106 protein-coding genes (1 of these 106 cut by a window edge) are annotated in these 115,343 nt (G+C 48.5%); 22 read left to right on the top strand and 84 right to left on the bottom strand.

Features of this window, described 5'->3' with window-relative positions:
- The 4 genes from LQE92_RS10960 to LQE92_RS10975 form a co-directional block, all read right to left on the bottom strand.
- A protein-coding gene (locus LQE92_RS10960; RefSeq protein ID WP_231063002.1) for a restriction endonuclease crosses the window boundary here: on the bottom strand, positions 1-222 show its start. 771 nt of this gene lie to the left of the window's left edge; 222 of the gene's 993 nt are visible here — the first part of the coding sequence; the start codon lies at positions 220-222; its stop codon lies off the left edge, out of view.
- 303 nt (positions 223-525) lie between these two features.
- Positions 526-1,947: a 23S rRNA (uracil(1939)-C(5))-methyltransferase RlmD gene (gene rlmD / locus LQE92_RS10965; protein WP_231063003.1), complete on the bottom strand. Its 1,422-nt coding sequence runs from the start codon at positions 1,945-1,947 to the stop codon at positions 526-528.
- A 74-nt stretch (positions 1,948-2,021) separates the two neighbouring features.
- On the bottom strand, positions 2,022-2,966 hold the full coding sequence (locus tag LQE92_RS10970) for a 3'-5' exoribonuclease YhaM family protein (RefSeq protein ID WP_231063004.1): 945 nt from the start codon (positions 2,964-2,966) through the stop codon (positions 2,022-2,024).
- A 108-nt stretch (positions 2,967-3,074) separates the two neighbouring features.
- A complete protein-coding gene (locus LQE92_RS10975; RefSeq protein WP_231063005.1) occupies positions 3,075-4,451 on the bottom strand; it encodes a S1C family serine protease in 1,377 nt (458 codons plus the stop codon).
- 146 nt (positions 4,452-4,597) lie between these two features.
- Here LQE92_RS10975 and LQE92_RS10980 point away from each other — a divergent pair, with 146 nt between their 5' ends.
- Genes LQE92_RS10980 through LQE92_RS11000 form a run of 5 tightly spaced genes read left to right on the top strand, consistent with a single transcriptional unit; the run spans position 4,598 to position 10,993 of the window.
- Positions 4,598-7,000 (top strand): endonuclease MutS2, encoded by a 2,403-nt coding sequence (locus tag LQE92_RS10980; RefSeq protein WP_231063006.1) that lies wholly within the window; start codon positions 4,598-4,600, stop codon positions 6,998-7,000.
- Between the two features lie 9 nt (positions 7,001-7,009).
- The gene (locus LQE92_RS10985; protein WP_231063007.1) at positions 7,010-7,720 is read left to right on the top strand and encodes a response regulator transcription factor; all 711 of its coding nucleotides are present in this window, start codon (positions 7,010-7,012) and stop codon (positions 7,718-7,720) included.
- A complete protein-coding gene (locus LQE92_RS10990) occupies positions 7,717-9,129 on the top strand; it encodes a HAMP domain-containing sensor histidine kinase (protein ID WP_231063008.1) in 1,413 nt (470 codons plus the stop codon). The genes LQE92_RS10985 and LQE92_RS10990 overlap by 4 nt, the downstream gene beginning before the upstream one ends.
- A gap of 23 nt (positions 9,130-9,152) precedes the next feature.
- Positions 9,153-10,292 (top strand): sensor histidine kinase, encoded by a 1,140-nt coding sequence (locus LQE92_RS10995; protein WP_231063009.1) that lies wholly within the window; start codon positions 9,153-9,155, stop codon positions 10,290-10,292.
- A complete protein-coding gene (locus tag LQE92_RS11000; protein ID WP_231063010.1) occupies positions 10,289-10,993 on the top strand; it encodes a response regulator in 705 nt (234 codons plus the stop codon). The genes LQE92_RS10995 and LQE92_RS11000 overlap by 4 nt, the downstream gene beginning before the upstream one ends.
- Before the next feature lie 5 nt (positions 10,994-10,998).
- On the opposite strand, the gene LQE92_RS11005 is transcribed toward LQE92_RS11000, so the two are convergent.
- From LQE92_RS11005 to LQE92_RS11045, 9 genes are all read right to left on the bottom strand, one after another.
- A complete protein-coding gene (locus LQE92_RS11005; protein WP_231063011.1) occupies positions 10,999-12,123 on the bottom strand; it encodes a LysM peptidoglycan-binding domain-containing protein in 1,125 nt (374 codons plus the stop codon).
- A gap of 268 nt (positions 12,124-12,391) precedes the next feature.
- Entirely contained in the window at positions 12,392-12,892 is a 501-nt protein-coding gene (locus LQE92_RS11010; RefSeq protein ID WP_231063012.1) for a tRNA (cytidine(34)-2'-O)-methyltransferase, read from the bottom strand.
- On the bottom strand, positions 12,889-14,061 hold the full coding sequence (locus tag LQE92_RS11015; protein ID WP_231063013.1) for an aminotransferase class I/II-fold pyridoxal phosphate-dependent enzyme: 1,173 nt from the start codon (positions 14,059-14,061) through the stop codon (positions 12,889-12,891). The genes LQE92_RS11010 and LQE92_RS11015 overlap by 4 nt, the downstream gene beginning before the upstream one ends.
- Positions 14,058-14,540, bottom strand: coding sequence for an Lrp/AsnC family transcriptional regulator (locus LQE92_RS11020; protein WP_147595360.1), 483 nt, complete (start codon positions 14,538-14,540; stop codon positions 14,058-14,060). Before LQE92_RS11020 ends, LQE92_RS11015 begins: the two co-directional genes overlap by 4 nt.
- Before the next feature lie 44 nt (positions 14,541-14,584).
- Entirely contained in the window at positions 14,585-15,160 is a 576-nt protein-coding gene (locus LQE92_RS11025) for an AIR synthase-related protein (RefSeq protein WP_231063014.1), read from the bottom strand.
- 123 nt (positions 15,161-15,283) lie between these two features.
- Positions 15,284-16,945, bottom strand: a complete 1,662-nt coding sequence (locus tag LQE92_RS11030) for a VanW family protein (protein ID WP_231063015.1) — start codon at positions 16,943-16,945, stop codon at positions 15,284-15,286.
- 231 nt (positions 16,946-17,176) lie between these two features.
- The gene (gene nth, locus LQE92_RS11035; RefSeq protein ID WP_231063016.1) at positions 17,177-17,854 is read right to left on the bottom strand and encodes an endonuclease III; all 678 of its coding nucleotides are present in this window, start codon (positions 17,852-17,854) and stop codon (positions 17,177-17,179) included.
- Positions 17,851-19,551: a B12-binding domain-containing radical SAM protein gene (locus LQE92_RS11040; protein WP_231063017.1), complete on the bottom strand. Its 1,701-nt coding sequence runs from the start codon at positions 19,549-19,551 to the stop codon at positions 17,851-17,853. The genes nth and LQE92_RS11040 overlap by 4 nt, the downstream gene beginning before the upstream one ends.
- Positions 19,548-20,714 (bottom strand): aminotransferase class I/II-fold pyridoxal phosphate-dependent enzyme, encoded by a 1,167-nt coding sequence (locus LQE92_RS11045; protein WP_231063018.1) that lies wholly within the window; start codon positions 20,712-20,714, stop codon positions 19,548-19,550. The genes LQE92_RS11040 and LQE92_RS11045 overlap by 4 nt, the downstream gene beginning before the upstream one ends.
- 242 nt (positions 20,715-20,956) lie before the next feature.
- On the opposite strand from LQE92_RS11045, the gene LQE92_RS11050 reads away from it, so the two are divergent.
- Genes LQE92_RS11050 through LQE92_RS11065 form a run of 4 tightly spaced genes read left to right on the top strand, consistent with a single transcriptional unit; the run spans position 20,957 to position 25,337 of the window.
- Positions 20,957-22,465, top strand: coding sequence for an amino acid adenylation domain-containing protein (locus tag LQE92_RS11050; protein WP_231063019.1), 1,509 nt, complete (start codon positions 20,957-20,959; stop codon positions 22,463-22,465).
- A gap of 7 nt (positions 22,466-22,472) precedes the next feature.
- Positions 22,473-22,766, top strand: a complete 294-nt coding sequence (locus LQE92_RS11055) for an acyl carrier protein (protein ID WP_231063020.1) — start codon at positions 22,473-22,475, stop codon at positions 22,764-22,766.
- Between the two features lie 37 nt (positions 22,767-22,803).
- A complete protein-coding gene (locus LQE92_RS11060; protein WP_231063021.1) occupies positions 22,804-24,336 on the top strand; it encodes an MBOAT family O-acyltransferase in 1,533 nt (510 codons plus the stop codon).
- Between the two features lie 44 nt (positions 24,337-24,380).
- The gene (locus LQE92_RS11065; RefSeq protein ID WP_231063022.1) at positions 24,381-25,337 is read left to right on the top strand and encodes a hypothetical protein; all 957 of its coding nucleotides are present in this window, start codon (positions 24,381-24,383) and stop codon (positions 25,335-25,337) included.
- Between the two features lie 106 nt (positions 25,338-25,443).
- Here LQE92_RS11065 and LQE92_RS11070 read toward each other — a convergent pair whose 3' ends face one another.
- From LQE92_RS11070 to LQE92_RS11165, 20 genes are all read right to left on the bottom strand, one after another.
- A complete protein-coding gene (locus tag LQE92_RS11070) occupies positions 25,444-25,893 on the bottom strand; it encodes an Hsp20/alpha crystallin family protein (protein WP_231063023.1) in 450 nt (149 codons plus the stop codon).
- 236 nt (positions 25,894-26,129) lie between these two features.
- Positions 26,130-27,224 (bottom strand): ComEC/Rec2 family competence protein, encoded by a 1,095-nt coding sequence (locus LQE92_RS11075; RefSeq protein ID WP_231063024.1) that lies wholly within the window; start codon positions 27,222-27,224, stop codon positions 26,130-26,132.
- A gap of 22 nt (positions 27,225-27,246) precedes the next feature.
- Positions 27,247-28,272 (bottom strand): aldo/keto reductase, encoded by a 1,026-nt coding sequence (locus LQE92_RS11080; protein ID WP_231063025.1) that lies wholly within the window; start codon positions 28,270-28,272, stop codon positions 27,247-27,249.
- 115 nt (positions 28,273-28,387) lie between these two features.
- Positions 28,388-28,795: an ATP synthase F1 subunit epsilon gene (atpC, locus tag LQE92_RS11085; RefSeq protein WP_231063026.1), complete on the bottom strand. Its 408-nt coding sequence runs from the start codon at positions 28,793-28,795 to the stop codon at positions 28,388-28,390.
- A 12-nt stretch (positions 28,796-28,807) separates the two neighbouring features.
- Positions 28,808-30,199, bottom strand: coding sequence for a F0F1 ATP synthase subunit beta (gene atpD, locus LQE92_RS11090; protein ID WP_231063027.1), 1,392 nt, complete (start codon positions 30,197-30,199; stop codon positions 28,808-28,810).
- Positions 30,200-30,263: 64 nt separating this feature from the next.
- Positions 30,264-31,139, bottom strand: coding sequence for an ATP synthase F1 subunit gamma (gene atpG, locus LQE92_RS11095; protein WP_231063028.1), 876 nt, complete (start codon positions 31,137-31,139; stop codon positions 30,264-30,266).
- A gap of 4 nt (positions 31,140-31,143) precedes the next feature.
- Positions 31,144-32,655: a F0F1 ATP synthase subunit alpha gene (gene atpA / locus LQE92_RS11100; protein WP_231063029.1), complete on the bottom strand. Its 1,512-nt coding sequence runs from the start codon at positions 32,653-32,655 to the stop codon at positions 31,144-31,146.
- A 43-nt stretch (positions 32,656-32,698) separates the two neighbouring features.
- Entirely contained in the window at positions 32,699-33,247 is a 549-nt protein-coding gene (gene atpH / locus LQE92_RS11105) for an ATP synthase F1 subunit delta (protein ID WP_231063030.1), read from the bottom strand.
- Positions 33,235-33,801, bottom strand: coding sequence for a F0F1 ATP synthase subunit B (gene atpF / locus LQE92_RS11110; RefSeq protein WP_231063031.1), 567 nt, complete (start codon positions 33,799-33,801; stop codon positions 33,235-33,237). Before atpF ends, atpH begins: the two co-directional genes overlap by 13 nt.
- A 52-nt stretch (positions 33,802-33,853) precedes the next feature.
- Positions 33,854-34,105, bottom strand: coding sequence for an ATP synthase F0 subunit C (gene atpE / locus LQE92_RS11115; protein WP_231063116.1), 252 nt, complete (start codon positions 34,103-34,105; stop codon positions 33,854-33,856).
- Between the two features lie 57 nt (positions 34,106-34,162).
- Positions 34,163-34,858: a F0F1 ATP synthase subunit A gene (gene atpB, locus LQE92_RS11120; RefSeq protein WP_331001286.1), complete on the bottom strand. Its 696-nt coding sequence runs from the start codon at positions 34,856-34,858 to the stop codon at positions 34,163-34,165.
- 44 nt (positions 34,859-34,902) lie between these two features.
- Complete coding sequence (locus LQE92_RS11125) at positions 34,903-35,313, bottom strand: ATP synthase subunit I (protein WP_231063032.1); 411 nt, start codon at positions 35,311-35,313, stop codon at positions 34,903-34,905.
- Complete coding sequence (locus LQE92_RS11130; protein WP_231063033.1) at positions 35,306-35,551, bottom strand: AtpZ/AtpI family protein; 246 nt, start codon at positions 35,549-35,551, stop codon at positions 35,306-35,308. The genes LQE92_RS11125 and LQE92_RS11130 overlap by 8 nt, the downstream gene beginning before the upstream one ends.
- A gap of 131 nt (positions 35,552-35,682) precedes the next feature.
- A complete protein-coding gene (locus tag LQE92_RS11135; protein ID WP_231063034.1) occupies positions 35,683-36,171 on the bottom strand; it encodes a deoxycytidylate deaminase in 489 nt (162 codons plus the stop codon).
- A gap of 41 nt (positions 36,172-36,212) precedes the next feature.
- Positions 36,213-36,641: a ribose 5-phosphate isomerase B gene (gene rpiB / locus LQE92_RS11140; RefSeq protein ID WP_231063035.1), complete on the bottom strand. Its 429-nt coding sequence runs from the start codon at positions 36,639-36,641 to the stop codon at positions 36,213-36,215.
- On the bottom strand, positions 36,622-37,098 hold the full coding sequence (locus LQE92_RS11145) for an arsenate reductase/protein-tyrosine-phosphatase family protein (protein ID WP_231063036.1): 477 nt from the start codon (positions 37,096-37,098) through the stop codon (positions 36,622-36,624). Before LQE92_RS11145 ends, rpiB begins: the two co-directional genes overlap by 20 nt.
- A 4-nt stretch (positions 37,099-37,102) precedes the next feature.
- Positions 37,103-38,161, bottom strand: a complete 1,059-nt coding sequence (locus tag LQE92_RS11150) for an L-threonylcarbamoyladenylate synthase (RefSeq protein WP_231063118.1) — start codon at positions 38,159-38,161, stop codon at positions 37,103-37,105.
- Between the two features lie 41 nt (positions 38,162-38,202).
- Positions 38,203-38,886 (bottom strand): N-acetylmuramoyl-L-alanine amidase, encoded by a 684-nt coding sequence (locus tag LQE92_RS11155; protein WP_408611457.1) that lies wholly within the window; start codon positions 38,884-38,886, stop codon positions 38,203-38,205.
- 123 nt (positions 38,887-39,009) lie between these two features.
- Positions 39,010-40,878 carry a glycosyl hydrolase family 18 protein gene (locus LQE92_RS11160; RefSeq protein WP_231063038.1) on the bottom strand — a complete coding sequence of 623 codons (1,869 nt, stop codon included), beginning with the start codon at positions 40,876-40,878 and terminating at the stop codon, positions 39,010-39,012.
- Between the two features lie 193 nt (positions 40,879-41,071).
- Positions 41,072-41,323, bottom strand: a complete 252-nt coding sequence (locus LQE92_RS11165; protein ID WP_231063039.1) for a hypothetical protein — start codon at positions 41,321-41,323, stop codon at positions 41,072-41,074.
- A 249-nt stretch (positions 41,324-41,572) separates the two neighbouring features.
- Between LQE92_RS11165 and LQE92_RS11170 the strand changes: the two genes are divergently transcribed.
- Positions 41,573-42,268, top strand: coding sequence for an adaptor protein MecA (locus tag LQE92_RS11170; RefSeq protein ID WP_231063040.1), 696 nt, complete (start codon positions 41,573-41,575; stop codon positions 42,266-42,268).
- 76 nt (positions 42,269-42,344) lie between these two features.
- Here LQE92_RS11170 and LQE92_RS11175 read toward each other — a convergent pair whose 3' ends face one another.
- On the bottom strand, positions 42,345-42,554 hold the full coding sequence (locus LQE92_RS11175) for a DUF1858 domain-containing protein (RefSeq protein ID WP_147595388.1): 210 nt from the start codon (positions 42,552-42,554) through the stop codon (positions 42,345-42,347).
- Positions 42,555-42,780: 226 nt separating this feature from the next.
- On the opposite strand from LQE92_RS11175, the gene LQE92_RS11180 reads away from it, so the two are divergent.
- Positions 42,781-42,951, top strand: a complete 171-nt coding sequence (locus LQE92_RS11180; RefSeq protein ID WP_147595389.1) for a DUF362 domain-containing protein — start codon at positions 42,781-42,783, stop codon at positions 42,949-42,951.
- A 150-nt stretch (positions 42,952-43,101) separates the two neighbouring features.
- Complete coding sequence (locus LQE92_RS11185) at positions 43,102-44,091, top strand: 2-hydroxyacid dehydrogenase (protein ID WP_231063041.1); 990 nt, start codon at positions 43,102-43,104, stop codon at positions 44,089-44,091.
- Positions 44,092-44,166: 75 nt separating this feature from the next.
- Here LQE92_RS11185 and LQE92_RS11190 read toward each other — a convergent pair whose 3' ends face one another.
- The 15 genes from LQE92_RS11190 to LQE92_RS11260 all read right to left on the bottom strand — a co-directional run bounded on the left by LQE92_RS11190 (position 44,167) and on the right by LQE92_RS11260 (position 62,697).
- Positions 44,167-45,015, bottom strand: a complete 849-nt coding sequence (locus tag LQE92_RS11190) for a helix-turn-helix domain-containing protein (protein ID WP_331001289.1) — start codon at positions 45,013-45,015, stop codon at positions 44,167-44,169.
- A 67-nt stretch (positions 45,016-45,082) separates the two neighbouring features.
- Complete coding sequence (locus tag LQE92_RS11195; protein WP_231063043.1) at positions 45,083-45,694, bottom strand: flavin reductase family protein; 612 nt, start codon at positions 45,692-45,694, stop codon at positions 45,083-45,085.
- 20 nt (positions 45,695-45,714) lie between these two features.
- Positions 45,715-47,046 carry a replicative DNA helicase gene (dnaB, locus tag LQE92_RS11200; RefSeq protein WP_231063044.1) on the bottom strand — a complete coding sequence of 444 codons (1,332 nt, stop codon included), beginning with the start codon at positions 47,044-47,046 and terminating at the stop codon, positions 45,715-45,717.
- 31 nt (positions 47,047-47,077) lie between these two features.
- Complete coding sequence (gene rplI, locus LQE92_RS11205) at positions 47,078-47,524, bottom strand: 50S ribosomal protein L9 (protein ID WP_231063045.1); 447 nt, start codon at positions 47,522-47,524, stop codon at positions 47,078-47,080.
- A complete protein-coding gene (locus LQE92_RS11210) occupies positions 47,525-49,561 on the bottom strand; it encodes a DHH family phosphoesterase (protein WP_331001290.1) in 2,037 nt (678 codons plus the stop codon).
- A gap of 110 nt (positions 49,562-49,671) precedes the next feature.
- Positions 49,672-51,144 carry an ATP-binding cassette domain-containing protein gene (locus LQE92_RS11215; RefSeq protein ID WP_231063046.1) on the bottom strand — a complete coding sequence of 491 codons (1,473 nt, stop codon included), beginning with the start codon at positions 51,142-51,144 and terminating at the stop codon, positions 49,672-49,674.
- Positions 51,095-52,210, bottom strand: coding sequence for a sensor histidine kinase (locus tag LQE92_RS11220; protein ID WP_231063047.1), 1,116 nt, complete (start codon positions 52,208-52,210; stop codon positions 51,095-51,097). The genes LQE92_RS11215 and LQE92_RS11220 overlap by 50 nt, the downstream gene beginning before the upstream one ends.
- 13 nt (positions 52,211-52,223) lie before the next feature.
- A complete protein-coding gene (locus tag LQE92_RS11225) occupies positions 52,224-53,822 on the bottom strand; it encodes a response regulator transcription factor (RefSeq protein ID WP_231063048.1) in 1,599 nt (532 codons plus the stop codon).
- Positions 53,823-53,952: 130 nt separating this feature from the next.
- Complete coding sequence (locus tag LQE92_RS11230; protein WP_231063049.1) at positions 53,953-55,014, bottom strand: substrate-binding domain-containing protein; 1,062 nt, start codon at positions 55,012-55,014, stop codon at positions 53,953-53,955.
- A 19-nt stretch (positions 55,015-55,033) separates the two neighbouring features.
- Positions 55,034-56,017 carry an ABC transporter permease gene (locus tag LQE92_RS11235; protein ID WP_231063050.1) on the bottom strand — a complete coding sequence of 328 codons (984 nt, stop codon included), beginning with the start codon at positions 56,015-56,017 and terminating at the stop codon, positions 55,034-55,036.
- Between the two features lie 35 nt (positions 56,018-56,052).
- Complete coding sequence (locus LQE92_RS11240) at positions 56,053-57,552, bottom strand: sugar ABC transporter ATP-binding protein (protein ID WP_231063051.1); 1,500 nt, start codon at positions 57,550-57,552, stop codon at positions 56,053-56,055.
- 17 nt (positions 57,553-57,569) lie between these two features.
- Positions 57,570-58,820 carry a DegT/DnrJ/EryC1/StrS family aminotransferase gene (locus LQE92_RS11245; RefSeq protein ID WP_231063052.1) on the bottom strand — a complete coding sequence of 417 codons (1,251 nt, stop codon included), beginning with the start codon at positions 58,818-58,820 and terminating at the stop codon, positions 57,570-57,572.
- A 31-nt stretch (positions 58,821-58,851) separates the two neighbouring features.
- Positions 58,852-60,084 (bottom strand): DegT/DnrJ/EryC1/StrS family aminotransferase, encoded by a 1,233-nt coding sequence (locus LQE92_RS11250; RefSeq protein ID WP_231063053.1) that lies wholly within the window; start codon positions 60,082-60,084, stop codon positions 58,852-58,854.
- A 230-nt stretch (positions 60,085-60,314) separates the two neighbouring features.
- Positions 60,315-61,991, bottom strand: a complete 1,677-nt coding sequence (locus tag LQE92_RS11255; protein WP_231063054.1) for an ABC transporter ATP-binding protein — start codon at positions 61,989-61,991, stop codon at positions 60,315-60,317.
- 82 nt (positions 61,992-62,073) lie between these two features.
- Positions 62,074-62,697, bottom strand: a complete 624-nt coding sequence (locus LQE92_RS11260; RefSeq protein ID WP_231063055.1) for a TetR/AcrR family transcriptional regulator — start codon at positions 62,695-62,697, stop codon at positions 62,074-62,076.
- A 205-nt stretch (positions 62,698-62,902) separates the two neighbouring features.
- On the opposite strand from LQE92_RS11260, the gene LQE92_RS11265 reads away from it, so the two are divergent.
- Entirely contained in the window at positions 62,903-63,445 is a 543-nt protein-coding gene (locus LQE92_RS11265) for a nucleotidyl transferase AbiEii/AbiGii toxin family protein (protein ID WP_231063056.1), read from the top strand.
- Between the two features lie 296 nt (positions 63,446-63,741).
- Here the strand turns inward: LQE92_RS11265 and LQE92_RS11270 are convergent, their stop codons facing one another.
- From LQE92_RS11270 to LQE92_RS11305, 8 genes are all read right to left on the bottom strand, one after another.
- Positions 63,742-64,917 (bottom strand): NAD(P)-dependent malic enzyme, encoded by a 1,176-nt coding sequence (locus LQE92_RS11270; RefSeq protein WP_231063057.1) that lies wholly within the window; start codon positions 64,915-64,917, stop codon positions 63,742-63,744.
- A gap of 158 nt (positions 64,918-65,075) precedes the next feature.
- The gene (locus LQE92_RS11275; RefSeq protein WP_231063058.1) at positions 65,076-66,176 is read right to left on the bottom strand and encodes an endonuclease/exonuclease/phosphatase family protein; all 1,101 of its coding nucleotides are present in this window, start codon (positions 66,174-66,176) and stop codon (positions 65,076-65,078) included.
- A 194-nt stretch (positions 66,177-66,370) separates the two neighbouring features.
- Complete coding sequence (locus tag LQE92_RS11280; RefSeq protein ID WP_231063059.1) at positions 66,371-67,627, bottom strand: Glu/Leu/Phe/Val family dehydrogenase; 1,257 nt, start codon at positions 67,625-67,627, stop codon at positions 66,371-66,373.
- 241 nt (positions 67,628-67,868) lie between these two features.
- Positions 67,869-69,137, bottom strand: a complete 1,269-nt coding sequence (locus LQE92_RS11285; RefSeq protein ID WP_231063060.1) for a dicarboxylate/amino acid:cation symporter — start codon at positions 69,135-69,137, stop codon at positions 67,869-67,871.
- Positions 69,138-69,995, bottom strand: a complete 858-nt coding sequence (gene rfbD / locus LQE92_RS11290) for a dTDP-4-dehydrorhamnose reductase (protein WP_231063061.1) — start codon at positions 69,993-69,995, stop codon at positions 69,138-69,140.
- Positions 69,996-70,021: 26 nt separating this feature from the next.
- On the bottom strand, positions 70,022-70,687 hold the full coding sequence (locus LQE92_RS11295) for a GTP pyrophosphokinase (RefSeq protein ID WP_231063062.1): 666 nt from the start codon (positions 70,685-70,687) through the stop codon (positions 70,022-70,024).
- Positions 70,688-70,711: 24 nt separating this feature from the next.
- The gene (locus tag LQE92_RS11300; RefSeq protein ID WP_231063063.1) at positions 70,712-71,623 is read right to left on the bottom strand and encodes a S1 RNA-binding domain-containing protein; all 912 of its coding nucleotides are present in this window, start codon (positions 71,621-71,623) and stop codon (positions 70,712-70,714) included.
- A 142-nt stretch (positions 71,624-71,765) separates the two neighbouring features.
- Positions 71,766-72,623 carry a nitroreductase family protein gene (locus tag LQE92_RS11305; RefSeq protein WP_231063064.1) on the bottom strand — a complete coding sequence of 286 codons (858 nt, stop codon included), beginning with the start codon at positions 72,621-72,623 and terminating at the stop codon, positions 71,766-71,768.
- 382 nt (positions 72,624-73,005) lie between these two features.
- Here LQE92_RS11305 and LQE92_RS11310 point away from each other — a divergent pair, with 382 nt between their 5' ends.
- From LQE92_RS11310 to LQE92_RS11325, 4 genes are read left to right on the top strand one after another with little or no spacing between them, the layout of a single operon-like run.
- Positions 73,006-74,349 (top strand): efflux RND transporter periplasmic adaptor subunit, encoded by a 1,344-nt coding sequence (locus LQE92_RS11310; protein ID WP_231063065.1) that lies wholly within the window; start codon positions 73,006-73,008, stop codon positions 74,347-74,349.
- Positions 74,346-75,035 carry an ABC transporter ATP-binding protein gene (locus tag LQE92_RS11315; RefSeq protein ID WP_269141926.1) on the top strand — a complete coding sequence of 230 codons (690 nt, stop codon included), beginning with the start codon at positions 74,346-74,348 and terminating at the stop codon, positions 75,033-75,035. The genes LQE92_RS11310 and LQE92_RS11315 overlap by 4 nt, the downstream gene beginning before the upstream one ends.
- Positions 75,032-76,906 (top strand): HlyD family efflux transporter periplasmic adaptor subunit, encoded by a 1,875-nt coding sequence (locus LQE92_RS11320; protein WP_231063066.1) that lies wholly within the window; start codon positions 75,032-75,034, stop codon positions 76,904-76,906. The genes LQE92_RS11315 and LQE92_RS11320 overlap by 4 nt, the downstream gene beginning before the upstream one ends.
- Positions 76,907-76,917: 11 nt before the next feature.
- Complete coding sequence (locus LQE92_RS11325; protein ID WP_231063067.1) at positions 76,918-78,174, top strand: ABC transporter permease; 1,257 nt, start codon at positions 76,918-76,920, stop codon at positions 78,172-78,174.
- 75 nt (positions 78,175-78,249) lie between these two features.
- On the opposite strand, the gene LQE92_RS11330 is transcribed toward LQE92_RS11325, so the two are convergent.
- Genes LQE92_RS11330 through LQE92_RS11345 form a run of 4 tightly spaced genes read right to left on the bottom strand, consistent with a single transcriptional unit; the run spans position 78,250 to position 82,899 of the window.
- Complete coding sequence (locus LQE92_RS11330) at positions 78,250-79,311, bottom strand: sugar ABC transporter substrate-binding protein (protein ID WP_231063068.1); 1,062 nt, start codon at positions 79,309-79,311, stop codon at positions 78,250-78,252.
- Between the two features lie 33 nt (positions 79,312-79,344).
- Positions 79,345-80,319: an ABC transporter permease gene (locus tag LQE92_RS11335; protein WP_231063069.1), complete on the bottom strand. Its 975-nt coding sequence runs from the start codon at positions 80,317-80,319 to the stop codon at positions 79,345-79,347.
- A gap of 22 nt (positions 80,320-80,341) precedes the next feature.
- Entirely contained in the window at positions 80,342-81,838 is a 1,497-nt protein-coding gene (locus LQE92_RS11340; protein WP_231063070.1) for a sugar ABC transporter ATP-binding protein, read from the bottom strand.
- Positions 81,839-81,864: 26 nt separating this feature from the next.
- Positions 81,865-82,899, bottom strand: a complete 1,035-nt coding sequence (locus LQE92_RS11345; protein ID WP_231063071.1) for an NAD(P)-dependent alcohol dehydrogenase — start codon at positions 82,897-82,899, stop codon at positions 81,865-81,867.
- Between the two features lie 258 nt (positions 82,900-83,157).
- Here LQE92_RS11345 and LQE92_RS11350 point away from each other — a divergent pair, with 258 nt between their 5' ends.
- Positions 83,158-84,279 carry an ROK family transcriptional regulator gene (locus tag LQE92_RS11350; protein ID WP_231063072.1) on the top strand — a complete coding sequence of 374 codons (1,122 nt, stop codon included), beginning with the start codon at positions 83,158-83,160 and terminating at the stop codon, positions 84,277-84,279.
- 30 nt (positions 84,280-84,309) lie between these two features.
- Complete coding sequence (locus LQE92_RS11355; protein WP_231063073.1) at positions 84,310-85,290, top strand: carbohydrate kinase family protein; 981 nt, start codon at positions 84,310-84,312, stop codon at positions 85,288-85,290.
- Between the two features lie 14 nt (positions 85,291-85,304).
- Here LQE92_RS11355 and LQE92_RS11360 read toward each other — a convergent pair whose 3' ends face one another.
- From LQE92_RS11360 to LQE92_RS11415, 12 genes are all read right to left on the bottom strand, one after another.
- Positions 85,305-87,812, bottom strand: a complete 2,508-nt coding sequence (locus tag LQE92_RS11360; RefSeq protein ID WP_231063074.1) for a diguanylate cyclase domain-containing protein — start codon at positions 87,810-87,812, stop codon at positions 85,305-85,307.
- Positions 87,813-88,018: 206 nt separating this feature from the next.
- A complete protein-coding gene (locus LQE92_RS11365; RefSeq protein ID WP_231063075.1) occupies positions 88,019-88,684 on the bottom strand; it encodes an HD domain-containing protein in 666 nt (221 codons plus the stop codon).
- Positions 88,685-88,709: 25 nt separating this feature from the next.
- Positions 88,710-90,365, bottom strand: a complete 1,656-nt coding sequence (locus LQE92_RS11370; protein ID WP_231063076.1) for a Na/Pi cotransporter family protein — start codon at positions 90,363-90,365, stop codon at positions 88,710-88,712.
- A 301-nt stretch (positions 90,366-90,666) separates the two neighbouring features.
- Positions 90,667-91,311 carry a dihydroxyacetone kinase subunit DhaL gene (dhaL, locus tag LQE92_RS11375; RefSeq protein WP_231063077.1) on the bottom strand — a complete coding sequence of 215 codons (645 nt, stop codon included), beginning with the start codon at positions 91,309-91,311 and terminating at the stop codon, positions 90,667-90,669.
- Positions 91,312-91,336: 25 nt separating this feature from the next.
- Positions 91,337-92,332: a dihydroxyacetone kinase subunit DhaK gene (gene dhaK, locus LQE92_RS11380; protein WP_231063078.1), complete on the bottom strand. Its 996-nt coding sequence runs from the start codon at positions 92,330-92,332 to the stop codon at positions 91,337-91,339.
- Positions 92,333-92,362: 30 nt separating this feature from the next.
- Positions 92,363-93,517, bottom strand: a complete 1,155-nt coding sequence (locus tag LQE92_RS11385) for an amidohydrolase family protein (RefSeq protein WP_231063079.1) — start codon at positions 93,515-93,517, stop codon at positions 92,363-92,365.
- Between the two features lie 12 nt (positions 93,518-93,529).
- Positions 93,530-94,234, bottom strand: coding sequence for an ABC transporter ATP-binding protein (locus tag LQE92_RS11390; RefSeq protein WP_231063080.1), 705 nt, complete (start codon positions 94,232-94,234; stop codon positions 93,530-93,532).
- On the bottom strand, positions 94,231-95,001 hold the full coding sequence (locus LQE92_RS11395) for an ABC transporter ATP-binding protein (RefSeq protein ID WP_231063081.1): 771 nt from the start codon (positions 94,999-95,001) through the stop codon (positions 94,231-94,233). Before LQE92_RS11395 ends, LQE92_RS11390 begins: the two co-directional genes overlap by 4 nt.
- The gene (locus LQE92_RS11400) at positions 94,998-96,032 is read right to left on the bottom strand and encodes a branched-chain amino acid ABC transporter permease (RefSeq protein ID WP_231063082.1); all 1,035 of its coding nucleotides are present in this window, start codon (positions 96,030-96,032) and stop codon (positions 94,998-95,000) included. Before LQE92_RS11400 ends, LQE92_RS11395 begins: the two co-directional genes overlap by 4 nt.
- 13 nt (positions 96,033-96,045) lie before the next feature.
- On the bottom strand, positions 96,046-96,924 hold the full coding sequence (locus LQE92_RS11405; RefSeq protein ID WP_231063083.1) for a branched-chain amino acid ABC transporter permease: 879 nt from the start codon (positions 96,922-96,924) through the stop codon (positions 96,046-96,048).
- Between the two features lie 64 nt (positions 96,925-96,988).
- A complete protein-coding gene (locus LQE92_RS11410) occupies positions 96,989-98,152 on the bottom strand; it encodes an amidohydrolase family protein (RefSeq protein ID WP_231063084.1) in 1,164 nt (387 codons plus the stop codon).
- Between the two features lie 43 nt (positions 98,153-98,195).
- Complete coding sequence (locus LQE92_RS11415) at positions 98,196-99,386, bottom strand: ABC transporter substrate-binding protein (protein ID WP_231063085.1); 1,191 nt, start codon at positions 99,384-99,386, stop codon at positions 98,196-98,198.
- Positions 99,387-99,590: 204 nt separating this feature from the next.
- Here LQE92_RS11415 and LQE92_RS11420 point away from each other — a divergent pair, with 204 nt between their 5' ends.
- Positions 99,591-100,631 (top strand): LacI family DNA-binding transcriptional regulator, encoded by a 1,041-nt coding sequence (locus tag LQE92_RS11420; protein WP_231063086.1) that lies wholly within the window; start codon positions 99,591-99,593, stop codon positions 100,629-100,631.
- 56 nt (positions 100,632-100,687) lie between these two features.
- Here LQE92_RS11420 and LQE92_RS11425 read toward each other — a convergent pair whose 3' ends face one another.
- The 8 genes from LQE92_RS11425 to LQE92_RS11460 all read right to left on the bottom strand — a co-directional run bounded on the left by LQE92_RS11425 (position 100,688) and on the right by LQE92_RS11460 (position 110,408).
- Positions 100,688-104,200 carry an ABC transporter permease gene (locus tag LQE92_RS11425; RefSeq protein WP_231063087.1) on the bottom strand — a complete coding sequence of 1,171 codons (3,513 nt, stop codon included), beginning with the start codon at positions 104,198-104,200 and terminating at the stop codon, positions 100,688-100,690.
- 31 nt (positions 104,201-104,231) lie between these two features.
- A complete protein-coding gene (locus LQE92_RS11430; RefSeq protein ID WP_231063088.1) occupies positions 104,232-104,936 on the bottom strand; it encodes an ABC transporter ATP-binding protein in 705 nt (234 codons plus the stop codon).
- A gap of 135 nt (positions 104,937-105,071) precedes the next feature.
- Complete coding sequence (locus LQE92_RS11435) at positions 105,072-105,689, bottom strand: cytidylate kinase-like family protein (RefSeq protein ID WP_231063089.1); 618 nt, start codon at positions 105,687-105,689, stop codon at positions 105,072-105,074.
- 13 nt (positions 105,690-105,702) lie between these two features.
- Positions 105,703-106,413 carry an ABC transporter ATP-binding protein gene (locus tag LQE92_RS11440; protein ID WP_231063090.1) on the bottom strand — a complete coding sequence of 237 codons (711 nt, stop codon included), beginning with the start codon at positions 106,411-106,413 and terminating at the stop codon, positions 105,703-105,705.
- Between the two features lie 12 nt (positions 106,414-106,425).
- Positions 106,426-107,184, bottom strand: a complete 759-nt coding sequence (locus tag LQE92_RS11445; protein WP_231063091.1) for an ABC transporter ATP-binding protein — start codon at positions 107,182-107,184, stop codon at positions 106,426-106,428.
- A 1-nt stretch (position 107,185) separates the two neighbouring features.
- Entirely contained in the window at positions 107,186-108,253 is a 1,068-nt protein-coding gene (locus LQE92_RS11450; protein ID WP_231063092.1) for a branched-chain amino acid ABC transporter permease, read from the bottom strand.
- Positions 108,254-108,264: 11 nt separating this feature from the next.
- On the bottom strand, positions 108,265-109,146 hold the full coding sequence (locus LQE92_RS11455; protein WP_231063093.1) for a branched-chain amino acid ABC transporter permease: 882 nt from the start codon (positions 109,144-109,146) through the stop codon (positions 108,265-108,267).
- Between the two features lie 83 nt (positions 109,147-109,229).
- The gene (locus tag LQE92_RS11460; RefSeq protein WP_231063094.1) at positions 109,230-110,408 is read right to left on the bottom strand and encodes an ABC transporter substrate-binding protein; all 1,179 of its coding nucleotides are present in this window, start codon (positions 110,406-110,408) and stop codon (positions 109,230-109,232) included.
- Positions 110,409-110,617: 209 nt separating this feature from the next.
- On the opposite strand from LQE92_RS11460, the gene LQE92_RS11465 reads away from it, so the two are divergent.
- Together LQE92_RS11465 and LQE92_RS11470 are read left to right on the top strand one after the other, a co-directional pair.
- A complete protein-coding gene (locus LQE92_RS11465) occupies positions 110,618-111,433 on the top strand; it encodes a Cof-type HAD-IIB family hydrolase (RefSeq protein ID WP_231063095.1) in 816 nt (271 codons plus the stop codon).
- A gap of 18 nt (positions 111,434-111,451) precedes the next feature.
- Positions 111,452-112,387: an AEC family transporter gene (locus LQE92_RS11470; protein ID WP_231063096.1), complete on the top strand. Its 936-nt coding sequence runs from the start codon at positions 111,452-111,454 to the stop codon at positions 112,385-112,387.
- A gap of 39 nt (positions 112,388-112,426) precedes the next feature.
- Here LQE92_RS11470 and LQE92_RS11475 read toward each other — a convergent pair whose 3' ends face one another.
- The 3 genes from LQE92_RS11475 to LQE92_RS11485 all read right to left on the bottom strand — a co-directional run bounded on the left by LQE92_RS11475 (position 112,427) and on the right by LQE92_RS11485 (position 115,265).
- Entirely contained in the window at positions 112,427-114,031 is a 1,605-nt protein-coding gene (locus tag LQE92_RS11475; protein WP_231063097.1) for a potassium/proton antiporter, read from the bottom strand.
- Positions 114,032-114,224: 193 nt separating this feature from the next.
- Positions 114,225-114,767, bottom strand: a complete 543-nt coding sequence (locus LQE92_RS11480; RefSeq protein WP_147595432.1) for an NADH peroxidase — start codon at positions 114,765-114,767, stop codon at positions 114,225-114,227.
- 78 nt (positions 114,768-114,845) lie between these two features.
- The gene (locus LQE92_RS11485) at positions 114,846-115,265 is read right to left on the bottom strand and encodes a Fur family transcriptional regulator (protein WP_231063098.1); all 420 of its coding nucleotides are present in this window, start codon (positions 115,263-115,265) and stop codon (positions 114,846-114,848) included.
- Positions 115,266-115,343 lie beyond the last annotated feature (78 nt).

Raw genomic sequence — 115,343 nt, forward strand, 5'->3', positions numbered from 1 at the left:
TGTCTGTTCATTCAAAGTAGCCAAAACTTCTCTTGTTACATCAAACTTCTTAAATTGTGATCTATTTGTATTTAATAGTAAGTAATATGGCTGCAAATATGTACTAGGCACTCCTACATTTTGAAAAAATAACAATAAATCTTTCTTTGTTTTATTCAATCTTGGAATTGTATCCACTAGGATATTAAATAAATCCGGGGGGAAATGAAAATACGTATCCATCTTGTTCCTCCATATTAACTCGGTGGTATGCCTTTAATTTCTGATGACACTATCCTTAAATTATCGTTTTTGCCATAACCCATTATTACTTTAAAGTAATAGAGAAAAACCTGACGTAATGCTTATGCACTATTACATCAGGTATTATCTTTCCCACTAAGTAAAGCTATTTTTTCAATCCCCAGAACTCTATTGTCCTGACACCCATATTATATCACATTCAATTTATTATTCAATAGATTTACATAGTATTATTTCATAAAGATTTAATAAATATTAGCATACGGCTATACCTTTTCTATCTTATCGTTTTCGCCTCAGTTCCACACAAACCTCGCAATGCACCCCCTGCGGGAACATATCCACAGGCTGCACCTTCTCCAGCCTGTACGCCTCCCCGCATAGATATTTCAGATCTCTCGCCAAAGTGGCGGAGTCGCAGGACACATAGACAATCTTCTGCGGCCTCATCCGGACCATAGTCTTCAGAAGTGTCTCGTCACAGCCTTTCCTGGGCGGATCTACAACGATGACGTCCACAGAGGCTTCCTCATGCTCCCCATACCACCGGGGCACTACATCCTCGGCCTTTCCCACAAAGAATTCTGTATTTGAAATACCATTAAGCTCCGCATTTTCCCAGGCATTTTTTATGGCCGCCGGTACAATCTCCACTCCGAATACCTGCTTTGCCCTCTGTGCCAGAAACAGGGAAATGGTGCCAATACCGCAGTACAGATCCCATACGGTCTCCGAACCTGTCAGTCCTGCGTATTCCAGGACTTTCCCATAAAGCTTCTCCGTTTGGACAGGGTTCACCTGATAAAAAGACTGGGGAGAGATTTTATAGGTGAGGGCGCCGATCCGATCGGTAATATAAGGCAGGCCTGACAGGCATACCACCTTCTCCCCCAATATCACATTAGTTCTTTCCCGGTTGATATTGAAGGATACCGAGGCCATCCCTTCTATTTTCATCAGCCGGTCCGCCAAGATCTGCGCGTGGGGAAAACGGCCTCCGTTAATGACCAGGCAGACCATAATCTCCCCTGTGCGATAGCCTGTCCGAATCAAAGCGTGGCGCACCAGACCTGTATGCGTTTCCTCATTATAGGGCTCGATATGATACTCTTCCATGAACTTCTTTATGGTCTGCAGGATCTTCTCGCTGACCGGCGCTCCCAGACAGCACTCCTCTGTTTCTACAATGGAGTGAGTCCGGCCTGCGTAAAAGCCATAGACAATCCTCCCGTCTTTTGCCCTTCCAAAAGGAAATTGTCCCTTGTTCCGGTAATGAAAGGGGCCGCTTCCTCCGGTTTCTCTATAACTCTCTTTATCTGAAAAGGGTTCTTCTCCTTTTTCCATTCCCAATATAGGCTCCATAGGAAGGCTGTCCTCTGAAAAGCCTCCGATGCGTGCCAAATGATTCCGCACCTTGTCCTCTTTAAACTGAAGCTGTCTTTCGTAGGACATCGCCTGAAGCTGGCACCCCCCGCAGGGCGCAGCGACGGGACATCTGGGTGACACCCGAAAGGGAGACGGCTCCAAAATGGACAGCACGCGTCCATAGCCATAGTGCTTTTTGGCTTTCACCACTTTCCCCTCGATACGGTCTCCGATGACTGCATCTTTAATAAAAAGGGTATAGCCATTGACTCTGCCTATACCCTCTCCCTGTTCGTTCATATCTTCAATAACCGTCTGAAAAACCTGGTTTTTTTCCAATATAAAAACTCCTTATTCCGGCCGCCTTCCGTCTGTAAGGCCGACGGCCTGCAATTTTAAATCTGATTCCGGGTTCAAAGCTCCGTGGACATCCGCACATTGGAATCCAACAGCCGGTTGAATCCCAGCCAGTCACGATTGCCCGCATTGCCTGCCAGAAGCTCCGTCATCGTCTGCATTTTGGCATCTGTATTGTCCGCGAAATTCAGCGCTACGGCCTCCGCCAGTGCCGGCTTCTTCGGAGATCCGTACTCATACTCCCCATGGTGGGCCAGAATGCAATGCTTTAATTCCGACGCCGTCTTATGGGGAAAACCCGGTACCGTCTTAAGCTTCTCATCAACCATCAGCGTACCCATCACAATATGCCCGAGCAGCTGTCCGTCATCAGTATAATCATTTTCCGGAAAATCCGAAAGCTCTTTCGTCTTTCCAATGTCATGAAACAGTGCGGCAGCGATCAGCAGATCCCGTTTCAGGACCGGATAATGGCCGCAGTAAAAATCACATAGCTGTGCCACGCTCAGAGTGTGCTCCAGTAAGCCTCCCACAAAGCCGTGGTGTACGGTCTTTGCCGCCGAATGTCCTTTGAATGACCGGATAAACGCCTCATCCTCCACAAAAAAACGCTCTGCCAGAGTTCTCAGCTTCTCATTTTCAATACTTTTCACAAAGCGGAGGAGCTCCGCATACATCTGGTCAATATTCTTGGAGGAAACGGGAAGATAATCCGCAGGATTGTATTCCCCTGCCGCAGCCATCCGCACGCGCCGGACATTGACCTGCATCGCCCCCTGAAAACTGGTGACGTCACCGTCGATCTTAATATAATCCAATGCTTCAAAATGGTCGATGCCTCCGGAGAGCTCCCATATCTTTCCATCCACAACACCGGTTTTATCCTGCAGCACAAGGGAATAATACGTCTTTCCCATTTTGGTCTTCGCAATCTGCTTCGTCTTGCAAAGATAAATTTCCGAAAGCCGTTCGCCCTCACGCAAAGTCTCAATATATTTCATTTCATTCTCCCGTCTTTTACTTATCTGTTATATTTTCCGGCTTTTGATATGCCGTTTTTTTCCATTGTATCAAAGCCGCTCCGCTGGGCTTACCGTCGGAAATCCCCCTCACCGTACGCCCAATCCTACAGGAAATTCAATTTCCGTATAACCTTCCCGGCCGATTCTCTGAGCTTTCACCAGAACCGTATCTCCGGGATTTTTCCCCTCCAGATAGCTCTGGAGTTCTTTGACTGTCAGAACCTCAGTACCGTCCAGCCCGACAATCACATCTCCGCTCTGAATCCCCACATTGTATGCCGGTCCCTCCAGGACTGCGTCCGACACATAGATTCCCTTCGGGACCTGATGCTTTTCACTGATCTCCTCAGTCACATCCTGTCCGATCACTCCCATATATGCAAGCGGCACGCCGTTTGATAACCGTTCGATCACTGTCTTAAGGTCCGAGATTCCTATGGCACTCGTATTGGTCCCCACTGTTTTGGATGTAATCATGCCGATGATCTGCCCGTCCAGATTCAGCACAAAACCGGTGGCCTGGGCGCTGGTGGACACATCCGTATACAGCATGCGTACCTCCGCGTCTTCCTTTTGAACACTGGGCCTGACATAGGTGATCATTCCATATGCTACGGAACCCACATAATCTTTCGGGCTGCCAGCCAGAATCACCGGCTGACCAATCTTCGCGCCAAAAGAATTGCCCAGAGGCACCTGGCTGACCGCGCTTTTTGTGACCTCATCCACACTTCCCAAAGGAACACAGACAATGGCGATCCCAGTCTTTCCATCCGCGGCCTTTACAAACGCGGAGACCTTTGTCCCGTTGCAGAATGTCACCTCAACAGTCGTCTCATTTTCCGAGACCTGATAGCTGGTCAGAATCAGCATCTCCGAAGCCGTGACGTTCCATATCACGCCCGAAGCCTTGCCTTCCGTTTCAATGGTATTGTTAAACCAGTCTGTCTCCTGGGTCCTGGTCGTAACCGTCACAATCCCAGTGTTCACACCGGCAGCCGTCTGGCTCATAGCTTCATATAGGTTCTCATAGTCCTCTACGCTCCAGCGGTAGGACTCCACCGCGGATTCCACCACATCTTTGATGTCTTCCTCTGTCTCCGTCTCTTCCGTGGTCGTCTCCGGCGTTTCCGTTTCAGCCGAGGCCGTGGTCTCTTCGTCTTTTGGTATATGAATGGCCGTCTCCGGCGGCTCCTTGCTGAACCATTTTTCCGCATAGGGCCTGAGCCCTGCAAAGACCAGACAGGAGACCACACCAAAAATAACCGCACTCACCACCAGCACGGCAATCCTGTTGATCCACTTTCTGCGGCTCTCCGCCTTATTCAGAATCCTCTCCCGCACAAACATCGGCTCCGGTTCCTGCCCAGTCACCTGCCTGTCCTCTTTTTCCCCCTCCGGGTACTTTGGAGTCTCATCTGAAGCCTCCCGGCCCCCTTGATTCCTATCGTTTAAATCTGCCATACAAACTCTCCTTGACAACAGATACAAAGCCCAAATAGAAACACTGTTTCTATTATAGATGATATCCCCTGATTTTTGAAGTGTTTTAACAAATATTTTCCCAAATCACAAAAAGTTTGGTATACTAATACCCGAGGAGAGTGCCTATGAATCGAAAAGTTCTGCATACTTTGGAATTTGAAAAAATAATTGAAAACTTAACGGATCATGCCTATACACCTGCCGGCAGAGAACTGTGCCGGACGCTGGAGCCCATGTCTCATATCGACGACATCCGTCTGGCCCAGAGGGAGACTTCCGACGCAGTGTCGCGTGTCATCCACAATGGCCCCTTGTCTTTCTCCGGTGTCCATGATATCCGCGGCTCCCTGAAACGTCTTCAGATCGGAGGCGTCCTTGGCATGTCTGAGCTTCTTCATATCAGCAGTCTTTTATCGGCTGCAGCCAGGGTAAAGTCCTATGGAAGAAGCAATATGGAGGACGGCATTGCCGATTCCTTAACAGAAGCATTCAGCCTGTTGGAGCCTCTGACTCCACTGAATCAGGAAATACAAAGGTGTATCCTGTCCGAGGAAGAAATGAGCGATGACGCCAGCTCCGGGCTGCGCCATGTGCGCCGCTCCATCCGGATCACCGGAGAACGTATCCACAGCCAGTTAAACACCCTTTTAAACGGAAACCGCGCCTATCTGCAGGATGCCGTCATCACGACCCGCGACGGACGCTACTGTCTGCCGGTCAAAGCAGAATATAAAGCCCAGGTGCCGGGAATGATACATGATCAATCCTCTACCGGATCTACCTATTTTATTGAACCCATGGCGGTCATCCGATTAAACAACGAGCTTCGGGAGCTGGAAGCCCAGGAGCAGAAGGAAATTGAAGCGGTCCTGGCTGTTCTCAGCAGCTCCGCCGCGGAACAGGCCGTCTTTCTGGAGTCTGATTACGAGCTTCTCGGGCGTCTGGATTTCATCTTTGCCAGAGCAGCCCTTTCCGCCCATTATAAATGCACGGAGCCGTCCTTCAACACAGAAGGGTATCTCTATATCAAGGATGCCAGACATCCGCTTTTGGATTCCCGGACCGTAGTTCCGATCACCGCAGAGCTGGGAAAGGAATTTGACCTGCTGATAATCACCGGTCCCAATACCGGCGGCAAGACAGTTTCCCTGAAGACCGTGGGGCTCTTTACCCTGATGGGTCAGAGTGGTCTCCATATCCCTGCTTTTGAAGGATCCCAGCTGGCAGTCTTTGACGAGGTATTTGCTGATATCGGTGATGAACAGAGCATTGAGCAGAGCCTCAGCACCTTTTCATCACACATGACCAACATCGTCTCCATCTTGGAAAAAGCAGACAGCCGCTCTTTGGTCCTGTTTGATGAACTGGGGGCAGGAACGGACCCCGCGGAGGGAGCTGCCCTGGCAATCTCCATCCTCACATTCCTGCACAATATGAAGGTCCGGACCATGGCCACGACCCATTACAGTGAACTCAAGGTATATGCACTGTCCACAGACGGCGTGGAAAATGCCTGCTGTGAATTTGACGTGGACACCCTTCGGCCCACTTACCGCCTGTTGATCGGAATACCGGGAAAGAGCAACGCATTCGCCATATCGAAAAAACTCGGCCTGCCCGATTACATTATAGAGGACGCCAGAAAGCGCATCGGCAGTGAAGACGCCGCCTTTGAAGATCTGCTTTCTGACCTGGAAAAGAACCGGGTGGAGCTGGAGCGGGAACGACTGGAGGTCAACAGCTATAAGGCGGAAATCGCCATGCTGAAAGAACAGCTGTCGAAAAAGCAGGACCGTCTGGACGAGAATCGGGAAAAGATTCTGGCCCGGGCCAATGAAGAGGCCCGGAAAATCCTGGCCGACGCCAAGGCCTCCGCCGACGAAACCATCCGGAATATCAACCGGCTTTCCGCCAAATCCGGCGTGGGCAAAGAACTGGAAAAGGAACGAAAGAAACTTCGCGACCACCTGGATAAAGTCAGCAGCAGCATGGCAGTAAAAGCACAAAAACCCAAAAGGGCCTACCGGCCTGAAGATTTTCGAGTAGGCGACGCCGTCCGCGTACTGTCCATGAACCTGAACGGCACAGTCAGTACCCTGCCCAATGCAAAAGGCGAAGTGACGGTCCAAATGGGCATCCTGCGGTCTCAGGTGAACATCAAGGACCTGGAGCTTCTGCAGGAAGATACCATATCCACCCCCATAGGGAATATGGGAAAAAAAGAGACTCAAAGAAACAGCCACTCCGGTTCTATCCGGATGTCCAAATCTTCCTCCGTTTCTCCTGAAATCAATCTGATCGGAAAGACAACCGACGAAGCTGTCCCGGAATTGGATAAATATATCGACGACGCATATCTGGCCCATCTGCCCCAGGTAAGAGTAATTCACGGCCGGGGAACCGGCGCCCTGAAAAAAGCTGTGCATCAGTTTTTGAGACGTTGCCGCCATGTATCCTCCTATCGCCTGGGGGATTTTGGAGAAGGAGGGACCGGTGTCACCATCGTGCAGTTTTCTTATGATAAATAGGAGGAAAACATGACATCCAAACAGAAAATCCTGATAGTCGACGACGACGAAAACATTGCCGAGCTGATTTCTCTTTATCTGCTAAAGGAATGTTACGAGACCCAGATAGTGCATGACGGAGAATCTGCCCTTCAGGCCTTTCCCGCTTTTCAGCCGGATCTGATCCTCCTGGATCTGATGCTTCCCGGCATCGACGGGTATCAAGTCTGCAGGGAGCTGAGAAAAGACACATCCGTTCCCATTATCATGCTGTCAGCCAAAGGAGAGGTCTTTGACAAAGTCCTGGGCCTGGAACTGGGCGCCGATGATTATATCATCAAGCCCTTTGACTCTAAAGAGCTGGTGGCCAGAGTAAAAGCGGTCCTGCGCCGAGCCGTTCCTCCTGTCCCAGCTTCCCTTCCGGTACCGGAACAGCAGGGACAATACGTGGAATTCCCTGATCTGATCGTGAATCTGACAAATTACTCTGTGATCTACATGGGACATTCTGTGGAAATGCCTCCGAAGGAACTGGAGCTCCTTTACTTTCTTGCATCCTCCCCCAACCAAGTATTCACCAGGGAACAGCTTCTCGACCACATCTGGGGATATGAATACGTAGGCGATACCCGGACCGTGGACGTACATATCAAGCGTCTCCGGGAGAAGATCAACGACCACCCAGCATGGCAGCTGTCCACTGTCTGGGGCATTGGATATAAATTTGAGGTAAAGAGATGAGAGTCTCCCTGTATGTAAAGGTTTTATTCGGCTATCTGATCTTCGGTATCCTTGGCTTCATTACGATCGCTTTTTTCTCCTCCAATATGACACTCCAGTATCTGGAACGTGACCGGGCGGATCAGCTTTATAATGAAGCCAGCCTGATAGCCGGAAACTGCCGGCAGAAATATTCCGGCTCCAATATAAATTTTGAATCTCTTGGGCCCCAGCTTTCTTCCATAGGCTCTTATTTTGATGCCGACATCTGGATCGTGGAAAAGCAGGGGAAAATCGTTTACCGAAGTGACGGGCTTCCTGTCGGGACTTCCATTGAAGGGTTCGATCCCTCAGAACAGGGACGGGGCCGCTATGTCATCGGCCACTATTATGAATTATTTGAAGATTCAGTTCTCAGTGTCACAGCTCCCATTTCGGCTAATTTCAGCACCTATGGATACGTCGTTCTCCATCAGTCTGTATCCGGCATCTGCGACGTGAGAGACAGGATCCTCAATATCATCTACATTACTTTCCTGGTGGTTTTTGCAATCTCCCTGGTGATTCTGTGGATATTCCGGATCTATATCTTCCAGCCCATCAAACAGATCACCGCAGCAGCCAACGAATTCGCCTCTGGAAACCTGAAGTATAATCTGAAGCTCCATTCGGAAGATGAGATCGGATATCTGGCCGATACGTTGAATTATATGGCCCATGAGCTCAATAATAAAGAAGAGGACCAGCGGAAATTCATATCCAATGTCTCCCACGACTTTCGTTCTCCTCTCACATCCATAAAGGGATATCTGGAGGCCATGATCGACGGCACGATACCGCCTGAGCTCTACGAAAAATATATGAAGCTTGTCATATCCGAGGCGGACAGACTGACTAAGCTGACCTCCAGCACATTGGCGCTGCAGTCTTTGGATTCCATGGGAAATCTTCTGGATATCACGACCTTTGACATCAATCAGGTCATTCGGGATACGGTAGCTGCCTTTGAAGGAATCTGCAAGCCCAAGAATCTGAACTTCGACCTGATCTTTGCCGAGCGCTGCTTTTTTGTCCAGGCAGATATGGGAAAAATCCAGCAGGTCCTGTATAATCTGGCGGACAACGCCATAAAGTTTTCCCGCCCCAATACAACCATATGGATTGAAACGTATGAACGCCATGAGAAGATATTTATTTCCGTAAAAGACAGCGGCGTCGGAATATCCAAGGACAGTCTGAAAAAGATCTGGAGCCGCTTCTATAAATCAGACGCATCCCGCGGCAAAGATAAAAGCGGAACAGGACTCGGCCTTTCCATCACGAAGGAGATCATCACAGCCCACAATGAAAACATCGATGTGATCAGTACAGAAGGCATCGGGACCGAATTCATCTTCACTCTGCCAAAGGGCAGTCCTGTAAAATCATAGAGAGAAAACCTGGAGGAAACTGCATGGGCAAGTTTGAATTATCACTTACCGATTTTGTAAAAACCGCGGGCCTTCTGCTGGCCGCTTATGCGGCCTGCCGGCTTCTTCAGCCTCTGACCGGTGCGGAGAACAATACCGCGCTGATCTTTGTTCTGGCAGTGGTCATTATCTCCCGCATAACAAAGGGGTATCTATACGGAATTTTTGCTTCTCTTGTAAGTATGTTCTGCATCAACTATTTTTTCACTTACCCCTACTCTCAGTTTAATTTCAGCCTCAGCGGCTATCCGGTTTCTTTTCTGACCCTTTTTGCCGTATCCACTACGGTATGCGCCCTGACCGCACAAGCCAAGCGGCAGACAGAATTAGCCGTCGACCGGGAAAAACAGGCCAAGGAACTTTTTGAATTGAATCAGAAGCTGTCAGAAGAACAGCAGGAGATCCGGATGGTGGCAGAGCAGGAAAAGATCCGGAACAATCTCCTGCGCGCCATTTCCCATGACCTCCGTACTCCTCTGACCTCCATATTCGGCTCCAGCTCTACACTTCTGACCGATTCAACCGAAGCTCTAAGCAACAATTCAAAAAAACTTCTGGCCGATATCCGAGACGATTCGGAATGGCTGATCCGGATGATTGAAAACCTGCTGATTGTGACAAAAATAAGCTCTTCTCCCACCGCTCTGAAAAAAACAGAAGAAGCGGCCGAGGAGATCGTAGCAGAGGCGGTCTCACAGACCAAAAAACGTTATCCCAAGCTGGAGGTGACTGCCCATGTACCAGATCAGCTCCTATTTGTTCCCATGGACCCGATACTCATCGAGCAAGTCCTGATCAATCTTCTGGAAAATGCGATCCGTCATTCAGGCGATACCAGCCATATCCTGCTGGATGTGGAAAAAGACGGAGACTACGCTGTTTTCGCCGTTTCAGACAGAGGGCGCGGTCTAACAGAGGAAATCCTCAAAATGCTGGAAAAAGGGAAGCTCCAGTCACTGAATACAGGAGGCGATTCTACCCGCGGCATGGGCATAGGACTGTCCGTATGCCAAAGCATCGTTCAGGCCCACAACGGCTATTTTAAAGCAGAAAACTCCCGCTCCGGAGGGGCGGTGTTCCGGTTCGGCCTGCCACTTACGACACAAAAGGAGGAAACACCATGAGCAGCAAACGAACGATTCTTGTCGTCGAAGACGAAGCGAGCATATGTAACTTCATAACCACGATTCTCCATTCAAACGGCTACACCGCCGTAGTTGCCGGCAGCGCCAGCCAGGCAAAGAGCATGATTTCTTCTTACTGCCCAGATCTAATCCTGCTGGATCTTGGACTTCCGGATATGGACGGCCTGGATTTTCTGTCTTCCGTACGCCAGTGGTGCCATACTCCCATCATCGTCGTCTCCGCCAGAACTCATGAATCTGAGAAAGTGCAGGCGCTGGATCTGGGCGCGGATGATTATATCACAAAGCCCTTTGGCATATCCGAACTGACAGCCAGAATCCGGACCGCCCTGCGTCACGCGGACCAGGTAGTATCCTCCGCGGGAGTACCTGCTTCCCGGTTCAGTGCAGGCGATCTCATGGTGGACCTGGACAAACGTCTCGTGACCGTGGCGGGAAAAGAGATTCACTTCACTCAGATAGAATTCAAGATCATAGCCCTTCTCTGCCAGCATGCCGGAAAGGTCCTGACTTATGACTATATACTGAAACAGATCTGGGGCCCCTACGCCGTAAACGACAACCAGATACTCCGAGTAAACATGGCCAACATCCGCCGGAAGCTGGAGGAAAATCCGGCCAGCCCCAAATATATACTGACCGAGCTGGGAGTCGGCTACCGGATGCTTGAAAACCAGTGATGAAATTATTTTCCCAGCAGGCTCTGCAGCAGCAGCCAGTTGGCGCGGAAGGGCCGCATCAGATTCCAATATCCTACCCCCATCAGCCCATATGCATCCGCAAATTCCAATTTCGCCTCGACGCTGCGCACGTCTTCAAACCACACTTCATGCTGTATCCCATTTTCCCAATAGGTAAAATGGGGGCTTTGGGCCGCATCCTCAAACTGTATAGCAGCGCCCTGGGCTGCTGCTATCTGTACGGCCTCCACATTTCCAATTATGTTTGCCTCGCTGGTCCCCCGGGTAAACGGAAGAGTCCAGTCATAGGCATAGTTGGGAATCCCCATAATGATTTTATTGGCGGGAATCTCCTGCACGGCGTAGTCTAACACTTCCCTCACCTTATTTAACGGCGCCACGGCCATGGGAGGACCATAAGTATATCCCCATTCGTATGTCATCAGAAACACATGGTCCGCGTTCTGTCCCAGCAGCCGGTAGTCCATCCCCTCATAGATCAGTCCCGGCTGGTCAGCCGAGGTCTTTGGAGCCAAAGCCACGGATACGATGTATCCATTGGCATTCATCACACTTCTCAGCTCCCCCACAAATCCTGCATATGCCTCTCTGTCCTGGGGCAGGATGTATTCAAAATCCACATCCACCCCTGCATATCCCCTTTCACGGACTGCCGTCAGAAGATTCTGGACCAGAGTATTCCGGATTGCCGCGTCCTGAACAAGGGTCTGTATCAAATAATTATTAAATTTGCCGTCCGGCCCGAAGGGCGTCAGGACGAGCATCGGCGAAATGCCGTAGTTCCACGCCAGCTCCACAAGCCATAAATCGTCTGCCTGCGGATAGACCAAATCGCCTTGCAGCGTATACCCGAAGGAAAACACCAAAAGCTCATTGAGGAGCGGCAGAGACTCCTGCAGAACCGTTCTCTCCACGTAAGGATACGCATAACCGGTTATATACATCGGGCGGATTTTAGCCGTATTTCCCGCCGCGATATATAACGCCTGGCCTTCTGCAAGATGAATCTGTCCATACAGCTGATTATCGTATTCGATCCGTTCTTCCGATACTCCAAACTTCTGTGAGATCTCATATAGAGTATCTCCCCTGGAAACCACATATATCATATATCCGACCTTTGATTCTGGTTTATTTTATCATATGAAGAAAATAACATAAGAAGAATATCATTCGGATTTGCTTTCTTAACGGTATTTTAACGGATACCCCATTTTTCATAGCGGCTTTTTAACGGATATTTATTATATAATGATTACGAAGTTAAGACCACATAAGTTGTGGTTACTGTCTAATTGCCCCTTTCGACCGTTTAACGGTCCAATTAGATTCCATAACTCAAAAGACCTGCATCCCCCCGGTGCAGGTCTTTTTCTGTCAAAACCATTCAAGCCTGTGCAGCTTCCCCTGCGTCCTCATATGGGAAAACCCATTCTGGCGCAAAGCTTCATATAAGACAACTGCCACGGAGTTCGCTAAATTCAGAGAACGGATATCGCCTATCATTGGAATCCGTATGGCCGTATCCCGGTGCTCCACCAAAATCTCCTCCGGGATACCGGCACTTTCTTTGCCAAACATGATATAGGCATCCGGCTCATAGGGCACCTCCGTGTATACATTCAGGCCTTTCGTGGTGGCCATATAAATCCGTTTCCTGGCCTCCGGATTCCGTTCCAGAAAATCCGAATAATTGTCATATACCGTCACATCCAGACTGTCCCAATAGTCCAGTCCCGCCCGTTTCAGAGACTTTTCGTTGATCTTGAAGCCCAGAGGCTCGATCAAGTGCAGATGGCTTCCCGTGGCCACACAAGTCCTGCCGATATTTCCGGTATTGGCCGGCACCTCCGGTTCCAGGAGCACAATGTTCATCATTTCCGCTTTTCCTCCAGACGTTTCACAAAACGCTCCACACGGCCCAGGGCTTCCTTCAGCGCTTTCAGCGAATAAGCATAAGAAATACGGATAAATCCCTCTCCGCAGGAACCAAAGGCGCTGCCCGGCACCACCGCCACTTTTTCTTCTTTAAGAAGGGTCTCCGCGAACTCCTCTGAGCTCATGCCAAACCGTTTGATATTAGGAAATACATAGAACGCTCCCTTGGGTTCAAAGCAGGACAGTCCCATCTCCTTTAACGTTTGCAGCACGAACCTGCGTCTCTGGTCATAGGACTCCCGCATCATCGCCACGTCGTCATCTCCATTCCGCATCGCTTCCACTGCTGCGTACTGGCTCGTAGTGGGGGCGCACATGATGGCATACTGGTGAATTTTGAGCATCTGTTCCAGGATCATCCTGGGGGCCGCCGTATACCCCAGCCGCCATCCGGTCATGGCATAGGCCTTGGAAAAACCGTTGATCAGGACAGTCCGCTCCCACATCCCAGGCAGGGAAGCAATCGTCACATGACTGCCGCTGTAGGTCAGTTCCGAATAAATCTCATCCGTAATGACCATAATATCCTTTTCCTGCACCACCTTGGCTATGGACTCCAGATCCTTTCTTTCCATAATGGCTCCCGTGGGATTATTTGGAAAGGGAAGTATCAGTACCTTTGTCTTCGGTGTGATATGAGCAAGCAGCTCTTCCGCCGTCAGACGGAATTCATTCTCTTCCTTCAGCTCTATAACGACCGGAACAGCATCTGCCAGAACCGCACACGGATAATACGACACATAACAAGGTGTAGGGATCAGAACCTCATCACCGGGATTTATCATAGCACGAAGGGCCAGGTCTATCGCTTCGCTGCCGCCCACAGTGACCATGATTTCATGATCCGGATCGTACTCCACCTGACAGCGGCGCTTCAAGTAGCTGCTGATCTCCTGCTTCAGCTCCTTGAGTCCCGCGTTGGAGGTATAAAAGGTCCGGCCTTTTTCCAGGGAATATATTCCTTCTTCGCGGACATGCCACGGAGTGTCAAAGTCCGGCTCTCCTACTCCAAGAGAGATAGCGTCAGGCATTTCACTGACAATATCAAAAAATTTACGGATGCCCGAGGGCTCCAAAGCTACGGCTTTTTCTGATAATGGATTTCTCATGGCGTCACCAGCATCCTTTCATCTGTAGTTTTTTCCTCCAGGACCGTACCGTGATCCTTATACTTTTTCAGTACAAAATGTGTGGCTGTACTCAGTACGGACTCCAGCGGAGACAGCTTGCTGGAGACAAACAAGGCCACGTCCTTCATGGTCTTTCCTTCCAGAATGACCATAAAATCAAAGGCTCCTGATACCAGATACGCCGCATGTACTTCGTCGTAATGGTAAATACGCTCTGCGATGCTGTCAAATCCCATCCCTCTCTGGGGAGCGACCTTCACCTCAATCAATGCCGTGACCTTTTCCTCCGTCACCTTATCCCAGTTTATCAACGTGTGATAACCGCAGATGATTCCTTCTGATTCCATGGCCGCAATTTCATTCATCACGTCAGTCTCTTCTTTGCCGAGCATTGCCGCCAAATCCTTCACATCAATCCTGCTGTTCTTTTCTATGATGGATAAAATTTTTTCTCTCATTTACTTTTCCTTTCCCGATTTGACATCCAGGCATACTGCTGCCTCTATTTATAAAGTTTCTCTATCTCATCCGGTTCAGGCCGGTTCAAATACCGGCAGTTTCCTCCGTTCAGGATAATGCGGTCATTGCTGTCTGTGACCTTTCCGATGATCGCCGGCACTCTTCCTGCCGCTTCCAGCTCACAGACCAGATCATTTCCATGGTCTGCAGCCATCAGCATACATCCTCCGGACAAAAGCCCATAGGGATTCAAATCCAGCACTTCGCAGATCTCAATGGTCTCCTGACGCAAGGGAATCTTCCTCAGATGCACCGTCATCCCCACCTTGCAGCGCTCTGCCATTTGCCACAATGCCGTCAATATACCGCCTTCCCTCACTTCTTGCATGGCTGTTTCACCATGCCGTCCCGCGACTGCGGCCTCCGGAGAATCCTTCAGGTATTCAAAAAAGGACTTGGCCGTTTCCAGCAAATCCCACGGAAGTGTCCGGGAAAGAAGCGGCTGCTCCATTTCCGCGGCTCTCACAGTCCCTTCCAGCGCTATGTAATTGGTAATGACAATATCCTGTCCCGGCTTCATGCGCGGTCCAGCATTCATTCCGATACGTTTCTTCTCCACAGCTTCTCCTGTCCGCCGATAAGGCTTGCCTTTGCGTAAAAGAGGCCTCCGTTCATTCAAGGAACGGGGCCTCTTTAGTATAGCACAATTAAAATCAGATTGCATCAGGATTCTCGCACGGTTTCATGACTCCGCAGTCGGATTCTCCGAAGGCGCAGGCGCCTCGGTGGTCGGTGCCGGAGTGGTCGGAGGTTCTGTAGGCGCTGTAGGCGGAGCTTCTGTAGGCGCTTCCGTAGGAGTGGTCGGTGCCTCGGTAGGTGCTGCAGTCGGCGCCTCGGTAGGTGCTGCATCCGGTCCTCTTCTCACTTTTCTCGGTGAAGCCCTGTACTTATCCGTATGAAGCAGAATCTTCTCCTGAAGGACGCCGTCCACATAAATCTCCTTGAACGCCTGAGCGGTCGCCTTCGGATAAGCAGTCGCCTGATCCACGACCTCCTGGCCAGGCGCCAGAGAAGGGTCTATGGTCACTTGCTCACCTGAATCCTCTTTTTCCACATAGATACCATAAAATTTAAGCGTCCTGTTGGCCGGACGGGTCTCCTTGCCCCAGATTCGGTATCCTACCTCACCGCCGCCAAGATAAGCCTCGATATAAATTGGAAAATCAAAATCATTGGTCAGCTCCAAGTCCTTGGAACCACTGTCATTAATCGTAGCGTCCAGGCCGACATCTGTGTATCCGACGATCATGGAGTGATTATACCGTTTAGAGACATAAATCTCCGCTTTCAAAGCAGCGTTATAAAGCGTAGTCGCCAGCTGGCAGATACCTCCTCCATAACTCTGTTCATATTCGCCGTTATTGTAAGCGATTGCGGGATCGTATCCATTTTCCGCCGAAAACGGTACCAGCGCGTCATGCATGGACCAGCTCTCACCGGGCATCAGAAGCACCGCGTCCGTCAGACGGATTCCTGTCTTTAAGTTCTTTCCTCTGCCCGATCCGGTGCCGCCACTGTAAGAGGTGGCGAATTCACCGATGACATCCTGGACCTGTGAAAGCATTTCTGTGGTCCTGGCAGGCTGCTTCACCTGAGCGGCAGCGGCCACTGTGACATCTTCCTTATTCCAATTCTTTAAAGCACTCATGATAGAAGCCGCCGTCGTATCCGCATTTACCTCGATCCCGGACTGGCTCTGGGTCACGTTGAACCCGCTTCCGCTGCGTTCAAGCTCTGCGTTGACAGGCTCCACAGCCAAGCCGGCCGTCTGTTCCGTCACAAAGCTCTTCACCATATTTTCATCGATTGAAAACGCCAGGTCATATTTCTGATTACTCTGTTCCAGATCCTTTTTGGATTTATACCGGACGATCAGATTTCCGCTCTTTCCCAGAGTCACCGCTTCCATCACCATTTCAGATATTCCGTCCGCTTTAAGTCCCAGCTGGGCGATCGGCACCTGAATAGGAGCCACGTCGTCTGCCCCTTCCAGAGTGAGGGTCAGAATCTTCTGCCCCAACTCCTCCATGTGCGTCAATACGGCTTCCATGGCCTGGTCGGCGGTCATACCGCTGACATCTACATCATCAATATATACGCCGTCAGCGATCACAGCATCCGCACCCAGCGGACTTTTTTCCATCGCTTCCTTCAACGCTTCTTTGGGGTCTGCCGTGGTCTCTTCAGGCGTTGTCTCTGCGGCCGTCTCTTCGGGGGCGCTCGTCTCCTCCTGAGAATCGGATTCTTCTGTCTCCCCATTCTCTCCGGTGGCATAAGCCATCCCAGATACCAGCAGACTGGCAAGAAGGACCAGGACCAGCAACAATGCACATTTCTTTTTCATAAACTGCTTCCCTTTCTTTTCAACACAGAACTATAGCTGTCCTATAATGACTTATCCATTGTAACATAAGTTTTGGGATTTTCAAGCATAGTCATAGAATCTTAAAAGTATTGCAATAATTTTCATAAAATGGCGGCGAGTACCATTGGGATTACCATTCCCAGAACCAGCAGGACCGCCACCACCCCTACTATGATACGTTTTGCCTTCTGTTTCTTCACATTCATCATATTATTTTCCCTCCTGAACAGTCTTGTTTTTTTTCTTTTCTGATATGCTCACTTCCGCAGCCGGACATAGATGGTTTAAAAAGCAGCTGCCGCACTGAGGGTTCCTCGCCGGACATATACCGCGTCCGTGTGTGATGATCTGGATATTATAAAGGATCCAGTGGTCTTTCGGCAGGACCTCCATCAGCTCATACTCTATCTTTTCCGGCTCTTCCGACTTCACAAATCCAAGCTTCTTCGATATCCGCTTTACGTGAGTATCCACCACAATACTTGGTTCATTATATATGTTCCCGCGAATCACATTAGCCGTCTTTCTTCCCACCCCGGCCAAAGAAGTCAGATCTTCTATGCTGCCTGGCACTTCTCCGCCGTATTTTTCAATCAGCCTTTTCGCACAGGCGATGATATTCTTCGCCTTGTTATGATAAAATCCGGTGGAATGGATATCCTGTTCCAGCTCCTTAAGATCCGCCCCAGCGAACTTTTCCAGGCTGTCATATTTCCGAAACAGCTTTTCCGTGACAATATTCACACGGGCATCGGTGCACTGGGCGCTGAGAATAACGGCAATCAAAAGCTGCCACGCATTCTCATGATTGAGATAGCATTTATATTCTCTGGTATAATGTTCATCAAGCAAAGCCAGAATCTGGCTCACCCGTTCTTTTTCTGTCATAATTCTTCCCTTCCTTTCTCCGGCCCATGCAGTATAAAAACCTCTGCATTTCCCGTCAGGGGGTCCCTTTTCTTATAGTCAAACAGCCAATACTCCTCTTTTTCCGTGAAAGGCGGAATAAACCGTTCCACGTGCTTTTCCCGGAGCAGCTGCTTCACCGGAACGTCAGGAAAACATGCCTCGCATCGTCTCCGAATGAGTTCCCGGTATTTCTCCTCCGGAACAGCAAAATCGGGACGGCGCTTTGCATATTCTCTGAGATAATAATCCAAAGTCAGAATCTGACGGAACCGTTCTGTCTCCGCTTCAAAGCGTTCCGATATAAATTCCAGGAGAAACTGATACAAAACAGCCCTTACATGCTTTTTCTTGTCCATCCCCCGAAGCCTGTATTCCCTTCCAAGCATCTCATACATCCGGAACGGGCTCTCAAAGAGCGCCGACAGCGCCTCCATGGCATTCCGGAACTGACAGCTGTTATAATAGATTTCCACCATCTGCTCCACTTCCTTCAGGCGAATGATATCCTCATGAGAAAGCCAGGCTGTGGACAGTACCTCAAAGGGCGCTTCGGCCTGATACAGAATATGGTATTTTTCCGCATCGTAATACATGGGGGATCCTTTCAGCACTTTCAGGAACCCCAGCTGGAGCTGGCTGGGCCCCATGGAATAGACCTCGTCAAACGAATGTCCGAAGCTCTCATAATCCTCCCAGGGAAGCCCTGCGATCAGATCCAGATGCTGATGGACATTCCTTCCGTCTTTTATACCATTTACAATGCTTCTGACTCTTTCCAGATCCGTCTTCCGGCGGATAGCGCATATGGTGCTGGGGTTCACCGACTGCACGCCGATTTCCAGCTGGATCAGCCCGGGCCTCATGGTCCTGATCAAGAACAATTCCTCTTCATCCAAAAGATCAGCAGCTATTTCAAAATGAAAATTTGTGACTCCGTTGTCATGGTCCCGGATATATCTCCAGACGGCCATGGCATGAGGTTTCCTGCAGTTAAACGTCCTGTCCACAAATTTCACCTGGGGCACTTTATTAGCCAGAAAAAAAGCCAGTTCCCGCTCCACCAGGAACAGAGAGCGGAACCGCAGCCTCTTATCCACAGAAGAGAGGCAGTAGCTGCAGGAAAACGGACAGCCTCTGCTCGTTTCGTAGTAAACGATACGGTTTTCAAATTCCTTTATATCCTCATAGACAAAAGGGAGATCGTCCATATCCACAGGTTCCGCCGGTTCTGTGAAGCCAATCTTTTTTCCCGGCCCGCGGAACACACATCCGGAGGGCAGGGGACCTCCCCTGAAGCAGTGCTCCAAGAGTCCCGGAAAGCTTCTTTCCCCTTCTCCGTACAAAATCCCATCGGCCTCAGGAATCTCTCTGAGCCGTTCTTCACATTCAAAGGATACCTCCGGTCCTCCCAGCCATATGGGAATCTCCGGACTGAGCTTTTTCAGGTCCTTTACCAGGGACTTTACATATTCTATGTTCCAGATATAGCAAGAGAAGCAGAGCATATCCGCTTTTCTCATATAAATATCATCCAGAATCTCAGAAGCCCTGTGGTTGATGGTATACTCCGCAAGCTCTGCCACCAGGCCTTCCTTTTCCGCACAGGCTTTCAGACTATAGACCGCCAGATTGGAATGTATGTATTTTGCATTGATCGCGATCAGCAGACATTTCATTCAAGGATTCCACTTTCTTTGATGGCGGCCACAGCCTCGTTTATCTTATCCTCATCCTGCACGAGTGCAAATCGGACATGCCCTTCTCCTGATGGACCAAACGCGCTGCCGGGCGTGGCGATGACTCCCGCCTTTTCCGCCAAATCTCTTACAAAGGCCTCTGAGCTGTCATATTTTTCCGGGATATCCGCCCAGACAAACATCGTGGCCGGACACCGCTCCACCTTCCAGCCAATGGAGCTCAGACCGTCGCAGAGAAGGTCCCGGCGTCTCTCATAAGCCGCTCTGGCCGCCTCCACGCAAGACTGATCACCGGTCAGGGCAGCCACTGCCGCCTTTTGTATAGGAAGGAACATTCCATAATCCATATTGGATTTCAAAGTCGCGAGGTTTCTTACTACCTCTTTGTTCCCCACGCAGAAGCCGATCCTGGCGCCTGCCAGCCCATATGTTTTAGACAGAGAATTGAATTCCACACCTATTTCCTTCGCCCCGGGATATTGAAGAAAGCTTCCGCAGGAAGCGCCGTCAAATACAAGTTCACTGTAAGCATTGTCATGAAGCACTATGATATCATACTTTTTCGCGAAAGCAACAGCCTCTTCATAAAAAGAATCCGGCGCCAACACTGTCGTGGGATTGTTTGGGTAAGAGATCAGCATAAATCTTGCCCGTCTGGCTGTCTCCTCCGGAATCTCAGACAAGTCTATGACATACCCCTTTTCCTTCCTCTGGGGCATGAGATACAGTTCCGCTCCTGCTATCCTGGGGCCGTCGGCAAATACTGGATAACAGGGATCCGGCACCAGCATAAGATCGCCCTCGTCCAGGATGGAAAGCGCGATGTGGGCGAGACCATCCTGGGAGCCTAATAAAGACACAATCTCCGTATCCGGGTCCAGCTCAACCTGATAACGCCTCCGATACCATAGAGCCACAGCTTCTTTAAGCTCCTCCAGATCCTTGATCGCATAGATATAATTCCGTTTATCCTTTGACGCCTCCACTAGTGCGTCGATTATATGGTCAGCAGGCGGAATGTTCGGAGCCCCTACGCTCATATCGATTACGTTCTTCCCTTCCGAAAGACGCCTGTCCTTAAGTTCCATCAGCGTGGAAAAAACGCCTTCACCAAATTGCTCCATCCTCTTTGCAAATTTCACGTAACTCACCTTTTCATTTATAATAACGCATTTCTCGGAACACAGAGTTTCTGTTACCCATTATAGTTATTTGGATTTTATCCGTCAACTCTTCTCTTCACAGCCTTCTGCATTTTTCGCAAAAATCGACATTTATGAATTTTCTATAAAAATTCTAATAAATTCTTATGGTTCCAGACACAATTCCCTCACATTTAAGAAGTAAAACAGAACATGAAAATAAAAACAAGGAGACCAAAACCGTGAAAAATGTCCTGGAATTATTGGAACAAGCAGCCAAGCAGGCTCCCCGCCATACTGCTTTTTTTGATGAAGAGCGCACTGTTTCTTATCGGTCGCTTTTACAGGAATCCCAGGCCATAGGCAGTGCGCTCTTGTCTCTTTCTGCCGAGCGGAAGCCTGTTGTCATTCTCATGGATAAAAGCACCCGCTGTATATCAGCCATGTTCGGCATCCTGTACAGCGGCGCTTTCTATGTGGTAATGGATCCGGATATGCCGGCTGACAGAATTGAAAAAATCTTTCGTATTTTATCGCCCGCGGCCATCCTGACAGAGCAATCCTGTAAAGAACATCTGGAGCCTCTGGCTTTTACCGGTCCAGTATATTTTTATGAGGATATTGTGGACACGCCTGCAGACCATCAGGGACTGTCCACTGTTCGGTCCCGTTCCATTGATACAGACGCCGCGTATGCCCTGTTCACTTCCGGTTCCACAGGCCTTCCCAAGGGCACTGTGGTCTGCCACAGGAGCATCCTCGCCTACAGCCAGTGGGTGGCCGGCACTTTCCATATCGATTCCGAAACAATATTTGGGAACCAGGCTCCTCTTTATTTCAGCATGTCGGTATTGGATATCTACGGCGCTCTGCGGGCAGGTTCTTCCGTCTGCCTGATCCCGCGGAAGCTTTTTGCTTTTCCCGTCCGTCTGCTGGAATACATCCGCAGCTGCCATATCAACACTATATACTGGGTTCCTTCCGCACTCTGTCTTGTAACTGGATGGAAAGCCCTGGATTGCGTCCAGGTCCCTGAGCTCAGAAAGATACTGTTTGCGGGAGAAGTCATGCCCGTCAAGCATCTGAACCTGTGGCGTTCTTATCTGCCGGATGCGTATTTTGCCAACCTCTACGGCCCTACTGAGGTCACTGATATCTGTTCCTTTTACGAAGTGAACCGTTATTTTAATGACGGAGAAAGCATTCCCATTGGAAGGGCCTGCGATAACTGCGGCCTTCTGGTCCTGACTGATAAAGGCAGAGAAGCCGCACCCGGTGAAGAAGGAGAGCTGTGCGTCCGTGGTTCTTTCCTCGCCATGGGATATTACAATGATCCGGAAAAAACGGCAAAAGCCTTTGTTCAGAACCCTTTAAATCCCTATTACCCGGAATTGATCTATAAAACCGGGGACCTGGTCCGTTATAATGAACGGGGCGAGCTTTTATATATCGGCCGGAAGGACTCCCAGATCAAGCGGATGGGATACCGAATCGAGCTTGGAGAAATAGAAGCCGCTGCAGATACCTTGAGGGATATCAAATGCTGCGCCTGTATCTACGATGAGAAAAACGGAGACCTGTGCCTTTTCTATGAAGGCAGGGTGGAGGAAGAGGCGCTGCGGCACGCATTGTCCAAGAGGCTCCCCCGCTACATGCTTCCTTCCAGACTATTTCACTTAAAATGTCTTCCCCACAACGCCAACGGAAAAATAGACCGTCTGGCTCTGCGCAGAGCTTATCAGAAAGGATGAGATTATTATGTTATTTCATAAAAAAGAGGCTTCTTCCAAAAACGCTGAAGCAGAAACTGAACTCCCCGGCATTTCCCGTCTGATCTCGATTTTAGAGAGCATGAAGCCGGGAGTAGACTTTACAAATGAGATAAGTCTCATTGACAGCCATATCCTGGATTCTGTGGACATCATGTCCCTGGCCATGGATATTGAAGAACATTTTCATGTGGAGGTCACCCCCCTGGAAATCGTGCCGGAGAACTTTCAGTCCGCCAATGCGATCTATGAGATGATACTTCGGCTGAACGCCGCCAGATAATGACCCGCGGAAATCATCAAAAAGGAGGACAGGCATCATGTCGTATTCCACCGGGCTGTATCTGCTGTGCTTTCTGCCCTGCACCACTCTCCTCTATTATCTGATTCCCCTGCGTTTCCGCTTCCTGGTCCTTCTGGCCTCCAGCTTTTTATTTTACCTGCTTGGAAACGGTTCCCTCCCTTTTTTCCTTTTGCTGTCCACGTTGATCGTCTACTCCGCCGCCCTCTTAATGAATCGCCTGGGTGGCAGAGAGAAAAAAAAGAAAAAGAGGCTTCTTTGGGGGAGCCTTCTTCTTTTATTCGGCCTTTTATTTTTCTTTAAATATTTTAATTTTTTCAGCCGGAATGTGAATCTGCTGCTGGGGCGGCTGTCGTCCGGAGGAAAACTGCCCATTTTGTCTCTGCTCCTCCCCATGGGTATTTCCTTTTATACCCTTCAGGCCGCTTCCTATCTCATTGACGTCTCCAGGGGAAAATATCCCGCCGACCGTAATTTCGGGCGCTTCCTTCTGTATATGTGCTTCTTTCCCCACATAATGGAAGGACCGATCGCTCGTTATGATCAGCTGGGGACTCAGGTTTATGAAGGCCACCCTTTTTCTTACGAAAATATAACAGGCGGCCTCCAGCTCATTTTATGGGGACTTTTTAAAAAGCTTGTCATCGCGGACCGTGCCAATATGTTCGTAAATACTGTGTTTGAAAGCTGGCAGAATTATCATGGCTTTTATGTGCTTGCGGCGGCGCTCCTGTATACGCTTCAGCTCTATGCTGAGTTTTCCGGATGCATGGATATTGCCGCCGGCAGCGCGCAGATTTTTGGAATCCAGCTGGCTGAAAATTTCCGCCATCCGTTTTCATCCCGTTCCATCAATGAATTTTGGCAGAGATGGCATATCTCTCTCGGCTCCTGGCTGCGTGACTATGTTTTTTACGGCGTATCTCTGTCCCGTCCTTTCAAACGCCTGTCCCAATGGGCAAGGAAACGCCTCCCGGCCCATCTGGCAAAATGGTTCCCCGTCACCTGCGCTCTGTTCCTGGTTTGGTTTGGAAACGGCATGTGGCATGGTGCCAGCTGGAAATATATTTTTTACGGCCTATACTACTTCTTCCTCCTGAGCCTTGGAACTCTGTTAGATCCTCTGTTCCGGAATATTCCCGGCCGCCTTGGTATCGGCAAAAACGGTCGGGCATACCGCGGTTTTCAGAGGATACGCACTTTCAGCATCGTCGTGATCGGGATGCTTCTCTTCCGGGCCGCCAGCCTGAAAACAGGTATTAAAATGGTCTTCTCCATATTCCGCGGCTTTTCTCTGTCCGTCCTCACCGACGGATCGATATTGCGAATGGGATGTGACGGAGCCGACCTGATTGTTCTTTCCGCGGGTCTGATCATCATGGCTGCCGCAGGACACCTGAAGGAACGCGGAAAAAACCTGCGTGGGGAAATAGCCGCTCTCCCGCTTCCTGTGCGCTGGGCCATATATTATTCCGGAATCTTTTCTGTACTGATTTTGGGAGCTTACGGCACCGGTTATGCAGCGGTGGACTTCATATATGCCCATTTTTGATAAAACCAAGTGAGATAAAATAAAGAAAGAGGAGGAACCCTATAATGAAACGACATCCGGCGGTACGGTATATTATCCGCTCCATTTCCTTTCTCTGTATCCTTTTTCTTCTTTTGACCGCCGCGGGTGATATCCTGGCCCCCAAGGACAATACTCATCTGGGCACTTATGACTACGGAGGCTTCTACGGGCTTCCCAAAAACACACTGGATACAGCGGTCATCGGGGACAGCAACGCTTCTGAAGGTATCGCAGTGCCGGAGCTGTGGGGAAATTACGGCTATACCTGTTATACCTCCGGCGGTGCCTGGCATGACGCCAGCCAATCCTACCGGGCGCTGAAAGAGATCCTCTCCTGTCAAAAACCAAAGCTTGTCATTCTGGAAACGGATACGCTTTATCAGGGGAGCGGTATTGCGGCCGCTGAAAATTCCTTAAAGACCATGATGGAATCGTGGTTTCCCTCCATCCGGTTTCATAACCGCTTTAAAGATTTAAAAGCCCATGATTTTATTTCCCCAAAAGACTATTCCTGGGTCCCTGAAATGCACGGCTACTCCTACCGGACAGAAATCACTCCATATTCCGGCGATTACATGGCCGATACGGGAGCGTCCGCCCCGCTGGACCCCACTCAGCTGTTCTATTTGAACCGTATCGTATCACTCTGCCGAAAACACCACGTAAAGCTTTTGCTTCTCAGCATCCCTTCTCCCAACGGCTGGAGCATGGCAAAGCACAAGGCCGTCTCTGCGTTTGCCGGCAGCCACGGAATTCTCTTTCTGGATTATAACGCCGCTCTGGAGAAAACAGGTATTGACTGGCAGACAGACACCAGGGATACGACTCATCTGAATTACAGCGGAGCCCGAAAAGTGACCGTTTCGCTCGGAGAGTATCTCTCTCAGAATTACCGCCTCCCTGACCACCGTGGTCAGTCCGGATATGAAAAATGGCAGGAGGATTATGAAGCCTACCGGAGGACCGTCCCGGAGAACTGAAAAAGCTCGGCGGCGCTGATATATGATGTGTAAAAATAAGAAGCCCTCTCCGATTCTTCCGGAGGGGGCTTCCTGTTTTCACATCTATGTTAAGAGGAATGAAGCATCATCCCTCGATGGCAATATAACCTTTTTTCTCTTCAATGGCCTCATTCTTTTTCGGTACGGAAAGCTTCAGGATTCCGTCTTCAAATCTGGCCTGAATATCTTCTTCTTTTACCTTGTCTCCCACATAAAAGCTTCTGGAACAGCTGCCCGCATAACGTTCGCGGCGGATGTATTTTCCCTCTTTATCTTTTTCCTCTTTATCCAGGCCTTTCACCGCCTGAATCGTCAGATAACCATTTTCCAAAGCAGCCGACACATCTTCTTTCTTAAATCCTGGAAGATCGATCGCTACCTCATAACTGCCGTCTGTTTCCTTCACGTCCGTCTTCATCAGATTTTTTTCGTTCTTCCCATACAGAGGATTGCGCCTTCCAAAGAAATCGTTTCCCCAAGGGAACTCCATCATTTCATCAAATAAATTTTCTCCAAAAACACTCGGCATCAACATAATTCATTCCTCCATTCTTTTCTATATCATGGTATTCTTACACCAACGATGTCTGAACATTTGGAAATCTTTCTTGTTCCTTATGTTCTATGTGTAATATAACACTTATTATAAGTGCTGTCAACCCTTGCGTGCTGATTTCACAAAAAGTTCACAAAAGAAAAAACTATAAAAAAAAGAAAACCTCTGCGACCAAAACACATTAATCACTGAGGTTTTCATAATTAAAGAAGATTTTACGGCCTGCAGTTCCCACATGGGCTGTACCCCTCGTCCAGGACCTCCTGCCGGCTTCCCACAAAGGACCTCTTGTTTTTCTCCTTCATGTCTTCCACACTGCCGCAGTCCGGCAAATGAAATTTCTTCGTGTTAGTATTCAGGACATATTCCTCTGTCTCTCTCGTCTCCGTCTCTGCTTTTTCAGGCTTCTGATCAAAAATAATCTCTCTTCCGTCGCTGCGGACAATAAGTGTCCCCTGGATATCTGTCCGATAAATCTCTGCTCCTTGCTCGGACAGCCTGTTCAGTACCGCTTCCCTGGGATGTCCATAAGAATTCCCCAAACCGCAGCTGATGACTGCCGCCGAGGGGTCCACCGCTTCTAAAAAGGCTTCTGTAGTTGCGGTATCCGATCCGTGATGGTTGACCAGATATACATCCGCCTCCACATCGACCCCTGCTTCCAGCAGGTCTGTTTCCGAAGCTTCCCCCATATCTCCCCCGAAGAAAAATTTATTGCTCCCGGCTGACACCACGGCGCTGACGGAATTATCATTCTCATCTTCGTAGTCATATTTAACCGGACCGGTTATTCGAATAAGGGCGGAGCCAAACGTGTAGGTCTCCCCGATCTGGGGATGCTGCTCCGGAACGGATCTTTCCTCCATGATCTCCGTATAAGAGCGATAGAGCTTTGTATCGGCCTCGTAATCCGCGGACAATACTTGATTTACAGAAAACTGATGAAGCACACCGATGACGCCGGCCAGATGATCCGCGTCATAATGCGTGATCACGACATAGTCCAATGTCTCTACTCCCTGCTTTTTCAGGTAGCTGACTACAAATGACGAATATTCATTGACGCCCCCGTCTATCAGTACATAACGTCCGTCCGATTCCAAAAGAGCGGCGCTTCCCTGTCCCACGTCCAGGTAGTGGACAGTCAGATCTGCTTCTGTCCGGCTGTCTTGTACCTGAGCATCCGCCAAGGGGCTTCCTGCGTATGTGGTTTCTTGTTTCCCGCAGGCGTTCAACGTGCCGATCAGCAGAATCATGGAAAGGGCCAGCAATAAGCCTCTCCAAATTGTTATCCTTCGTCTAGTCTTCATAAAATTCTCTCAATTCTTCTGTTTACTTTTCGTCTTTCCCCACAGCTTCCAGCGCCGTATGGGCCTGTTTGAGCATCTCCCGGATCGGAAGATGGTAAGGACAGCGTTCTTCGCAGACTCCGCAGTCCACACAGGCGTCAGCCTTTACGGCCTGGCTGTCGTATCTGGATTTTGACCACGCCGCCAGATCATACCGCCTCAGATATCCTGCAAATAAAAACACATTAGGAATGGCGATTCCTGCCGTACAAGGCGCGCAGTAATTGCAGCGCCGGCAGAACTGGGTCCCCAATTCCTTTTCAAGGGCCGCCATCTCCTCTTTCTCCCGTTCGCTGAGAGGCGTATGGTCATCGGCCGCCGCCGCGTTTTCCTCGACCTCGCTGACCGCAGCCATACCCGGTATCGCCACCGTCACCGCCGGATTTCGTAAGATGAATCTCACAGCCAGGGAACCGTCTTCAATATTCCCGCCTGCCATGGGCTTCATGGCAATAAAGCCAATGTTTTTCTCCTGACATGCTCGGATATATTCCTCTCCCTGGCGTTCGACCACATTGTAGGGAAACATGATAGTCTCCGCCCAGGGAAGATCAAGAGCTTTTTCAAACACCTTGGGTGAGTGGGCCGTCACCCCGATATGACCGATCTTTCCCGCCCTTCTGGCCTCCTCCAGAGCTTCCAAAGCACCGCCTTCTGCCATGACGGCCTCCAGCTGTTCCATATTGGGATTATGTATCTGGTAAAGGTCGATATATCCGGTCCGGAGATTCTTTAAACTGATATCGATATCTCTCTCCATCTCTTCTTTTGTCCGGGCCATGCTCTTCGTCGCAAGGACAAATTTTTCCCGCACTCCCTCCAGGGCCTCTCCCAGAAATCCTTCACTGACCGAATAGGCCCTTGCCGTATCAATGAAGTTCACCCCCGTGTCCAAAAGGCTTTTCACGATCTTTTTCGTCTCCGCAGCATCCACCCTCTGCAGCGGAAGCCCTCCAAACCCTACTCTTGAAACCTTCAGACCTGTCTTTCCAAGTTCACGGTATTCCATGATCTCCCTTCCTTTCTTTTCATATAACAAAGTGTGTATCCTGCGTGGAACATTTCCCATTATATTAAAAAGCTCCGGCCAGCCGGCTCACTGCCGGCGGCCAAAGCCTTGTTACTTATTTTGCCGCATTTATTCTGGCCAGAGCGCGGCGAAGGGCCATCTCCGCTCTGATCACATCCATTTCGCCTCCCTTAGACTGGATGCGCTCCTCTGCCCGTTCTTTCGCTTTCTTGGCCCGCTCCAGATCGATTTCCTCCGGCCATTCCGCCGCCTCAGCGAGGACCGTCACCTTATCCTTGAGGATTTCCGCAAAGCCTCCGTGGAGCGCCGCCTTTTTCTTTTCTCCTCCTGGCCGGTGGATAATAAGAATGCCCGGGGACAGGATACAGGTGGTAGGCACATGCTTCTTATAGACGCCAATGGCCCCCTCTTTGGTATTCATCTCTACCATTTCTACCTTATCCTCATAGAACACCCTGTCGGGCGTGATCACCCGAAGGTCAAATAATTTCTCGTCTGCCACCGGAACACCCCCTTAATTAACACGAGCCAGTACGTCGTCAATGTTGCCCGCGTTGAGGAAATGGCTCTCGGGGATATCGTCATATTTGCCTTCGATGATCTCCCTGAAGCCCTGAATGGTTTCGGAAAGCGGCACATAGCGTCCTTCCAGACCGGTAAACTGGCCGGCCACAAAGAACGGCTGCGATAGGAATCTCTGCACCTTCCTTGCTCTGGACACAGTCAGCTTCTCTTCCTCGGACAATTCATCCATACCCAGGATTGCGATGATATCCTGCAGCTCATTGTATTTCTGCAGAATCTCCTGTACCCCTCGGGCTACTGCATAATGCTCTTCTCCCACAATACGGGGATCTAAAATTCTGGACGTGGATTCCAGAGGATCCACGGCCGGATATATGCCAAGCTCCACGATGGAACGGGAGAGTACGGTAGTAGCGTCCAAATGAGCGAAGGTAGTAGCCGGCGCCGGATCGGTCAGGTCATCGGCCGGCACATAAACGGCCTGTACGGAAGTAATAGAACCGCTCTTCGTGGAAGTGATACGCTCCTGAAGAGCACCCATCTCCGTCTGCAGCGTAGGCTGATAGCCCACGGCCGACGGCATACGGCCAAGAAGCGCCGATACCTCGGAGCCTGCCTGTGTGAAACGGAAAATATTGTCAATGAACAGCAGGACATCCTTGCCGCCCTTATCTCTGAAATATTCCGCCATGGTTAGGCCGGTCAGCCCCACTCTCATCCTGGCTCCCGGTGGCTCGTTCATCTGGCCGAAGACCATGGTGGTCTTATTGATTACCCCTGATTCCTGCATCTCGTAATACAGATCGTTGCCCTCACGGGTACGCTCGCCCACGCCGGTGAAAACAGAATATCCTCCGTGTTCCGTCGCGATATTCCGAATCAGCTCCTGGATCAGTACCGTCTTTCCCACCCCGGCGCCTCCGAAAAGGCCAATCTTCCCGCCTTTTTGGTAAGGGCAGAGAAGGTCTACTACTTTGATGCCCGTCTCCAGAATCTCCGTATCTGTCGCCTGCTCCTCGAAGGAAGGCGCTTTCCTGTGAATGGGAAGGCGTTCCTCCGTTTTAGGAGCTTCTTTATTATCAATGGGTTCTCCCAGAACATTAAAAATCCTTCCAAGAGTATTTTCTCCCACGGGCACCGTGATAGGGCCGCCTGTGGCCGCCGCCTCCATGCCGCGGACAAGTCCGTCCGTTGAGCCCATGGCAATGCACCTGACCGTATCATCGCCCAGATGCTGGGATACTTCCACAGTCAGATCCGTCCCGTCACTCCTCCGTACCTTGATCGCCTCATTGATGTCGGGGAGTTTTCCTTCACTGAACTTGATATCCAGGACGGCACTGATGATCTGGGTGATTCTGCCGATATTCGTCTCTGGCATTCCTTGTTCACTCCTTTTCCTAAATTTTTGCATCCCGCAGCGCATTTTTCTGACCGCCGCTTTCTCAGTTCAGAGCCTCTGCGCCGGCGATGATCTCGGTCAGCTCCTGCGTGATAGAGGACTGTCTCGCCCGGTTATACTGCAGGGACAGCTTATCTATCATTTCCTCCGCGTTGCTCGTCGCAGAATCCATGGCCTGCATTCTCGCACCGTTCTCGCTGGCTATGGATTCCAGCATTCCGCCGTAGATCAGATTATATACATAGCCGGGAATCAGGGCATTTAAGACCTCTTCCTCATCCCCGTCATAATTCATCGGACACTCCCTGTCCTCTGAAACCGCCTGCCCCGCAGCCAACTCTTCCTCTGAAAGCTCTATAGGAAGCAGCTTAATGAGCTTGGGTTCATGGCTGACCGTGTTCTTGAATGCCGTATAAGCCAGGTAGATTTCACCGACCTCACCGCTTTGATAAGCTTCCAGGACCGCCCGGCCTATGGCCGCGGCATCCGCATAAGAAGGCTCCTCGATCACATCTGAATAATCCCTGGTAAGCTCATATCCTCTTCTCACAAGGGCATCCCTGCCTTTGCGGCCGATGGCATACAGCTTCACCCGTCCCATTTCCAAATCCGTGTTTCCGTCAACTTCCTTCACAATGTTGGAATTATAGCCCCCGGCCAGCCCCCGGTTGGAGGTGATGGCGATGACCGCCTGTTTATCTGAGATTCCCTTCTGCAGATAGGGATGACGCACATTCTGAGTATGGGCCAGGATCGAACAGACCGTGCTGTAGGTCAGATCAAAATAAGGACGCGTGTTCTCCGCCTTAACCCTGGATTTCTGCAGCTTAACCGTAGATACCAGTTTCATTGCATTGGTAATCTGCTGAGTGCTCTGGATACTGGATTTCCTTCTCTTGATCTCGCGCATTGTAGCCATAAAATCACCTCAGTTCAAACTGTTCTTTGAATTCAGAAACAGCCGTGGCCAGTTTTTCCTCCAGTTCCGGGGAAAGTGCCTTCTCCCTTCGGATCGCTTCAGGAAGCTCCGGATATTTTGTATCTACAAATTCAAACAATCCTTTTTCAAAACGCAGAATCTCGTCCACCGGGATATCCAGCAGATATTTCTTAGTTGCGGCATAAATAATGATCACCTGATATTCTACGCCCATGGGCTGATACTGAGGCTGCTTAAGAACTTCTCGGATACGCTCGCCCTGGGCCAGTTTTTCCTTGGTGTCCGCATCCAGCTCAGAACCGAACTGGGAGAACGCCGCCAGCTCACGGAACTGGGCCAGCTCCACACGGATGGGCGCTGCGATCTTCTTGATTGCCTTGATCTGCGCCGCACCGCCTACCCGGGACACAGAAAGTCCCGCATTGATAGCGGGACGGAATCCCGCGTTGAACATTTCCGTTTCCAGATAAATCTGGCCGTCGGTAATGGAGATTACATTCGTAGGAATATACGCCGATACGTCACCGGCCTGAGTTTCAATAATGGGAAGCGCCGTGAGGGAGCCTCCTCCCAGTTCGTCGGACAGCCTGGCCGCCCGCTCCAGAAGCCTGGAGTGCAGATAAAACACATCGCCGGGATAGGCTTCTCGTCCCGGCGGCCTGCGCAGAAGCAGGGAAAGCGTACGGTATGCCGTCGCATGCTTCGACAAGTCGTCATATACCACCAGCACATCTTTGCCGGCTTCCATCCATTCCTCGCCGATGGCGCAGCCGGAGTATGGCGCAATATACTGTAACGGAGCCATTTCGCTGGCCGTCGCCGCCACTACTGTGGTATAATCCATGGCCTGATATTCTTCCAGGGTCTTCACGATTCCCGCAACTGTAGAAGCCTTCTGCCCGATCGCCACGTAGATGCAGTTTACGCCTTTTCCCCTTTGGTTGATGATGGTATCAATGGCAAGAGCGGTCTTGCCCGTCTGCCTGTCCCCAATGATCAACTCACGCTGTCCTCTTCCGATGGGCACCATGGCGTCAATGGCCTTGATCCCTGTCTGAAGAGGGGTATCCACCGATTTCCTGGTGATAACGCCCGGCGCCACACGCTCTATCTGTCGGTATCTGTCCGCATGGATAGGGCCCTTCCCATCGATAGGCTGGCCAAGGGCATTCACGACACGCCCCAGCATTCCGTCTCCCACAGGCACTTCAACTACCCTGCCAGTGGTCTTTACTGTATCCCCTTCCGCAATGTTTCTCTGGTCCCCCAGAAGCACGGCGCCCACATTGTCCTCTTCCAGATTGAGGACCATGCCATAAACTTCCCCCGGAAATTCCAGAAGCTCGCCCTGCATTGCTTTTTCAAGGCCATGGATACGTGCGATTCCGTCTGCGACCTGGATGACCGTGCCCACATCGGACACCTCCAGGCGTGAGGAATATCTCTCAATCTGCTCTTTGATGACGGAGCTGATTTCTTCCGGTCTTAAATTCATGGAGCTTTCGCACCTTCTTTCTATAGTTATGATCACAGGCCTCTCAGCCCAGCTGAATCTTCATGAGCTCTTTTTTCAGCTCATACAGCCTGCTCTTGACACTGCTGTCCACCACGCGGTCGCCAATCCGAATGACAAGTCCGCCAATAAGGCTCTCATCAATGTAAAAATTCATCTCAAACTCTTCATACTTAGTGGTTTCCAGCAATTTCTGTTCAATCTGTTTTTTCTGTGCATCGGAAAGCGGCGCCGCCGAGGTCACAAAAGCGATTCCTATATTCTTATATTCCTTCACTTTGCCGATAAAATAGGAAAGAACCGCATCCAGCTCATTCTGACGCCCTTTTTCAATAACTACTCTTAGAAATCCCGTCATCTCTGCCGATACACGGCCCTTAAATACGGACTCCATCACCTCAAGCTTCTCTTCCTTGATGATATTCGGATGATTGAACAGCTTCAGAAGCTTCGGATTATCCGAAAGAATCTCCCGGACAGCTTCCGCTTCCGCATACAGTCCATCCACATTTTTCACATCCAGGGCTGTTTCAAAAAGCGCTTCGCCATATATCTTTGAAATCAGCTTTGCCATGTGTCATCACCTATTTCCTTTAACGTCCTGTCTATCAGCTCATCCTGGATCTTCACATCCATGGACGCCTTCACGGCCTTGACGGCCATCATGGACGCAATGGTTATCATTTCCTGCTTCATATCATCCAGAGCCTTCTTCTTCTCCAGCTCCGCCTCGCGGCCGGCCCTTTCAATAATGCGGGCTGATTCTGCTTTGGCGTTTTCCAGAATTTCTTCTTCCCGTTTCAATGCCTTCTTTCTGGCCTCCGCCAGAATCGCCTCTGCTTCCTTGTCGATATCCTTTATCTTTGCTTCATACTCGGTCTTCAGCTCCGCCGCTGTCTTTTTGTCCGCCGCGGCAGTATCCAGGTCCGTCCGGATCTTCTCCGAACGCTTCTCCAGCATATTGCGTACCGGGTTAAAAAGCAGATATGACAAGGCGAAAAACAGGATGAAAATATTGACGCCCAAAAGCAGAGCGTCATGGATCAGCTGAAGGTCAAGCCCCAGAATCCTGGTATACTCTTCCCCGCTGGCCGCCAGAAAGTTTCCCGCTGCCAATATCGCTCCCAATGTTCCGCCTCCTTTCTTCCACTCCCTGAATGGAGTCTCTTATCCTCTTTATTTAGAAAGGTTTCACGAACATCAGGATAAATGCGACTACGAGGCCGTAAAGACCCGTAGTCTCCGCTACTGCCTGTCCGAGAAGCATGGTGGTCGTGATATCGCCCTTCGCTCCCGGATTACGGCCAACTGCCGCCGCCGCATGTCCGGCCGCGATTCCCTGTCCAACACCAGGTCCTATACCGGCGATCATCGCCAGACCAGCGCCAATTGCTGAACACGCATAGATTAAATCCTGTCCTGTAATCATAATAAATCCTCCTTCAATGTTTTGATTCTCATAACTTTTGATTTTTCGTTCTTTCTGCTCTCACATTTTATCGTCCACATACACCATAGTCAGCATGCAGAACACATAGGTCTGGATACATCCGGAAAACAGATCCAGATATGCGTGCAGAAACGCTGGTATTCCCAGCTTTGCAATTACTATCGGTATGATACCATACCACAGCGCCATTATGATGGTTCCGGCCAGCATATTGGCAAACAGACGCAATGACAATGATATCGGTGTTGCGATCTCGCCTATCAGATTGATCGGAAAAAACAAAGGTATTGGCTCAAACAGCGCTTTGAAATGTCCTGCTCTCTGACATTTGATCCCGTTGTACTGAATCAGTACAAATGTTATCAGACCCAGACAAAGTGTCACGCCGTAATCAGCCGTCGGCCCCCGGAGCCCCAGCAGCCCGGAAAGGTTGCAGATCAATATGAACAAAAACAAAGTACCGATATAGTTCAGGAACTTTTTCGGTTTTTTCATATTGGTGCTGACCATTTTCCCCAGCATTTCCACTATCGTTTCCACCGCGTTCTGGAAACCGGTCGGGACTTCCTTCGCTTTCTTCATACAGCGGTTGGCTGCAAAAGCAAATATCAATATGACGACTGTCACGATTATCATCGACACATGGGTAGTCGTAAGCCAGAACGTATGTCCAAACAGCTCATAGCTCACCAGCCCATGGATGGCAAAATCCGCTTCACAAAGAATCATTCTCATGCTCTCACCCCTTTCTTATTAAAGTAGGTTTTTCTTTCTATCCTTCAGCCTTCGGAATCCAAGCCTTTTCCGAAACGGCAGAAAGCCTTGTGGATAAGCGGCCTCAAATATACGCCCAGTTTAAGTGTGAACAGACCTGCCAGGATTGCCAGCATATCAAACCAGCCTGAGCTCCAGGCGGCCAGAAGAACGAAGGCCCCGACAGCAACCCGTATTATATAAGACCGGAATGCATGATTCTTCGCAGTCTTTTCCTCCATCATATCAATGGAAGTCTCCAAGGTGACGCTCATATGAAGGAAATAACCGGCCGCCATCAGGACTCCCAATAGAAAGCCTAAAAGTATCCTGGCCTGCGCTCCCCAAAATATCAAGATCACGGCAAACCCCAGTATGCCCCAGAGAAATATACCTAGGATCACCTCTTTGACCACCTGGCCGGCATATTTAATCATCGTCTTCCTCCTCGCCGTCCTCTTCATCCGGCCTGACCGCTTTCTTGGCCAGGATGTATGCGCTTCTTGCCCCGGCCAGTATTCCAAGGAGCAGAAGCGGCAGAGTAAAATACGTGGAAAACTTTTTATCCAGCCATACGCCTAAAAGCACACACAGGATGACCGGCGTAAGCATGGTAATGCCAAGCTGGCTCACCAGAGCCAGGCAGCGCACCAGTTCCCGATGCCTTTTTTTCATGCGATCACCCCTCCATTGCCGCAGGAAGCCTGCGGCTCCCGTGTACACCATAACATTATATCATCTAAAAATCCTGGATTCAATGAACAAAAAGCCCCATTTGTCGTACAAAAAGTCCTCTGGACCGTCTCCTAAACCATAACTTCCAGTTTTCTTCCCGTGCGTTTATAGGGCACCAGTTCCACGCCCGCCGACTTAAGCATCCGCTTGGACGCGCGCACCGCCGGAGTGTCTCCATATTTATCATCCGCATAAATAATCATTTTAATACCACATTGTATAATTGCTTTCGCACATTCATTGCACGGAAACAATGTCACATAAAGCTTGCTGCCCTCCAAGCTGCCGCCGCGGTAGTTCAGAATGGCGTTAAGCTCACTGTGCGTACTGTAGAAATATTTCGTGTCATAGGGATCTTCACATCCTTTTCCCCAGGGAAATTCATCGTCGGAACAGCCCTTCGGAAACCCGTTATACCCCATGGACAGAATCTTATTGTCCTGGCTCACGATACAAGCGCCCACCTGGGTGCTGGGATCCTTGGAACGCATGGCAGAAAGCTCTGCCACCCCCATGAAATACTCGTCCCACGAAATGTAGTCCTTCCGCTTCTCGGTCATGCCCGACACCTCGCTTTCTTTAGTACCATCCGTCTGCCAGCTCAGTCTTCTATCTTGCTGATCCGTCTGGCGTGGCGTTCATCGCCGGAAAACGGTGTGTTCAGGAAAATGTCCACGATCTTAAGCGCCAGCCCCGCACCTACTACGCGGCCTCCCATCGCCAATATATTCGCATCGTTATGAAGTCTCGTCGCTTCTGCACTGAAGCAGTCCGAACAAAGGGCCGCGCGGACTCCTTTGATCTTATTTGCAGTGATCGAGATGCCGATGCCTGTCCCGCAGATCAGAATCCCTTTTTCGCATTCTCCGTCGGCCACCGCATGGCCCACCAGCTTCGCGTATTCTGGATAATCCACCGCTTCTCTGCCAAAACATCCGAAATCCTTATATTCCAGATGATTCTTCTCCAAATACGCGATGATCTCCTGCTTCAGTTCATATCCTCCATGGTCACATCCCAACGCTATCATTGTCGGTCTCCTCCTTGAATATTATTTCTGCTGCAACTTTTGTCAATAGGTCTATATGTTCATAGCATGCCCCATAATCGGCCAAAGTACCGCCCAAAGGTTCCGCGATATCTCCTTCCTGGCCGGTAAACTCCCTCAGCGTGAAAATATTGGGCATCTCCGGAAATCTCTCCTTGACCTGATGCTTTTCAGCCGCAGTCATGGTCAGCACCAGGGTCCCCGGAATAAAATCCTTCCGTTCCAGGGGTTTTGCTTCCTCATCCAGAAGCTCCAGATGGTGGCTTTTTAAGATTGCGACGGTTTTCTGGTTGATGGGCTCCGGAAATAGGACCACCAGGCCCCTGGCAGCCACGCTGATCTCTCTTTCTCCCCGGATGCCCTCAAATACAGCCGCGGCCATATTGCTCAGGCAGGTATTGTCCGTACAGACAAAAATAATTTTCTTCACCCTTGCCATTCCATCACTCCTGACATTCCACTATCCTGTGGCCGGACGCCTTGATCAGACGGTTCATGATCGCTCCGCTCAAAGAATTGTCCTCAAAGCTTTCAGAAAATATACAATCCACCCGTTCCTCGTCAAAGGCCCGGAGCACATCATAAAGATTATGCGCGATCGTCTCCGGGTCCCGTCTGGACCCCACACATTTTTTCACAGGCGCTTCATAAAACCCTATGGATTCTTCCGTGCAGATGACCCCAGCCTTTTTTCCCTCTGAAGCCGCCTTTTTCAGCGCCGCAGAGATAGCGGCCGCGGAAGTCTCCGGTCTGCCCCGAAAAATAGTCAGTTCCGCTTTCGGCGCATAATGCCGGTATTTCATGCCCGGCGCCTTCGGGTGGACTCCCGGCGCCATCTGTCCCATGCTGGCCTTATCCAGTTCTGCCCTTCCGGTAATCCGGCGTATCATATCCATGGTGATATACCCGGGGCGCAGCACCGTAGGAATTCCTTCTGATACATCTATAATAGTAGATTCCAGTCCGATTCCCACCTCTCCGCCGTCCACGATCATATCAATCTTTCCGTCCATATCTTCTATGACATGGGATGCTTTCGTGGGACTCGGCCGGCCGGATTTATTGGCGCTGGGCGCCGCGATGGGCACGCCGGCTGCCGAGATAATGCCGTTTGCTACAGGATGGCTGGGCATACGAACAGCCACCGTCTCCAGCCCGCCGGTGGTTTCATACGGCACAGCCGCCGTCTTTTTTAATATCATCGTCATGGGACCGGGCCAAAAAGCCGAAGCCAGGGCTCTGGCTTCCTCCGGTATCTCAGCCGCCAAAGGTTCCAGCTCCTCCATACGGGCGATATGGAGAATCAGCGGATTGTCCGAAGGGCGTCCTTTTGCCTCATATATCTTCGCCGCGGCTCTGGCATCCATCCCATTCGCCCCCAGGCCGTACACCGTCTCCGTAGGAAAGGCCACAAGTCCTCCGCCCGCCAGGATGCGGCCCGCTTCCTGGACAGCTTCCCGGCTTATATTGGATTCGTCTATTTTTACCACTTTTGTAATCATCATAATCTCTAGTATAGCATCGTTACCTCAAAATGGAAAGACTACTCTTTCAAATAGTTCAGAATTCCCTGACATACTGCTTCCGCTACTTGTTCCTGATATTCCTCCGAGGTCAGCTTCTCCGCCTCGTCCCAGTTGCTTAAAAATCCACATTCTGCGATAACGATAGGGCAGGGCACATGAAGCAGCATATAATAATCCCCGTTAGCCTTGGCCGAACGTTTTTTATTGCTGCTGATCGTCTGGTTAAAGCTGTTCTGGATAGCTTCCGCCAGCTGTTTCCCTTTCTCGGAGCTTTTATAATAGAAGACCTGCGCTCCCTGAATAGCTCCGTCACTGTAGCTGTTCTGATGGATGCTGACCACAAAATCCGCCTTACTCTTTTCAATGATCTCGCAGCGCTTGTTCAGATCCGCCACCTTCTTATTGCTGTCTCCGGAATCGTAAAGACCATTGTCGTCCTCCCTGGTGAGAATGATCTTCTCTGCCACTCCTTCGTTCTCCAAAAGCTCTTTTACCTTAAGGGTGACCGCCAGATTGATTTCTTTTTCCAGGGCGTTGTTGATGCCCACCTTGCCTGGATCATCGCCCCCATGTCCGGCGTCCAGCACAATGACCGGCAGCTTCCCGCCCTCACCGGAGACCTCCGTACCTCCCGCACCTTTCCAGATTCCCGCCAAAGGGCCTGTCAGCATGAAGACCGCCAGCAGCAGACAGATACCCATCACAAACTCCACACACTTTTTCAAGGTCAAATCCCCCGAGCTAATAGTTCCTTATACTATATGCCCGGGGGATTCCATTATATTAATCAGTCTGATCATTCTTTCCTTTTAAGAATCGAGGTGTCACTGAAGGTACTGCCCGATTACCGGCCACACATCGAAAGACTCCAGTCCCAGTTTCCAGAAAGCCGCTCCGGCGATTCCATATTGTTTCACTTTTTCCATTTTAAGTCCTATGGATCTGGCATCTTCCAGCCAGATGCGCCATGTAGATCCATCCTCCTCATACTGACCATAATACTGGCCCAGCTCTTCCTTCCATTCCGGCGTCACACCATGGGCGGATAACAGCCGCTGTGCCTCATCCATTCCCACAGCTCTTGAATCCCTGGCATACCGTCCCTTATAGACGGACAGCCCGTCATCATAAAGCTTGGCATCTGCCGGCGCATTCTCCTCCGGCGTTTCCTGCCACACCCGCATAAAGAACGGAAGCCCGTTTATTACCTTCTCCGCTGGTACCGACCTCAGGGTATTGACAATCCCCTGCTCAGAAAAGCCGATGGAAGCATTTGTACCGGAACAGCAGCCTTTATAGTGTTCATCATAGCCCATGATGACTACATAATCCGCCACTTGTCCCTGCTCCTCCAGGTCATACCAGCTGCGTCCTCCAGAAGGCACATAGTTATCTATGGAGAGCACCTTTCCTGCCTGTCTGCAGGCAATGGAAAGCTCTCGTATAAACTGCAGAAAATGAGGAGCGCTGTCCTGTTTGATGCCCTCAAAGTCCACATTGATCCCGTCCAGTCCGTATTGGGAAACTGCATTCATCAGCTGATCTGTCATTGTTCTCCTGGCTGCTGAAGAAGACAAGAGGGTCAGCACATCCACATTACTGTCAAAATCGTCGACAAGGCCCCAGACCTGCATGCCCCGTTCATGGGCCTGGCTCACATAGGAAGCATCAGCCAGAGAATTAAGCGCCCCGCTGTTATCTGCCACAGAAAACCAGGTAGGGGACAACACTGTGATCCCTTCCGTACCCTCCAGATATTCCGAAAGCTCAGCGTTATCTCCGGCGCTGAACACCTGATGCCAGGCCATACTGATCTTTTTATCATTCTTGACCGCTGTATATTCCGGCAGCGTCACGCTGGAGGTCAGCTGGTATTCCTCCTGGTTCTTCAGGTATTTTGTCTTCAGATATCCCACGAATCCGTCTTCTGTCCGAACCCTGGTCCAGTCATCCACAGTATCAATGATATACAGGGTACTTCCCTTCTCCGTCTCCGTGAGGATTGGACTTTTGATTCCGGCCAATACACGGACAGCTGTTTTTCCCGCCGCTTCCGCTTTCAAATGAGTTCCCCAGTCATTCTCCAGATAAAGCCTTGCAGGCAGCCCGTTTTTTTCATCAGATGGATAGCTGGATAACTGGATTCCGGTAAAAGCCGCCATAAAATCAACGGAAACATATGCTTTTCCATTTTCCGTAAAACAGATCTCATAACCCATGTCGATGGTCTGTCCTCCCACAGCATAAGTGTGGGCCCCCGGCTGGATGCTCACCGTCTCAGTCGCCAGTGAATAAAGAAGCAGTCCCTCATCACTGAAATACCATTTGCTGTCTGTCTCAGCAGCGGCCTCTGCCGGAAGGTAAAGCTTCCCATCCCGGGACAAAGCCGCGCTTTCTGTCTGTATCCCGCCGTGAAAGACAGCGGTACTGTCTGCACCCATACCATAAACAGTCTTATAGTCCGCCCAGGTGGTACCCGGTCCGAATTTCCGAAACAGCACAAATGCACCGGCAGCCAAGACTGCTAGGGCCAGCAAGAGGCATACATAAAATACCGGAGAGCCTTTCGGCCTCCTCCTCTTTCCTGAGGAATCCCCGCCCCTTTCCTGGTACACCGGCCTGTCATTTCTATACTCCCGGCCTCCGGAAGTCCTGTCCGTCTTCCTATTATATGTCCTTCGCAATTCTGTCATATCTATAACCTCTGTCACTCAAATTTTCATCTGCGATCTGCTTATATTGAGTATGCGCTGCCGCATCTGCTTTTACAGTATAACATATTTTAAAGGACGAACTGTGAATGTGGGAAAAAAATTAGAGAATCTTAAGATTTGTGTGAGAAGTGACGCAGCGTCCCCGCCGCTGTTATATATGCCTAATGGCGGTTTATTTCCTGCTTTCGGCATCTCCGCCGACCTTATCATAACGTATTTCCGACAGGACGCCTTTATCGTCCCATATGTAGTCTCCCATATAGCAGCCATGTTCTTTCACCGCACAGGCCGCGGCAATATCTTCCAGGGGAAGCTCCTCGCCGGACAAAGTGATTTCCACGCCGCGTTTTTCATAACGTTTCATCTGTTTTAAAAGGGAATCGTATCGTTTTCGTTCCTCTTTTGTCAGCTTTTTCTTTTTCATAGAAAATCTCCCTTTATTTAATTGTTATAATAATGGAAATATATTGCCCGACTGGGCATAATGAATAGAATGAAAGACCGCTTCTTCCATTAATCATAATATATATCAGGGGGAAATACAAGTATAAGATTTTGCATTTGCCCTAAAATGTACTTGAAAGAAGCACTTTACATCCGGGCCCGTATTGTTTATACTATAGCCAAACAATATTGACCCCTAATAATCTGATACAGACAGGAAGTGATTCTTTTGAAAATAGAAAAAATCAGTGACAACCAGATACGCTGCACGCTTGACAGCAGCGACCTTACAGACCGGCAGCTGAATCTGGGCGAGCTGGCCTATGGCAGCGACAAAGCCAGACGCCTGTTCCGGGAAATGATGCAGCAGGCGTTCAACGATTTTGGCTTTGAGGCGGAAGACAACCCGCTCATGGTGGAAGCAATTCCTCTTTCCGGAGACAGCATCATGCTGATCATCACCAAAGTAGACGATCCGGAAGAACTGGATACCAGGTTTGCCAAGTTTGCCCCGTCCTCCGCAGAGGATGAGACGGATTATGATGACAATTTATCGGAGCCCGGACTGGAAGGCGCACTTAAGCTGGACAGCGCCGAGGAAGATACCAGTTCTCCCGCACCCGAACCGGCAGACAAGACGCGCGTGTTCCGATTCTCCACTCTGGAGTCCGTCTCCCTGGCCTCTCATGTCCTCGGGGACAGTTTTGACGGTTATAATTCTCTGTACCGGAATCCTTCTTCCAGAGATTACCTCCTGGTCATCAGCCAGCAGGGTTATGCGGAAGAGACATTCGTCCGTGTTCTCAATACACTGTCGGAATTCGGGACCAGAAAGAAAAATACCTACGCGACCGAAGCCTACTTCCAGGAACACTATGATATCATCATCAAAGGAACGGCACTTCAGATTCTGCAGACGCTCTAAAAGCCAGCGGAAAGTTTCCTTCCATGACGTAAACGCAAAAAAAGCCCGGACTTTTGTCCGGGCTTTTTCAGCGTGATCACTGGGCTTTCGCCGCTAAATATTCATTTACTGCATTTACCAGCTGGTCCGCGTCAATACCGTGCACCATTGCAGCCTCCGCCAGAGACTCTCCCTGTGCAGAAGGGCAGCCGATGCAGTGCATGCCTGCACCCATTAAAACCGGAGCAATCCCCTGGTCCATGCGAAGAGCTTCGCCAATTAACGTATCCTTTGTCACCTGAGCCATTCCGTGTTCCCTCCTAATCTTGTATACTTCCGCCACAAGCGGCGGATTCAAGGGCATTATACTCTATTTTCCTGTACTTTTCAAGCCCCGGACTTTCCATGTCCTATGAGGTTCCGTCAACTTTCGGATTGCACTAAATTTAACACTTGAAATTCCATGTCCCATGTATTACAATACTGTCAGCAGTATTACTAAATAATACATACTATAGAAGGAGGATTTCATTATGGCACACGTAATTTCAGATGAATGTGTAGCATGCGGCACCTGCGTCGACGAATGTCCCGTATCCGCGATTTCAGAAGGCGACGGCAAATACGAAATCAACGCAGACGAATGTGTAGATTGCGGTTCTTGCGCTGCTGTATGTCCTACAGGCGCTATTTCTGCTGAATAATCAATTCACATAAATGCGTATACGTACATGAAAAGAATCCAGCCGGCTATTGCCGGCTGTTTCTTTTCCCTCTTGTATACAGGCGTTCTTTTTGTATAATACTAGTAGTAGCGTAGAATTACAGACACGGCAACCATAGGAGGACAAACCATGAAAATTCTATTTTACGACACGAAAATTTATGACAAAGAGACCTTTGAGCATCAGCTCGTCCATTATCCCGATATTCAAATCGATTACCTGGAAACGGATCTGTCACCACGAACAGCCGCTCTCGCCAAAGATTACGACGCGGTCTGCGCCTTTGTGAATTCTGACCTGAGCAAGCCTACGCTGGATGTACTGAACGCCTGCCACGTTAGACTGCTTCTCATGCGCTGCGCCGGTTTTAACAACGTGGACCTAGAAGCCGCCAAGGAGTATGACATGACGATTCTGAGAGTCCCCGGCTATTCTCCGGAAGCAGTCGCCGAGCACGCAATGGCTTTGGCCCTGGCTGTAAATCGGCATCTTCATAAGGCTTATATTAAAGTACGTGAAAACAATTTCAGCCTGGCCGGCCTCATGGGATCTAACTTCCACCAGAAAACCGCCGGCATCATCGGCACTGGAAAGATTGGCGCGGCCATGGCCAAGATCTGCCGCGGCTTCGGAATGAAGGTGATCGCCTATGACGTTTATCAGAACCCGGACCTGGACTTTGTAACTTATGTGGACCTGGATGAGCTGCTGGCTTCCAGTGACCTGGTTTCCCTCCACTGCCCTTTGATGGATAATACTTATCATCTGATCAACAAGGACACCATCGCCAAGATGAAAGACGGGGTGATTCTGATCAATACCTCCAGAGGCGGCCTCATCAAAACAGACGATCTGATCATCGGCATCCGTGCACGCAAATTTTTCGGCGTCGGACTGGATGTCTATGAAGAAGAAACGCGGAACGTTTTCGAAGACCGTTCGGACGAGATACTGGAGCACTCCACCACCGCCCGGCTCCTCTCTTTCCCCAACGTGATCATCACCTCCCATCAGGGATTTTTCACAGAGGAGGCGCTGGAGGCCATCGCTGCGACTACCCTGTCCAATGCGGATTCTTATGAAAAAGGAAATATCAACAAAGGAAATGAAGTAAAATAAGCTGCATTCCGCAGCATAAAAAGAGGCCCTTCCGCACCGGCAGTCTTTCGACACCTTTGCGTTAAGGGCCTTCTTTTATTTCTCTTTTCTTCTGCCAAACCTTCTTTTTTTCAGCTTCCGGACGGGCACTTTAGTGGCCGCCGCCTCATTCTTCTGCTTCTGGACTCTCTGGCAGGCCCGGATGGTCTCATCCAGCTTCCGATATCTTTCTTCCTCCCGCTCTTCCCGATCCCGCATCAGAAAATTCATTTCTTTGACCACTTTTTCTGAAACCTGGCCGCTCACAGCATCTGAGAAGCTGGAATTGTTCCGGCGGAGCGCTTCCGTCAGCACATCTGTCATGATTGCCTGAAACTGCTCCATCTTTTCCGGGGACGCGGTCAGGCCGCTCTGTACACTGCTTTCAGATACGGACAGCTCTGTGCCGCTTTGCTCATCCTGCTTGTCCATCTTGATCCCGGCATCTGTCCCGCCGTTCTCAGAAGCTTTCCCATGGCCTTCCCCGTCCAGCACCTTAAAGCGTGCCTCCGCGGGCTTGTCCTTCTGGCGGCTATGTATCTCCTCCGTGCCGGCGCCCTCTTGATCCATGTCATCCAAGCTGGCATGTTCCGTCTTTTCTTCCGGGGCTCCTGCAGAGACTTTTACCGGATGCTCTCTGTCTTCTTCCAATAAAAATCCAGCCTCATCCGCATTCAGTTCAAGTCCTTCCTCTTGGTTCAGACTAGTTCTGATAGCCTTTAGCTGGTATCCAAGTTCTTTTAATTCCTTTATCCTCTGAAACAGCGCGAGCTGCTTCTCCGTATAATAACGATGACCTAACTCGTTCCTCGGTATCTCAAGCTTTAACTCTTCCTCCCAATATCGTAACACATGAGCCTCCACATTTAATCTGCGTGAGGCTTCAGAAATCAAGTAATGGGCCAATTCTCATGAAACTCCTTTCGGTTCGAATAAGCCCATTATATCAAAACTATGCTGATTTGCAACGGCTTTAAACCGTTTTTCCCTTGAATTTTTTCTTATTTTCAGCCCGCTTTGTCGTATTTTTTCGAATACTGTAGCCAAACGTGCCCAACGCCTCCGACAGACCATAATATGTGCCGTGAGAATAGGCCAGAGGCTTCGCTTTCTGAAGCCAGAACTTCCCCTTCTCATCCAGATATCCTTCGTCAACCTGAATGGCTTTCACCTCAGCCAGAAACATATGATGAGACCCCAGCTCCTTAACCTCTGTCACCTTACACTCCACGTTTACGGGACATTCCAGAATCATGGGCGCTTTGACCACAGAAGCGGCGGCGGGCGTGAGCCCGGTCTCTTTCCACTTGTCCACATCCCGTCCGCTCTTTACTCCGCAGTAATCCACTGCTCCCGCCATGGGTTCTGTCGTCAGATTTATCACAAACGCTCCCGTTTCCCGCAGCATGTGATAGGAATAGCGCTCCGGCCTCACAGAAACGTAAGCCATGGGAGGATTGGTGCAGACGGTCCCGGTCCACGCCGCCGTGAACAGGTTCTGCTTTCCTTCCTCATCCTGACAGCTGACCAGAACTGCCGGCACCGGATATATAAAATTCCCGGGCTTCCATACCGCCTTTGCCATATCTTTCTCCGTATTCCATGCTATTTTTCCATATTAACAAATTTCGTATAATCCGGCAGCCATACCAGATTCACTGTCCCCGTGGGGCCGTTTCTCTGCTTAGCTATGATGATTTCCGCGATATTTGGATTTTCCGTATCCTTGTTATAGTAGTCATCCCGGTAAATGAACATTACCACGTCGGCATCCTGCTCGATCGCTCCCGATTCACGGAGATCCGAAAGCATCGGGCGCTTGTCTGTCCTGCTCTCCACCGCGCGGGACAGCTGAGACAAGGCGATGACAGGGGCTCCCACCTCTCTGGCCAGGGCTTTCAGCGAACGGGAAATCTCAGAGATTTCCTGCTGCCGGTTGTCCGAAGCCCGTTTTCCGCCTGACATCAGCTGCAGGTAGTCAATGATGATCAAATCCAGGCCAAACTCCAGCTTGAATTTTCTGCATTTGGAACGCATTTCCGATACGGTAATACCCGGCGTATCGTCAATGATCAGCTTGGAATTCCCGATCACGCCGACGCTTTCCACCAGCTTGTCCCAATCAGTATCCGAAAGATTTCCTGTCCGGAGAGCCTGGGAATCCACTCTGGATTCCATGGAAAACAGACGGTTCATCAGCTGTTCCTTTGACATTTCCAGGCTGAAGATCGCAGTCGTATAATTCTTTCTCAGTGCCACATGCTGAGCAATGTTCAGCACAAAGGCGGTCTTTCCCATGGACGGCCGGGCCGCCACCAGGACCAGATCCGACGGCTGAAGACCGGATAATTTATAATCCAGGTCCGTGAATCCAGTAGGGATACCGGTGATGGCGCTTTTATTCTGAGACGCCTTTTCAATCTTCTCCAATGTGTTCAGAGCAATCTGCTTGATGGGAGTGAAGTCTCCGCCTCCCCGGTCCTTCAGCAGGTCAAAAACCTTTTTCTCCGTTTCCTCCAGAATGACGTCCAGCTGTTCTTTTCCGCCGTAGCATTCATTGGCAATCTCTTCATTCACCCGTATCAGCCGCCTGAGAACCGCTTTTTCATAAACAATACGGGCGTACTGACGGACGTTGGCCGAAGTGGGTACAGCCGTGATCAGATCGCGCACGAACTCCAGGCTGCTGATTTCCGGCGGCACGTCTTTTTCCCGCAGGCGGTCCTGGAGAGTGACCAGATCTACCGGTTTCCCCTCTGTATATAATTCCACCATGGCTTCAAACATGACGCCATACCGTCTGTCATAGAAATCATCGCTCCGGATGGTCTCCGTCGCCGTGATGATGGCGTCTCTGTCCATGAGCATAGACCCTATTACCGACTGCTCCGCCTCAATGCTGTGAGGCAGTATCCGCTTTATCAGCGCCTCGTCCATAGAATCCTCCTTGCCGTAAATCCATCCGACTTTATTTTTCCGTCACATGTACTTTAAGCTTCGCCGTCACATCCTTGTGAAGTCTGATCAATATCTCATGAGTCCCTAATGTCTTGATGGGCTCTTGAATCTGGATCTTTTTCTTATCCAGCTCCATATCAAGCTGCTCCTTAGCCGCGGCCACGATCTCTTTTGAAGAAACGGAACCGAACACCTTCCCTCCCTCGCCGGACTTCACCGCCAGCTCCACGGTACAGCTTTCCAGCCTGGCCGCAAACGCTCTGGCCGCCTCCAGCTGCTCCTGGGCCATTTTCTCATCGTGGGCCTGCTTCAGCTTCAGATCATTCAGATTCTTTGCAGTCGCTTCCACGCCAAGTTTTTTCGGCAGGATATAGTTTCTCGCATATCCGTCGTTCACCTTTACGATCTGGCCCTTTTTTCCAAGAGCCTTTACATCTTCCATTAATACTACTTCCATTTATAACTCTCCTTCATCCAGCATTTGTTTGATGGTCGCTTTTACTTTTTCCACCGCCTGCTCCATAGTGCAGTCTGTAAGCTGCGCTCCCGCCACACTCATATGACCGCCTCCCCCCAGCTTTTCCATGATAATCTGGACATTCACCTCGTCAATGGAACGGGCACTGAGATAGATTTTGTCCTGAAATTCTGTGAGCACCACCGACGCCTTGATGCCGACAATGTCCAGGAGTTCGTTAGCCGCCTGAGCACCGATGATCGTAGGGCTCTCAATATTGTCTCCTGGACAGATGCTTATGGCAAACGCCTCTTCAAACACCTCAGCATGACGGACTGCCTCTGCCTTTGCCTTGTAATCCTGCATACTGTCGCGGAACATTTTCCGAACCCTTGTCACATCAGCACCGTTCCTACGCAGGAAAGCGGCGGCCTCAAAGGTCCTGACTCCGGTCTTGTTCATGAAATTATTGGTATCGATCACGATTCCCGCATACATGGCGTCTGCTTCTGCCTGCCGGATCCTCACATTATCTCCGATATACTGAAGGACCTCCGCGACCATCTCACAAGTGGAGGAAGCATAGGGCTCCACATAGGAAAGGACCGCATTGGTGATGCTCTCCCTCGTCTGTCTGTGATGATCCAATACCACAATGGTAGGGATAATATCCAAAAGAGGAGAACACTCTGTAAAATTAGTCCTGTTCACATCCACGACGACCAGAAGAGAATTGTCATCGGCCTGTTCAATGGCTTTGTCACCCTTGATAAACAGATCCTCCGGATAATCGGGATTATTGATAAACCTCTCCAGGATGGGGCGGACCGACGAAGTGATGTCATCCAGCACGATATGAGCCTTTTTGTTAAGCTCATTGCACGCCCGGTAAATGCCGATGCCTGCGCCCAGGGAATCCACATCGCCTATCTTGTGTCCCATGATGAACACCTGCTCCCTGGTCTCGATCAGTTCTCTGAGAGCGTGGGCTTTCACGCGTGCCTTCACACGGGTATTCTTTTCCTGAGGCTGAGATTTCCCGCCATAATAATTTATGGTCTCACCGTCCTTGACAACCGCCTGGTCGCCTCCCCGGCCAAGGGCCATGTCGATGGCGGTCCTGGCATACTCATAATTCTGGATATAGCTTCCTCCGCCCATCCCGAGGCCGATACTCAGCGTCACTGCCATATCATTGCCGATATTGACGGTCTTCACATCCTCCAGCAGGGAGAATCTGGCAGATTTCAGGTTTTCCATATACTGGTTCTTTATGATGACAAAATATTTGTCCTTTTCAATCTTCTTCACGATGCCGCCCATACTGTTGATGTATTTGTTGATTTTCCGGTCTATGAGGGCGATGAGCAGCGAACGGCGGACCTCCTCGATGCTCTCAAGCGCCTCGTCGTAATTGTCGAGATAGATAAGGCCGGCCACCAGCTTTTGATTTTCAATCTCCTGCTTGAACTGAATCTTTTCCGTCTCATCAAACAGGTATGCCGCGATCAGTCCTACCTTAAACCCATCCTCTTCTTCCGGTGAAGTATCCTCCGTCATATAAATATTCTTCAGATGAAGTCTATAATACCGGTTCTCATAGGAGACGTCATAGATCATCTCCTCCTCAAGGGGAGAAATAGGCTGTATTCCCGCGTCCGGGAACAGATCCGCAATCTTTTTATGCCAGCTCTTATCCTTTCGGATGATCTCGCCAAAGGCATTGTTGATCCACAGGATCTTCCCCTGCTCATCCAGCAGAGCATAAGGTACGTCCAGATCCGCCAGCAGCTGCTTTTGAATCTGCGCGTGGTCCACGGCGAAAAGCAAAAGCTCCCGCATGATCATGGGGCGCTTCACAAAATAGAACCACAGGGAGATACCGCAGTAGACCACAGCCGGAACCGTGCAGATAAGTCCCGCCTTTATGCTGAAAGCATAGGCCGTAACAGTCATGATCATGACCAGAACTCCCATATATAATGGCCAGTTCAAGAATCCCTGAAGCCGCCCTTTCAGTTTCATATCGTTTTTCATAGAACTCTCCTTCAACTACTCCGGTCATGTCCAGTGTCCGAAATATGCTGGTGTATATTATAACATCATTACCCACGCTTTACAAGAACGTTATATTCCAGAAAACCGATTCAATGAAAGGATTCTAATACGCTGTCAATCAGGCCGAACTCATCTCTGGAAAATTCAAGCCAGGAGGATTCCCCGAAAAACACGACGATCCGGCTGCATACGGTCATCATATAATTCAGATTGGAGGATGCGGTCAGTATCCCGCTCCCGTTCTTCCTCATCCGGTTCATATATTCAAAAATAATATGATTGCTCACCACATCGCTGGTAATACAGGGATTGATACAGAGAAGAACAGCCGGCCGGTCCAAAGCCCACTTTTCCATCAGGATTCTGTATTGGTCATAAATATCCATCTCTTCCGTCTTAGTCCTGATGATGTCGGCCTCCAGCAGGCCGGAATGTTCTGATTTGATGAATTTGTATATGCCTCTATTTAATATTCCGCCTGCAATCTTTCTGACCGCGGGAAAAAGGAGGTTGTCAGCCGCCGTCATGGAAGGGACCAGCCCCATCTTAAGCGGGTCGTTCCGGATGACTCCGATCCCTTTTTTGACTGCGCCGGGAATATCTCCAGGGACGAACGGTTCTCCTTTCAAATAGATCTTTCCTCCGTATTCCCTTTGTTCTCCCAGCAAAAGCGTGCATAACGCCATGTTCCTCACATTTTGAAGTTCCCACAGTCCGACGGCCTCTCCTTCCTTAATGGTAAGGGAAAATCCCTCCAGCCCATAAAGTGCTGTGTTCTCAAACCTCAGTACCTCCTTTTGTCCTGATCTCGCTTTCATATTGCCTGTATCAATATGGCGAAACCCAAGCATGACACGCAGAAGACGCTCCTGGGAAAACTCCTCCCGATAAAAGGTCCTCACATTATGCCCGCCCCGAAGTACGGCTATCCGGTCCGATACCGGAACCAGATATTCTCCGAAACGGCTTGTGATCAGAAATCCGATGCCGATATCCCGCAGCATAAAAATGGACTGCTCCAGCTTTATCTGTTCTTCACGGGACATGGCTTCAAAAATAGTATCCATGACGATCAGCTCCGCTTTTGCGACCAAAGCCCTTGCCACCTGTATCATACACTGCTCATATCGGGAAAGGTTCTTAGCCGGAATCCGTGGATTTAAGTGCCCCAGGCGCAGAAATTCCAGTATCTTCTGAGATTCCCTGCAGATCTTTTTTGTCCGGACGCGTTCATACGGCCTCCCGTCCGGCTGCATCACAAAAATATTCTCCGCTATGGAGAGCTCCGGCACCAGTCCGTCCACGGATAAGATACAGAAAATCCCTTTCCTCCATGCAAACGATGTGAAATCCTCTACCGGTTCTTCCTGAAGGTAAACGTCGCCGGAAAACGAAATATCTTTGCCGGCCAAAATCCGGGAAACCAGCGTCTTTCCCGAACCCGACAGTCCTAATACCCCTAATATCTCCCCGCCGTAAACATTCAATGTCAGATCATCCAGCATTTTGATATCAGATTGCGTTTTCGTGATATGCTCCATCCGCAAAAGCTCCCGCCTCATAGCCGTCCCTCCCGAGCGTCTCTTCCCTCTGCCGTCTGTCTCCCGCGCTGCCGGCCGTTTTTTTTACCGCCGGCAGCGTGATCGTGATCTCTGTTCCCAATCCTTCTTCGCTGTTGATGGATATACCATACCGGAATCCAAAATGGAGATGGATTCTTTCGTTTATATTGGATAAAGCAATTCCGCTGTGCATTCCTTCCTCTCCTCGGTCTTTCTTAAGACCATTCAAAGATTCCCGAATCTCTTTAAGCGCCGGTCCGGGAATTCCGACCCCATTGTCCTGGACTGCCAGTATCAGCCTTTTTTCCGTCGCCGTCACGCGTATCGTTACGGCTCCTTCTGAAACACTTTTCTCCAGTCCATGAAAGATCGCGTTTTCCACTATGGGCTGCAGGGTCATCTTCGGCATCAGATATTCTCCCCCTTCCGATTCCTCCTCCCAAAATATCTGTAGACGAAATCGGTTCCCAAACCGGTACTCTTGAATCAAGAAGTAATTCTTCGTATTTTGAAGCTCCTGCTCCAGGGTCACAAGATTCTCCTGGATGCTGATGCTGTAGCGGAAAAATGCGGAAAGTGCTTCTGTCATATTAGCGATCTGTTCCACCCCCTGCACCATAGCTTTTCCTCGTATACACTCCAAGGTATTATACAAAAAGTGAGGATTGATCTGATTCTGGAGGGCATTCAGCTCCGCCTGCTTCACCAGCATTTTTTGTGTATTCTTCTTATTTGTATATCCGTTCAGTCTTACCACGGTCCTGCATATCCTGTCCACATCGCTCTCTCCTTCTATACCCTCCGAAACTTCAGAGACCTTCCGAAGGGCAGCATTGATCTGACAGTGCATCTTGTAAATGTTCCGGTATCCAAAAAGCAAATATGCTGTAAAAACAAATACCTCCAGCAAGATACCACTGAAAAGAATCGCCCGGTATCCATAACCTGTCTCTTCCATTACATGCAGTCCCAGAAGGATTCCTGGCGCCGCAAATACAATTCCATATAAAATATACCTGAACAGCAGCCGCATGGCCGTTGTCCGCGGCCTGGAATTCTGTTTCATAATAAAATTCCTCCTAAGAATGAAGATTCCTGTACTGTGACGGTTTGATTCCAACAACCTTCGTAAAAAGCCTGCTGAAATATGACGTCTCCGTATACCCCACCTTTTCCGCTATCACGCTGATCGGCAGATCACTACCGCGCAGAAGCCGTTTCGCTGCTTCCATCCGCCGGTTTGTGACATAGTCGCTGAATGATTCTCCCGTCTCTTTTTTGAATACCGTGCTGAAGTACGCGGCATTCATATGGACCAGCTCCGCCACCTCCGACAGCCGGACTGGTTTCATATAATGCTCACTTATGTATTGCTTTGCCGTCCGCACCGGCCGATTATCATTGGACTCGCTTTCCCGTATCAGATGCCCGAACAATTCTCCAATCTGCTCTTTAACGCGGCGGTTCATTTCCGTAAGGTCTGAAACTCCGCGGGTACATAAGATACCGGGTGGTATTTCCACACGGATCTTGCTGTTCTCCAAAGATTTTCTTATGGTATCCTCCAGATATCCGCAGAACTCAAACAGTAACCTGGGGTTTCCGTTGTCTCTTCTCCGAAATTCACGGAAGACAAGATCCACCCCCCGGCACATTTTGTCCAGATTCAGAGCCGCCGCCGCGTTTTCGATATCCCGTTTGACCGGAAGAGGACAGATTTCTTCCATATCCACAGCATTGCCGGAAATCTGCTCCATATCGACCGCTTGTCCAGGTTCCCATACCAATTGATAATCCACCCCTTCCCCGGCCTCCTCCAGCATGAGCATAAATTCTTCCGGCTCTTTTCTCCCACGGCTTAGGGCACAGGACAAGACAATATCTTTCCGGTTTTTTATATAAGCCAGAGCTGTACGGTATGCGGTGCCAACCGCCATTCGGGCCGCCATCCCCTCCCCCACCTTGTAATTGACGATCCCAAACAGACGGAACCCGTCGACCGCCAGCACATTTTCCAGCTTTTGCTCTGCCAGCATTCGGATCGTGGTATTTTCCGCATATTTAAGAACCGACGCCAGTTCCTCCTCCGTCACTCCCTCCGCTCCACCGGCCTGCATGCATACAGCCAAAAACTCCCCTTCCTGAAACGCTGTATGAAAGGTCTCGTTCAGACTCCGGATATCCATAGAACTGCAGGCGCCCGGCCGGTGGAGAAGCACCGTCACCAAGTGTCCCTGCAGCCGCTGCCTGCTTTCCTTGAACAGCAGCTCTTTTTCCTCGGCGGCAGAGGCTTTTTCCTGGTTTACCCGTATCTTCCGGACAATGTTCTCCAGGCAGTAGGTGAGCTCTGCCTTTCCTATCGGCTTCAGAAGATAATCCTCTACCTCATAGCGGATGGCCTGCTGCGCGTACTGAAAATGCTGATATCCGCTGATGATGATGAAATACGGCCGGATCCCGGCTTCATGAACCTTTCGGATCAGATCCAGGCCGTCCAGGCCTGGCATGCGGATGTCTGTAATGACTATGTCCGGACGGAAGTGTTTGATCTTATCCAGGCAGTCCAAACCATTTGCGGCGATTCCCGCCAGCTCCAGATCCATCGCCTGCCAATCTATTAAATGAGCGATCAGCTGGCACACGTCCGGCTCATCGTCAGAAATCAAAACTGTCAGCATAAGCGGCTCCTTTCAAATAGTTAATATTAATATAACGACATCAAGAGCGAGTGCTCCAAAACATTTGGAGCATTCGCCCTTTATTTCTTTCTGCCGATCAGCCATTAGCACATGTCTGATTTATAATAGTCTATTTTCTGGGTCCGTAGTAGTCCTCCAGCAGTTCCTGCGCGTACTCCTTTTCCGTGGGAATCATATCGATCAGCACCTGCTGTTCCTCTATTTTTTCTCCGCGCGCCAGCTTCGCCGCCATTTCCACGGATAATTCTCCTTCCCGGAATACGTCCTGGAAAAAGGTAACAGACATTTCTCCTGCTTTCACCGATTCACACGCCTCCTCTATCCCGTCGGCGCACGCGATCACCTTCATGTCTTTCAATTTGCCGGCTGACTGCAGCGCACGCACGACTCCAAGCCCCATATCGTCATCATGGGAAATGATCGCATCCAATTCATCCCCATAAGTAGTCAGCCAGTTCTCCGTCAGGGAAACGGCGGTATTCCGATTCCAGTCTCCCGGTTTAATGGCCAGGACTTCGACCCCCGGATGTTCATCCAATACATTAAAGATGCCCTCATCCCGGAAAATCTGTGCCGAACAGCCGATAGGCCCCTGGATAATACAAACCTTAGCGTCCTCTCCCACGTTGTCGATCAGCCACTGGGCCGCCAGCTCGCCGGCCTGGATCTCGTTCGGTCCCACATAGTAATAGTCCCGGTCTGTGGTGATCGTCATATTTACTGCCGATATGGGAATTCCCGCTGCTTCACATAAATCCAGGGCCGGTTCTGCCGCGTCCGAATTCACCGGCGATATGATGATGCTGTCCACCTGCTGAGAGATCAGGTTCTCAATCTGGTTCAGCTGCAGAGAGGCGTCATTCTTGGCATCCAGTACCACCAGTTCCGCGTTCTGCCGTTCCGCTTCCTCCTGCATTCCTTCTACCATGAGCACGCAGAATTCTGTCATGAAATAAATAGACGTACCAATCACGATGTGATCTTTATCTCCCGCCTTTTCCACGGCTTTCTGCACTGCGGAAGCTCCCTGTGATTCTGCCGTCGTCGTTTCATCCTGCCCTGCCTTGGTGGTCTCCTTCGCGGCGGTCGGTTTTCCCGAACAGCCTGCCAGCGCTCCCATACATAAAACGAAACACATGATGAGCGCCATTGCCTTTTTCATCTTTTTCATTCAATACCCTCCTTATCTGCTAATTCGTCCGATTTGTAAACCTGTCAAACAATATGGCTCCGATGATGATGGCTCCCTTCACCACCTGCTGGATATAGGAAGAAACAGAGAGCAGGTCCAGCCCGTTGGTGATCACCCCGATCAGCAGAGCTCCAACTATGGTGCCCCAGAGCCTCCCTTTCCCTCCAGAAAGACTGGTACCGCCTATGACCACCGCGGCGATCGCGTCAGACTCGTAAGCCAGCCCCGCCTGCGGCAGGGCCGCCGATACTCTGGATGTCAGGACTACGGCCGCCAGGCCGCTCATCAGGCCGCAATAACAATACGCAAACCGCAGGATGCTCTTAGTCCTCACGCCGGAATACAGCGCCGCATTTAAATTGCCTCCTACCGCGAACACATACCGTCCCATTTTAGTCTTATACAATATAAAGCAGGAGATTAAAAAAGTAATCAGTAAAATCCAGACCGGTATGGGAATGCCAAGAAAGCTGCCCTGTCCGATTTCCACAAAATTACCCGTGAACTGTGAGATCGGCTTTCCGTCTGAATAAATATATGTAAAACCTCTCACCATAGTTTGTACGCCCAGGGTCACGATAAAAGGCGCCAGAGAATGGTCCGCCACAAAATAGCCGTTTATCAGCCCTATGAGACCTCCGCACAGGACAGTCAGAGCAAACACTGCAGGCAGCCCCCAGCCTGCCTTGTAAACGCTGGCACAGATAAAGCCGGACAGGGCCACCGTGGCGCCGACGGACAAGTCGATTCCTCCTGTTAGGATGACAAAGGTCATGCCTATTGCCAGTATGCCATTGATGGACACCTGCCTGAGAACGTTCAGGATATTTCCGATGTTTAAAAAACGTCCCCTGGTGGAAATACTCAATATCAGACAGAATATGACAAATGCGATCACAATTCCATATTTCGCCATGAATATCCGGCTTTGTTTATACTTGCTCCTTGTGGGTTCTCCTGAATTATGATTTATAGGATCCATACTGTTCCTCCCATCCCTTTACTCTTATGCTCCTATCAGCTCGTCGCCATTACCAGAAGCTGCTCCTGCGTGGTGTCCGCCCTCATCGCCTCTCCGCTTTTATGTCCTTCATGAAACACCACCATGCGGTCACATAATCCAAGAATTTCTTCCATTTCCGAGGAAATCATAATGACCGTGATCCCCGCGTCTGCCAGATCCGCGATCAGCTGATAAATTTCAGATTTCGCTCCGACATCGATTCCCCTAGTAGGCTCATCCAGTATCAGTATCTCCGGCACGTTCATCAGCCATTTACCCAGTACCACCTTTTGCTGGTTCCCGCCGCTCAGGTTCTGGACCAGCTGATCCAGCCCTGTAACCTTCGTCCGGAGCTTTTTCACATATTTTTCCGCCAGCTCCTTCTCTTCCTTTTTCCGTATGAAATATCTGCCGGCACAGAGCTTTTCCAGGTGTGCCAGAGTGACGTTGTCCTTTACACTCATGGGGAGCACAAGTCCGGTCAGCTTCCTGTCTTCTGTCACGAATCCCATGCGGTGTCTCACCGCGTCCTTCGGTGTCCGGATATGCACTTCCCTTCCGTCTATCCGTATGTGGCCGCTGTCCGGCCTCGTACATCCAAAGACGGCCTGGGCGATCTCTGTCCTGCCCGCTCCCATGAGGCCCACCATACCCAGGATTTCTCCCTCGTATACTTCAAAACTTATATTGTCAAATTCATTTTTCCGGGATAATCCTTCCACGGACAGCTTGATTTTGTCCGACGGTTTTTTCCTGCGAACCGGAAATATCTCCGTCAGCTCCCTGTCCACCATTTTCTTTATCAGCTGGTTTTTATCCAGCTCCCGCGTAAAGAACGTCCCCACATAATGTCCGTCCCTCAAAACCGTGACTTCATCTGACACCTGAAAGACTTCATCCAGTTTATGACTGATATAAATGATAGTGCACCCCTGGTTCTTTAGCTCCCGCATGATCTGGAACAGGCCCTCGATTTCCCTCTCAGACAAGGCCGAAGTAGGTTCATCCATAATGATCAGCTCCGCGTTCCGGTCGATTGCTTTCGCAATCTCCACCAGCTGATGCTGAGCCACGGACAAAAGTCTCATATTCATTCTGGGATCCACGTCCAGAGATACCTTCTTCAATAATTCCTTTGCATCCCGGTACATTTTTTTATCGTTTATGACGGCATATCTTTTTTTCATGGGTTCTCTTCCAAGATAGAGATTTTCCGCCACGGTCATATCAAGTATGGGATTCAGCTCCTGGTAGATCATCGCAATGCCATGGTCGATGGACTGGCCGGGGTTTGAAAAGGATACCTCCTGCCCTTTCAGAAAAACTTTTCCTTCATCAGGCCGGTGTACTCCGGCGATCACCTTCACTAAAGTGGATTTCCCGGCCCCATTTTCACCCATCAGCGCATGTATTGTCCCTTTTTTTACTGCAAAGTCCACATCGTCCAGGGCATACACTCCATAATAGCTTTTCTTGATCCCTTCCAGCTTCAAAACATATTCCTGTTCCTCCACTTATGAAATCACCTCTCTCACTTTTTTGACTTGAAGTGTTCCGCTGCCTCCACTACGCTGCTGATGACATAGGCAACTTCAGCTTCCGTCATCTTGGGATTGATCGGGATGTTGACCTGCTGCTCAAACCATACCTTTTCGCACACGGGAGATTCTCCCAGTTTGTGTCCTTTGTAGACCATATAGTCAGAAACTGTAGCCGGGAAGAATCGAAGAATGATCTGAATGCGTTTTTCAAACTGCAGATAATCGATGAAGCCCTGCAGGTCCACTCCCAAGACCTCCGGATCGATGAAGACCGGATATAAATGATATACGCAGCGGTCTTGAGGATCTATCTTTAAGGTCCTAAGTCCCTCCACCTGATTGAACGCTTCATTATATTTTTGTGCGATGGCAATTCTCATTTCATTGAACTTATCCAGCTTCGCAAGCTGTACCAGGCCTATAGCCGCCTGCATTTCGGTAATCCTCATATTAGTTCCGATCTCGTCGATATGAGTCCAGTCATGGGTATAAGAAAAACTGGCGTGATCATAGATATGCTTTAAGGGCTTATAAGGCCCGATACACGGCGTTTCTCTTTCCTTTTTTTCACCGAGTATCCCATATGCCCGTATTTCCAGAGCCGCGGCCGCCAGCTCGTCATCATTCGTAGTGACTGCGCCTCCCTCACCGCCCAGGGACATATTTTTTAAAGACTGGAAGGAAAAGCAGGTCAGATCTGCGATGGAGCCTATCTTACGCCCGCGGTAGCCAGCTCCCGGAGCATGGGCGGCGTCTTCTATTACCTTCAGATCGTGTTTTCTGGCAATCGCCATGATCGCGTCCATATCATTGGGATTACCGGCGTAATCCATGATCATGATAGCCTTTGTCCTGTCTGTGATCTTATCTTCGATAGTCGACGGGTCCATATTCAAGGTATCCGGAAAAACATCCGCGAACTTGATGGTGATATTTTTACTGGCCAGCTTTAAATAGGTAGCCCGGAAGCTTTGAGGAGTGGAGATCACCTCGTCTCCTTCCTTTAAGCAGAGGATCATGACCGCCAGATCCAGAGCTGTCGTACCAGAGGATGTAGTGATACAATGTTCTGCGCCAACATATTCTGCGAACTCCGCCTCAAACTGGTCTCGGTTCTCTCCATAAGCCAGAGTTTTCCCGGAACGCATCACCCGTGCGACCGCGTTGATCTCATCGTCCCCGAAAATAGCTCCCACTGGATTTTCTTTTATCAGAAAATCAATACCGACATTAAAATTCATACCTGTTCCTCCTTCTCTCCGAGAGCTTTTCTCAGAGACTGATTTTTCTTAGGACTTCTCCCATTTTGTCCGCCGCTCTGTCTATTTCCGCGTCCGTGGAGTTTATATTGACGCCAAATCCCGCGGCCAGCGCCGCGTCGACCACGCCCACGCTGATATTTACGCTTCGCATGAGAATATCATCCGTTTTCGGCAGCATATCAGAAGTATAGTTGACTTCCCTTCCATATACAGGGCATTCATAGGGACATTTAAACGCGGTGGAAGTGCATTTGCCAAGTATCTGTTCCATATGGGCATAGACGTGCCATCCGGACTCATATACCACCTTTGTGTTCACTTCCCTGCAGAAACGCTCCGCCAGTTCTTTCGTATCAAAGATCAGTGTCAGGATCGTGCCGCACTCCCCTTCATCATTAATGGTGCGGAACTTAAATCCCGGAAGGCCCTGCAGCCTGCTTTTCAGCCTTTCCTTATTTCTTCGGAGTGTACTGACGATCAGCGGCAGCTTGCGTACCTGAGCCAATGCCACCGCTCCGCTCACCTCGTTCACCCTCTGGTTCATCCCGATGATAGTCCGCCCGCCTATCTCCGCTCCGGCCCGGTAAGGAAGATGGCCCTGATCATGAAAGGCAAAAGCTCTGGTAAATAATTCATCGTCGTTCGTGGTCAGCATGCCCCCGTCTCCTGCCGTGATAGTCTTGAAAATATTGAGGGAAAACGCCGACATCTTACCGAATGAGCCGACCGGCCGGCCCCTGTAAGTAGCGCCGCAGGCCTGACAGCTGTCCTCCAGAACCGCAATACCGTGTCTGTCAGCGATCTCCATGATTCTGTCCATCCTGCACGGATTTCCAAGCATATGTACCGGGATGACCGCTTTGGTCCTCGGTGTGATCTTCCTCTCAAAATCATCTGGATCCATGGTCAGGGAATCGTCGATCTCCGCCAGAATCGGTATCGCCTTTGCAAACAGAACAGCCGACATAGTCGCCACAAACGTATACCCCGGTACAATCACTTCGTCTCCCGGCCCCACTCCCATGGATATCAGACAGTTAATGAGGGCGCTGGTTCCTCCGGATACGGCCAGGCAGTGCCTGGCTCCCGAAAATTTTGCGAATTCCTCCTCAAAAGAAATTACCTTATGTCTGAAATTCGGGTCCTCCAGCTTACCATAACGTGATAAATGCCCGCTTTTCAAAACATCTACTACCTCGTTGATCTCTTCCTCACCGATCCAAAATGCTCCCGGTCCTGGCATATCCTTTTCCCCCTTTCAAATATTTGCTATAATTAAGTTGATTCCAGTATAAAGCTCTCACAATCCGACTACAATATGACAATTTTTGGAAAAAATATAGTATTTTTATATCTTTATCTAATATCTGTTCAAGAGCAAAAAAAGAAGCGGCAAAATGGCAGGTACAGATAAACGCAAAAAATCCCTCCAAACTCAAAACGGGTTTAGAGGGAACGTTAGGGCATAACATATTAGCTTAGATTATTTAAGAAAATTGAATTATTGCTTACAAGTTCATTGAATGTTCCTTTTTCGATAATTTTGCCATAATCCATACAGATAATCGTATCGTATTTTTCTAATAGTTCTGTCCTTAAATGATGAGTGATCGTAATAATCGTTAAATCTTTTATCTGTAATAACCGGTTTTCAATATCATATGCCGTTTGCATATCGACAGCAGATGTACCCTCATCTAATATCAAAATCGGTTTATTTCTAATCAAAGCCCGTGCAACTGCGATTCTTTGCTTTTGCCCGCCAGATAAATCAGCTCCATTTTCTCCTACTTGATGCAACAATCCCTCTGGAATCTCTGATATAAATTCAGCTAGTCCACTTTCCATTACGACATTATCAATCATTTCCTGTGGATAATCTTCATGTAGGCATATATTGTCATGTATAGTCTCATCAAACATATAAATATTCTGATGAATTATTGAAGATAGTTGGGCCACATCATTTCTATCAAGTAAACCTAATTCCCTATTATCGTATTTGATTGTACCTGCATAATCAGAATAATAGCCCGCTAATAATTTAATAAGAGTGCTTTTCCCGCAACCACTTTTTCCCACAACAACATATTTTTTTCCTTTTTCAATAGTACAATTTATTTCATTTAAAACCTCTTTTTGCTTATCATAGGAAAAACCTAAGTCTTTAGTGCAAACACAAAAATCAAATGAACTGATATGTTCTTTTTGTAAATGTGACAATGAATATTGAGAGATACTTTGCAATTTTTCAACAATAGGCTGTATACTTTTTATCTTTGGAATATTAGTAAATATCATCACAAGAGGATTGGCTAAATTACTACTTACTTGTACCATTCCTAACAATGTACCTACTGTTATACGTCCTGTAATGATGAAATAGGCAGATAAAAATAAAACAACTATCTGAACCATAAGAGCAAGAAAAGAAGATACCCCCTCATTTAATGCAAGCAATCTATCGACACTGTATTTAGAGTTAATTGTTTCATCATTCTCTTTGTTAAATCGCTGAATTACATATCGTTTCATGGAATAGGACTTAATAATTTCAAATCCAGACAGCATATCTTTCAGGCTGACTGTAAAATCTGCCAGTTTTGAGGAATATCTCTTTTGTCTTTTTTCCAATGAATTTCCCAGAAAACCAGGAATAAGAAACATTATGGCAATCGCTGCTATAACATAAACAGTAACGATAATATCAAAATAAATCATTAACAAGAATGACGCAGTAAAAATAACCGCATATTGAACTACTTCAAAAAGAGGTAGCAAATAGTTATCTTCTATCATTTTTACATCATTTGTAATAATGGAAATATAATCAGCAGTATTCTTCTTGTTGAAATCTTCTATACTGTGATTAACGGTTCCTTGGAATACATCAGAGCGAATTTGACGCATGATTTTACATATAACCTTTTTGCTGAGCAGAGATTGAAGATATAGAAATATCCCCAGTACAGCAAAATAAAAGATAGAAAACAAAACCATTCTTACAAAATGTTGCATATCTTTTCCCAAGGCTATGTCTAATAGCTGCTGTAAGAGTATAGCCATAAACACATAACCTAAAGAAGCAATTACATTTACTAAAATAGTTACTATAAATAAAACTTTATTTTGCTTAATATAGAATTTCATATTAATCTCCTTTAGAATTATACATGTTACATGTATGTATATTTTAAAAAAATAAAATTGCCTTACGACAATCTTATTTTCCCTATGCATTTTCTTTGCATAGTTCAACGATTTCATCGTCGATTACTGGAAGTCCTGATTTGTCCATGATGTCTTTGATCATTAAGAACTTTTCCCATGTTTCCTCTGTTGTCATTGGATATATAGTAGGTATCGACCAGAAGTTAGTTAAAAGAACAAATAACTCTGCCAGTAATTTTGCATGTTCTGTTCTTATAGAGCCATCCTGCATTCCTTCTTCTATCAATTCTTGATACATAAGAGCTAATTCCTGATTGCTTTCAATCAATTTCTTTAAAAAAGCTGGACTTCCCATAAGTTGCATTGAAGCGATACTTAATTGATGATGTTCCGTTTCATCAAACGAAGTTTTTAAGACGAATTTTAATTTTTCCAATCCATTTAATTCTTTATGACTTTTGGCTTTTTCAAAAGGATTAGTTTCAGAGAAAAGTTTTTCACACAAAGCGTCAAAGACCTCTTCCTTTGATTTAAAATGGTGGTAAAAAGCTCCTCTAGTCAGTCCTCCCATTTCACTTATGATATCTAATACTGTTGTTTCCTCATATCCCTTTCCTAAAAAAAGTTTCAAAGACGCGTCTAGTATTTTTTGAACAGTTTCTTCTGGATATTTATTTCGTGGCAAAATTCCACCTCCTATACATACATTCTGCATGTATAGTATATCATGCAGATTGCATGTATGTCAACACACCTATCACTCTCTATTTAACTACCCATTTTAACTATTTAAAGTGTTCAATTTACTATCATTGACTTTGAGTAAAAAACGGATATTTGATGTCCGTATTTATGACCGTGACCGTACCGTTTGTGATGTGCTGCGAAATATGAATAAGATGGATAAAGAAATTTTTAATAAGGCAATACAGGGGTATGTAAAAGACTCAAAGAAAAATGTCCGTGTACCTTTTAATGCGGATATTGGCGTTGGAGATGTTATAGTTCCACGAGCCGGGAAACGCAAAATCAATACACAACTTCCAGACTTTGAAGCTCCTGTAATTATGACCTACTCTCTTGAAAGTACCATAGCCGAAAAGTTTGATGCTATCTTGCAACGATTTGAACTGACAGGTAGAATGAAAGATTTTTATGATATTTATTATCTGGCACGAGCTTTTGATTTTGATGGAGCAAGATTGCAGACGGCAATTTTTGAAACCTTGCAGCGGCGTGGAACGCCCTATGATAAGAATAGCTTCAAACGGATTGTTTTACTTGCCGAAGATGAGGATATGCAGAAACGATGGAAATATTTCTTGAAGAATATCAAGGATAATTCACTTGAGTTTGCTATTGTGATTGATGATATTCGGACTTTCCTTGAGCCAGTATTTGATGCGATTGTGAATGAGCACGAGTGGCAATAAAAATGGACAGTAAATAGTGGATGGAGGTCATTATGGAATTTGAAAGTATTCAAATAAAAAATTTTGAATCAGATAATCGCCTTGCTTGCAGTAAGTACCGCCGTTGTGTTCAAACAATGATTTCATTGTAGTTTTCCTCCATTATAATTTAATTCTTACTACAAATTCATCATATCCAACCGTCATTACAAATACTTATAGATACCCGAAGGGACACTTCCTTATGTGAAGTGCCCCTTCAGATGCTTCTTTACGTTTCTATCGATTTCGTTTGAATCTATCTTCCGCCGAAAGGATCACAGCCTTGCTACTCCGCTGTCTCTCGCGGCCTGGGCAACTGCCTTCGCCACAGCGGGACCGACTCTCTTGTCAAAAGCCTTGGGAATGATATATTCCGGTGACAGCTCTTCATCGGAGATCAAACTGGACAGGGCATTGGCTGCCGCAATCTTCATGGCATCGTTGATGTCCCTCGCGCGGACGTCAAAGGTTCCGCGGAATACGCCGGGGAATGCCAGTACATTGTTTACCTGATTGGGGAAATCGCTCCTGCCCGTGGCAATGACTTTCGCTCCGCCGGCCTTCGCATCCTCCGGGAAGATCTCCGGAGTAGGGTTCGCACATGCAAATATGACAGCATCCTTTGCCATGGTCTTAACCATCTCTGTGGTCAGTACACCGGGAGCCGATACACCGATAAACACATCCGCACCGGCAAGTACGTCTGCCAGGGAGCCCGCTTTCTTGTCTTTGTTGGTGAGCTGGGCCATCTCTTCCTTAATGGGGTTCATTCCTTCCTTACGGCCTTCATAGATCGCACCCTTCCTGTCGCACAGGATGACGTCCTTATAGCCGTCGGATAACAGAAGCTTCGTAATGGAAATGGCAGCAGCTCCAGCGCCGTTGACTACAATCTTCACATCCTCTTTTTTCTTTCCGACCACCTTCATGGCATTGTTGAGACCTGCCAGAGTGATGATGGCGGTTCCATGCTGATCGTCATGGAAAACCGGGATATCACATTTTTCTTTCAGCTTCTTCTCAATCTCAAAGCATCTGGGAGCGGCAATGTCCTCCAGGTTTACTCCACCGAAGGAACCTGAGATCAGATAGATTGTATTTACGATCTCATCCACATCCTTGCTTTTAATGCAGAGGGGAAACGCATCTACATCTCCAAACGCCTTAAACAATACGCACTTTCCTTCCATGACCGGCATGCCTGCCTCAGGGCCGATATCTCCCAGACCAAGAACAGCGGTTCCATCCGTCACCACCAGACACATATTGTGACGGCGTGTCAGGTCATAGCTCTTTTCAACATCCTTCTGGATCTCCAGGCAGGGCTGCGCAACACCGGGAGTATAGGCCAGGGACAGATCGTCCTTTGTCTCAACCGGTACTGTAGCTACTACTTCAATTTTGCCCTTCCATTCAGCGTGGAGGCGCAGGGATTCTTTTGCGTAATCCATAGTTGTTAGTTCTCCTTTTCTCTCTCATGCTTTCTATAAATAGCAGTGGTTAAACAGCTTTGGTATTGTGAATTAATTGACAAGACCAACCTGTTAGATTATAGCATATTCTTTCCGAGGAATCAACAACTTAACAGAGTTTTTATACAGCCCGTCATTTAATCCAGGGTAAATGTCATTTTTACCGGATTATGGTCTGAAAAACCAAATTGTGCATCCAGATTTTCCGCCTCTGCCAAAATCCCGTCGGAAACAATGAACCCATCCACTATAGCCGTATAAGTGACTCCCTTTTCATACGGAATATCTGCCCCGCGGCAGCTGGGCACCTCCTCAGCGTTCTCGGCCACGACAAAATGGTATCCTTCCGCCAGCTGTGAATCATCCAGCTGATATACCCATTCCGGTATCTTCTGTTCTGTGGGGAAGGTGTCTATGGAACCGGCAATATCATGGTTGAAATCTCCGCCCACGATCACATAATTTCCCTTTTCCCTCTCCTCCTTAAGCGCCTGATTCAAGGTCTCCAGCTGCTTCGTCCGAATCTTTCCTCCCTTATCATAGGCGCTTAAGTGAACCTGTATCAGCAGTAGTTCCCTGCCGTCTTCCAAAGGGATCCGGCTGATCATAAAGCACCTGTCCAGATCTGTGAACTTTGTAAAAAAGGAATTATCCACCGGAAACTGCTTTCTGGTATTTTCTGCTATCTGGTATTTACTGAAGGTCAGCATGCCTGCTTTGACGGCTCCGTGCGGCTCCAGCAGGGGATAAAACAAATATGCGCTGTGAAAATTGCACGCAAAAGCTGAACCATATTCGGGAAACGCGTCCCGGAGCATCTGCACCTGATCGATCTGATAGCTTCTGGTAGCCTTTTCATCCACTTCCTGCACAAACATAAAATCTGTGTTCTCCTGTTTCAAAAGCCCGATGCTGCCCTCCGTATTGGCCATGGCCTCCTCCCTGGATTCTGCCCGGGAGGACTTTCCTGTGGTCTTTGTACCGTCCAGCATCTCACCGGTATCCATGAAAAAGGAATAATCCTGGGAATATGCCCCAAATCCCATGTTATAGGTCATAATGGTATAGGGCACGCCTGTCCGGAGCTTATCGTCCCGGTTGTTTTCCGTGTCGATTTCCTGGTCATCCTCTATCCGATAATACTGAAACTGCATATAGGCCACGTAGCCTCCCGCTGCTGCCGCCAGAAGCAGCAGCAATATTCCAAACACTTTTGCAATGACTTTCCATGTCTTCATATTTAGTTCCTTTCTTATGATCCAGAACAAAGAATCCCGTCAGCGGGATTTTCCGCCTGCGGAGCATTTTGTTACATAGGGAACGATGTTTCCTATGTAATAAGAATACAATAGAGCCGGCCTGACGGCCAGCCCTATTATGAGGTAATATGTTGAATATGTAGATGTCTTATGAAAATTACGGTATCACCGCATTACGGCCAGATGCCTCTCAGCTTCTTGGCTTCAACTGTTCTCTTGATCGCGATGAGATATGCGCCGATTCTGGGTTCTACGCCTTTTTCCTTTGAGATATCCCAAACGGCTTCAAAAGCGCGGTCCATGATCTCTTTCAGTCTCTTATTCACATCTTCTTCTGTCCAATACATGGACTGGATGTTTTGTACCCACTCAAAGTAGGATACAACTACGCCGCCTGCATTGGCAAGAATATCGGGAATCAGAAGAATGCCTCTCTTCTTAAGAATCTCGTCAGCTTCTACGGTAGTAGGACCGTTGGCAGCTTCAATGATGATCTTGCAGTTTAATTTGTCTGCATTGCCGCCGTGAATCTGGTTTTCCAATGCTGCGGGCACCAATACGGTCGTCTCAAGCTCCAGAAGAGCTTCATTGGCGATGTGCTCAACTCCGGGAGCATTGTAGCCTTCCAGGAGAGCCTTGGGCGTCTTCAGATATTCCAGAATTCCAGGGATATCCAGGCCATCCTTGCAGTAAAGGCCGCCGGATACGTCGCTGACGCCGATCACTTTCATACCTTCTGCATGGAGCAGCTTAGCGGAAATGCTTCCAACATTACCCATGCCCTGTACTACAACCGGCGTTCCAGCCATTTCCATGCCCAGCTTAGCCAGAGTATTCTTAGCAGTGATCATAACGCCGCGTCCAGTAGCTTCGCTGCGTCCAAGAGCGCCGCCGATTTCAATGGGTTTGCCTGTCACTACGCCGGGAACACAATGTCCCTTTAACATACTATATGTATCCATCATCCAGCCCATGACCTTAGCGTTGGTTCCTACGTCGGGAGCGGGAACATCCTGATCCGGCCCGATGATGGGAGCGATCATAGCAGTAAATCTTCTGGTGATCCTTCTCATTTCTCCTTCTGACAAAACAGTAGGGTCGCAGATAACGCCGCCCTTTGCACCGCCATAGGGAATATTCACTACGGCACATTTGAATGTCATCCATGCCGCAAGTGCCTTTACTTCATCCTGGTTTACATTCGGATGGAAACGAACACCGCCCTTAGCCGGTCCGCGGCTGGTGGAGTGCTGAACACGGAAGCCTTCAAATACCTTAACACTGCCGTCATCCATTTGTACCGGAATAGAAACCTTTAATTCTCTCTCGGGATACTTAAGTGCTTCATAGTCGCTCTCTTCGTATCCTAAAACCTTTGCTGCGTTTTCTACTACTGCCAGCACGTTGTCGTAAGGATTATACTTACCCATAACGAAATCCTCCTTTTTTCTTGAAAAATCTTTGAGTTCGGTATCGCCTACACCCCCATGTAGCGTCGCCATCTATCCTCATTATTTCTCAAGAAGCCAAGACTGTCAACACCCTTTTTGTATTCGGAAAAAAACATCAAATTGGGGAACTTTGACAAAAGAATTTTAAAAAAGTAAGCCCGGAACTATAGTTTCTAAAGTACATTTCCATCCTAAAATTTTAGTAGTCAGAAAATCTTCCTTATGCCATATCGTTGAATATCTCTTTATCAAACCCTCCCGACTGATGAGCAACAATCGTGGTACATACGGCATCTCCGGTGACATTGACCGCCGTCCTGCTCATATCCAGGATCCTGTCGATCCCCATGATGATTCCTATGGCTTCCACCGGAAGGCCCACAGAGGTAAATACCATGGTGAGCGTCACCAGACCCACGCCGGGAACGCCCGCGGTTCCAACAGACGCAAGTGTGGCAGTCGCGATCACCATCGCATATTCCCGAATCCCCATGGGAATTCCGAAAGCCTGCGCCGCAAATACGACAGCCACGCCCTGCATGATAGCCGTTCCATCCATATTGATCGTGGCTCCGAGGGGAATTGTGAAAGAAGAGATTCGCTTCGTCACCCCCATCTTTTTTGCCAACGTATCAATGGAGAGCGGGATCGTCGCGTTGGATGTCGCTGTGGAAAAGGCGAAACCCATGACCGGTACAAATTTCTTCAGAAATTTAACAGGACTTGCCCCGGTAAATGCCTTCAGCATCACCATATAGACCACACAGCACTGGATCAGAAGGGCGAGCATGACTCCCGCCATATATTTAAGAAGATGGGCAAATGCTCCGAAGCCAATATTGGTAAAGGTCTTAGCGACCAGGAAGAATACCCCCACGGGCGCCGCCTTCATCACCATCATGGTCATTTCCATCATCACATCATTAAACTGAGAAATAAAATTGGATACCACATCCGCCCGCTCTCCCAGCTTCGCCAGGATGATGCCCACGATCAGCGCGAACAGGATGATCTGGAGCATATTCCCTTCCGCAAGGGCTTGTACCGGGTTCTTGGGTATGATGCCCAGCAGAGTATCCGCCGCCGAGACCGGTTCAACCGGAGCGACTTTTACAGACTGCAGCTCCGATATATCCAAGCCGAGCCCCGGATTTATCAAGTTTCCGATCATCAGCGCCACCGTGATGGCCAGCGCCGTCGTCACCAGATAAAACAGGAGGGTCTTGACTCCCACCTTTCCGAGGCTCTTAGTATCGCCTATGGCAGAGCTGCCACAGACCAGGGAACAGAAAACAAGAGGAACCACAAGCATCTGCATCAGGCGCAGGAAACCGTCTCCCGCCACTCTGAAAATGCCTCCCACAAGCACAGTATCCCTGATGTATCCTTCAGGAACGAGATAATGAAGAAGAACGCCTGCCAGAGCCCCCAGCAAAAGCCCGATAAATATCTTTGTGGTAAGCCCCGTTTTCTTCTTCTTTTCCGTCATTTACTCCTTCTCCCTCCCAGACATGAACTTCTCCAGGGAATCCTTCCAATGGGGCATCTCATAGATGCCGGATACCCTGAGCATGAAATTATCGAGCAGTGTATATCTGGGCCTGTTCACAACTGACGGATTTTCTCCGGCGGCAAGAGGTTCAATATTGACCGCTTTCCCGGACAGCCTCACAATCTCCTTGGCAAATTCATAACGGCTGCACATACCTTCACAGGAAGCATGGTAAATCCCATATTCCGCGGAATCCACCAGCTTTACGATGAAGTCGGCCAGATCCACAGCGCTTGTCGGGGTGCTTATCTGGTCTGTCGGCACAAAAATCGTATCCTCCGTGAGCAGTCCCTCCAGAATATAACTGACAAAGTTATTCTTAGTATTCCCATAAATCCAGGAACTTCTCACTACCATGTGTTTTGGCACCAATTCCCGTATAAACATTTCTCCGGCCAGTTTGGATTTTCCATATACGGTCTTGGGATTCACCCGGTCGAACTCCGTCAGAGGATGCTGTGCCGTACCGTCAAACACATCATCCGTAGAGATATGAATCAGCTTCGCGTTGATCTTTCTGGCCGCAATCCCCAGATTCCTCGCCCCAAGAGCGTTTACCCGGTATGCCGCCTCCACATTCCGTTCGCAGGCAGCCAGATCCGTCATTCCGGCGCAGTTTATCACCACGTCCGGATGGTTCATGTTGGCAAAGGAGATCACCATTTCCAGACTGGTAATATCCACATCCATGTCAGAGGTCAGGACTTCCATCTCGGCGTCCTCATGAAGCATCTTGTATATCGCAGAGCCCACCTGTCCTTTGGCTCCCGCGATCCATACCCGCAAATTGCTCATATTGTCTCCTCTCTCCGCGAGTCCCGCTACGGCTGCGCCTGGCTGTCGTCCTCCGGTTCCCCGGCCTCCTGCAGAGACTCATTGAGAGCCATCATCCGTTCATCCAAAAGCGCCACCATATCGGCACATTCCTTCAGGTTCTCACGCATGTGGGACGGAGCCGCCCCTTCAAACTTATAATGGATCTTATGTTCTAAGCTGGCCCAGAAGTCCATGGCTATGGTCCGTATCTGTATCTCTACCTTCATCTCCACCTGCCCGCTGGACAAATAGATCGGCACAGAAATGACCATGTGGTAACTGCGGTAGCCGTTGGGCTTTGGATTGGCGATATAGTCCTTGACCATCAGCACGTTCACATCATTCTGCCTGGAAATGGCATCCGCCAGATAATAGATATCAGATGTGAAGGAACAGATGATCCGCACGCCGGCGATATCATGAAGCTCCCTATACATATTGTCGATGGTAGCCTCGAACCCCAGGCGCTTCAGTTTCTTCACGATGCTCTCCGGCGTCTTGATCCTGGCTTTTACGTGTTCAATGGGATTATAGTGGTTGATATGATGAAATTCATCACTCAAGATATTGACCCTTGTCTGGACCTCCTGAAGCGCTGAACTGTACAGAAACATCAGCGTCTTCCATTGATCCAGCTGATCATATTCCTTTGGTAATTCCGGTATTGCCATAGCTTCCTCCCCCGGCGTCAGGATTTAATCCAGTTTAAAGCCTTTCAGCAAAGCTCCCAGGCTGGTAGAAGCCTGACCGTCTTCCGTATACTCCGCACCGGCCGCCGTATCCTCCGGCTCCGTCACGTCTTGCAGCGCTTTCATGCTCAGACTCAGTTTCCCGTCCTTGAGTGCGGTAATCTTTACCGTCACACGCTGTCCCACGCTCAGCACCGCTGAAGGAGATTTGATCCTTTTATCGCTGATCTGCGACACATGAAGAAGTCCTGTTGCCCCATTGTCAAGCTTAACAAATGCCCCATAATTCTGGATGGATTCAACCACACCTTCTGAAACCGCCCCAACTTCACAGGACGCTATCTTTTTCTGCTTCTCTGCCATTTTTCTGGCGTACGCTAATTCCCTGGCAGAAAGCACCAGCTTCTTCGCCTCTCTGTCCACCGTGATGACCTGTACTTCCAGCTCCCGTCCAAGCCAGTCTTCCAAATTTTCCACATATGAGCTGTCCAGCTTGGATGCCGGAATGAAGCCGCGGATGCCTTCTACATACGCTACCGCGCCGCCCTTCACAATCCCGTCCACTTTGACCTGCAGCGTGCTTTTATCTTCAAAGCACCTCTCCATTTTCTCCCAGGCCAGCATATCATTCGCTTCCTTTTTAGACAGAAGAATATGTCCGTGTCCATCATCAGTCTTAATGACAGTCGCCGTCACTTCTTCCCCCATCTGTACCGTCTCCTTTAACACACAGTCAGGGGCATTGCTGTAATGCTCTTTTGTGATTATCCCCTCTGTATAGGACTGAAGGTCCAGCGTGATCTCATCTTCGCTGACACCGATCACTGTCCCTGTCAGGATGTCCCCTTCTTCTACCCTTTTAAAGGAGGCATCCAGCTCCTTTTTGTAATCATCCATTGTTTCCATGCGTTCTTCCATTGGTCTCCCTCCCGGTTCATGTTATTGTTACATTCATCATATCATTATTTTTCCATGATGGCAATCTTCCGGTCTGAATTCCATAGAGTTTCTATGGCGGAGATCCCTTCTGCTTTCCTTCTGCGCCCCGGCCTTTCTGCCGTCAGATCCTTGCGAATGTGGCGTCCTTCGGTTCCAGGCGAAGAGGAGGGAAGGGAGACTGGTCCGGATACCCTATGTCTACGTATGTCACCACCTGTATCTCCTCCGGAATCTGAAACCGTTCTGTCAGGCGCCTGCGCATCTTGGGGTTAAAGGTCAGCCATGTGCCGCCCAGCCCGTAAGCATGAGCTGCCAAAACAATGTTCTGGCCGGCGGCCCCGCAGTCAAGCAGCTGATTATATTCCGGCATGGCCTGATTCCCGCGGTAATTTCTCATATCCTGAAGAAGTACGATATGCACAGGTCCTCCCGGTATGTCGCTCCCTCTGAAAAGCCCCGGTTCTGACTCCTCCCGGACAACCAGATAACGAATGGACTGAAGATTGCAGGCATGGGCCGCCCATAGTCCCGCTCTCAGTATTTTGTCAATAATCTCGTCGGGAACCCTCCGGGAAATATCCCAGTGGCGGACCGAACGGCGTTCGTATAATGTGCGTTCAAATACTGGAATCTCCTCTTCCGTCAGCCATTTCGGCTCATACTCAGATAAATCCAGATTTCCGCCCTCTGTCAGGATACCGGCGAACTCCAATAATTTATTCACATAACAATATTCGGGAAAGTCATGGGAAAGTCCCCTTTTCTCCCATACCCGCAGATATTTTTTCGCAGTTTCAAGCTGCTTGTCCGGAAACGTTTTTTTTCTGTAGGCGCACTCATACAGCTGAATTTCCATCGTATGGTGGCACCGTTCCCGAAAACGGGCCCGGAATTCCACTTCATCCATGGACAAAAGCTCCTCTTCTGTCCGTTCAAACAAACCTTTAATTTCTTCCTGTGTCATTTTTTCCACATCCATGTTTGACCTTCCCTTCTCTCGTAAAATTGTCCCCGGCAGCGGGCCGGCGTATTTTCAGATATTTTTGTCATAAATCCACCTCCGTATTTCCATTGTATCATAATCAGCGTAAAAATCTATAGAAATCGATTTCATTTATTATTTCATATAAAGTTTTTATTATAATTAGTCTACATTGATTTTAATATATTTTGTATATTTGCTATTACAATCGATTTCATTTTGATTTATTTAAAAAACAGTTCAACGACACCTTTCTCAGCAAAAAAATACAGATTCTTCGGACAATCATAATTAATTAAGGAATCTTAATAATTTATCAGTTTATATATCCTTTCTGTTCTGGTAAACTATAAAAAAGTATGGTAAATGGAGGATATATATGAAAAAGAAAGTCATCATAGGCATCGGCATCGTTGTGCTGGCTGTCATAGCAGGACTGGTCATCTGGAGAGTTACAGTCTCCAATAAGCCGGGCGGAGACGACGAGGCCGCTTTATACGCTGATTCTGTCAGTATGCTGACAGGCACCGGCCTTGGTACACAAAACAGGTTTGCCGGAGTGATCGAAGCTCAGAACACGCTGAAGATCCGCCTGGAATCGGAACAGACGGTCAAAGAGATATTTGTGGAAAAAGGCCAGTCCGTGGACGTTGGAACGCCTCTCTTTCAGTATGATACGGAAGATATGGGCATGAAGCTGGAGCAGGCGCAGCTGGAACTGGAAAAAATCTCCAACGGAATCGATACGCTGAACGCCCAGATTGAAACCCTCACAAAAGAAAAGAAGAACGCTCCTTCCAGCGAACAGCTGTCTTTTACCACTCAAATCCAGGAGCTTCAGACAAATGTGAAGCAGGAAGAGTATAATTACAAAGTTAAGGAGCTGGAAATCGGGAGGCTGCAGAAATCCATCGAATCCGCTGTAGTGAATTCCACCATCGCAGGTATCGTACAGGAAATCAATGAAAATCCGTCATATGACAGCTACACCGGAGAACAGCAGGCTTTCATGAGCATCCTGGCTGTTGGAAAGTACCGGGTAAAGGGAAGCATCAGCGAGCAGAACATGCGTAATTTTTACGTGGGTATGCCTGTCATCGTCCACTCCAGAGTAGATGATTCCCTTATCTGGTCCGGCACTGTGGATACCATTGACACAGAAAAGCCCATCACCGGCAGCAGCGACGGCATGGTGGTCTCTTCCGGTTCAGATTCCAGTGTACAGGCTACCAAATATCCCTTCTATGTGACACTGGATTCCAGCGACGGCTTGATGCTGGGCCAGCATGTATACCTGGAACCGAATCTGGGACAAGGAGAGGAAAAGGACGGCATGTGGCTCATGAGCTCCTACATTGTTCAGGATGACGGAGACCCCTATGTATGGGCCGCGGGATCAGACGGAAAATTGGAAAAACGTCCCGTATCCCTCGGGGACCACGATGAAGAGATGGATACTTATAAGATCCTGGACGGCCTTAAGGCTTCCGATTATATCGTTTGGCCCAGCGAAGACTGCAAAAAGGGCGCGACTGTGTATAAAAACGACGGTTCAATGCCCCAGGGCAATTTCGGCGGTGATATGGAGGTTCTGCCCGGCGGTGAGGAAAATGGTGTGATCGGCGGTATGGACGGAGAAGCAGACGGCGCCATGAACAACGTTCCGGAGGGTGATGATTCTGCCGTCAACGCCCCTTCAAAGGAAATGGAGGAAACACCATGATTTTAGAACTTGACCATATTTTCAAGGATTATATCCAGGGCAAGCTGGTGGTTCCCGTGTTAAAGGATGTGACTCTTCATGTGGAAGAGGGCGAGTATGTGGCCATCATGGGGCCTTCCGGCTCCGGCAAGACTACCCTCATGAATATCATCGGTTGTCTAGATACGCCCACCTCCGGCAGCTGCCGTCTGAACGGCAGCGATCTGCTGCATCATAAAGATAAAGAAATGTCCAGAGTCCGCAACCGGTCCATCGGTTTCGTGTTCCAGAGCTTCAATCTTCTCCCCAGACAAAGCGCACTGGACAATGTATCGCTGCCCCTTCTCTACGCGGGAGTATCACGAAAAGAGAGAAAAGAGCGGGCGGCTCAGGCTCTGGCCAAGGTGGGTCTTGAAGACCGTATGGATTTTAAACCCACCCAGCTTTCCGGCGGCCAAAAACAGCGTGTGGCAATCGCCCGCGCCATGGTCACTAAGCCTTCGATCCTGCTGGCCGACGAACCCACCGGTGCGCTGGATACCGCTTCCGGCCTCCAGGTCATGGAACTGTTCGAACAGCTGAACACCGAAGGCATGACCGTCATCATGATTACTCATGATCCCGAAATCGCGGCTCACGCCAAACGGACCGTACACATCCGGGACGGTATCCTGAGCAGTGAATGCAGAGAGGAGGGATTAGCATGAGATCCTCCAGGAAAAAACTCATTATCATCCTGGTATCAGTCCTTCTCGTAGTCGTCCTTGCGTGCGGAGGCATCTTCTATGCGGTAAAGCACAGCGGAAAACCGGTGCAGGTGGCCCCTGCCAGCGCTATGAACCAGGGCTATTGGGATAACAATTCCGATATTTCCCCCTACGGGAATGTCACCACCAACATGAATCAGGAGATCCGATATGATGAATCCCTGATCATCACTAAAATATACGTAAAAGAAGGGGATACCGTAAAGACCGGCGATCCTCTTATCGCCTATGATACTTCCCTTGTTTCCCTGGAACTGGAGATGAAACAGATGCAGATAGACGGCATCGGCCTGAATATCCAGAATGTCCAGGCAGAGCTGGACCAGCTGCGGAAGACAAAGCCGGTGGCATTCGCTTCTCCGAGTCCGCTTGCCGGTATGGCTCTGGCCTCCTCCGCCACAGACCCCACCAGCCCTACCGATCCCACGGAACCATCTTCCTCCCCGGAACCCCTGCAGGGCAGTGTATACGGCTCCGTCACCCCGGAATCCATCCCTTACAAGGGAACCGGGACAGCGGAGGATCCATACCGGTACTATGTATTTCCCGAAAACGGAAAGGCTTCTGTGTCCATTAGCAGAGAATACTTGAAAAAGGCGCTGGGAGAAAAAACGGTTTCTGTTTTTGATACGGTGGACGACGGCAAGCTTCCCACTAAGATTGTAAGCTCCTGGGAAATGAACTTTGAAACTATCACGGAACTTGTCCAGCCCTCCATAGGCACAGAATTCCCCGAAGAGCTCCATGGACAGACGATCTATGATGAGATCACGGCAGAATCCATTCCCTATAATGCGGAGACGGCTGACGGCTCCGAGGCCTCACCTTACCGGTTCCTCTGCGCTCCCGGAGCTTCGGCTGACGCTTCTTTCCTTTCTGCCGCCCTGGAGAACCAGACTGTTTCCATCTTTGATGTAGTTGATAATGTGGATAATCCGACCCGCATCCTTTACTTCTGGACTTTAAACGGAAAGAATTTAAATCCGGATGAGCCGGAAGACCCGGACATTCCTGACGATCCTGGATTTGACGGTCCTGACATCGATATTCCTGACATCAATGTTCCCACCGGTCCTACTAAAGAAGAGCTGCAGAAACAGATCAAGGAAAAGGAAGAGGCTCTCAAATCTCTCAGCCTTGATAAGCGGACGGCGGAGCTGGAGCTGAAGCAGCTTCAAAAAAAGATGGATGACGGTGTGATCACCAGCACAGTGGACGGCACGGTAAAATCTGTACTGGACGAAGAAACCGCCAAGCTGGAAAGTTCTCCTCTCATCACCGTCACCGGAGAGGAGGGGTTTTATATCACTGGCTCTGTGGCCGAGACATCTCTGGAGAAGATCGCCAAGGGTATGTCAGTTTCAGTGACTTCCTGGAATTCCGGAATGACATATGACGCTGCCATTACAAGTGTGAGCAATTCTCCCGCTTCCGGAAACGGCTATGGCAATGGAAATCCCAACATGTCCTATTATCCTTTTACCGCTGTCATCAAGGGTGACGCGGAGCTGCAGAACGGCGAAGGCGTAGATTTATCCGTGGAAGGCATGGGGACTCCTTCTTTTGAGGATGTCCTGTATCTCTCTCAGGCGTTCGTCCGGGAGGAAGGGAACCAATATTATGTCTATAAAAAGGGCGAAGACGGCCTGCTCACCAAGCAGTATATTGAAGCCGGAAAGATCGTCTACGGAAGTATCGAGATCAAGTCCGGTCTGAATATGGAGGATGAGATTGCGTTCCCATACGGCAAAGACGTGAAAGAAGGCGCCAAGACGGAATCCGTCGACTCGCTTTATAACTATGGAATGTAGGAGGAGGACCCATGTTAGAAAATATACGATTATCCTTTCAGGGAATCTGGGCCCATAAGCTCCGTTCCTTTTTGACGATGCTGGGCATCATCATCGGCATCGGTTCTATCATCGCCATCGTGTCTACGATCAAAGGCACCAATGAACAGATCAAGCAAAATCTGGTCGGCGCCGGAAACAACGCGGTGAAAATACAGCTGTATCAGGGCGACTGGCCAATGGATCTCACTTATACCAGTCCGCCGGACGGCGTACCCGTTATCATCCCGGAAGTCCGTGAAGAAATCCTCGGCTTGCCTGAGGTCATTGAGGCCTCTCTCTACTACACGCGGAACGAGTACAGTGCGGTCTTCAACGGTTCACAGACGCTTACCGGAGGCAATATCGTGGGTATAGACAATCATTACCTGGATGTCTATGGGTATCAGATCACCAAAGGCCGCGGCTTCACTGACAAGGATTTTACCGACAGCCGGAAGGTAGTGCTGCTGGACAAAACGGCATCGTCCAATTTGTTTCAGGGAGAAGATCCCATCGGCAGGACTGTCGAGATCAAAGGCGAACCGTTCACGGTGATCGGCCTGATCGGACAGAAAGCCGGTTTTGAACCGGTCATAAATTCTTTAGAGGACTATGAGCGCTATGCGTCCAATTACTCCAGCGGCCTGGTCTGCGTCCCCGACGCCATCTGGCCAGTCCTGTACCAGTACGACGAACCACAGAACCTGGTGGTCCGTGCCGCCAGTACCGACGACATGACCGCTGCCGGTGAAAAAGCTTCTGACATCCTGAACGGCTATTTGTATGTATCGGACGAAACCATAAAATATAAAGGCGAAGATCTGCTCGAGCAGGCAAATAAGCTTCAGGAGCTCAGCGCGGCGACCAACAGACAGCTGATCTGGATTGCCAGCATCTCCCTGCTGGTTGGCGGAATCGGCGTCATGAACATCATGCTGGTGTCTGTCACAGAACGTACCCGGGAAATCGGCCTAAAAAAGGCTCTGGGCGCCAGAAAGACCCGCATCCTTGGACAGTTCCTGACCGAAGCCGCAGTGCTCACCGGCCTGGGCGGCGTTCTGGGAATCGGCGCCGGTATCGGCCTGGCCTACATCATCTCGAGTCTGTCCCAGGCTCCGGTGGCCATCAGCATTCCGGCTATCGTAGTGTCCGTGGTATTTTCCACCTTGATCGGCCTTATATTCGGAATCATTCCTTCCTTTAAAGCGGCCAATCTGAACCCCATCGATGCGTTGAGACACGAATAATACTCCATGGCATCAAAAACAGGGCTGCCGCACTAAGCAATTAGTGCGGCAGCCCTCTGTTATTCTATTCTGTTCTTAATTTTTTATTGCTTCGTCAACTTCTTCCTGAGTCAGCGCTCCTTGTTCAATATAAAAGTCAATGTATTCGTCCACGTTGTCTTTTGTGATCAGAATCGTATCAATGGACTCTTCGATCACTTCGTCCTCTCCTTTTAAAAGTCTGGCTGCTGCCGCCAGGTTCTTTTCCGCCAGCTCTTTTGTGTTCTGCATCACAGTTGCCGTATAAGTACCTTTCTTAATAGCCAGAAGTGCTTCGGGCACCGCATCTACTCCGTATGTCTGGATGTCTTTGTAGTCGGGATTGTCCTTTACTACTTCGTAACAGGACATGGCCAGCGCGTCGCCGATGGTGAGCACTACGTCAATCTTTCCATAAGACTGTACCCAGTCTTCCATTGTCGCCATAAAGGTGCCTTCATCCGCACGGTCTGTGATTTTCTCCGCCAGGATCTCGCAGTCCGGGCGCTGTTTCACAAAAATATCCTTATACGCTTTCAGCCTGGACTCTGTATGAAGGTTTCCGGGATTGCAGGAAAGGATGACCACTCTTGCGTTTTCCGGCGCTTTTTCTACGGCCAGTTCAGCCAGAACTCTCCCCTGATCGTAAGGATCCGCGTCAATCCAGGAACCGCCCTCCACTTCACGGATTCCGGCGTTCGTGGTAATACATTTGATTCCCGCATCCACAACCTTCTGAGCATAAGGAAGCTGCAGATCTCCGTCGTTTGGCTGGATAATAATACAGTCGTATTCCTTTGTAATGCAGGTTTCGATCAAAGTATTTTCTTTCGCACTGTCCGATTCCGCATCCAGGATATCCAACGTGAACAGGTCTTTATAATTTGCCTCCCATTCTTCTTCCATGGACTTTGCAATCCTGGCGGCAAAGCTGTCCGCCATGTTTCTTGAAATAAACGCTACCTTATACGTTTCCCCGCCAGATGCTTCCTTCGTACTTCCTGTTTCCGTTTTCGTCTCCCCAGATACCGCTTTTGTTTCCTTCTTATCACCGCCCCCACAGGCTGACATAGAAAGGACCATACATACTGCCATCAATACTGCCAACAACTTTTTCATTTTTCTTCCTCCTTTTTGAGTGGTTGTATCTGCTTATCCCTTAGAGCCCTTTTTGTAGGTCTTTTTCTCCTTGGAATAAAGATCCCATATAACCGCGCCTGCAATGATCACGCCTTTTACAATCTGCTGGATATAGGAATTGACGGATATCAGATTCATGATATTGCTTAAAAAACCCACGATGAACGCGCCGATCATTGTGCCGAAAGCCGATCCGACACCGCCGGAAAAGCTGGTCCCGCCTATGATCGTGGCAGTCATCGCGTCAAATTCATATCCCTGGGCTCCATTCGGCATGGCGCCATTGACTCTTGATACAAAAACAGCAGCCGCAATGCCGACTAAAACGCCATGGATGGCATACGTCTTCATTTTCACAGACTTCACTTTAATTCCGGAAGCATTGGCCGCCTGTTCGTTTCCCCCGATCGCATAAATGGAACGGCCCATCCTTGTATGATTTGTCAGATAAAAAATTACAGCAAACGTGACAAGCATAATGATGACAGGTATCGGGATTCCCAGAAAACTCCCCTGTCCGACTACCGTAAATTTCCCCAGGTCATAGATATTCTGTCCGTCTGTATAAAAAAGTGCGGCTCCTCTGGCCATCGTCTGGATGGCAAGGGTCGCAATGAATGGGGGCGTCCTGAACTTCGTCACCATAAATCCGCTGAGCAGATTACAGACCACTGATACCCCGATCGCTACGGCGAAGGTCGCCGCAATGCTATGGGTCACATGATAGGCGGACACCGCCAGAACGCCGGCCAGTGCTACTACGGCGCCGGCCGCCAGATCCAGCAGACCCGCGGTGATGAGCAGCATCTCGCCAAACGCGATGATCAGGATGACTGACTGCTGCCTCGCCACATTCAATAAGTTGTCGGGTTTTAAAAAGTGTTTATTGGCTATGGCACAGACGGCCATAAATACAACCAGTATCAGCACCAGACTGTACTTACTCAAAATTTTATGAAAATCCCTTTTCGGTTTCTGTGTCTCCATCGTCCATCCTCCCAATCATTTTTCACTCTGCTGTCCTTACTGCGAAATTCATAATGGCTTCCTGAGAAAATTCCTTTCTGTCCAGGCCCCCCGTGATCACTCCTTCATGCATTACATATATCCGGTCGCACATGCCGATCAGTTCCGGCAGCTCCGAAGATACCATGACAATTCCCTTTCCATCCCGGGCAAATTCTTCCATCAGCTGATAGATCTCGCTCTTGGCCCCCACGTCGATTCCTCTCGTCGGTTCATCCATGATCAGTACGTCCGGGCTGCAGAGCATCCACTTTGCCAAAATCACCTTTTGCTGGTTCCCGCCGGAAAGGTTCTCAATTTTTGTTTCCAGCGACGGTGTTTTAACGTTCATCCGTTCACAGGCTTCCTGTACCTTCTCCTTTTCTTTTCGTTTGTGGCAGCGCCCTTTATAAAAGAACTTTTTCAGCGAAGCCAGGGAGGTATTTTCTATAATGTTCCTTACCGGTACAATGCCGTATTGCCGTCGGTCCTCTGACACCATCGCAAGTCCGTGGGCGATCGCCTGCCATACGTGCCGGATCTGCACCGGCTTTCCTTTTATGTACACCTCTCCTTCTGTATGAGGATCCATGCCAAAAACCGCGTTCATCACTTCTGTCCGGCCTGCACCGACCAGTCCCGCGAATCCTACGATCTCTCCCGCTCTGACATCAAACGAAATATTCTCGAATATTCCAGGCGAGCAGAGCCCCTTTACCTCCAGGACTTTTTCTCCCACCTGGACTTTTGTTTTCGGATACTGATTCTCCAGCTTTCTCCCGACCATCATCTCAATCACCTGGTCGATCGTGACCTCCGATGCTTTTTTTGTCCCTACTACCGCCCCGTCCCGAAGAACCGTGATCTCATCGGCTATTTTAAATATTTCATCCATTTTATGGGAAATATAAATGATGCTGACTCCCCGTTTTTTCAGCTGCTCAATCTTATCAAACAAGAATGTCACTTCTTTATCAGATATGGAAGAAGTCGGCTCATCCATGATGAGTATCTGGGCGTCAAAGGATACCGCTTTCAATATTTCGATCAGCTGAATATCCGCTACACTCAGGCTCCTCAAAAGCGTGTCATGAGAATACGGAAATCCCTCCTGCGTCAGGAGCGCCTCCGTATTCATCCGTATCGTTTTCCAGTCAATCTTTCCCTTCCGTTTCATCGTCCAGCTGCCCAGATAAACGTTCTCCGCTACGGTCAGATCCGGCACATAAGAAAGTTCCTGAAAGATCATGGCAATTCCGTTGGCCCTTGCGTCCACCGGGCTCTTTATCTGGACCGGCCTGCCGTCGATATAAATCTCCCCTTCGTCCTGCCGGTATATTCCGTCTAGAATTTTCATCAGAGTGGATTTTCCGGCCCCGTTTTCCCCACAGAGTACATGAGTCGTCCCTTTTTTCAGCCGAAAGCTCACTTGGTCCAGCGCTTTTACTCCCGGAAAAGATTTCGAAATATTTCTAAGTTCCAGCTTGATCTCTTCGCTCATATCCACACCTGCTTTCTGTCTGGCCGTCAAAACCGGATGACCGCTTTAATAACATCTTTTGCTTCCTCCACCACAGTCCGGAAAGCCGCGTCACTGTCGTCAAAGGAAAAATAATGGGTGACGATCGGTTTCACATCGATGGAGCCGCTGGCGATTGCGGCGATTGCCACAGGATACAGATTTCGATAGCGAAAAACAGATTTGATCGTAACTTCTTTCACCATGATCTGGGAAAAGTTAAAGTTGATCGTGCTCTCTGCCGCCATTCCCACGAGTACCACCGTACCGCCCCTCTTCACAAAAAACGGCGCCTCTCCAATGGTCGCTGCCGATCCTGCCGTTTCAAATACCACATCAGCTCCCCGGTCTCCGAAGATTTCTTTTACCCTGGCCGCCACGTCTTCCTTTCCGGCGCTGATGACGCCGCTGGCTCCCAGACGTTTCGCAGCTTCCAGACGTTTCTCGAACAGATCGGCCACCACGATTTCCGATGCTCCCCGTGCTTTTGCCGCCAATAACGTCACCAAACCGATGCAGCCGCCCCCCAAGATCAGTACACGGTCTCCCAATGTGACATTTCCCTGGCTCGCAGCGTGAAGCCCCACTGCCAAAGGTTCCACTAAAGCACCTTCCTCTGTGGACACAGTTTCCGGAAGCAAATAGCACATACCCGCAGGATGGACCACATATTCCTGAAGGGCCCCAGGTGTAGGCGGATCCGCAAAAAAGCGGACGGACCGGCAGAGATTGTATTTGCCGCTTCTGCAAAGCTCACACGTACCGCATGGATAACCAGGCTCCAGGGCAACCCTGTCTCCCGGACGGAGTCCGTTTACCAGATCTCCCACCTCCATAACCGTCCCGGCCACTTCGTGTCCCAGGATAAACGATGGAGGCGCCGCCACATCTCCGATATGTCCATCCTTATAAAAATGAACGTCCGAACCGCACACCCCGCAGTACTCCACTTTCACCAGCGCTTCCTCCGGGCCCGGCACCGGAACAACCGCGTTGTCTCTCACCACGATTTTCATCGGCTTTTCCAAATACGCTGCTTTCATTTTCTTATCCCTTTCTTTCTGTTGACATTTCGGAAATACTTTTACTATAATAGTTTTATAAAACTATTTTATATAATATATTAGCATATTAGTATAATATTTCCAAATTGTCAACTAAAAAATATATCTTTATGGGCAGAATGACAGCTTTCTTTATCAAAAGGCGGAAATTCGATTGCATTTCTTTTAAAATATGTTAAACTAATAACAAGTTATTTTATAAAATAATTTTATAAAAATATAATAAAAGGAGATATTATGGCACCAATTAATACCGCCAACATTAAGCAGTACAATCGAAATAAAATATTCCGGCTGATTGCGGGCCGGAAAAAGATTTCGAAACAGGAGATTGCGTACGAACTTCACATGAGCCTTCCTACCATCAGTCAAAACCTTCAGGATTTAAAAAACGCTGGGCTGATTATGGAAAACGGGGCCCTGGCCTCAAGTGTCGGGCGCAAGGCCACAGGCTTTTCCATCGTGCCGGACGCCAAGGTCGCTCTCGGCCTGGATATCACTCTGAACCATATTTCCATGGTCCTTGTGAACCTGAACGGCAGCGTGATCCACAGTATGCCAAGAAAGCACTACCAGATTAAGGGAACAGAGGGAAGCTACCGGGAAGTCAGTCTTGAAATATCCGAATTTTTAAAGGCCTCCGGAGTGAGTCCGGACCGGGTGCTCGGTATTGGGATCTCCATACCGGGAATCATTACGGAATACGGGACTTATATTTTCCAGTCCTCCCTTCCGGTGCCCGGGAACTTCTACGAATGTATCCGTCCGTATATTCCGTTTCCCTATACCTTGTACAACGACGCCAATTGCGGCGGCCTTGCAGAATTCTGGAGCCGTTCTGACATTGATGCCATAGCTTATCTTTCACTCAGTAATACGGTAGGCGGGTCTATCTTAATGGGAGGTGAGACCTACCTTGGCGTATCCAACCGAAGCGCTGAATTCGGCCATGTCACCCTGGACCCCAACGGGCTGCCCTGCTACTGCGGGAAGATTGGCTGTTCCGACGCTTATTTAAACGCAAAGCTTCTCTCTTCCATAGCGGGGGATAATCTGGCCGCTTTTTTCGAAGGTCTTAAAAACGGGAATGAATCATTCCGTCAGTGCTTTGATATTTACCTTCAGAACCTGTCCATATTGGTCAATAACATCAACATGTCGCTGGACTGCGATCTGATCCTGGGAGGATACGTAGGAATTTATCTGGAACCATACATTGAAAGGCTGAAAGAATTGGTGAGCGCCCGTTCTACTTTCCCCACCGACGGCTCGTATATCAAGGCCTCTTCCAAAGGGTTTGAGGCCGCTGCCGTCGGCAGCGCTCTTTATTATATAGACGAATTTATTCAGCAGATCTAAAGAATTGGAAAAGAGAGGAGAGAATTGACAATGGAAATGAGAGAAGAAGAAAAAACCTATGATGTCGTCTGCGTCGGGCAGATCGTACAGGATATCATGATCACAGATATCCCTAAAAACGCGCTGACCTCCGAAAACAACACATTTAAGTCAGACACCCTTCTTTTCGCCTCCGGCGGAGACGCGGTAAATGAAGCGGTGGCCTTATCCAGACTCGGCAGCAAAACCGCCCTGATGACCCGCCTGGACACAGGAAATGTGGGAAACACACTCTATCATGAGCTGGAAAAGGAGCCTCTCGACCTCTCCTATATTGTCCGGAAAGATGATTGTCTGACCCTTTCCACGATTGTGATCATCATGCCGGATGGAGAGCACGTCTTTTTGGCCGGTCCCGGAATCAATTATAGTCCTGAGCTTTCCGACATTGACTTTTCATTATTTGCCAGGACAAAAGCAGTTACAGCTGGCAGCCTCTTTTCCCTGGGACCGCTGGACCGCGGCGGAATCGCCAATCTGTTTCAGGCGGCAAAGTCTTCGGGCGCACTCACTGTTGCCGATATGAATAATGACGTGGAGCACATCGGCCCCAGAGCTTTAGACTGCGTTTATCCATATACGGATTACCTGATGCCCAGCCTCGACGAAGCTGTCTACGTATCCGAAAAAACATCTCCGGATGAAATCGCGGACTTCTTTTTGTCCAGGGGCGTCGGAAATCTGGTCTTGAAACTGGGGGCAGAAGGCTGTTTTTTTAAAAACAAAGCAGAGCGTTTCTTTATGGACCCCTTCCAGATTACGCCCAATGATACGACCGGATGCGGTGACAATTTCGTTGCCGGTTTTCTTCATATGCTCTTGAAGGGAAAAAGCCACAAGGAATGTGCTCGTTTCGCCTGCGGGTGCGGAGCGCTGAATTCTCAGGAGCTGGGCGGACATTCGGCGGTCCGGAGCGAAGCACACGTAATAGAATTCATGGAAAAAAACAGCCAGATTTCCATACGACGATAAGCCGCCAGACTCTCTTATTCCCAGATCTGATATCGGTCACGGCCTTTTTCCTTTGCCTGATACAAGGCTTTATCCGCCCGTGTATACAGCTCATCGTAAGTATCGCCGCGGCTGGCCAGAGCCGCGCCCAGACTGATTGTCAGCCCTTTACCATCCTCGAGCCTCAGTTCACGTACCTTTTCACACAGGAATTGGCACTTATCCATGAGTATCCGGCGGTCTTTGATGGAATTCATGTAGACGGTGAATTCATCTCCTCCCGGCCTTCCGACGATATCATTGGAGCGGAAGCTCTTTTTTAAAAGCTCCGCTACCTGAATCAGTACCCGGTCGCCCTGCATGTGCCCGTATGTATCGTTAACATTTTTAAAATTATCCACATCGAACAGCAGAAGTGCTCCTATTTCTCTCTCCTGCAGATTATCAACAGCTTCTTTGATCTGTTTTCGGAGCGTCTCCGAGTTATAAATATGCGTCAGGCTGTCCAACTGCGCTTTCTGCAGCAGAATGTCCTTCTCATGCTTCTCTTCATCAATTATATTGAGCTTTCCGAGGGTATACGCCGGCGCCTCTCCGTCGAACACCGTCTCAATGGCTATCCGTACCCAGTGGCGGTCTCCTTCAAAAAACAGCTGAAGCTCGTGCACTCCGTCGTCACAGGAGCTGAGTATCTTATAGAAAAGCTCTTTCTGCTTTTCTTCATTCTCATTGTCTTCCGCCTTGTTGTGATCATATACGATCAGGCGGGGACGGCCGCTTTCCTTCGATGGGGCGGAGACGATCGTCTTATTATCCCGGAAGCTGTATTCCAGAAAATATTCGTTTACCAGGCCGTATACTCGAAAATGCTTTTTCAGCTCAAGCGCCATCTGTTTGCTCATACGCGCTCTCTGGCGAAGAAAATATAACAAGGACAAGATGATGAGCATTAAAATCCCAGCGACCAATCCTATGGTCTCAAGAGGGTTCGCCTTGATAAAGCTTCGGACCGAAAAAGACTGCTTCTGTACTGTGTTTCGAATAAGGATTTTCTGCATTTCCTCCTCAGGTATCAGCAAGATAATCTTGTTCAATACGGAGATCAGTTCCTGGGGTCCTGGCTTTACAATGCCAAAGCATATCTCCCTGGACTTATATGCCTGGGGAATGAGCTTCAGATTCGCATATTGAGGCAGGTTGACAAAATACTGTGCCGTATAGGCGTCAACACATGTATAGTCTGCTTTTCCTTTGGCTACAGCTCGGATACATTCATCGGTGCTGTCATAATGCACCACTCCTCCTTCATGCTCTCCCCCATAATATCCCGAAAATGTCAGCGCAAGCGTTCCGCTCCCGATATCATCTTCACTGCATTTTTCATTCATGAGAATCACGTATTGAGAGGATACGTAAGCCTGTGACATGGACAGCCGCCGTTCTTTGGCCAGATCATAGTCGTAGGGCATACCCGCCACGAGATCGATCTCATCATTTTCCGACCTCTTGTATAGTTCTTCCGGCGTATCTACACATACGAACTCAAATTGAAGTCCGGTATTCTCTGTCACATAGTCCAGCAGGTCGATGGAAATCCCTCCCAGGGATCCGTCCTCTTTCTGGTACTGATAAGGAGCCTGCCCTTTCAAGACTCCAATCCTCAGAGTTCCGGCGCTTTCCAAATACCGCTTTTCCTCATCGCTCAGCATCAGCGTCTCTTCCGAATAAGAGAAATATTTTTCGTACAGAACATTGGAAAAATACGGATTCACCTGTTCGATGTTCATCATCGCAGCATTTAGTTCATCCAGCAGCTCAGCGTTTTTTCCTTTGGTCGTCACAAAATAAAAGGGCTTCGGAGAAAATCTCGCTACGGTTTTGACGCCTTCGATATAGTTCATGCTGGAATTCACCATCATATCCGCCTGCCCGTTTTTCAGTGCCTGCAGCTGCTCCTCAACAGTAACACAATCCACGTATTCCGGCATGACCAGATTCATCTCGCAGAAATCTTCCAGTTCCTCCCTGGTCTGCTTCGCTGCAGCCGGAGCTGCGATCCGGAAGCTCTGCTCGATCTGGGAATTGATCAGCTTATTATCGACCGTATCATAAAGCACCTGGAGCACTGTCTCTTTCACACCATAGCTTTGGCTGGAATAGTCAAACATCTGACCGGTTGTCTCATTGTATACCATGCCTCCCATCAGATCAATTTCACCGTTTTCCAGCATCTCCATCAGCGTAGTAAGGCTGTCATTGATATCTCCCGGCACCTCTACAAATTCATAATCCCAGCCCGTATACTGCGCCACTTCCTGCAGATATTCATAGGTATAGCCGGTATATCTGCCTTGATCGTCGACGTCCGTCAGACCAGCCTGTATCGGATATGCCACCCGTACCGTCCGGGTCCCCTGAATCTGCTCTGACTCAGCTTTTGCTTCCCGGTCACCGCCCTGTTCTCCCGCCGCCCGGACAGGATGAAAACCACTCATAAATATCACAATAGCCGTCATAAACAAACAGGCTAATCTCTTTTTCATATTATCATCCTCATTCCAGAACCATTATTTCTGTCCAAAAAATAATTCCTGCTTCTGTCATTCGTCTGTCAATATAACAAGAGTATTATACCTCTCCCGCCACTTTCCCGCAAGTCTAAGAAAGAACATCGCGGACAGATGACCTGCCATTCTCAAAAATATCCGGTCATCTGCCCGCGAAGTCATCTGCTTCTGCAGGTTTTCTGTTATACAATCTTACTTCCATTCGCCGTCATCTTGAAGCGCATGCCCAGCATTTCCGCAGCCCGGCGGCACATCAGCATTCTCTGCAGGAATATCTCAAAATAATCCATCATGGAGCACATGCTTTCATCCAGTTCAATGTTCAGGGTTATGACCTTCTTTTCCGCCTGAATCATCAGTTTGGAAGATTTGGCGGCATAATTCACCCGGTCATGCTTGTCAAAAGTCTCTTTGATCTTATTCCGCACCCGGTTCCTCCTTACATCCGTCTTGTCTGCCAGGATCAAAGCGGCCGACACTGCATCAACGGCTGTCCCTGTATGTTCGTCGTGCTCTCCGATAGCGCTGACCACCACGGCTGTTTCTCCGGCGTTCATTCCCTGCTCTCTTAAAAGCTGGAAAGCCATCAGGGCTCCACTGTGGGCATGGTCATTCCTGTTCACACAGTTTCCAATATCATGCAGGTATCCGGCAATCCGGGCCAGTTCCGCCGTCCGCTTTTCGCAGCCCAGCTCCTTCAGAATCTTTCCCGCTGTTTCGGCTGTCTTTACCGCATGCTTTTCAGAATGCTCTGTAAAACCCAGGGCTCCCAGTACCGCGTCTCCCTGTTCAATATATGCCTTAATCTTCTTTGATTCCTTTAGGCTCTTATACGTGATCTCTTCCATATTTCTCCTTTATTTCCCGTCTGAATCACATTTCATCCTTCACATATCCGGCTATATTGTACGCATGATCAGATACCCGTTCCAGATTTCCCATGATATCCAGGAAAATGACACCGTGGGAAGCGCGGCACTCATTGTTCGCCAGCCTGGCTATATGTTTGTCCCTCAAATCTTCCTCGGTGCTGTCCACCAAATCTTCAAACTTGATAACCTGGCGGATGCTTTCCGCATCCTCATTCCTTCTGGCTGATACGGCGTTTTCCACGGAGCCCACCGCATAGGAGAAAATGGTCTCCAGATCCTTCTGGCCCATGGGGGAGAACTGGATATCTCCCTGAATCTTGCTCTCGGCCAGCTCCGCGATATTTTCTGCGTGGTCCCCGATGCGCTCCAGGTCGTTGACCGTATAAAGAAGATTTTTAACCTGTTCTGACTGTTCCTCCATCAACGAAAGATTGGAAATCTTCACCAGATATTCCGTCAGCGCCTTTTCCATGAAATTTATGGTTTTTTCCTGGGCAAAGATCCGGTCCACCGATTCCTGATTGTTTGTGAGGACCGCGTCCTCTCCCAATTTCACGTTGTCGAGGGACAGCTCTCCCATGCGGACGACTTCGCGCTTCGCGGTCTCAATGGCAAAGGAGGGGTTTTCCAAAATTCTGGTGTCCAAATGGGACATGATCTGCTGCTCAAGTGTCTCCTCCGGCTCCTGTACCTTTTCCCGGACAATCTTCCCGGACAGGGATACCAGCCTGCCCGCAAAAGGAAACATAATCAGTGTGTTCGTCACGTTGAATATGGTATGGAACACGGAAATCTGTGTACTGTTGATAGTGGACGCCGCCCAGTTCCCATTCAGGCTGAACACGATGAACATCACTATGCCGAACAGCACCGCGCCCATCACGTTGAACATCAGATGAATGACTGCCGCCCGTTTCGCCGTCTTATGGGCTCCGGCACTGGCGAGCAGCGCCGTCACGCAGGTACCGATATTTTGCCCCAAGGTGATATAGACGGCCGAATTCCAGGTGACCACTCCGTTCATGGCCAAGGTCTGCAGAATACCAACGGAAGCTGAGGAGCTCTGAATGATTCCGGTGACCACCACACCGGCCAAAATACCGAAGATCGGATTGCTTCCAAGCACCGTGAATATCTGAGCAAACACAGGCGCGTCTTTATAAGGTTCTATGGAGCCGGACATAAAGCTCAGCCCAATGAACAGGACACCGAAACCCACCAGGATGGTTCCAATTTCCTTTTGGCGTTCCTTTTTCGCAAACAGGAGCATGAATGCCCCGATACCAATGAGGACAGGAGCAAAGAATTCCGGTTTCATGACTTCTCCCCATTCACTCATGGATACCAGCCATGCGGTGACGGTCGTACCGATATTGGCGCCCATAATGACGCCTACCGCCTGGGACAGACTCAGTATCCCGGCGTTGACAAAACCGACGACCATGACCGTGGTCGCGGAGCTGCTCTGGATGATGGCGGTGATCAGCGCGCCCAGCAGCACGCCTAAGAGCCGGTTGTTCGTGATATATCCCAACATCCGCTTCATCCGGCCTCCGGCCGCTTTCTGAAGGCCGTCCGCCATGATATTCATACCATAGAGGAACATACCCAGGCCGCCGACAAATTGGAATAAAAGTTTCACATCGCTTAATGACATAAAAATCTCCCTCATACACGTAATCAGAATCGTTCATCTTCTACTATACAAAATTTATGTCAATTCAAAACCATCTTTATGTAAAATTTGTGTAAAGTCAATATTTGAATCAAGCTTGAATCAGTCCCGCACATCGAGAAATAATTATTATTATTTCCGCCTTCATCTGATATTATTACATCAGCATCGCTTTCAATGTAAAATTTTTGTCTCTACACGGTAATTTAAAAGCCCCGGTACCGGCACCGGGGCTTTTTTTCATATCATTCGCACTTTCATCATTGCCTGATATATTCTTCAGTTATAATGTTTCGATTATATAATCCATCATAATACTAATTTGATAAGACATAGTCACCGCTCCCGGATCCAGGTGTCCGACACCCTTGTTCTCCTGATAAGAGGCTCTGCCTCTGACGGCCTCCATGTTTTTTGTATTTTCTGCTCCGTCAATGGCCGCCTGCTTAACCGCGAGGCACAATTCTTTCTCTGATTTGTGCTCCGCCAATGCCTGACGATATGTCTTTACTGCCGGTGCGAGACTGTCAATCATCGTCTTAAAGCCTTCTTTGGATTGTCCTCTGCTTATGATGGCTTCCAACATCGCCGCAAGGGCATCACAAAGACTATTTACATCAAGCGTGTCCTTCCCTTTCACCGCCCTGGCAGCGGCCAGATAAGCGCTTCCGTATAAAACGCCGGAAGATCCGCCGATCACTGCCATCATTGTCTTTCCCATTTCCTGAAAGACTCTGTCAATGGGCATACTTAAGAATTGATCTGTTTGCTTTGTCAGCCGCTCAAATCCCATATCCATGTTGACCCAATGATCGCCGTCACCGGTTGCGCTGTCCAGCGCAGTGATATAGTCCTTTTGGGCATGTATATAGGCGTAGGTTCTTTTCACAAATTCCGCATAGTCTGTCGAAGAAATCATAAATCCCATAATCTGATCTCCCTTTCCTCAAATTTTACTTATCCAATATTTTCAGAGCCGGTGTATCACAAGGAGCATCCAGCAATTCTTTTAATTCATCATCCAGCTTCATTAAGGTAAGGGAACAGCCCGCCATATCCAATGACGTACAGAAATTGCCTACAAATGTTTTATATACCTTGATTTCCCGATCTTTTAATAAGTTTTGGACCTCACGATTCATGATATATAATTCCATAAGCGGCGTTGCTCCAAGTCCATTGACCATGACCGCAACTTCACTTTCTGAATAATCATAATCCTTCAGGATTCTTTCCAGCAGATCTTTTGCTAATTCTTTTGCCGGCTTAATTTCAGAACGCCCCACCCCAGGCTCTCCATGGATTCCCATGCCGATTTCAATTTCATTATCCGCCATCTCGAATCCCGGTTTCCCCACTGACGGAAGCGTACAGGAACTCATTGCCATTCCCACACTGCGAATATTGGCAATCGCATGCTCTGCCGCTTGTTTTACTTCCTTCAAAGCAGCACCCTGTTCTGCCTTTGCCCCCGCGATTTTATGTACGAAAACAGTTCCCGCGATTCCTCTCCGTCCGGTTGAATAGGTGCTATCCGGTACGGCAACATCATCTTTAACCACAACCGTTTCAACTTCAACATCATCCATCTCAGCAAGCTCAGCAGAAAAACCAAAATTCATAATATCTCCGGAATAATTCTTAACAACCATGAGAACGCCTTTTCCCTTATTGACCTGGCGGATCGCTTCTGTAATGCGATCCGGACTCGGTGAAGAGAATACATTGCCTGCAATGGCAGCATCCAGCATACCGATTCCCACATAGCCAGCGTGAAGTGGTTCATGTCCTGCACCTCCTCCTGAGATGACAGCGACCTTATCTCCTTTTTCTTTTCTTGTAATGATTTCCAGATCCGGTGTATAGGTCAGTTTATCCGGATATGCGAGCTGCAGTCCTTCCATCGCTTCTCCCACCGCTTTTGATGGATCATTCATCAGTTTTTTCATAGCCTTCCCCTTTCCGGTAAAATACACACTTTATATTTTCTTTAAACAGTACAAATCCTCTGCATTTTTTCTCAGAATCATATCTCCTATTCCTTCACAATACGCTCTTGAGAAATAATTTTTATTGATATAGTCTTCCAGTGTTTCAGCCAGCACTCTTTTAAAATAATTTGCAGCAAACCAGGACTGGTCAACATTTCCGCCGCCGTCTGATCCATACATGATCTTATTATGAGGACATACATCCAGTACTTTTCTAAACTCTGTTTCAACAGCTCGTCCCAGATAGGAAACCGTTGAGGATATATCCAAATATACGTTTGTATAATTCGCCGCCAAAAAAGCGGACTCATATCCATATGGAAACCCGGAATGAACAATAACGATTTTCGTTTGCTTCCCTATATCAGTATTAATGAGTTCATATAAGTCATTGGGATTCATAAGTCTCAGGTCGCATGCCGGCGGGTCACCCACCCCGGAATGAATCTGAAAAGCGATTCCATACTGATGTGCAAGCTCCATTCCATGATAAACCATATAGTCTCGAAATGGCTTGTCCTTCCTGTCAGAAATATATTTCCCTTGATAAACTGTCTCATAGTTTACCCGGGCTTCTTCATACGTAACCGGTGCCCATTTCAATCCAGTATAATATCCGACAACTGTTTTAATCCCTGCAACTGAATGATCCTTTATATAATCCTTCACATATTGGTCGAATGCTTTCAGCATCTCTTCAAAAGATAAATTTTTACGATAAAGGTATCTGTCACATGTAGTTTCAACTCGTATCAGATCATAAACCTGACAAACATCCTCCATTGTCTCATGAAAAACCTTAAATTCATTCGGAGTTAATCCTTCCCCGGTAATTGGAAAGCCAGAATCGGATATCATGGAGACGATTCCTGCATCTTGATACAATGCCTTTACAAAGCCCTTGTAGTCCGCTTTTGCTTTTTCATTACGAATTTCAACAACTTCTTCCTCATTTGCATGAGAAAGCTGAAACAAACGCTTGTATTCCTGTAAAGCCATCTGATAAGATGTCAGATAATGAAAATCTTTAAGACCTTTGTGGGTACACATGGAAAACGCGTATGTAAAATCCTCTTTTTCTCTTGTAGGTATAAAAGGGTGTGCATGTGAATCAACAATTGTTATTTCCCGAAAATCAAGCATAAGCGCCTCCCTTTATCCTAAATAGGCCTTTACAACGGTATCGGAACGCAATAAGTTTTCCGCGGTATCTTCTGTTACAATACGTCCTGACTCAATCACATAGCACCGGTCCGCAGTTTTAAGGGCCATACGTGCATTTTGTTCTACCAGAATAATGGTAACTCCCATCTCGCGGATACGGCCGAATAGTTTAAAAATATCTGTAATGATCAAAGGCGCAAGCCCCAGAGAAGGTTCATCCAGCATCAGCACTTTCGGTTTTGCCATCATGGCTCGTCCGATTGCAAGCATCTGCTGTTCTCCGCCTGATAAAGTACCTCCCATTTGATGGATTCTCTCTTTGAGAATTGGAAAGAGTGTAAAGACCGTCTCCAGTTCTTTTTCGTTTTCGGATGTACTTCCGAAATATCCGCCTAACATCAAATTATCCTTGACCGTAAATCCGGGAAAAATGTGACGTGCTTCTGGCGCCAGAATGACACCGCTTTTCACAATTTTTCTCGTTTCTTTTTTTGTGATATCTTCTCCTTTAAACGTTATTTTACCTGCCGCTTTCGGAACAAGGCCCATAATTGAATTCATAAGAGTCGATTTTCCAGCTCCATTTGCTCCGATCAGAGTAATGATTTCTCCCTCATTAACGTCAAGGGAAATTCCTCTAAGCGCTTGAATTCCACCGTAGCGTACTTTCAAATCTTTGACAGAAAGGATGCTCATTCTTCCTCCTCCTTTCCAAGATAAGCATTGATCACATCCGGATTCGTCTTAACTTCACCAGGAGTTCCGGCACATATCAGTTCACCATGATTTAACACATATAAACGATCACATACATTCATAACAAATTTCATGTCATGCTCGATCAAAATAATAGTATACCCGGAGTCTCTCAGTTTGCTGACTGTTATTAACAGATCAGCTGTTTCCTGTTCATTCATTCCGGCTGCCGGCTCATCCAGCAGCAAAATGGTTGCATCCGTTGCCATAGCCCTTGCAATTTCCAGCCTTCTCTGTTCCCCATAAGGCAGACTTGCGGGAGAATCATATTTGTAATCCAAAAGCCCCATTGTTTCCAGGATTTCCAATGCCTTTTGCTCTTGCAGCTTTTCTTCTCTTCTCTTTTTAGGAGTATTAAAAAGATTATCAAAGATTGACGCCTTTGACCTGCAGCACATTCCCATCATGACATTATCAAGAACTGACATTTGTTTAAAAAGCCGGATGTTCTGGAATGTTCTTGCAAAACCCAAACGTGTGATCTCATATTTTTTTAATCCGTTTATTTTCTTTTCATTCAGCATAATGGTTCCAGCGGTGGGCTGATAAACGCCTGTTATAATATTAAATAAGGTCGTCTTTCCTGCTCCATTTGGACCGATCACTCCGACAATTTCACCGAAACGCACTTCCATATTTACATCATTCAGCGCTGTCAAACCGCCAAACTTTTGCGTAAGACCAGTCACAACAAGGTTTGCGTTCATTCTCCGCCACCCCCTTTTCGCTCAGTCTTCTTTCGCCTGTCCAGTATTTTCTTCCTTATCAATTTAAGATCCAGGTTGCCAAGCAGTCCACCTGGCATAAAGTTCATCATAATCACCATCAAAGCTCCATAAATCAAGAGGCGGTACTGAAGTAATCCTCTCATGAGCTCAGGCAGTACGGTTAATATGATACATCCTAAAAACGTGCCCGGAATGCTGCCAAGGCCGCCAAAAATGATCATTACAATATATTCCTGTGATACGGCGCTGGTAAAGCTGGAAGGATGAATAAACGTCACATACTGTGCATAAAATGCTCCGACAAATCCACAGATGGCTGCGGAAATAATAAAATTCACACGCTTTATATGTACAATATTAATTCCCATTGTCTCTGCAGCCGAGTCGTCATCCCGGATTGATTTTAAGGAAAGACCAAAATTAGAATTGACCAGATTTTTAATCAAAATGGTTACAATAACAAGAATGATAAGTGCTATAATATAATTTGCTCTTCCGGATTTAAGCTTATTTCCAAAGATGGTAACGGATGGAATGTTCATAATACCCAGAGAACCTCTTGTGAGTTCCTGCCAGTTCATTTCAACTATTCTTATGATCTCACAAAATCCCATCGTAACAATTGAAAGATAATATCCCTTTAGCTTAAGCGTAGGAAGGGCAATCAAGAATCCAAATCCCGCTGCGGTCACCATTCCAAAAACCATTGCAGCCAAAGACGGTAAGCCCAGACGCATTACGCTCAAAGCTCCGGCATAAGCTCCTATTCCAAAAAAAGCTACAGTCGCAAAAGACATTTGACCCATATATCCCTGTACTAAATTCAACGCAAGCCCAAGAACAATATTGATCAAACAAAGTGTTGAAATTCTCAAAAAGTATTTATTTGTTGTCAAAAACGGAAACGCGGTCACGATAATGATCAATATGATCATAATAGGGATTTGATGCATAGCGATGAACTCAATTACGCCTGTCCATGCTTTTTTCAGAAAATTTATACTCTTCATATGCGTCTTCTCCTTACATTTTATCGACATTATTCTTTCCGAAAATTCCCGAAGGTTTTACAAGAAGAACAATGATGAGAATAGCAAACGCGATCGCATCGCGATATCCGGCGCTGATATAGCTGGCTCCAATAGATTCCGCCAGCCCTACGATCAAACCGCCTAAAACCGCTCCCGGCAAAGATCCTACGCCGCCCAATACAGCGGCGGCAAACGTTTTCATTCCAACAATAAAACTCATATTTGTATCAATGTTCTGATAATAAGATCCGACCAGAACACCTGAAATACATGCCAGCATGGCTGCAGCCACAAAGGTCAGTGTGATAACAAGAGAAACATCGATTCCCATTAATTTTGCACACATCTGATCCTGCGAGACAGCCAGCATGGATTTTCCTATTTTTGTTTTGTAAACAACAAACGACACAGCCAACATAAGTAAAATGCAAGTAATGAAAATAAAAATTTGTGTTCCACTTATGATCGTTTTTCCTATTGTTATCTTCCCAAAATTAAGAAAATTTGGAAAAGCTTTTGTTTCCGTGCCAACCCAGATCTGAATCGCATTTTCTATGAAAGTGCCAACACCCAGAGTAGAGATAAGCGCAGACATCCTCGGAGCATTCTTTTTTCTTAATCTTCGAAGTCCAACAAAATCAACCACATAGCCAACCGCTCCCAGTGTAATTACCGCAAGCGGAACAGCCAGTGGAGCGCTTGCCCCAAACCTCATCATTAATACATAAATAAAATATGCGCCCAGCATATATTCCGCACCATTTGCAAAATTGATCAGGCGCAGGACGCCGAACACCAGTGAATATCCAATGGCAACTAAGGCATATGTTGATCCTATTGTAAGTCCATTTACTATCTGTTGGAGAAACACCTATCTCATCCCCCCTATTCTTATAGTACATGCAACGCTGTTTCACAGCGTTGCATGTCATTGCCTATATGTTGTAAACTCGTTTTACATTGTTATAAAGTATGTCTTCTGCACTCTGCATAGCAAATTCATAGGTAATATATCCATCCTCGATCAGCTCTTCCAGAATGCGGGCATATACCTTTTTAAAATTCATCGCTCCAAACCATAAGCCTTCCAAAATCAAACCAGCGTCTGTTCCAAAAAACAGTTTCTTTGTAGGACAAAGTTCCAAAAGTGCTTTCAGCTTGTCATACGCTGAAATCCCGGCAAAGGGAATAAAAGAAGAACAGTCACAATATACATTGTCAAAATGGTTGGCCAGCATACCCAATTCCTCACAGTAAGGATAACCTCCATGGATCAAAACAATTTTTGTCCCCATGACGCGGGGATCGTTCAATGCATCCGTCAGGTTTGCCGGATTCACCCGAATGATATGACAGTGGGGCGTATCTCCTAATCCTGTGTGCACCTGAAGGGGAATATCCAGTTCTTTACAAATCTCACAAGCTTTGATAAAGATGAAATCCCGGAACATCTTGTTATATTCCCAGCACTCCTTTTTGTAGAGGTATAAGTAGTATCCCTTACGGAACTCATCCCTGGTAACCGGGTGTACATCTAATCCCGTGTAATATGCGACAACGGATTTCAATGCGATTAAATTTTTTTCTCTGACCAATGCTTTTGTTTCTTCTACAAGGCGCCGCTCAAATTCATCGAAAGATGGTTCTTCTGCAACAATACGGTTAGCTACCCATTCAATTCTGTCAATGTTATAGATATCTGAATATCCAGCACAGGCATCCCTGTATTCTCTAATTTCTGCATCTGTCAATTTGCTTTCTGGATTTGTGATCTGTGAAATGGGAAATCCAAAATCACATAGAAAACCTTTAATGTTTTGGCTTTTGAATAGTTTATGTGCATAGTTTTTTCTATCTTCTCTTGCGTATTTATTTCTTACTGCAAGAATTTCTTCTTCTGTAGCATCTTTTGGTAGATCAAAAAATTTTCTCAGAGCATTTAATACCTGCTGATAATAGAATGTACTTTTCATATTCTCAGTAGATACTGGATATAAACCAATGCAAAAATTATCTGCAAACGTCTCTGGCTCCCGATCCAGCACAAATGGATGACAGTGATTATCAATCACAGGGATTTTTGATAAATCAATTTTCATAACTTCTCTCCTGTTATTTCGTGGAACGCGATTAGGAATCTTATTATTGTCCAATATAAGTAAATGCACCATCTTCTACCTGAAACCAGAACAACTGTTTTTCAGGATGTCTAGTCTCATCAAAAGTGATAGGTCCGCAAGCGCCGGGCCAATCTTTTACATTGCTCAGCCACTTAACGATCGCATCTCCATCTGTTCCAACTTCTTTCATAGCATCAACAAGCAGCATAAACGCATCATGAGAATTTGTTGCATACACATCGATATTTTCCATATCTGTTTTTTCATTTAGTAATTTCTTTAATGCAATAAACGTCTCATCTGTTGTTTCAGGATAAATAAAATTGCATACCTTTGTTCCTTCACTTGCTTCACCAGCGGCCTCGAGGAATGCGTCTGTATAGCACATAGAACATGCATATTTCTGGATGTCCATGTCAAGCTGACCCATCTGTGTACAGATCATGGCAGTATCTGCATAAGAAGGAACAATATAAACAGCCTCGGCTCCTGCTTCTTTGATTTTAGAAAGTAAGGGAGTAAAATCAGATGTCTGTCCAGAAATATATTCTTCGACATCTACAATCTCAAGACCGGCTTCTGTAACATCGGTCTTCCATCTCTCAATTATATTAAGGCCATAGTCGTCATTCGCATAAATAGCTGCAACTTTTTTATATCCATCGGCAATCATCCGCTGTGCGATCACGCCGCCTTCAAAAGTAGCAAGACAAGAAATGGAGAAAATATGATCACCGGTAGGTGTAATATCAACATGAGACGCCTGAGGTGTGATCATGGGAATTCCCGCTTCCTCAAATACAGGAGCAGCAGCAAGTGTTGGCGAAGAGGTTTGGCTGCCAATTACTGCAACAACTTCAGGATCCGATACGATAAGATTTGCAACATTTAACGCTTCTTTTGGATCATTCTTATCATCATAAACTACAACTTCTACATTTCTTCCATTGATCCCGCCCTCTGAATTCACTTTTTCGCAAAGTGCATTGAGTGTTGCCTGATAGGTAAGTCCATATTGGGCATTATTTCCGGTCAGCGGGCCATAGAGTGCGATTTTAACTGTACCTTCTGCATTTCCTGCAGCCTCAGTCCCCTCCGATGTTCCGGCATCACCACTGGATGTTTCTTCTTTTTTTTCGCCGCAGCCAGCCAAAGCGGAAATCATCATAATGACACTTAATGTAATACCTGCAATTCTCCTCATCTTCTTCATTTCTCATCCTCCTTTGAAATATTGTGAAAATAATGTAATCGTTTACATAAATTTATCATATATTTCCTATGTTGTAAATTGATATATTTTACATATATTTAAAAGTTGTTTTGTAGATTTTTCACATATTTTCGAGTTTTATTTATTCTGACTTGTTTTATTTTTTTGCTGTTTTATAATCGTTATTGTAACGTTGCATTTGGATTGTATCGGAGGTGTAATATTAAAAGAAATCTAACTATAAAAGATGTTGCAAAAAAAGCCGGAGTTTCTGTCGCAACTGTTTCCCGTGTTCTCAATTCCAGTACTTCAGTCAGACGGGAAACGGCTAAAATTGTTCAGGATGCAATCAATGAACTTGAATATATTCCCAATAATATAGCGACAAATTTGAAGACAGATCAATCTCATGTGATAGCATTTGTGGTAACAGATGTTAAAAACTCTGTATTGACATATCTTATATCTTCAATTCAAAATGTCCTTTGGGATCACAATTATTTTATGATGTTTTTTGCAACAAATGGGGATCCTGATAGAGAGACTTCTATCTTACGATTTATAGCACAGCAAAGAGTAGACGGAATCATTTTAAATTCGTGTACGAACGAGAAAATCGTCACGAAGCTCAGCAAACAGATTCCAATAGTTTTGACGGGAAATGATATCACCGATCCTAACTTCATTGGTGATTTTATAGATACAGATAATCATGCAGCAACTTATATGTTAACTTCCCATTTGATTTCACAAGGACATAGAAATATAGGAATTATCAATGGGCCTCATAATCTTGACGTCTCATATGAGCGATTCTGCGGTTATCAGTCAGCTCTTGCCGTTATTGGTTTAAATGTTATTGAATCCAGTCCATTGGTATATCAAGGTAATTTTGATAGAATCAGCGGATTCAATGCTGCGAAGAGCCTTCTCTCATTGACTGAGAATCGCCCAACTGCTTTACTTATTACAAACAATGAAATGATGAAGGGCGTACTACAATACTGTCTTGAAAACAAAATTAATATTCCAGACGATTTATCAATTGTAACTATCGGAAATCGGTGCCAGCTGGATCTGTTATACATTTCGCCCACCTATATGGAAACAAATCTAGAAGAAATTGGAGAGCGTCTTGCCCGTCTGCTCTTGGAACGAATAGAAAAAGATCATAAAATTCCGAAAAGGATATTACGAGTTCCAGCTTTTTTCCATAATGGAACAACCGTAAAACCAATTGTCTGATCTTCAAATTTTCACATTTTTGAAACCGATAGTAATTAAGACGGATTGGTTCAAGTTTATTCCACACTTTTGAGGGATTCTACCATATCAATCTTTCTGAGCTTATAGAACATGGCGGCGTTGACCAGAAATGCGAACAGCAGCGTAAGGACAATCCCCCAAAGATAACTCAGCGGATGCACCACACGGCCGAACATGATCAGATCCACTTCCACGGTCTCAATGACAAAGCGGTGAAGTATATTTCCCATGAAAATGCCTGCCGCGATACCGATGAATGTCAGAAGTACATTTTCCCGGTACACATAAGAGGCCAGCTCCAGATCATAAAAGCCGAGCAGCTTAATGGTGGCCAGCTCCCGCCTTCGTTCTGTAATATTGATATTATTCAGGTTATACAGGACGACAAAGGCCAGCAGCCCGGCTGAGATGATCAAAACCCAGACGACCGTGTCCAGGCTTCCGAGCATATCCATGATCGTCTTGTTCATATCGGATACCAGTACGACACCGGACACCACATCATGCTCCAGGAGACGTTTCGACAGCTCACGGCCCTTCTCTTCCTGCGCGTCCTTTAGCTTCAGGTATTCCGTATTGCATTCCGCTTCCCTGCCATACAGCTGCTGATATAAGGACGGAGACATATAAATATAATTATACACATAATTCTCCGTGATATGCGAGATCTTCACCGGAACCCTGCTGGTGTCACTCTCTTTCAGATAAAAAGAATCTCCTTCCCGGATGTCCAAAAGCTTTGCCAGCTTTTCATTGATGACCGCGCCTTCTTCATCCAGCGTATATTCTTCTCCGCTCAGCCGGCCCCTCAGCACGAAAAAGTCCGGGAACCGTTCCAGATCTTCCGGTACGACCAGATTGACGGCTTTCGTCACACCGTTTGCTTCTCCGTCCATGGACGCCGTATAGGCTCCCAGATACTCCGATATGTTTTCGTCCCCGTCCATCTCTTCATAAAAGGCTTCTTTTTCCTCCCGTCCTCCGTCCGTCGCGATACTGGCCGACGCATCATAAAGCCAAAGCTCTCCGTATTGACCGTCAGATACTGTGTAGATTGAATCCCTCAGTCCGAATCCGACGATCAGCAGAGCCATACAAGCACCGATACCGAACACGGTCATCAAAAGACGTTTTTTATACCGGAACAGATTCCGAAGCGTAGATTTCTGACTGAAATTCATGAGGCGCCACATAGGGCGTATCCGTTCCAGAAGGATCTTTTTCCCCTTCATGGGCGCGACCGGCCGCATCAGCTGAGAAGGCTGGGCCAGAGTTTCTTTACAGCAGGCTGCCAGAGTCGCTCCTGTGGTGCAGACCACCGCAATGGCAGTCGCTCCGAAAGCGTATCCCCAATTATACGGAATCCGGATGATGCTCAGGTTCCCATAGAGAATCTTATAAGTGGTGATGATCACCCATGGAAGCAGCTTTTCTCCTATGAGAAATCCTGCAATACTCCCCAGAAGACTGGCAGAGAGCGCATATAAAATATATTTGGAAGCGATAGACAAGGTGCTGTAGCCGAGCGCCTTCATGGTGCCGATCTCCGTTCTCTTTTCTTCCACCATTCTAGTCATGGTGGTCAGACTCACCAAAGCAGCCACCAAAAAGAAGATCACCGGAAATACTTTTCCGATCGCTCCAATTCTCTTCGTATCGTTGTCAAACTCCACATAAGACTGAACTGACTTCCTGTCCAGCACATACCATTCCGGTTCTTCCAAATCCTCCAGGGCTTCTTTCGCTTCTTCAATCTCCGACCTGGCCTCGGCTATTTTCTCATCGGCCTCGTCTCTCGCGTCTTCATACTCGGCCTTTGCCTCCTGAAGCTCTGTTTCTCCCTCGGACAGCTTCTCCTTCGCTTCCTCCAGCTGCTGCTTCCCGTCGGCTATCTCCTGGCGCCCTTCTTCCAGAGCAGTCTCTCCGTCGGCTATCTCCTGGCGTCCGTCCGAAAGCCCCTGCTCTCCGTCCCTGATTCCGTTTTGAAGCTCCAGAAGAGCTGCCTCTCCATCCTGTATCTGCACTTCTCCATTCTGAATCTCTGCTTCTGCGGCAGTCAAAGCGGACTCTTGTTCAGACATCTCTGTCTCTTTTTTCTCCAGAGCAGCCATGCCCTGGTCATACTGAGCCTGAAGTCCGGTGAGCTCACCTTTTACCCCATCCAGATATTGAAAAACTCCGTCTAATTTTGCCTGGTTTGCATCCAGCGCCTGTTTTCCCAGAAAATATTCCTCATTCTTTTCCGGATTAAGACCTGCCGCCTCCAAGCCTGCACGCAGCTCCTCCAGTTTTCCTCTTTGGATATCCAAAGCTGCCTGAGAAGACTCTGCGTCCGCCAAGCCGCTTTTATATTCTTCCCAGCCGGCGGTCAAATCCTCACCTTTGGCCGTCAGCTCTTCCCTTGCGGCCTCCAGCTGTGCCCGTCCCTCTCCTGCCAGACTTTTTCCTTCCTCCAGCTCTTCTCTCGCCGTTTCCAGCTTTTCTCTGGAGTTCTGCAGTTCCTCCTGTTTTTCAGCCAAAAGCTCTTTTGCATCCGCTGCCTTCTGCTCGTTTAATTCCAGCTGCGCTTTTCCGTCCGCAAGCTTCTGTTCCTTTTCAAAAAGAGTATCCTCCGCATCCCGAAGCTTCTGTTCGTTCTCCGCTATTTCATCCCGGCCCACCTCGAGTTCATTTTCTCCGTCCTCGATCTTTAGCCACGCGTCCCGCAGCTTCTGCTCCGCTTCCTCTTCTTTTTCCTGCAGCTTCTGCTCCGCTTCGCCGATCTCCTCCTGTGCGTCTCCCCGAATCTCCGCCAGGCGGACCCAGCACCGCTCTCCCGCTATATCCTCGATCGCATCTGCTATCTTTTCCGCCTCCGCCTGATACCTTCCGCCGGCGGTAACAAAGCCGTCCAGGCCGTCAGCGGCCGCGTATATCTGCGTGTAGACATCCAGGGAAAAATCTTCCTCCGGCACCATCAGAAATCCCTTAATGTCACCGTTCCCTATGGAAGAATTTCCTCTGTCAAAATTCAGATAATAAGGGCTTGTGCCGATCCCAACGATGGTATAGGTCTCCGTCCCAAGTGTATCGGAAAGCGGTTCATCTGTCCCGGAATACAGTGTAATCTGATCTCCCAGCCCATAATCTGTACTGACTAAAAGCTGTTCATCCAAAAAGCACTCACCCTGTTTTTCCGGGAGACGCCCCTCTTTTATGTTCACCATATTGATATTCTGCGGCATGGAAGAAACATGGAGGACCAGCTCCTTTTCACCATAATGGCAGAGTGCATCCATGGAGTATTCACCTTCTGCAGCCGTGACTCCCGGTATCCGGCGGATCTGCTCCAGATCTCCTTCCGTCAGGCCCATAGTGGACAGAATCCGAAAGTCCATGAAATTAGACTCGTCGGCTACCGCGTCTACGGACAGCCGCATATCCGGCTCTGTCGCCCGTACCCCGGAAAAAAAAGCCACGCCCAGGGCGACAATAAATAAAATCGAGAAGTATCGGTTCAGACTTCTCCTGATCTCCATAAAAAAATCTTTCCGCTGTGCCTGTTTCATCTATCTGACATCTCCAGTTATCTATCGTTTTTTACCACTCTATGTCTTCGACGGGAGTTGGATTCTCGTTTACCGTAATTCGGGATACACGGCCGTTCTTTATCTTTATCACCCGGTCAGCCATGGGGGTCAGCGCGGAATTGTGCGTTATGACGATTACGGTCATTTCCCTTTCCCGGCAGGTATCCTGCAAAAGCTTCAGTATGGATTTTCCGGTCTGGTAGTCCAAAGCGCCCGTCGGCTCATCACACAGCAGGAGCTTCGGATTCTTGGCCAATGCCCTGGCTATGGAAACCCGCTGCTGCTCACCGCCTGAAAGCTGGGACGGAAAATTATCCATGCGCTCTCCCAATCCTACTTCCTTCAGGATTTCCTCTGCATCCAGATGGTCTTTGCAGATCTGGAGCGCCAGCTCCACATTCTCCAGCGCAGTCAGGTTCTGTACCAGGTTATAAAACTGAAATACAAAACCGATGTCCTCCCGGCGGAATCTGGTCATCTTTTTATTATCAAATGCCGCCACGTCCGTTCCGTCCACCAGCACCTGGCCCTCGGACGCCTTATCCATGCCTCCCAGTATATTCAGTACGGTGGTCTTCCCGGCACCGCTGGGGCCCACTACCACCACGAATTCTCCTCTCTCGATGGAAAAGCTCATATCATCCACTGCTTTAATGACTACTTCCCCCATCCGGTAGGTTTTCTTCACATGTACAAGCTCTACAAAAGATGCCATGAAATCCCTCCTAATCCAATCATACCTTATTCAAAAATATCGAAAAGGGGACTGTTCCTCACAGTCCCCTCTTATCATAACTCATTTTTTCGCTGCCGTCATCCTTTTTCTGAACTCCTGCCGGCGAACAGTCCTTTATGAAAAACGGACCTTCAAATATGCTTTGATCTCCTCCACACACTTTTGGAAGCCCAGCTTTCCACTGTTCAGGCACAGATCATAATTTCGCAGATCCTGCCATTCATGACCGGTATAATGCTTGTAAAAATCTCCTCTGTACTTATCGGTGCGCTCAATAAACTTTTTCATTTCCTTAACGGTCATACTGTTCCGTTCCATCGCCTGCTCCAGACAAAACTCCTCCGGCGCATGGACAAACACACTGGCCACATTGGGGAAATCCTTCAGTACAAAATCCGCGCAGCGTCCTATGATAACGCAGGACTGCTCCTCCGCCAGCTTTTTGATGGTCTTTGCCGTATAGTTGAACAGATTGTCATCGGATATGAAATCTCTGTCCTCCGGCTCGATCAGGTCTCCGCGGTAGACCTTAGCTCCCTTGAGCTTGGCAGTCGGTCTCAGTCTCTCGTCCGCGGCCCCAAAGAGCCGTACATGGATCCCGCTGTCCTCTGAGGCCATTTCCAATACCTCTCTGTCATAAAAAGAAATCCCCAGATCCTTTGCCAGCATCTTGCCGATGGTCTTCCCGCCGCTTCCATACTGCCGTGCAATGGTAATAACCACTTTTTCCATGGCCAACCCCCCTTTACTCACCTAAATATGCTTTCTTTATGGACTCATCGTTTAAAAGCTCTCCGGCATTTCCGCTCAGCACGATATTCCCGGTCTCCAGAACATATGCCCGGTCTGCTATGGACAGCGCCTTTTTCGCATTCTGCTCCACCAAAAGCACAGTGGTTCCGGCAGCGCTCACTTCTTCAATGATCTTAAATATCTCATTCACAAAGATGGGAGAAAGTCCCATGGAGGGCTCATCCATCAAAAGAATCTTCGGCTGAGACATCAGCGCCCGCCCCATAGCCAGCATCTGCTGCTCTCCGCCTGACAGAGTCCCTGCCGGCTGATTGCGCCGTTCCTTCAGACGCGGAAATTTCTGATAGACCATCTCCAGGCTGTGGCTGAATTCTTCTTTCTCTCTCCTGATATAGGCGCCCATCTTCAGGTTCTGGTACACGGAAAGGTGTGCAAATACCCGCCGGCCCTCCGGTACATGAGCCATACCCATCTCCACTATTTTATGAGGAGGGATCTTCGTGATATCCTTGCCGCCCAGCGTAACCATTCCTGCCTTTTTCGGGAGCAGGCCGGTAACAGCGTGAAGAGTGGTGGTCTTTCCCGCTCCGTTGGCGCCAATAAGCGCTATGACCTCGCCCTGGCCCACCTCAAAGGAAATCCCTTTCAGAGCCTGAATCATGCCATAATATACCTGTAAATCTTTAACCTCCAGCAATGCCATGTCCTGCTCCTCCTATTCACCCAGATATGCTGTGATCACCTGCGGATCGTTCAGAACAGCCTTTGTCTCGCCCTGGCAGAGAATCTCACCGAAATTTAAGACTGTCACTTCTTCACAGATACCGCTTACCAGCTTCATATCATGCTCTATCAACAGAATCGTCATCTCAAACTCTTTCTGGACGAACTTGATCGTCTGCATCAGCTCTTCCGTCTCATTGGGATTCATGCCCGCCGCCGGCTCATCCAAAAGAAGCAGCTTAGGCTCCGTGGCAAGCGCCCTGGCGATCTCCAGCTTTCTCTGTTTCCCGTACGGAAGGTTGGAGGCTTTATATTCCGCCTCCTTGTCCAGATCGAACACCTTCAAAAGCTCCATGGCCTTTTCGTTCATCTCTTTTTCCACCTTGAAATACCGCGGAAGCCTCAGAAGCCCTTCGATGGTAGAATAGGAATAATTATTGTGCAGACCTGCCTTCACGTTATCCAGCACGGACAGGTTCTTAAACAGCCTGATATTCTGAAAGGTCCGGGCAATGCCCGCCTTATTGATCTCAATGGCTTTCTTTCTGGTTATATCTGCTCCGTCCAGCTTTATAATTCCTTCCGTAGGCTTATATACGCCGGTGAGAAGGTTAAAGATCGTCGTCTTTCCGGCGCCGTTGGGACCGATCAGCCCATACAGCTGCCCTTTTTCTATCTTCACCTCGAACGCATTTACCGCACGGAGTCCCCCGAAGGAAATGCCCAGGTTTTTTACCTCTAACAGCGCCATATCACTTAACCTCCTTTGTACGGGGTTTTCTGAGTCCGCGCAGACGTTCCGCCACCATTTCTTTCAGGCGGCCGCCTCCCTTGCTCCAGTTAAAGATCATCATCAGAATCAAGACAATGGCGTAGATCAGCATCCGGTAATTGGACAGCCCTCTGAGCATCTCCGGAAGCAGGGTCAGGATAAACGCCGCGATTAAAGAGCCCCGTATGTTTCCGATACCGCCCAGCACCACAAATACCAGTATCATGATGGACATATTATAGCCAAAGCTCTTGGGCGACGCCACCAGGGATGACAGGTTATGAGCATACAGAACGCCTGCCACTCCCGCCAGAGCTGCGGATATGGAAAATGCCATGAGCTTGAATTTCGTGATATTGATGCCTATGGATTCCGCTGCTATACGGTCGTCTCTTATGGACATAATCGCCCTGCCTGCACGGGAATTGATCAGATTCAATATGATGATAAGCGCGATCAGAAGCAGGAACATGCCTATCAGAAACGTGGAATCCTTTGGAGTCCCGTTGATTCCCTGCGGGCCGTTCACGATGACCTCACCAGTGGAGTCCAGATTAAGCGCCACGGAATCCTTCATGGAAAAATGCAGCCCGCTGCTGTCCCTGCCGATAAAAAACACATTGATTACGTTTTTAATGATCTCCCCAAAGGCCAGCGTCACAATGGCCAGATAATCCCCCCGCAGACGAAGGACTGGAATACCGATGAGAATCCCGAATAAACCTGCTGCTGCCGCGCCGATCAAAAGCGCAAAGAAAAACCTGAGACCGTCGGGCATCGTCCCTGCCGTCATCTTGGAAAAGAACGCGCTGGCAAAAGCCCCCACGCACATAAACCCCGCATGCCCCAGGCTCAGATCGCCCAGGATTCCGACTACCAGGTTTAAGGAAATGGCCAGGATCATATAAGCGCAGAGCGGTACCAGAAGTCCCCCGATCAGGCTGGAGACAGCGCCCGCAGAGGAAAGGATCTGAATGATGACCGCAGTCAGGATCACGATGCCATAAGTGATGAAATTACTTTTTGTCGTTTTCTGCAAATGTCTCATCTCGCCCCTCCTCACACCTTTTCCTGAATTTTCTTGCCGAAGATCCCGGTGGGCTTCACCAACAGGATTATGATCAGCATAGCAAATACGATCGCATCCGCCAGTTGGGACGAGATATAAGCTTTGGCTAAAATCTCTATAATACCCAGCAGTATACCGCCTACCATAGCCCCCGGTACGGAACCAATCCCTCCGAATACCGCCGCCACGAAAGCCTTGATCCCGGGCATCGCTCCGGTATAGGGGTTCAGAGACGGATAGGCGGAACAGAGGAGCACGCCCGCTATGGCCGCCAGGGCGGAACCGATGGCAAAGGTGAGCGCTATGGTCTTGTTCACATTGATTCCCATAAGCTGCGCCGCTCCCCGGTCTTCAGACACTGCGAGCATAGCCTGGCCGGCTCTCGTCTTGTTGATGAACAGACTGAGTCCCACCACGATCACGATACAAGCCGCGATCGTTACTATGGTCACGCCGGAAATCTGCAGAGCGCCGCCCGCCAGGGAGATTCCCTTAAAGGAAATCACGCTCTTAAATGTCTTTGTATCTGCACCAAACAGAAGAAGCGCCAGGTTCTGCAGGAAATAGCTGACGCCGATGGCCGTGATCAGTACCGCGAGGGGCGGGGCCATCCGCAGAGGCTTATATGCGATTCTCTCGATCACAACGCCCAGCAGCGTACATACCACAATGGACACCAGCACGCCGATCAGAGGAGACAGGCCGGCATTTACCATAGCTAAAAAAGCCGCATAGCCGCCTACCATGATAATGTCTCCATGCGCGAAATTCAGCATCTTGGCAATACCATATACCATGGTATATCCCAGTGCGATTATCGCATATACACTTCCCAAACTGACTCCGTTGATTAAATAGGATAAGAAACTCATTCGCCCTCCTCCAGACTTTTCCTAAATGAAAGAAGGGGTGTCCCAAAGTCATACTTTCGAGACACCCTCGCCTTTACTGTATTTTACATGAAAACGTATGCGCCGTTTTCAATCTTCACTGCAATCGGCTCCTTGGTAGGCTCGCCATCTTCACCCCAGGTAATGTTGGTTCCGGTCAGACCGGTAAATTCAATCTCCGTCATTGCCTTCTTCATGGCATCTCCGATCTCGGTCACGCTCATATCCGGTTTGATCCCGGCCTTTTCTGCCGCTGCCTTAATAACATATGCAGAATCATAAGCGTCTGCCGCGAACTGGTTCGGGGTCTCGCCATAGGCATCCTTGTATGCTTTTACAAAGTTCTGAGTCTTCTCGTCTTCCGCGTCCACTGAAAACGGTGTCAGCAGCATCAGACCCTCTGCCAGAGAAGTATCAAAGTTCTCCAGTGTGAGAATGCCGTCCATGCCGTCACATCCAAAGAAGGAAGGCGCATAACCCATTTCCTTGGCTTTTGCCAGAATCAGGGAAGCTTCCGTATAATACATCGGAAGGAACACCATTTCTGCTCCGGCGTCTTTCGCTTTCTGCAGCTGTACGGAGAAATCCTTGTTGCTCTCAGATGTGAACGCTTCTGCCGCTACGATCTCCAGTCCCTGATTTTTCGCTTCCTTTGCGAAATTTTCATAAATACCGTTGGAGTAAGTATCTCCGCTGTTGTAAATGACTGCAATAGACTTCGCCAGATTGTTTTTCGCAATGTACTGTGCGGAAACCGTCCCCTGTGCAGGGTCAGAGAAGCACATACGGAACGCATTGTCATACTTCACGGAATTAATGGAAGTTCCGGAAGGGGTGATCTGGAACAGGTTGTCGTTATGGCTCTCCGCCACGACTGCCTCGCAGGCGCCGGAGGTAGTCGTCCCGATCAGCATCTGCATTTTCCAGTCCTTCAATGTATTATAAGCGTTTACGCCCTTTTCGGCGTCTGCCTCGTCATCTTCAAATTTGTATTCAACCTGCACGCCGCCTATACCGCCGGCCTCATTGATCTCCTTGATTGCCAGCTCCATGCCGTTCTTAACTGCCGTCCCGTAGATAGCCGCGTCGCCGGTCAGGGGACCTGTGCCGCCGATCTTGAATACCGCGCTTCCTTCGGAGCTGCCGCCTTCATTTTTCGCGGATTCTTTCTTTCCGCATCCTGCAAAGGCCGTCACTGCCATTGCAGCCACAAGAATCAAGCTTAAGATTTTTTTCTTTTTCATTTTACATATTCCTCCCTAATTGTCTCTCCCAGAAAGACGAATGTCGTTTCTAATAATACTGCCCTTTCATTCTACTGTCAAGATATAATTCTTTTTTCATTGGATTTTTTTGAAATTCTGTAGAAACCGTACCTGAGTTATGATAAGATACAGAATGGAAACGGAACAACTTCAAAAAATAAGATATCCGTTGGAAAGGACGTGAATACGTGGCAACCAGACTGATAGCTTTGGATCTGGACGGAACTGCCCTGTCTGATCACCGCTCCATTACCGGCAGGACCCGCTCCGCCATATCGGATGCCCGGAAAAACGGCATTCTCGTGGTTCCCGCCACAGGGCGTTCCTACAGGGATATACCGGCGGAAGTCCTGAATATAACAGAATTTTCCTATTTTCTGACTTCCAACGGAGCCAATATCCTGGACGGCAGAAGCAGGACCAGCGTGTATACCGACCTGATACCCTGGCGGCAGAGTATGGAAATACTCCGCATGCTGGAAGAATACGACGTACAGCCTTCCGTTCATTTAAACGGGAGCAGCACCAACCTGAGGACCGCAGATCCGCGCATCGTGGCGCGGTACGGCAACACCGACTACTTCCTGCGCTACAGCGTTGATAATCTGGCAGACTATATAGCCGCGGAAAAGACAGACGTGGAAAAGATATTCGCCATCCTGTTCGCCCCGTCTGAAAAAGCCGCTCTGACTGCCAGGCTCACATCCCGCTGTCCCTTGACGGTGTCGGCCTCCGGCCCGGACAACATCGAACTGAACAGCCCCACGGCCTCCAAGGGCCACGGTCTCTCTATGCTCTGCCGGACATTAAATATTTCTCCGGAAGATACGGCTGTCATCGGCGACAGCATCAATGATATTTCCATGTTCCGCTTTGCCGGACGCCGAATTGCCATGGGCAATGCGGAGCCCTGCATCATGGAGCTTTCTCAGCACGTGACAGACACCTGCGATAAAGACGGTGCCGCCCTTGCCATTGAAAGACTTATCCAACAAGAATGGTAAAGAAAAGAGGTTCGTCTCATGGATTACTTTTTCAGCATCCTGCCCAAAATGGGCAGTTTTTTCCTGCTCATGTGTATTGGCATACTGGTCGCAAAAATCGGCGTCATAACAAAGGAAAATATCTCCTTATTCCCGCCTTTCATCATAAAGGTGATCATGCCGTGCCTGTCATTTTCCCTTATGTATGAAAACGGTACCACCTTCGCTTCCCTGGGGCATTACGTCCCCGTCATCATCGGTCAGGTATCTTCTTATCTCCTTCTGATGCTGCTCGGCTGGCTCTCCTCCCGCGTCTGCCATATGAAATATCCCCTGGCCAATATTCACCGCGGCTGTCATCTGGGCGGCAACTATGGATTCATCGGCATTCCCCTGCTGATGGTGCTGTTCGCTGCCGGTGAGGGACGACAGTACATACCCATCTGTGCGGCGGTCGATACCATCTTTATGTGGAGCGCGGGCATCGTCTTCTTTACCTATACAAAAGAAAGAGGATTGTCTTCTGGTTTCCGGAACCTCGTCAATCCGGTCATCATCTCCATCCTGCTCGGACTGATCGTGACTTCCATTAAGCTTCCGGTGCCTTCCTTCATAAGCGATACCCTCGCTTCCATTGGAAACTGCAGCACCCCCCTGGCTCTTATCTACCTGGGAGCAAGTCTCTGCTTCATCAGTCTTAAATCAACCGCAATGCTTAAAAATATTTTCAGCCTGATCCTCGTCCGCATGATATTCGCGCCTGTACTGGTATTTGCCGTTGCCAGCCGGTTCCTGCCAGAGACCGAAACCATTCTGCTGACTGTCATCTGCTCCACTCCGGTTATGGCTTCTGCCACCAGTGTAGCGCATCAATATCATCTGGATGAGGATTACGCCTCCGCTTCCATCTTTGTGACTACCATTGCAAGCCTTCTTACCATACCGCTGGTATTTTTCCTAACGTCCTTTCTATAGAAACTTCAGGCGGAGTCCGATGGGCCCCGCTTTTTCTGATCATTCCTCTGCCGGACCGTTTATGACCATCACATCTCCTTCCTTCAATACCGTACCGCCGCTGGGAATGATCACCTTTTCCTGTCTCCTGATCATTACGATCAGCTTCCCCGGTTCCAGCACTACATCCGCCAATTTTTTTCCGGCCCAGCCGCTGTCTTTGCTCACAGGCAGCTCCGTGAGACGGATCCCGTCAGCCGCAGACATGGCCTTTGCGCTCAGAACAAGTATATCCTCCGCACAGATTATTGTGTCTCCCTTCGGCACGATCTGCTCTTCTTTCCGCGTCAAAAGCGCCAGCAGGGTATCTGGAGGAAGCAAAATATCACAGACTGCTTTTCCCTCCCATGGATGCCCTTCCTTTATGGTAAACTGAATAAACTGTACCGGCATCTCCTCCGTATAATCATTGAAGGTCTTTAACACATCGACATGCTCATCGATCATTTTGAGCTTCCTGGCGGCCAGAGGGATCAGGGAACCCTGAAATAATATAGAAAACAGAACGATAAAAAATACCATGTGGAAAATATCCATGCTGATGTCTCCCGGGCTCACCACAGCCATGATCGCAAACACAATGGAGGCCGCTCCGCGAAGCCCGGACCATGCCACGAGAAGCTGCTGGTTCAGACGGCAGCGAAACGGCGTCATTATGGCAAACACAGCCAGCGGACGGGCAGCAAAGGTCAGAAACAGCGCAATCAGAAACGCCGGGAGTACGACTCCCGGAAGCTGGGACGGAAATGCCAGAAGACCAAGCAGGAAAAATATCAGCATCTGCATCAGGCCGGTGATTCCATCAAAAAAGTGTACCAGGGCTTTTTTATTTTTCAAAGGTCCGTTTCCAAGCAGAATTCCCACCACATAAGCGCTTAAATATCCATTTCCTCCAATGGACGCCGGAGCCGCATAGGCCAGCAGAACCACCGCCAGAACAAAAATCGTATCAAACCCTTCTGTGGAAAAATGAAAATTTTTAAGAAACCATAGGGCCAGAAACGCAATTACTGCGCCTCCCAGCAGTCCATACACGATCTGTGCAAACAGCATATACGCGATTCCGCCCGCTTCTGCCGTCCCGCCCATAATGGAAAGCACCGTCATCGTCAGCATATAAGAAAATGGATCATTGCTTCCGCTTTCTACCTCCAGCAGAGAAGCCGTGTTATCTTTCAGGTTCAGCCGTTTGGAACGTAAAATGGAGAACACCGACGCCGCGTCTGTGGAACTGATGACCGCTCCGATCAGCAGGCTCTCCAGCAGGCTCATCCGCAGCGCAAAATAGCAAAACGCCCCTGTTATTCCAGCGGTCATCACAACTCCGGCTGTTGACAAAAGAATCGCTTTGACCGCCGCCGGTCTTGCTTCGCTCCACTTGGTCCCAAATCCCCCGTAGAACATGATAAATATCAATGCGACCGAGCATATTTGCTCTGCGAACCCGTAGTTGTCAAAGGGAATCTTCAGTACGCCGTCTGACCCGAAAAACATCCCCAGAAGAATAAAGAAAAGCAGCATCGGTATTCCCAGCCGGCTGGACAAATGATTCAATAGTATGCAGGCAATGATTATAACTGTGACTAGAAGTAAAAAAATAGGCAATAATCCCTCTCCCTTCCTGTGCTTCCATGTTTTCTGTTACTATTGTAACATAAATCCTCCTTTATGCCCAAATTTTGTGAAATGAAAAAGACAGCAGGTGTGGGGCCTGCTGTCTTTTTCCGGAATGTCCGCTTATTACGCAGGCTTCCGTTTCTTTTTCAAGATTTATCAAGGTAAGGAGGGAGTAGTCTGATTAACCAAAGTATCTCTTTAAGAGACCTTCAAATGCTTTGCCGTGACGAGCTTCGTCTCTGGCCATTTCATGTACGGTATCATGGATCGCATCCAGGTTAGCGGCCTTTGCTCTCTTGGCAAGGTCAAACTTTCCAGCTGTCGCGCCGTTTTCTGCCGCAACACGCATCTCCAGATTCTTCTTGGTGCTGTCGGTGACCACTTCACCCAGAAGCTCAGCGAATTTAGCGGCATGCTCTGCCTCTTCATAAGCTGCTTTCTCCCAGTAAAGGCCGATCTCCGGATATCCTTCTCTGTGTGCAACTCTGGCCATTGCCAGATACATACCAACCTCAGAGCATTCTCCGTTGAAGTTCGCCCTCAGATCATCCAGAATATCCTGGCTGACGCCCTGGGCAACGCCTACTACATGCTCTGCTGCCCAAGTCATATCACCCTTCTGCTCTGAGAACTTGCTCGCGGGTGCTCCGCACTGAGGACATTTTTCAGGTGCAGTCTCGCCTTCCCAAACATAACCACATACATCACATACAAATTTTTTCATTTCCTTTTCTCCTTTTCTGATTTATTTTTATCTTTTTGTTTTTCAATATCAGTAATTATTACTGTTATTGATAAGATATCACATCGCTTCTCTTTTGTCAAGAGTTTTTTGTACTTTTTCAGTACAGTTTCTGCAGGTTCCAAAAAACAGCGTCGTATGTCCTTCTATCGTACCTTCGAACCGATCGGAAGCCATTCTATCCAAGTCATTAAGCGGATCCAACGGCATATCCTGAACGCAGCCGCATTCCCGGCAGATAAAATGATAATGGGGCTCCGTATTTGAATCGAAATGCTCTACTCCGTCTCCGCACGATACCTTGCAGATTTCGCCAAGGGAAGCCAGCAGGGATAAATTTCGATATACTGTTCCGAGACTGATATTGGGGTACAGCTGGCGGATATTTACATAGACCGTATCCGCCGTTGGATGATCTTTGCGCGTAGCAAGAAATTCCTTGATACTCTCACGCTGTCGACTGTATTTCAAAGTTTTCATGGCAGCTCCTCCAAATCAAAAACAATAATTGCTACTGTTTTTATTATATCCGCGGCTATCCATGCTGTCAAGACTTTT

Origin of the sequence: Lientehia hominis (assembly GCF_021044755.1) — a bacterium.
Classification (GTDB): domain Bacteria; phylum Bacillota; class Clostridia; order Lachnospirales; family Lachnospiraceae; genus Lientehia; species Lientehia hominis.

Excerpts from the sequence above, each read along its gene's own strand:
- LQE92_RS11070 (WP_231063023.1), bottom strand. The coding sequence starts at position 25,893 with ATGTTGATGCCGAGTGTTTTTGGAGAAAATTTATTTGATGAAATGATG.
- LQE92_RS11315 (WP_269141926.1), top strand. The coding sequence starts at position 74,346 with ATGATTTTAGAACTTGACCATATTTTCAAGGATTATATCCAGGGCAAG.
- LQE92_RS11150 (WP_231063118.1), bottom strand. The coding sequence starts at position 38,161 with ATGATTACAAAAGTGGTAAAAATAGACGAATCCAATATAAGCCGGGAA.
- LQE92_RS11225 (WP_231063048.1), bottom strand. The coding sequence starts at position 53,822 with ATGCTGACAGTTTTGATTTCTGACGATGAGCCGGACGTGTGCCAGCTG.
- LQE92_RS11250 (WP_231063053.1), bottom strand. The coding sequence starts at position 60,084 with ATGCCAGGACCGGGAGCATTTTGGATCGGTGAGGAAGAGATCAACGAG.
- LQE92_RS11440 (WP_231063090.1), bottom strand. The coding sequence starts at position 106,413 with ATGGCATTGCTGGAGGTTAAAGATTTACAGGTATATTATGGCATGATT.
- LQE92_RS11425 (WP_231063087.1), bottom strand. The coding sequence starts at position 104,200 with ATGAAACAGGCACAGCGGAAAGATTTTTTTATGGAGATCAGGAGAAGT.
- LQE92_RS11355 (WP_231063073.1), top strand. The coding sequence starts at position 84,310 with ATGGAAATGAGAGAAGAAGAAAAAACCTATGATGTCGTCTGCGTCGGG.
- LQE92_RS11065 (WP_231063022.1), top strand. The coding sequence starts at position 24,381 with ATGAAACGACATCCGGCGGTACGGTATATTATCCGCTCCATTTCCTTT.
- LQE92_RS11275 (WP_231063058.1), bottom strand. The coding sequence starts at position 66,176 with ATGAAGACATGGAAAGTCATTGCAAAAGTGTTTGGAATATTGCTGCTG.
- LQE92_RS11075 (WP_231063024.1), bottom strand. The coding sequence starts at position 27,224 with ATGAAGACTAGACGAAGGATAACAATTTGGAGAGGCTTATTGCTGGCC.
- LQE92_RS11195 (WP_231063043.1), bottom strand. The coding sequence starts at position 45,694 with ATGGCAAAGGCGGTATGGAAGCCCGGGAATTTTATATATCCGGTGCCG.
- LQE92_RS11020 (WP_147595360.1), bottom strand. The coding sequence starts at position 14,540 with ATGAGAGAAAAAATTTTATCCATCATAGAAAAGAACAGCAGGATTGAT.
- LQE92_RS11125 (WP_231063032.1), bottom strand. The coding sequence starts at position 35,313 with ATGATTAAATATGCCGGCCAGGTGGTCAAAGAGGTGATCCTAGGTATA.
- LQE92_RS11135 (WP_231063034.1), bottom strand. The coding sequence starts at position 36,171 with ATGACCGAGAAGCGGAAGGACTACATTTCGTGGGACGAGTATTTCATG.
- LQE92_RS11345 (WP_231063071.1), bottom strand. The coding sequence starts at position 82,899 with ATGAAAGCAGCGTATTTGGAAAAGCCGATGAAAATCGTGGTGAGAGAC.
- LQE92_RS11270 (WP_231063057.1), bottom strand. The coding sequence starts at position 64,917 with ATGGATTACGCAAAAGAATCCCTGCGCCTCCACGCTGAATGGAAGGGC.
- LQE92_RS11300 (WP_231063063.1), bottom strand. The coding sequence starts at position 71,623 with ATGGAAGAACGCATGGAAACAATGGATGATTACAAAAAGGAGCTGGAT.
- LQE92_RS11040 (WP_231063017.1), bottom strand. The coding sequence starts at position 19,551 with ATGAAATGTCTGCTGATCGCGATCAATGCAAAATACATACATTCCAAT.
- LQE92_RS11395 (WP_231063081.1), bottom strand. The coding sequence starts at position 95,001 with ATGAACGCAAACCTTGTTGTGACTGGTCTTACGCAAAAGTTTGGCGGT.
- LQE92_RS11220 (WP_231063047.1), bottom strand. The coding sequence starts at position 52,210 with ATGAAACAGAATTCCAGGCCGCGGACAACGGCCATGCGGCTGCTGTTC.
- LQE92_RS11235 (WP_231063050.1), bottom strand. The coding sequence starts at position 56,017 with ATGGATCCTATAAATCATAATTCAGGAGAACCCACAAGGAGCAAGTAT.
- LQE92_RS11055 (WP_231063020.1), top strand. The coding sequence starts at position 22,473 with ATGTTATTTCATAAAAAAGAGGCTTCTTCCAAAAACGCTGAAGCAGAA.
- atpA (WP_231063029.1), bottom strand. The coding sequence starts at position 32,655 with ATGAATTTAAGACCGGAAGAAATCAGCTCCGTCATCAAAGAGCAGATT.
- LQE92_RS11245 (WP_231063052.1), bottom strand. The coding sequence starts at position 58,820 with ATGAATTTTAATGTCGGTATTGATTTTCTGATAAAAGAAAATCCAGTG.
- dnaB (WP_231063044.1), bottom strand. The coding sequence starts at position 47,046 with ATGGACGAGGCGCTGATAAAGCGGATACTGCCTCACAGCATTGAGGCG.
- LQE92_RS11130 (WP_231063033.1), bottom strand. The coding sequence starts at position 35,551 with ATGAAAAAAAGGCATCGGGAACTGGTGCGCTGCCTGGCTCTGGTGAGC.
- LQE92_RS10995 (WP_231063009.1), top strand. The coding sequence starts at position 9,153 with ATGGGCAAGTTTGAATTATCACTTACCGATTTTGTAAAAACCGCGGGC.
- LQE92_RS11185 (WP_231063041.1), top strand. The coding sequence starts at position 43,102 with ATGAAAATTCTATTTTACGACACGAAAATTTATGACAAAGAGACCTTT.
- nth (WP_231063016.1), bottom strand. The coding sequence starts at position 17,854 with ATGACAGAAAAAGAACGGGTGAGCCAGATTCTGGCTTTGCTTGATGAA.
- LQE92_RS11080 (WP_231063025.1), bottom strand. The coding sequence starts at position 28,272 with ATGGAATACCGTGAACTTGGAAAGACAGGTCTGAAGGTTTCAAGAGTA.
- LQE92_RS10985 (WP_231063007.1), top strand. The coding sequence starts at position 7,010 with ATGACATCCAAACAGAAAATCCTGATAGTCGACGACGACGAAAACATT.
- LQE92_RS11005 (WP_231063011.1), bottom strand. The coding sequence starts at position 12,123 with ATGATATATGTGGTTTCCAGGGGAGATACTCTATATGAGATCTCACAG.
- LQE92_RS11295 (WP_231063062.1), bottom strand. The coding sequence starts at position 70,687 with ATGGCAATACCGGAATTACCAAAGGAATATGATCAGCTGGATCAATGG.
- LQE92_RS11325 (WP_231063067.1), top strand. The coding sequence starts at position 76,918 with ATGTTAGAAAATATACGATTATCCTTTCAGGGAATCTGGGCCCATAAG.
- LQE92_RS11445 (WP_231063091.1), bottom strand. The coding sequence starts at position 107,184 with ATGGCGCTGTTAGAGGTAAAAAACCTGGGCATTTCCTTCGGGGGACTC.
- LQE92_RS11180 (WP_147595389.1), top strand. The coding sequence starts at position 42,781 with ATGGCACACGTAATTTCAGATGAATGTGTAGCATGCGGCACCTGCGTC.
- LQE92_RS11230 (WP_231063049.1), bottom strand. The coding sequence starts at position 55,014 with ATGAAAAAGATGAAAAAGGCAATGGCGCTCATCATGTGTTTCGTTTTA.
- LQE92_RS11280 (WP_231063059.1), bottom strand. The coding sequence starts at position 67,627 with ATGGGTAAGTATAATCCTTACGACAACGTGCTGGCAGTAGTAGAAAAC.
- rfbD (WP_231063061.1), bottom strand. The coding sequence starts at position 69,995 with ATGAGCAATTTGCGGGTATGGATCGCGGGAGCCAAAGGACAGGTGGGC.
- rplI (WP_231063045.1), bottom strand. The coding sequence starts at position 47,524 with ATGGAAGTAGTATTAATGGAAGATGTAAAGGCTCTTGGAAAAAAGGGC.
- LQE92_RS11310 (WP_231063065.1), top strand. The coding sequence starts at position 73,006 with ATGAAAAAGAAAGTCATCATAGGCATCGGCATCGTTGTGCTGGCTGTC.
- LQE92_RS11360 (WP_231063074.1), bottom strand. The coding sequence starts at position 87,812 with ATGAAAAAGAGATTAGCCTGTTTGTTTATGACGGCTATTGTGATATTT.
- LQE92_RS11435 (WP_231063089.1), bottom strand. The coding sequence starts at position 105,689 with ATGGAAAAAGTGGTTATTACCATTGCACGGCAGTATGGAAGCGGCGGG.
- LQE92_RS10975 (WP_231063005.1), bottom strand. The coding sequence starts at position 4,451 with ATGGCAGATTTAAACGATAGGAATCAAGGGGGCCGGGAGGCTTCAGAT.
- dhaL (WP_231063077.1), bottom strand. The coding sequence starts at position 91,311 with ATGGGATTTATGATTTCTTCGACAGACTATGCGGAATTTGTGAAAAGA.
- LQE92_RS11400 (WP_231063082.1), bottom strand. The coding sequence starts at position 96,032 with ATGAAGAGTATAAATTTTCTGAAAAAAGCATGGACAGGCGTAATTGAG.
- LQE92_RS11350 (WP_231063072.1), top strand. The coding sequence starts at position 83,158 with ATGGCACCAATTAATACCGCCAACATTAAGCAGTACAATCGAAATAAA.
- LQE92_RS11175 (WP_147595388.1), bottom strand. The coding sequence starts at position 42,554 with ATGGCTCAGGTGACAAAGGATACGTTAATTGGCGAAGCTCTTCGCATG.
- LQE92_RS11145 (WP_231063036.1), bottom strand. The coding sequence starts at position 37,098 with ATGGCAAGGGTGAAGAAAATTATTTTTGTCTGTACGGACAATACCTGC.
- LQE92_RS11340 (WP_231063070.1), bottom strand. The coding sequence starts at position 81,838 with ATGAGCGAAGAGATCAAGCTGGAACTTAGAAATATTTCGAAATCTTTT.
- LQE92_RS11470 (WP_231063096.1), top strand. The coding sequence starts at position 111,452 with ATGGATTACTTTTTCAGCATCCTGCCCAAAATGGGCAGTTTTTTCCTG.
- atpG (WP_231063028.1), bottom strand. The coding sequence starts at position 31,139 with ATGGCTACAATGCGCGAGATCAAGAGAAGGAAATCCAGTATCCAGAGC.
- dhaK (WP_231063078.1), bottom strand. The coding sequence starts at position 92,332 with ATGAAAAAACTGATGAATGATCCATCAAAAGCGGTGGGAGAAGCGATG.
- LQE92_RS11000 (WP_231063010.1), top strand. The coding sequence starts at position 10,289 with ATGAGCAGCAAACGAACGATTCTTGTCGTCGAAGACGAAGCGAGCATA.
- LQE92_RS11165 (WP_231063039.1), bottom strand. The coding sequence starts at position 41,323 with ATGAAAAAGAAAAAGCTGACAAAAGAGGAACGAAAACGATACGATTCC.
- LQE92_RS11385 (WP_231063079.1), bottom strand. The coding sequence starts at position 93,517 with ATGCTTGATTTTCGGGAAATAACAATTGTTGATTCACATGCACACCCT.
- atpH (WP_231063030.1), bottom strand. The coding sequence starts at position 33,247 with ATGGCAAAGCTGATTTCAAAGATATATGGCGAAGCGCTTTTTGAAACA.
- LQE92_RS11460 (WP_231063094.1), bottom strand. The coding sequence starts at position 110,408 with ATGAAAAAGAAAAAAATCTTAAGCTTGATTCTTGTGGCTGCAATGGCA.
- LQE92_RS11015 (WP_231063013.1), bottom strand. The coding sequence starts at position 14,061 with ATGAGAAATCCATTATCAGAAAAAGCCGTAGCTTTGGAGCCCTCGGGC.
- LQE92_RS11480 (WP_147595432.1), bottom strand. The coding sequence starts at position 114,767 with ATGAAAAAATTTGTATGTGATGTATGTGGTTATGTTTGGGAAGGCGAG.
- LQE92_RS11365 (WP_231063075.1), bottom strand. The coding sequence starts at position 88,684 with ATGGAAGAGATCACGTATAAGAGCCTAAAGGAATCAAAGAAGATTAAG.
- LQE92_RS10990 (WP_231063008.1), top strand. The coding sequence starts at position 7,717 with ATGAGAGTCTCCCTGTATGTAAAGGTTTTATTCGGCTATCTGATCTTC.
- LQE92_RS11305 (WP_231063064.1), bottom strand. The coding sequence starts at position 72,623 with ATGGATGTGGAAAAAATGACACAGGAAGAAATTAAAGGTTTGTTTGAA.
- LQE92_RS11155 (WP_408611457.1), bottom strand. The coding sequence starts at position 38,886 with ATGGGTATCTGTCTGCTGCTGGCGGTCTTCATGCTGACAGGCCCTTTG.
- LQE92_RS10970 (WP_231063004.1), bottom strand. The coding sequence starts at position 2,966 with ATGAAATATATTGAGACTTTGCGTGAGGGCGAACGGCTTTCGGAAATT.
- LQE92_RS10980 (WP_231063006.1), top strand. The coding sequence starts at position 4,598 with ATGAATCGAAAAGTTCTGCATACTTTGGAATTTGAAAAAATAATTGAA.
- LQE92_RS11430 (WP_231063088.1), bottom strand. The coding sequence starts at position 104,936 with ATGGCATCTTTTGTAGAGCTTGTACATGTGAAGAAAACCTACCGGATG.
- LQE92_RS11330 (WP_231063068.1), bottom strand. The coding sequence starts at position 79,311 with ATGAAAAAGTTGTTGGCAGTATTGATGGCAGTATGTATGGTCCTTTCT.
- LQE92_RS11450 (WP_231063092.1), bottom strand. The coding sequence starts at position 108,253 with ATGAGACATTTGCAGAAAACGACAAAAAGTAATTTCATCACTTATGGC.
- LQE92_RS11335 (WP_231063069.1), bottom strand. The coding sequence starts at position 80,319 with ATGGAGACACAGAAACCGAAAAGGGATTTTCATAAAATTTTGAGTAAG.
- rpiB (WP_231063035.1), bottom strand. The coding sequence starts at position 36,641 with ATGATAGCGTTGGGATGTGACCATGGAGGATATGAACTGAAGCAGGAG.
- LQE92_RS11210 (WP_331001290.1), bottom strand. The coding sequence starts at position 49,561 with ATGAAAAACGATATGAAACTGAAAGGGCGGCTTCAGGGATTCTTGAAC.
- LQE92_RS11410 (WP_231063084.1), bottom strand. The coding sequence starts at position 98,152 with ATGAAAATTGATTTATCAAAAATCCCTGTGATTGATAATCACTGTCAT.
- LQE92_RS11215 (WP_231063046.1), bottom strand. The coding sequence starts at position 51,144 with ATGAGGCGGGAGCTTTTGCGGATGGAGCATATCACGAAAACGCAATCT.
- LQE92_RS11320 (WP_231063066.1), top strand. The coding sequence starts at position 75,032 with ATGAGATCCTCCAGGAAAAAACTCATTATCATCCTGGTATCAGTCCTT.
- LQE92_RS11255 (WP_231063054.1), bottom strand. The coding sequence starts at position 61,991 with ATGAAATTCTATATTAAGCAAAATAAAGTTTTATTTATAGTAACTATT.
- LQE92_RS11485 (WP_231063098.1), bottom strand. The coding sequence starts at position 115,265 with ATGAAAACTTTGAAATACAGTCGACAGCGTGAGAGTATCAAGGAATTT.
- LQE92_RS11415 (WP_231063085.1), bottom strand. The coding sequence starts at position 99,386 with ATGAAGAAGATGAGGAGAATTGCAGGTATTACATTAAGTGTCATTATG.
- LQE92_RS11010 (WP_231063012.1), bottom strand. The coding sequence starts at position 12,892 with ATGATGAACATTGTGCTCCTGGAACCGGAGGTGCCGGCCAATACCGGA.
- LQE92_RS11160 (WP_231063038.1), bottom strand. The coding sequence starts at position 40,878 with ATGACAGAATTGCGAAGGACATATAATAGGAAGACGGACAGGACTTCC.
- atpD (WP_231063027.1), bottom strand. The coding sequence starts at position 30,199 with ATGCCAGAGACGAATATCGGCAGAATCACCCAGATCATCAGTGCCGTC.
- LQE92_RS11285 (WP_231063060.1), bottom strand. The coding sequence starts at position 69,137 with ATGACGGAAAAGAAGAAGAAAACGGGGCTTACCACAAAGATATTTATC.
- LQE92_RS11370 (WP_231063076.1), bottom strand. The coding sequence starts at position 90,365 with ATGTCATTAAGCGATGTGAAACTTTTATTCCAATTTGTCGGCGGCCTG.
- LQE92_RS11455 (WP_231063093.1), bottom strand. The coding sequence starts at position 109,146 with ATGAGTTTCTTATCCTATTTAATCAACGGAGTCAGTTTGGGAAGTGTA.
- LQE92_RS11030 (WP_231063015.1), bottom strand. The coding sequence starts at position 16,945 with ATGAAAAAGAAATGTGCATTGTTGCTGGTCCTGGTCCTTCTTGCCAGT.
- LQE92_RS11265 (WP_231063056.1), top strand. The coding sequence starts at position 62,903 with ATGAATAAGATGGATAAAGAAATTTTTAATAAGGCAATACAGGGGTAT.
- LQE92_RS11390 (WP_231063080.1), bottom strand. The coding sequence starts at position 94,234 with ATGAGCATCCTTTCTGTCAAAGATTTGAAAGTACGCTACGGTGGAATT.
- atpB (WP_331001286.1), bottom strand. The coding sequence starts at position 34,858 with ATGAGAATGATTCTTTGTGAAGCGGATTTTGCCATCCATGGGCTGGTG.
- LQE92_RS11060 (WP_231063021.1), top strand. The coding sequence starts at position 22,804 with ATGTCGTATTCCACCGGGCTGTATCTGCTGTGCTTTCTGCCCTGCACC.